The organism is Actinospineispora acaciae DSM 45401 (genome assembly GCF_000620785.1).
Taxonomy (GTDB): domain Bacteria; phylum Actinomycetota; class Actinomycetes; order Mycobacteriales; family Pseudonocardiaceae; genus Pseudonocardia; species Pseudonocardia acaciae.
In genome coordinates, this window is record NZ_JIAI01000002.1 from 1,028,321 (window position 1) to 1,141,263 (window position 112,943).

Consider the following 112,943-nt stretch of genomic DNA (forward strand, 5'->3'; position numbering starts at 1 on the left):
CCGCCCGCCCGCGACATCGGGATGGTCGGCGTCGATCCCGGCGACGGCCAGCGCCGCGGAGTTGGCGACGGCCGCGTGCGCGATCCTCGGCAGGTAGACCGGACGGTCCGGGCAGGCCCGGTCGAGCTCGTCACTCGTCGGATGCCGGCCCTCGGCCAGGTCCTCGACGAACCACCCCTCGCCGCAGACGATCCAGCCGTCCGGGTGCCGGTCCGCGTGGTCGCGGATGCGCCGCTGGATCTCCGCGATGCTCCGGCAGCCGGCCAGGCTCAGCAGCCGGTCCTGCATGCCCACCCACAGCATGTGGTTGTGGCTGTCGATCAGTCCCGGCACCACGGTGGCGCCCGGCAGCGAGATGCGCCGAACCCCCCGGCCCGAGTCGGCGGCGCGGTCTCCGATGGCGGCGATCCGCCCGTCGCGCACCAGCATCGCGCTCGCCAGGGGCATCCGGGGGTCCATCGTGATGATGGGCGCCGTGACCAGGAGGTCGCCGTTCATCGCACGACCTCCTGGCGCGCCGAGTCGAGCCCGTGCCCCGAGGTCTCGGCGATCGCCCACACGCACGCCAGGCTGAGCACGCAGAGCCCGACCATGTAGGCGGTCACGCCGGCGGAACTCCCGCCCGACCCGTGCAGCGCCGTGGCGGTGACCGGCGCGAGACCACCGCCGAGCACGGCCCCGAGCTGGTAGGCCAGCGACGAACCGCTGTAGCGCAGCGCGGTCGGGAACAGCTCGGCGAACATCGCGCTCTGCGCGGCGAAGGTCGCGGCGAGCAACCCGGCCATCACCACCACGGCGGCCACCACCGCGACCGTCGACCGGTTGTCGACCAGCGGGAAGAACGCGAACGACCACAGCAGGCACGCACCCGTCCCGCCGAGGTACACCGATCGCCGCCCGACCCGGTCCGACACCGCGCCGAACACCGGCAACAGCACCAACTGCAGCGCGGCGCCGCCGAGGATCGCGGCCAGCAGCACCACCCGGTCCAGCCCGAGGACCCGGGAGCCGTACGAGAGCACGTACACCATGTACAGGTAGCCGAGCGCGTTGCCCGCCACGAACGTCCCACCCGCGAGCAACACCGCGCGGCCGTGCTCCCGCAACACCGTCCCGACCGGAAACCGAACCGCCCCGCCGCCCCGGGCCGCCTCGACGAACACCGGGCTCTCCGCGACCCTGAGCCGGATGAACATCCCGACGCCGATCAGCACGACGCTGCCGACGAACGGAACCCGCCACCCCCACGCCGCGAACTCCCCGGCACTCAGCCCGGCCGAGACCGCGAGCAGCGCCGCGTTCGCCAGTATCAGCCCGGCCGGCACTCCCATCTGCGGAAACGCGCCGTACACGCCGCGGCGCCCGCCCGGCGCATGCTCGACGGCCATCATCGCCGCGCCACCCCACTCGCCCCCGACGCCGATGCCCTGCAGGGCCACCAGGGCCACCAGGGCGACCGGGGCGAGCACGCCGATCGACGAGTACTCCGGCAGCAACCCGATCCCCACCGTCGCCGAGCCCATGATCATCAGCGACGCGACGAGCACCGACCTGCGCCCGTAACGGTCCCCGAGGTGCGCCAGCACGACGGCGCCCAGGGGACGCGCGACGAACCCGACGGCGAACGTCCCGAACGCCGCGAGCGTCCCCGCGAACGGGCTCAATGCCGGGAAGTACCGAGGGGCGAACACCAGCGCCGCGGCGGACCCGTAGAGGAAGAAGTCGTACCACTCGATGGTGGTGCCGGTGAAGCACGCGGCGAGGACCCGCCGCCGATCGCCCGTGCCCAGAACCTGATCCGTCATGGTCGACTCCTCCGGCTGGCTGGTCTGCGACTGTACGGACGATCGGACTGGCATTACAGTCCACCTGCGTGCTGGAAAACCAGACCACTTTGCCGTTTGCGCTGCTCCTGGACGAGCTGGACCGACGACCCGAGACGACCCGCAGGGCACGCCTCGAAGCGCTGCTGCGAGAGGCCGTGCAGTCGGGCAGGCTCCCCGCCGGGGCCGCGCTGCCGGCCAGCCGCGAGCTCGCCGGCGAGATCGGATGCTCCCGCTGGGTCGTGGTGCAGGCCTACGAACAGCTCGTAGCGGAGGGGTTCCTCGAGTCCCGGGGCGGCGCCCGCACCCGCGTGCGCGACACGCCCCGGCCACAGCGGCGACCCGCCGCCCGGCCCCGACCCGACGGCGTGCCGGTCCGGATCGACCTCACCGCCGGACAGCCCGACCTCACGGCGTTCCCGCGAGCCGCCTGGACCCGCGCGACGCGCAAGGTCCTCGCGTCCATCGACCCGGCGGACCTCAACTACATCGAGCCCGGGGGCGTCCCGCGCTGCCGCGAGGCGATCGTCGAGCACCTCCGGCGGGTGCGCGGCGCCGTTGCTCACCGCGAGGACGTGCACGTCTGCGCCGGCACCTCCCACGCGCTGGGCCTGCTGTGCCGGGCCGCCTACCGCACCGGGCACCGCGCGATCGCCGTCGAGGAACCCGGCTGGCCACCGCTGCGGGACTTCGCCGAAGGCGCCGGCCTGCGACCGGTCCCGGTTCCCGTCGACGACCAGGGGCTCCGAGTCGACGCGCTCGCGGACCACCCAGAGGTGCGTGCCGTGCTCGTGACCCCCGCGCACCAGTTCCCGGCCGGGGTCGTGCTCTCGCCGCGCAGGCGCAGCGCGCTGCTCGACTGGGCACAGCAACGCGACGGCCTCATCGTCGAGGACGACTACGACGCCGAGTTCCGCTACGACCGCAGGCCCGTCGGATGCCTGCAGGGCCTCGCGCCCGACCGCGTCGCGGTGGTCGGGTCGACCAGCAAGACCCTGGCCCCCGGCCTGCGGCTGGGCTGGCTCGTCACCCCGCCCCACTGGTCGCCGCACATCGAGGCGACCCGCCGGGCGATCGACCTGGGAATCTCCACCCTCGACCAGCTCGTCCTCGCCGAGCTTCTCGAATCGGGCACGCTCGCCCGCCACATGCGGCACATGCGCAAGGCCTACGCCAGCCGCAGGACAACCATGCTCCACGCGCTGCGGCGAACCCTGCCCGCGGCCAGCGTCGTCGGCATCGCCGCCGGGCTGCACATGCTCGTCGAGCTACCCGGACATGTCGACGAAGAGCAACTCATCGACGACGTGGCCGCGGAAGGCGTGAAGGTCTACGGACTACGCCGCTACCAGCGAAGCGACCCCGTCCATCCCGGTCTGGTCCTCGGCTACGCCCGTGCGACCGACGCCGCGATCAACGAAGGCATCCAGGTACTGGCCCGACACATGAGCCCGTGACTCACCGGACTAGCGGGCGGACGTCCTCGGCCACGAAGCGCACGAAGCCGGCCGGATCGGGCTCGTCCACAGCCGGCTGCAGGACCACCGTGTCGGCGCCCGCCTCCGCCCAGCGCGTGACCGCGTCGGCGACAGCGTGCGCGTCGCCGGCCACGCCGAGCTCCGGATCCGTGCGTGTCGCCCGGCGCCGCTCGGCGTCGAGCCGCTCGGCCGCGCCGGGCCCGGTCGTGGCGAGCAGGTAGACGGTCACCGGGTGCGGGTCCGTGCGCCCACCGACCGCCCGTCCCTCCTCAATCAGCGCGCGAGCCTTCCGCACCCCGTCCGGCGTGGTGCTGGCGGTGAGGATGGTGCCGTCGGCGGCCTCGCCGGACAGCCGCAGCGACCGAGGCCCGGTCGCGCCCGCCAGCACCGGGGGCACCGGCGTGGCCGGCGGCCAGTCCAGGCCGACGTCGTCCAGCCGCACGTACCGCCCCTCGACGGACAGCCGCTCACCCCGCAGCAGTGCGCGCAGCGCGGTGAGGTGCTCGCGCAACAGCGTCGTCGGCGACTCCACCCGCGCGCCGACCTGCGCCATCCAGTCCTGCACGCCGTGCCCCACGCCGATGCTCGCCCGCCCCGGGAACAGCCGGTGCACGCTGGCGATCTCCATCGCGGTCAGCGCCACGTTGCGCAGCGGCACCGGCAGCAGCCCGACCCCCACCCGCACCCGCTCGGTCCACGCCAGCACCGCCGCCACGTTCGCGATCCCGCCGCCCCAGAAGCAGTCCTCCCACAGCCACAGCTCGTCCAACCCGACGTCCTCCGCCGTCCGCGCCAGCTCACGCAGCCGCTCCGGCCGAACCTGAGGCAGGCACACGGCACCAACCGTCGTCATGTCGCCATCTTCGTCGATAGGGCTGACGGTGCCCGCGAGGCACGCCCAAGCATTGTCCGATGATCATCGGTGACCCAGGTGGAGCATCCTCGTCACCAGTCGAGGACCGAGCCTTTGCCGGGTAGTTTTCGAGTCTTCTGCGGCAACTGACGAGGTCGATTCCGGAATATTGCTCACTGGCGCGGCAGACTCGCTGATTGGTGAGAAGTGCGAGCGTCGACCTGAACGCGGCGACGGATAGATTTGCGCAACGGAAGGCTATATTTTATTCGATGAATTTTGAATGAACAGGGCAGTTGTGTTGCGTATCACGTCGCCAGGGGAATCGTTGGCTCCGGCGTAACCCTTCGAAATCAAGGAGGATTTGTGAACGCAGGTCGACGGCAATCGGCGGATGTGCGAATTCGGCGGCGACGGTGGGTGCCTCGGTGGCTGACTACGTGTGTTGCCATTGTGCTCCTCGGTGCCATTGGGGCTGTTGAGCCGGCGTCTAGGCCGTCGGTCGACCCTTGCATGGAAGACGATTCGCTGCTTGCGAAAGTGCCCGTCGTGTGCGCACCCGTGCTCCCGGGCGGCCCGATGCCTCCCGGAGCCACCTGGGCGCCGAATCGGCCCATGGAGCCTTCGGGGCACCCGGCGCCCACTTCACCTGTGCGGAACGCTTCGTCCGAGTCGGCGCTCCTGGACGCCTCGACGCCAAGGCTCCAGCAGCCTTCGGGAAGACTGCGACGCCCGCTCGCATTACCGTGTCCAGGCGGTACAACGAATCACGTCGGACCCGCGCAACCCTTCAGTTGTTTAGCTGTTTATCGAGACAACGGCAATGCCGGACATCCGGTGCTGTTGCGGCAGGGTCGCTCCGGTGAGACCGGCTTTGGTCTCGTACACGTTCTTCAGGACCATAATCTGCATGAGGAGTCGATCGCCGCCGCAATCGTGAACAACGTTGCCCCAATTGCTCGGCGCGACGGTCGCCGCGATTATGTGCTGGAGGGGCGATTTGCTGGTGTAGGTATAATGCGGGTGCGGGTCGTCGAAGAGCCTCGACCCGAGCCGGAATCCGGGGATACTGAAAGCCTGGGAGTTTTGACGGCCTTTTGTGAAGGGGTAGATCGTTGTCCGGACTCGGTGAATGAGACCATAGAGGCAAGCTTCGAAGGGTGAGACTGCACGATGAACGAGCACGAGGTCGAAGAGCTTGCGGCCGTGGTCAGGGCCGAGTGGGCCGATGGGTCGGCGCGCGACAGCGTTGAGACGACCGATGTCGGGGGCGAGCCCGAGCCTCCGGATGACACCGGAGAGACCTGGTTTCGTGCTGGATGGCCGCTGGGTGCCCCGGCGCCGGTTCTTCAGAGCTCCACGGCTCGTATCCGATTCATTTCTGCCAAATCTCTTGGCGCTACTCTTGTTTGCTGTTTCTCTTTGGACGAAGATCCTCAGCAATACCTCATGTGTTTCGATCTCGCGCCGGTGCCTCCGGGTGGACTCAACATATTGGCTGGTCGTGTCGGCGTTGAGATCGGCAAGCTGGCCAGTTCGCGGGATTGGGACAGGACCCAGCGAGGCGTGCTCCCCGTGTCATCGTCTCTCACTATCGTGCTGCCGAGCACCAGTTGGGGGGGATCTCGTTCGGGCAAATAGACCGGCGCACGATCTCCTGAGACCTCCCACTTCCCATGGAGGCTTTCCGCGGACCCGTAGCGCTAGATGTTGATCTCCTCGAGCTGTGCGAAGATCTCGGCCCGCCTGGCCTCGAACTGGCTGGGCAGCTGGAAGCGGGTGCCCAGTTCCTTGGGTGACTCGTCGCAGGTCCATCCGCCTTCCGCGTGGGTCACGGCGAGCTCGACCAGCATGCCTCCGGGCGAGCGCACATACACCGACTTGAAGTACTTGCGGTCCTTGAGCTCGGAGATGTCGGTGTATCCCGCACCTTCGATCGCGAACTTCAGCTCGTCCTGGTTCTCCAGGGTCTCCGCGTTGAAAGCGAAATGGTGGATCGTGCCCTCGCCGAGTGTCCAGGTGCCGGGGTCGTCGGTCCGGTTCACCACCAGCTCCACCGCGCCGCCCTGGGCGGGCTTCCCGACGACGAGCCGCACCCTGTCGCCCTCCTCGAGGGTGTCGCCCGCGCCGAGGTGGCCGTCGCTGAACTCCACCATGTTGTCCGGTTTCGCCACGTGCACCCCGATGCCGTAGATCCCGTGGATCGCGTGTTCCTCCGGCACCCCGCCGCCGGTGTACCCGCGCCGAGGGTCCTGGTCGACCTCGACGAGGGCGTACTCGATCCCGCACGGGTGGCGGAACAGCAGCCGCCGCCGGTCGAAGACCGTGACGCTCCGGCATTCGATCGCGTGCCCGGTCAACCGGGAGTTCCAGTAGTCCAGGGAGCCGGCGGGCGCGGAGAGCAGCACCTCGCGTGCCTGGTTGGTGCCTCGGCGTCCGGTCAACCCGACCTTGCCGAGCGGGAAGGTGGTGACGACCGCGCTCGGATCCCCGTCCGCGTTGCTGTAGTACAGGTGATAGATCGGAATGGACCCGTCGAACAGCACCGTCCGCTTGATGAAGCGCAGTCCGAGCACCGCGACGTGGAAGTCGACGTCGGCCTGCGCCGCGCCGACGGACAGCGTGACGTGGTGGCTCCCCGCTAGGTGTGGCATGGCGTGTTCCTCCTGATCGATGGTGTCGACGCTCAGCCGGCCGGTTGGGGGCGGCGGAGCTGGATCTCCCAGCTTGCCCGCTCGACGAGCTCGCCGAGCTCGAGCAGGCGCGGCTCCCGCCACGGCGGGGCCGTCAGCTGTACCCCGACCGGGAGCCCGGCGTCGTCGAACCCGGCGCGGACCGCCAGGGCCGGCAGGCCGGTGAGGCTCTGCGGGGCGGTGAAGGTGATCACCTGCTCGCGCGGGGCCGGGTCGGCCGCGCCGATGAGGGGAGGACCGACGGCCGAGATCGGCGACAGCAACACGTCGACGTCGCCGAACAACCGCGCCAGCGCCGAGCGCAGCAGCGTCCGTGCTCGTTGCGCCTCGACATAGTCGGCCAACCCCACCGTGCCGGCCAGCTCCAGCCGCGCCCGTACGTCCGCGCCGTACTCGCCGGCCCGCCGGGGCCACAGGCCCAGCTCGGTGTGCGTCCGGTGGCCCTCGACGAGCAGGGTGGTGGCCAACGTCGGGTAGACCGGAGGCAGGCCGGGCGCCCTGACCAGCTTCGTCTTCACACCGAGGCCGTCGAGGACCGAGACCACCGCATCGCGCGCCGACTCGGCGACCGGCCCGGGTCGGACCTGGTCGAGGTCCGGGCAGATGCCGACGGTCAGGTCGCGGCGCCCGGCCGGCTCGGGCGGTTGATCCGCGAGCACCCGCCACAGCAACCGGAGGTCGGCCACGGTGCGCGCCATCGGGCCGAGGTGGTCCAGGGAGGGCGCGAGGGCGATGGTGCCGGTGGTGTCGATCGCCCCGTAGGTCGGTTTGAGGCCGGCCACTCCGCAGAAGGCGGCCGGTATCCGGATCGACCCGGCGGTGTCCGAGCCGATCGCCAGCGGTGCATAGCCGGCCGCCAGCGCGGCCGCAGACCCGCCACTGGAGCCGCCGACCACCCGGTCGGGGTTCCACGGGTTGCGGGTCGGCCCGAACGTTGCGCTCTCGGTGGTGATGCCCCAGCCGAACTCGTGCGTGGCGCCCTTGGCCAGCACGATCGCCCCCTCGGCGCGCAGCCGCTCGACCGCCGCCGCGTCCCGGTCCGGCGTGTGACCGGCGAACATGCCCGAGCCGTAGGCGGTGGCCAGCCCGGCGGTGTCGACCAGGTCCTTGACCACCACGGGAAGGCCCTCCAGCGCCCTCGGCCGCCGCTCCCGCCACCGCCGGGCGGAGGCGGCGGCGTCCCGGCGGGCACGCTCCAGATCGCGCGCCCTCAGGGCGTTGAGCGTCCCGTCCAGTCGGTCGATCCGGTCGGTGAGCACGTCCACCACTGCCACCGGCGAAAGCTCGCCGTGCCCGTAGCATTCGAGCAGCGAGGTGGCCGGGAGGTAGCAACTCTCCGCATCCATCGGCGCGGGTTACTCGGTCGTGCCCGGCGAACCCAGGATCTCCACGCCGAACCGCGAGGCCAGCGCGGACAGCGCGTCCGGATCGGGCGGGGCGGCGGCGGGCGGCGGTTCGGGCGCGGGGGCCGGTTGCGATGCGGCACGGACGAAACCGTCGGCGCCGTCGGCGAGCGCCGGGCTGAAGCCGACCAGGAAGCGCGCCCCCTCCGGCGAGAGCACCGAGTGCAGGTGCGGCACGTTCCTCGGGGCGAACACGGAGTCGCCGGGCCCGGCGAGCGTGGACTCGTCGCCGACCCGTACGCGCAGCTGTCCGTGCACGACGTAGAACCACTCGTCCTCGCGGCGGTGGATGTGCAACGGCGTGCCGCTGCCGCATCGGGCGCGATGATCGACGAGCGACATCCGGCCCGCCGTCATCTCGGCGGTGCACTTCCAAACCACCAGCATGTCGAGGAACCAGCGGGCTTCCTCGCCGCCGTCGGGCCGGGCCACGCCGGCATGCGAAGCGTCGGTGCTGACATCCATGGCAGCCCTTCCAGCGAATAAGGATAATTGAGTAACTAAGATCCATGAAGCTACATCCGACTGCTGAGCAGGGCAAGAGGCTTATGCTGGCGGCGTGCACGACTGGCCCGCTGACGAGCAGTTCTGCCCGCGTTACCACCACGCCGTCGAGCTGATCGGGAAGCGTTGGACAGGTGTGGTGCTACGCGCCCTGCTCTCCGGGCATCAGCGCTACGCCGACATCCGGCGCGCGGTGCCGGGGCTGAGCGACACCATGCTGAGCGAGCGCCTGCGCGAGCTCGAAGCCGAGAACATCGTGGTCCGGCACGTCCTCGCCGGCCCGCCCACGCGCGTCGAGTACCGGCTGACCGACAAGGGCCAGGCGCTCAACCGGGCGGTCGCCGCGATCGCGGAATGGGCCGAGGAGTGGGTCCCGGCGCCGTGACTGTCGCTCGGGCCGGCCACTCGCGGGGTCAGATCAGGGGTGGGACGAGGTCGCGGGGGAGCTTTCCGGCGGCGGCGCGGTCCAGCAGCCACAGGGTTCGGCGCAGGCCACGGGCGCCGGCGGCCGGGAGCTGGACGTCGCCGGCGCCGCTGAGGGCCATGGCGACCGCGGCGGACTTGGCCTCGCCGGTGGTGAGCAGCCAGACCTCGTCGGAGCGGCGGATGGCGGGCAGGGTCAGGGTGATCCGGGCGGGCGGTGGCTTGGGGCTGTTGTGGACGGCCACCACGGCACGGTCGGTCTCGTACACGGCGGGGGAGGACGGGAAGATCGAGGCGACGTGTCCCTCCTCGCCGACGCCGAGCAGGCAGACGTCGAACCGGGGCACCGGGCCGTGGTCCTCGGGGGTGGCGCGGGCGGCCAGGGTCGAGGCGTAGGACTCCGCCGCGCCGTCCAGGTCGTCGCGCCAGCGGACGTCGGCGGCGGGCATGGGGTGCACCCGTTCCGGGGCGACCGGCACGTGCTCCAGCAGCGCGGCGCGCGCCTGGGTGTCGTTGCGCTCCGGGTCGCCGGGCGGCAGGAACCGCTCGTCGCCCCAGTAGAGGTCCACCCGCGACCAGTCCACCGCGTCCCTGGCCGGCGAGCGCCGCAGCTGTTCGAGCACCGCGATGCCGGTCCGCCCGCCGGTGAGCACCACCGACGCGGTGCCGCGCGCGTGCTGGACGTCCACCAGCCGCACGGCCAGCCGGGCCGCCGCCGTCGCCGCCACCAGCTCCGGGGTGGCGTGCACCACCACCTGCGACGTCATCGGCCCCGGCCGGCGGGTGCGCGGCCTCGGGTGATGCCGGCCAGGCCGGCCAGGGCGCTCTGGTAGGTCTCGTCGGCGTCCAGGCGGCGCAGTTCCTCGGTCAGGCAGTCCCGGACCGGGCGGCGGGCCAGCGTCACCAGCCGGGGCGGCTGGCCGGGCTGGGTGAGGGTGCCGACCTTGGCGTCCGGGCGGATCAGCTCGACGGACCCGGAGCGGCGCTCCAGGCGCACCGAGTGCATGCCGCCCACCGCGCCGACCTTGGTCCGCTTCACCGGCACCGACAGCCGGCTGGCCAGCCAGCCCGCGAGCAGGTCGGTGGACGGGGAGTCCGGTTCGCCGTCCACCACGGCGCCGGTGATGTCGTCGTACGGCGGCTGGTCGAGCGCGGACGCGAGCAGCGCCCGCCACAGGGTGAGCCGGGTCCAGGCCAGGTCGGTGTCGCCGGGGTGGTAGCTGCTCGCGCGCTGCTCCAGCGCCTTGACCGGGTTCTTCTCCGCCGTCGCGTCGGTGATCCGGCGGCCGGCGAGCTGGCCCACCGGGTCCTCGGCGGGAACCGAGGGCGCGGGCCCTGGCCACCACACCACCACCGGGGCGTCCGGCAGCAGCATCGGGATGGTCATGCCGGCGCACGCCTCGGGGGAGGCCAGCGGGCCGTAGCCGCGCAGCACGATCACCTCGCTGGCGCCGGCGTCACCGCCGACCCTGATCTGCGCGTCCAGCCGGGGCGCGGCCTTCTTGGCGCCTCGGACCAGCACGATCACCCGGCACGGGTGCTGGCGGCTGGCCGCGTTGGCGCACTCGATGACCTCTTCGGTGTTGGTGCTGTCGTCGGTCACCACGACGAACGTCAGCACCCGGCCGAGGGTCATCACGCCGCCCTGCTCGCGCAGGGTCACCAGGCGCCGGCTGACCTGGTGGGTGGACGTGGCGGGCATGTCAACGATCATGATCCACTCCCGTTCAGGGCCTGCGCCACGTGCGGCCGGTGCGCGCCATCATGGCGTCGGCGCCCTTCGGACCCCAGCTGCCGGCCGCATACGGCTCAGGTACGCCCGACTCCGCCCACCGCTCCAGAACGGGGTCCAGGATCCGCCAGGACCGCTCGACCTCGGCGTTGACGGGGAACAGCGACGGCTCGCCGAGCAGGACGTCCAGGATCAGCCGCTCGTAGGCCTCCGGGGAGTCCTCGGTGAACGCCAGGCCGTAGCCGAAGTCCATGGTGACGTCGCGGACCTCCATGGTGCTGCCGGGCACCTTGGAGCCGAACCGCATGGTCACGCCCTCGTCCGGCTGCACGCGGATGACCAGCGCGTTCTGGCCCAACTCCTCGGTCATGGTCTCGTCGAAGGGCAGGTGCGGGGCGCGCTTGAAGACCACCGCGATCTCGGTCACCCGCCGGCCCAGGCGCTTGCCGGTGCGCAGGTAGAACGGCACGCCGGCCCAGCGGCGGGTGTCCACCTCGACGGTGATCGCGGCGAAGGTCTCGGTGCGCGACTCCGGGTTGTAGCCCTCCTCCTCCTTGAGGCCGACCACCCACTCGTTGCCCTGCCAGCCGGCGGTGTACTGGCCGCGCGCGGTGGTCTCGTCCAGCGGCTGCACCAGCTTGGCCGAGGACAGCACCTTGATCTTCTCGGTGCGCAGCTCGCCGGGGGAGAACGACACCGGCTCCTCCATCGCGGTCAGCGCGAGCAGTTGGAGCAGGTGGTTCTGGATCACGTCCCGGGCGGCGCCGATGCCGTCGTAGTAGCCGGCGCGCCCGCCGAGGCCGATGTCCTCGGCCATGGTGATCTGCACGTGGTCGACGTAGTTGGCGTTCCAGATCGGCTCGAACAGCTGGTTCGCGAACCGCAGCGCCAGGATGTTCTGCACCGTCTCCTTGCCGAGGTAGTGGTCGATGCGGAACACCGACTCCTCGGGGAACACGTCGTTGACTATCGCGTTGAGCTCCTGGGCGGACGCCAGATCATGCCCGAACGGCTTCTCGATCACCACCCGGCGCCACTGCCCGGGGTGGTCCTGGCCGGCCAGCCCGGAGCGGGCGAGCTGCTTGCACACCACCGGGAACGCGCCGGGCGGGATGGACAGGTAGAAGGCGTGGTTGCCGTTGGTGCCGCGCTCGGCGTCCAGCTCGTGCACGGTGTCGCAGAGCCTGTCGAACGCCTCGTCGTCGTCGAAGCTGCCCTGCACGAACCGGATGCCCTCGGCGAGCCGGTCCCAGACCGCCTGGCGGAAGGGGGTGCGGGCGTTCTCCCTGACCGCGTCGTAGACGACCTTGCCGAAGTCCTCGTTCTCCCAGTCCCGGCGGGCGAAGCCGGTCAGGCCGAAGCCCGGTGGGAGCAGGCCCCGGTTGGCCAGGTCGTAGACGGCGGGCATCAGCTTCTTGCGCGCCAGGTCACCGGTCACGCCGAAGATGACCAGCCCGCACGGGCCGGCGATGCGGGGCAGCCGTTTGTCTCGCGGGTCGCGCAGCGGGTTCGTCCAACCCTCGGGTCGGGCCTGCACGAACGGTTCGCTCATCGCGGGTTTGCCTCCCGGTCGCGATCTCAGATGTCCGCGGTGATCACCCCGGCAAGCTGGGCGAGCCCGGCTTCCCGGTCGGTCAGGTTCAGCCTGAGCACCGGCCGCCCGCGCCCGGCGAGCACCCGCCCGTCACCCAGTGCCTGAGCGTGCTGCAGGGTGGCCAGGGTGTACGGGCGGTCCGGAACGGAGAGGTCGGACGGAACCGATCCAGTGATCTGAAGGTACACCCCGTTCTGGTGGCCGCCCTTGTGGTACTGGCCGGTGGAGTGCAGGAACCTCGGGCCCCAGCCGAACGTGGTCTGCAGGCCGGTCCGGCGGGCCAGCTCGGCGCGCAGCACGGCGGTGGAGGCGTCCTCGATGCGGTCGAGGTAGGCCTGCACGGCCAGGTAGCCGCGCTCGGGCGCGGCGGCGACCAGCGCGTCCAGCGCGCCGCGCACGGTCCGGTCGGCGCCGGCCGGCAGCCAGTCGCCGGCGAACACCTCGATGGCGCCGTCGACGAACGTAGGTGCGTCGGTGCCATCGTCGTCGGGCGGGGCGTCCAGGAGTGCGCGGGCGGCCGCCTTGGCCGCCTCCACGTCCGGCTGGTCGAACGGGTTGATGCCGATCAGCCTGCCGGCCACCGCGGTGGCGTACTCCCAGGTCAGGAACATCGCGCCGAGCGTCCCGTCGCTGGTGATCCGGGCGCCATGGTCGCCGATGGCCACCGTGGTGGCGTCCGGCCCGGCGTCGGCGAACCCGGGTGCGTTAGGCCCTTCCACCACGACCGGCAGCAGCCCGACGCCCTGCTTGCCGGTGGACTCGGCGATCAACTGCTCCGCCCAGTCACCGAAGCCCACGATGCCCGAACCGCTGTCCGCGAACACCACCTTCTCCGCCCCGGCCTTGTGCCGCACGCCCAGCGCGGCGCCCAGCAGCAGTCCGGGGTTGTCCGGCTCGTCGCGCGCCAGCTCCTTGGCGGCGGCCGCCGCCTCGTCCAACAGCCGCTCGATGTCCGCACCCGCCAGCCCCGCCGGGACCAGCCCGAACGCGGTCAGCGCGGAGTAGCGTCCGCCCACCCCCGGGTCGGCGTTGATCACCTTGAGGCCGGCCTCCTCGGCGCGGGACTGCAGCGGCGAGCCCGGGTCGGTGACGACCACGATGTGCCCGGCCGGATCCAGCCCTTCGGCCTTGAACGCCTCGGTGAAGATCCGGTAGTGGCTGTCCGTCTCCACCGTGGACCCGGACTTGGACGACACCACCAGCACGGTGGCCGCCAGGTCACCGGCCAGCGCGTCGGCCACCTGGCCGGCGTCGGTGGTGTCCAGCACCACCAGCTCGCGGCCCTCGGTGCGGCAGATCACCTCCGGCGCGAGCGAGGAGCCGCCCATGCCGGCCAGCACCACCCGGTGCACCCCCGCCGTGCGCAGCTCCTCCCGCAGCGCCTCGACGTGGCCGATCAGCGGGCGCGAGGTCGCGGGCAGGTCCACCCAGTTCAGCCGGATGGACGCCTCGGACTCCGCGTCCGGCCCCCACAGCGTGGCGTCCTTGCCGGCGATCCGGGACGCGACCTTGTCGGCGACCAGCTCGTCGACGACCCGGCGGGCCTCGGCGGCCAGCTCGCCGTCCTCGATCCGGACGCTCACCGCGCCGCCGCCAGCTGCTCGCTCACGGTCGAGGTCAGCTCGTCCCAGCTCGCGGCGAACTTCTCCACGCCCTCGCGCTCCAGCACCTCGAACACGTCAGGAACGTCCACCCCGACCTCGGTGAGCGCGTCGAACACCCGCTGCGCGTCCTCGTCGGCGCCGGTCACCTTGTCGCCGTGCACGTCGCCGTGGTCGGCGAACGCCTCCAGGGTGGCCTGCGGCATGGTGTTCACCGTGTCCGCGACCACCAGCTCGGTGACGTAGAGGGTGTCCGGGTAGGCCTTGTTCTTCACCCCGGTGGACGCCCACAGCGGCCGCTGCGGCTGCGCGCCGTTCGCCGCCAGCGCCGCCCAGCGGTCGGTGCCGAAGGCCTCCCGGAACGCGGCGTGCGCCAGCCGGGCGTTGGCCACGGCGGCCTTGCCGCGCAGCGCCAGTGCCTCCGGCGTGCCGATCTTCTCCAGCCGGGGGTCGATCTCGGTGTCAACCCGGGAGACGAAGAACGAGGCCACCGAGCGGATCGAGGACAGCGGGTGGCCGTTCGCCTGCGCGCGCTCCAGGCCGGCCATGAAGGCGTCCATCACCTGCCGGTACCGCTCGATGGAGAAGATCAGGGTGACGTTCACGCTGACGCCCTCGCCGAGCGCCGAGGTGATCGCCGGCAGCCCCTCCACGGTGGCCGGGATCTTCACCATCAGGTTGGGCCGGTCCACCGCCTTCCACAGGTCCAGCGCCTGCGCGGTGGTGGCGTCGGTGTCGTGTGCCAGGCCGGGGTCCACCTCCAGGGAGACCCGGCCGTCGGTGCCTCCGGTGGCCTCCCAGGTGCCGGACATCACGTCGCAGCCGCGCTGCACGTCCGCGACGGTGATCTCACGCACCGCGTCGGCCACCGAGGCACCCCGGCCGGCCAGCTCGCGGACCTGCGCGTCGTACGCCTCGCCGTGCGACAGCGCCTTGGCGAAGATCGTCGGGTTGGTGGTCACCCCCACCACGTGCCAGTCCCTGACCAGCTCGAGCAGGTTGTTCGAGTCCAGCCGCTCGCGGGACAGGTCGTCCAGCCAGATGGACACGCCGGCGTCGCTGAGCGCGGCGAGTCGTGGGTGCTCGGTCATGATGCGCTCCCGTTCTTAACGATGGTTAGCGAGGGAGGAGCGGGCGGCGGCCACCACGCTGTCCGCGGTGATGCCGAACTTCTCGTACAGCGTCTGGTAGTCCGCGCTGGCCCCGTAGTGGTCGATGCCGACGACCTCGCCCCGATCGCCGACCAGCCGGTACCAGGTCATCGGCTGCGCGGCCTCCACCGCGACCCGGGCGGTGACCTCCGGCGGCAGCACCTCGCGGCGGTACCCCTCGTCCTGGGCGTCGAACCACTCCAGGCAGGGCATGGACACCACCCGGGCGGACACCCCCTCGGTGGCCAGCCGCTCCCGGGCGGCCACCGCGAGCTGCACCTCCGACCCGGTGCCCAAGATGATCACCTTCGGTGCTCCGGCGCCCGCGTCGGCGAAGTCGGCGAGCACGTAGCCGCCCCTGGCCACGCCCTCGGCGTCGGTGCCGGCCAGCACCGGCAGGTTCTGCCGGGACAGCGCCAGCCCGGACGGGGCGCCGGTGTCGCGCAGCACGGCCTTCAGCGCGTAGGCGGTCTCGTTGGCGTCCGCCGGGCGCACCACGTTCAGCCCGGGGATGGCGCGCAGCGCGGGCAGGTGCTCGATCGGCTGGTGGGTCGGGCCGTCCTCGCCGAGCCCGATCGAGTCGTGCGTCCAGACGTACGTCACCGGCAGCTTCATGATCGCCGCCAGCCGGACCGAGGGCCGCATGTAGTCACTGAACACCAGGAACGTGCCGCCGTACACCCTGGTCCCGCCGTGCAGCGTGATGCCGTTCATGATCGCGCCCATGGCATGCTCGCGGACGCCGAAGTGCAGCGTGCGCCCGTACGGGCTGGACTGGCCCCACTCCTTGGTCACCACGCTCGCCGGGCCGAACGAGTCGGCGCCCTCGATCGTGGTGTTGTTGCTCTCCGCCAGGTCGGCCGAGCCGCCCCACAGCTCGGGCAGCCCGTCGGCGACGCCGTTGAGCGCGGCGCCGAACGCCTTGCGGGTGGCCACCCCCTTGGCGTTCTTCTCGTCGTCCGGGTCCCAGCTCGGCAGCCCGGCGTCCCAGCCGTCCGGCAGCTCGCGGCGCAGCATCCGGTCCAGCAGCGCGGCCCGCTGCGGGTGGGCCGCCGCCCAGGCGTCGAACCCGGCCTGCCACTCCGAGTGCTCCCGCTTGCCGCGCTCCACGACCTGCCTGGCGTGCGCGAGCACCTCGTCGGCGACCACGAAGCTCTTCTCCGGATCGAAGCCGAGCTCCTTCTTCACCGCCGCGACCTCGTCGGCGCCCAGCGCGGCGCCGTGGGCCTTGCCGGTGTTCATCTTGTTCGGCGCCGGGTAGCCGATGACCGTGCGCAGCGCGATGAAGCTGGGCCGGTCGGTCTCGGCGCGCGCGGCCTCCAGCGCGTCCAGCAGGCCCGTGACGTTCTCCCCGCTGTGCACCTTCTGCACGTGCCAGCCGTACGCCTCGTACCGGGCGGCGGTGTCCTCGGAGAGCGCGACGGCGGTGTCGTCCTCGATCGAGATGTGATTCTGGTCGTAGATCACGATCAGGTTGCCCAGTTGCTGGGTGCCGGCCAGGGAGGACGCCTCCGAGCTGACCCCCTCCTCGATGTCGCCGTCCGAGGCGAGCACGTAGACGTGGTGGTCGAACGGGCTCTGCCCGAGCGGGGTGTCCGGGTCGAACAGGCCGCGCTTGCGCCGGGCCGCCATCGCCATGCCGACCGCCGAGGCGATGCCCTGGCCGAGCGGGCCGGTGGTCATCTCCACGCCGGGGGTGTGCCCGTGCTCCGGGTGCCCGGGGGTCTGGGAGTCCCAGGTGCGCAGCGCCTCCAGGTCCTCCAGCCGCATGCCGTAGCCGGACAGGAACAGCTGGATGTAGAGCGTCAGGCTGGAGTGGCCCATGGACAGCACGAACCGGTCGCGGCCCAGCCAGTCCGGGTCGCTCGGGTCGTGCCGCATGACCCGCTGGAACAGCGCGTAGGCGGTGGGCGCCAGGCTCATCGCGGTGCCCGGGTGGCCGTTGCCCTTCTTCTGTACGGCGTCCGCGGCCAGCACCCGGATCGTGTCCACTGCCCGGGTGTCCAGCTCGGTCCAGTCCTGGGGAACCGAGCGGTGGGTGAGCTCGGCGAGAGTGATGTCTGACACGAGAAGCGTGCTCCTGACCCTGGGTTGTTCCGTGTTCGTCTCGATGTTGCGGCGTCGTTGCCCGCCCGTTCGCGCCCCTCGGCGGCTCCGTACCCCGGCCGCCCACACCCGCCTTGACCCGCACAAGTCCCGGCGAGCGGTGCCGCCTACGGTCATTCTTCCCCCGCGGCCATTGTGATCGCCGCCCGCCACGCCTGGTAGGGCTACCCGGTAACCCGTATGCGAACACGTGGGAGTTAGCATCGGCGGCGTGCAAGCCCTCCAGGTGGGGACTTGCGCGCCGGCCCCACCAGCCGGGCCGTTCCCGAACTGAAGTGTCAAGCGAGGTGCTCCAGGTGTGCCGACCAGGGCGGACATACGCCCCGTGCTGAGCCCGTCGGCGCCACGCGCCCCCCTGACCCCTCCGATCAAGCGCGGCCGCTCGGTGCTGCGGGCGTACCTGTCGCTGACCAAGACCCGGATCATCGAGCAGCTGCTGGTGATCACCGTGCCGGCCATGTTCCTGGCCGGGCGCAGGGCCGGTGACGGGACGCTCCCTTCGGTGGGGCTGCTGGTGGCGACGCTGGTCGGCGGGGCGGTCGCGGCGGCCAGCGCGCACGCGCTGAACTGCGTGGCCGACGCCGACATCGACGCCAAGATGAAGCGCACCCAGGCCCGGCCGCTGGCCCGTGACCAGGTGCCGCGCACCCACGCGCTGATCTTCGGGCTGGCGCTCGGGCTGGTCAGCGCGGTGTGGCTCGGGCTGACCACGAACTGGCTCGCGTCCGTGCTCTCGGTGGCCGCCATCGCGTTCTACGTGCTGGTCTACACGCTGCTGTTGAAGCGGCGCACCGCGCAGAACATCGTCTGGGGCGGCGCCGCCGGCTGCATGCCGGTGGTGATCGGCTGGGCGGCGGTGACCGGGCGGGTGGACTGGCCGGCGCTTGTCATGTTCGGCGTGATCTTCTTCTGGACGCCGCCGCACTTCTGGGCGCTGGCCATGCGCTACCGGGACGACTACGCCGCCGCCGGGGTGCCGATGCTGCCGGTGGTGGCCAGCCCGGTGCAGGTGTCACGGCGGATCGTGGCGTACTCGTGGCTGATGGCGCTGTGGTCGCTGCTGCTGGTGCCGGTCACGTCCTGGGTGTACCTGGGGGTGGCGGTGGTCACCGGCGGCTGGTTCGTGGTGATGGCGCACCGGCTGCATGCGCACGTGCGAGAAGGCGGAACAGCCGCCAAGCCGATGCGGCTGTTCCACCTGTCGAACACCTATCTCTGCGTGCTGTTCATCACCATCGCGGTGGACGCCGCGCTGGGGCTGCCGGCGCTCGGCCTGCCGTTCTGAGCTCGTTTCACTTCAGGTCCGTCGGCTTGCCGTCGCGCAGTACCTTGACCCCGCGCGGGACCTGGACCTCGTAGCGCGCGTCGCAGTTGCCGAACCCGGTGCACTGGGCGACCAGGTCGAGCACGCCGTCCTTCAGCTCCCAACTGGCTTCGCGGTTGCCGCTCTTGACGTCGAACCGGCGGATGACCTTGACGTCCTTGCGGTCGACCGGGATCAGGTCGGTGGGCACGTCGTGCGCCTTCACGTTCAGCGTGGTGCCGGTGAGCGGGAAGGTCGTCTCCTCGGGCGTGGCGTTCTGGTAGGCGGCGCAGCCGGTCAGTCCGAGCAGGATGACGGACAGCGCCGCGCGGGGAAGAATCGTGGAGTTCACTCGGCCGATCATGGGTAGGGCGGGCGCGGGCCGGCATCTGCCGATCGGCAGATCTTGACCGGCAACCCCCCTTATTCGCTGCCGGGACCGGGGTGGACGCTGGCTACCTTTCCCGGGTGGCTCGACGACCATGGATTTTGATGACCGGCCTGGCCGGGGCGCTGCTGCTGGGGCTGTGGGCGGCGCCGATCGCCGGCGTGCTGATCGCGGTGCCGGCGGCGGTGGCGCTGGGCGCGGCGGTGGCGGCGGCGCCGCGGCGGGCACCCGTGGAGCGGCTCACCGGCGCGGCCGCCGCCGTGTCGGTCGCCGCCAGCGCCCTGGTGCACCTGCGCCCGCCGCCGGACATGCACAACGTGGCGGGGCTCTGCTCGGCCAGTGAGACCGCCGCGCTGGTGGTGCTGCTGGTGTTGCTGGTCCGCCGGGGAGCGCCCGGGCGGGTGGCGTTCGTCGCGCCGCTGGCCGCGCTGGCCGTCGTCGCGCTGCCGCTGCGGGTGACGGCGGGCGCGGTGCCGCCGGCGAGCCTGCTCGAACTGGTCGTGCTGGCCCTGGTCTGGGCGTTCCCGGCGGGGGGAGCGGTGGCGGCCGGCTACTACCTGCGGACGCTGGACGACCGCAGGGCCGGGGCGGTGGCCGCCGCGCGGCAGGCCCAGCGCCTGGAGATCGCCCGCGACCTGCACGACTTCGTGGGCCACGACCTCAACGGCATCGTGCTGGAGGCGCAGGCCGCCCAGCTCGCCCCGGACCAGGCCGTGGCCGCGCTGCCCAGGGTCGAGCGGGCGGGACTGTCGGCGCTGCGGTCGATGGACCAGCTGGTGCACCTGCTGCGCGGCGAGGAGCGGGACGGGCACCCCAGGGGGATCGCCGACCTGCCCGCGCTGGTCGGACGGTTCGACTCACCGCCCGTCCTGCTGGAGGTGGAGCCCGGCCTGGCCGAGCGGGTCCCGCGCGAGGTGGGTGCCGTCGCCTACCGGGTGGTGGTGGAGTCGCTGACCAACGTGCGCCGGCACGCCGCCTCGGCCGGCCAGGTATGGGTCACCCTGGCCACCGGGAACGGCCCCGACCTCGCGGTGACGGTGGACGACGACGGCGCCGAGGGCGGCGCTCCGGCGGGCGGCAGGCACGGGCGGCTGGGGCTGGTCGGGCTCACCGAGAGCGTCGGGCTGCTGGACGGCACGCTGGAGGCCGGGCCGCTGGGCCCGCGCGGGTGGCGGGTGCGGGCGGTGCTGCCGATCCGGTCCGCGTCGTGATCAGGGTGCTGCTGGCCGACGACCACGAGATGGTGCGCCGCAACGTCCGGACCATTCTGGAGCGCCAGCTCGACATCCGGGTGGTGGGGGAGGCGGCCGACGGCCGGCTGGCCGTGGAGCTGGCCGGCGTGCTGCGCCCGGACGTGGCGCTGGTCGACATCCGGATGCCGGGCCTGGACGGCCTGGAGGTCACCGAGGCGCTGGCCGGCTCGGTCGCGGTGGTGATCATCACGACCTTCGACCTGGACGAGTACGTGCACGGCGCGCTGCGCCGGGGCGCCTGCGGGTTCCTGCTCAAGCGCGCCGGCCCCACGCTGCTGGTCGAGGCGGTGCGGGCGGCGCACAACGGCGAGGCGCTGATCAGCCCGTCCATCACGCTTCGGCTGCTGAGCCATATGACCGGGGGCCGGCGCACCGATCCGGACGAGCCGCTGACCGAGCGGGAGCGCGACATCGCCGCGCTGGTCGCCCAGGGCCTGACCAACGGCGAGATCGGCGCCGAGCTGTTCATCTCGCCGGGCACCGCCAAGACCCACATCGCCAACATCCAACGCAAGCTGGGAGTGCGCAACCGTGTCGGAATCGCCATCTGGGCCAGGGACAACGGCCTCCATCGCTGACCGGACGCGGGTGCCGTGGCGCGAGGTGACGATCTTCCTGGCCGTCACGTTCGGCGGCATCACGCTCGTCGGCCTGCTCTGGGCCGGCCTGGGCGACATGAACGACCAGCGGGACGCCCTGGTGTTCGGCGGGCTCGGCATGCTCACCCCGACCCTGGGCGCGATCGCCGCCACCCGCCTGACCGGGGCGTACCGAGGGCCGGCGCGGTTCCTCCTGGACACCGGTGTCACCCCGTCGCCACCCTGGGGCCGGCTGGTCCGCTACCTCGCCGTCGGGCTGCTGCTGCCGTTGGTGATCATGGCGGCGGCGCTGTGCATCGGCTCGCTCGCCGGCGTCTACCGGTTCGTCCGGCCGTTCCCGCTCGACTCGTTGCTCGCCGGGCTGGGCACCAACCTGGTGACGTTCGTCCCGCTGCTGGTGCTGATGCTCGGCGAGGAGCTCGGCTGGGGCTACCTGCTGCCCAGGCTGCTCCCGCTCGGCCTCTGGCCGGGGCTGCTGGCCAGCGGCACCATCTGGGGCCTGTTCCACGCCCCGCTGACCCTGCAGGGCTACCTGTTCCCGACCTTGCCCGGCGTCGTGGGGACGCTGGTGTTCACCCTCGGCAGCGTCCTGCTCGCCGTGCTCATGGGCTGGCTGCGGCTCGCGTCGGCGAACCTGTGGCCCGCCGTCGTGCTGCACGGCAGCTCGAACCTGCTGGCCAACCCGATACCGCCCACCATCGGCCAGGCCACCGACCCGGCCACCGCGAACCTGGCCACCTCGCTGCCGGGCGGCTGGCCGAGCTGGGTCGCGATGGCCGTGATCATCGCCGGGCTGGCGGCCACCGGCCGGTACCGCCGGCACTACCGACCGCAATCCTGAAGCTGTGCCGGGAGCGGTGCGTCGGCCCGGTCGACCGTGGGCGGTTCGAGACGGCCGGTGGCCCACGCGACGGGAACGGCGACGATGGCGATCACAAGACCGGTCAGGACCGCGGCCGAGGCGGTGAAGGCGCCGACGGCCACGCCACCGGCGAGGGAGCCGAACGCGATGCCCAGGTTGATCGCGGAGGCGGGCAGCGACTGCGCCAGCTCGCCGCCGGGGCCGGCCAGCGCGACCACGCGGTACTGCAGCGACGGCCCCGCGCCCATGGCGCACGCGCCCAACGCCACCAGCAGCAGCCCCACCAGGACCGGGCTGGTGCCGAACAGGTGGAGCGCGGCCAGCGAGCCCGCGGTGCCGATGGCCGCCACGACCAGGGTCCGCCCGGCATCCCGGTCGGCGAACCGGCCGCCGCCGAACGAGCCCGCCGCCGTGGCCACGCCGTAGGCCAGGAGGAACACGCTGACCAGCGCGCCGGAGACGCCGGTGACGTCCCGCAGGAACGGCACGATGTAGGTCAGCGCCGCGAACGTCGCCCCGAACACCAGGGCGCACAGGACCAGCACCGCGAGCACCCGTGGCGCGAACGCGTACCTCGCCTGGCCGCCCACACCGCCGCCGGCGCTGGGCACGGACGGAACCAGCGCCGCCGTGGCGACGAGCGTGACCGCGATGAGCACGACCACCGCGAGGTACGAGCCGCGCCAGCCGACCGCCTGGCCGAGGAGGGTGCCCAGCGGCACGCCGACCGCCGCGGAGACGGCGACGCCGGAGATGACCACCGCGATGGCCCGGCCGGCCCGCTCGGCCGGGACCACGGCGATGCCCACCGCGAACGCCGTGGCGTCGAACAGTCCCGCGAGCGCGCCGGTGAGGGTCCGCGCCACGAGGGCGATGTCGTAACCGCTGCTCAGCGCCGCGCTCAGGTTGCATGCGCCGGCCAGCACGAGTGCGCCGCACAGGACCGTGCGCCTGTCCAGCCTGATCGTCAGCGCTGTCAGGATCGGGCCGCCGATGGCCAGCCCCAGCGCGTAACCGGTCACCAGCGTGCCCGCCGAGGAGACGGACACGCTCAGGTCGCCGGCGACCAGGTCCAGCACGCCGACGATGAGCAGTTCGGCACTGCCCATGACGAACGCTCCCAGGAACAGCACCGCCAACGTTCGGGTGGCGCCGCGTGGGCTCACCGCCGCGTGCTGAGTACTCATGAGACTTCCCTCCTGCCCGGTGGACTTTGCCCACCGACGAAGGAGGCCGCCCGGGATCGACATCGCCCGGGCGAGAAGCTCATTCCCAGACCGGCCGGATCTCCACACCGCCCCGGCGCGCGTACGGATGGCCGGCGGCGATCTCGATCGCCTCGTCCAGGTTCGCGCACTCCACGATCACGACACCGCCCACGAAGTCCTTGGTCTCGGCGAACGGCCCGTCCGAGACCAGGGTCTCGCCGTCGCGGACCCGGACCGTGGTGGCGTCCACCACCGGCCGCAACCGTTCGCCCCACAGCTCGGCGCCACGCCGCGCCAGGTCCGCGGCCCAGGCCTGGTGCACCAGGTCCGCGGCCAGCTCCTCGTTGCTCGGCGCGTCGATCTCGTCGTCGCGGATCAGCAGCACGTACTTCACGCCGCCGATTCTGCCCTCCTACGGGATGAGCAGGAGCTTGCCGGTGGTGCGGCGGGACTGGAGGTCCTGGTGGGCCTTGGCGGCGTCGGCCAGGGGGTAGCGGTGGCCGATTCGGATGTCCAGGGTGCCGTCGGCGACGGCGGCGTAGACCTCGCCGGAGTGGTACTCCAGCTCCTTGCGGCTGGCCACGTAGTGGAACAGCGAGGGGCGGGTCAGGTACAGCGAGCCGCCGGCGTTGAGGCGCATCGGGTCCACCGGCGGCACCGCGCCGCTGGCGCCGCCGAAGAGCACCAGCATGCCGCGCGGGCGCAGGCTGGCGAGGCTGGCGTCGAAGGTGGTCTTGCCGACGCCGTCGTAGGCCACCGAGACGCCCTCGCCGTCGGTCAGCGCGCGCACCTCGGCGGCCAGGTCCGCCACCTCGGTGTAGTTGATCACGTCCGCCGCGCCCGCGCCGGTGGCCAGCTCGGCCTTCTCCGCCGTGGACACGGTGGCGATCACCCGGGCGCCGCGCTCGTTGGCCAGCTGGGTGAGCAGCAGGCCGACCCCGCCGGCGGCGGCGTGCACCAGGACGGACTCGCCGCGCGCCACCGGGTAGGTGGCGGTGACCAGCACGTGCGCCGTCATCCCCTGCAGCAGCGCGCCGACGGCCTGGTCGTCGGTCACCTCGTCGGGCACGTGCACGGCCCGCCCGGCCGGCACCGCGACCTGCTCGGCGTAGCTGCCCGCGACGTCGAACCAGGCCACCCGGTCGCCGACGGTGAAGCCGGTCACCCCCGGCCCGAGCGCGCTGACGGTGCCGGTGCCCTCCAGGCCCAGCCCGAACGGCGTCGGCTTCGGGTAGATCCCGGCGCGCTGGTAGGTGTCGATGTAGTTGACGCCGGCGGCGGCCACCTTGACCAGCAGCTCACCCTCGCCAGGAGTGGGGTCTGGCAACTCGGACAGCTCGATCACTTCCGGTCCGCCGGTCCGTTCCACCTGCACCGCACGCATGTCTTTCCCTCCGGTCCCTCGGCGCGGGTCATTCTGCTCTCGATCAGTCGATCGCGCTGGGTGGCGTCCCGGTTACCCGGGGTTGCATGTCATCCGGTGCCGAGGCCGGCCGGCTCGGACGGCGCCTCGGTGACCTCCGGGGCGGGCGGCTCGACCGGCGCCGGCGGGGGCCGCTCGGTGGTCGCCGCCCACAGCGCCGCGGCGGCCGCCGTCACCAGGCAGGCCCCGAGCACGTGCAGCGACACCAGCGTCTCCGGCACCCCCAGCGCGTACTGGGCGGCGCCCAGCGCGCCCTGGGCCAGCACCGCCGCGATCAGCCACCGATAGCGGCGGCGCACCGATGCTTTGGCGGCGACCGCGCGCAGCAGGAAACCGAGCCCGACCAGCAGGCCGAGGTACCCGACCAGCAGGTCGGCGTGCAGCTGCGCGAGCGTGGGAACGCCGATGCCCAGCCGGGGCGTCTTCGAGTCACCGGCGTGCGGACCGGCCGAGGTGACCAGCGTGCCGGCCACGAGCACCGCGGCGAGCACCACGTTCGTGAGCGTGACCAGCCCGCGAGCCGGCGCGGACAGCACCCGGGTCGCCGGGCCGTCGGTCTCGCCGGTGGCGCGGACCAGCAGCACCGCCAGCCAGACCAGCACCATGGAGATCAGGAAGTGCGCCGAGACCGTCCACCAGGCCAGCCCGGCGAGCACCGTGATGCCGCCGACCACCGCCTGGGCGGCCACCCCGGCCGGCATCGAGAAGGCCAGCCAGGTCAACCGGCGCCGCCGTGGCCGGGTGCCCAGCGCGGCGAGCAGGCAGGCCACCGCGATCACGCCGAGCGCGCCGGTGAGCATGCGGTTGCCGAACTCCACCCACTGGTGCAGCAGGGCGACCTCGTAGCGCGGGTCCGGGACGAGGCTGTCCGGGAAGCAGGTGGGCCAGTCCGGACAGCCCAGCCCGGACCCGGTCACCCGAACCACCGAGCCGGTCACCGCGATCCCCGCCTGGGCCACCACCGCCAGGACGGCCAGCAGGCGCATCAGGCGGGGCGGGACGGCGGGGACACGGTTCAGCTCAGCGGTTCGGGGCACAGCGGTCCGGGGCGGGTTGTGGGGCACGGCCTCATGGTAAGCAGGCCGGTTCCGGCGTCAGCTCAGGGCTGGATCCAGCCGAGCTGGCCGTCCACCGTGTAGCCGGCGGCCTTCATGTTGTTCACCTCGGTCGGCCGCTCCGGCAGCGCACGCCACTTGCCGTGGTTGCTGAACCGCGTGAGGTGCACGGCGCCGGGCTTCTGCGCGCTGTCGGCGTAGCCGAGGACGCCCTCGTCGGTGAAGTTGGGGCTGCTGATCTCGCTGGGCGAGATGGACAGCATGTACGACGGCTGCGGGCTCTTGGCCTTCAGCCGGTGGATGGCGACGGTGCCGGGCTGCTGGCTCGCGTACAGCTTGCCGAGGTCGGCCGACTTGGTGAACTTGAACTTCGCGGTGGCGTTGGTGGCCTCGGTGCCGTTGAGCGTGTAGAACCAGCCGCCGCCCGGGGTCTTGAACTCCTGCAGCGTCGACAGGCCGCCGGCGGGGGCGGCCGGCGCGGTCTCGACGGCGAGCGCCGGCTGGGCCGGGCCCGCGACGCTGAACACCGCGGCCAGGGCGGCCGCCGCGGCGGCGGTTGCGGTTCCGATCAGTAAACGCCTTGAACTCACGAAATCCCCTCCTGTATTGCGTAGCTTGCAGCGGCGGAAGGGTAGCAGCGCCGTTACTGAGAGCTACTGAGAGGTCGCACTCAGTGGGGTACCGCGCACGAAGGGGTGTCCCTGGCCGGGGTCAGCGCAGCCGAACGGCGCGCGCGGCCACCAGGCCCGATGCGACGGCCCAGCCGACGAGCACCAGGATCCGGTGCAGCCCCGGCGAGCCGCCGTCGACCAGGGCGGTGCGCAGCCCCTCGGCCAGCGCGCCGGACGGCAGCAGCGCGGCCACCGCGCCGATCGGCCCCGGCAGCTGGTCCACCGGCAGCACGATCCCGCCGCCGAGCAGCAGCACGAACCAGACCACGTTCGCCACCGCCAGCACGATCTCGGCGCGCAGCGTGCCGCCCAGCAGCAGCCCCAGCCCGCCGAAGGCGGCGCAGCCGAGCAGCACCATCAGCAGCGCCCAGCCCAGCCCGCTCACCGCCGGCCGCCAGCCCAGCGCGAGCGCCACCGAGCCGAGCACCACCATCTGCACGGCGACCACCCCGAGCACCGCGACCAGCCGCCCGGCCACCAGCAGCCAGCGGGGCAGCGCCGTCGCGGCCAGCCGGCGGATCACCCCGTAGCGCCGGTCGAAGCCCAGCGCGATGGCCTGCCCGGTGAACGCGGTGGACAGCACCGCGAGCGCCAGCACGCCCGGCGTGACCATGGCCACCCGGGGCTCCGGCAGCGGGACCACGTTCAGCATGGTCAGCCCGACCAGCAGGGCCAGCGGGATCAACAGCGTGAGCAGCACCTGCTCGCCGTGGCGCAGCGCCAGCCGCAGCTCCACGCCGGACTGGGCGGCGAGCATCCGGCCCAGCCGGCCGCGACCGGGTGCGGGCTGGAACGTGCCCTCCGGGAAACGGGTGGTGGTCACGAGCGCAGCTCCCGTCCGGTGAGGTCCAGGAAGACGTCCTCCAGGCTGCGCCGGGCCACCCGCACCTCGTCGGCCAGCACGCCCTGGTCGGCGCACCACGAGGTGACCGCGGAGAGCACCTTGGGGTTCATCTGCCCGCGCACCAGGTAGCTGCCGGCCATCGGCTCCTCGGCCTGGTACCCGGACGGCAGCGCCCTGGCCAGCGCGTCCAGGTCCATGCCGGGCCGGGCGCGGAAGCGCAGCTGCTGCTCGCCGCTGCGCGCGGTCAGCTGGTTCGGGGTGCCCCTGGCCACCACCTTGCCGTTGTCGATGATCACGACCTGGTCGGCGAGCGCCTCCGCCTCGTCCATCAGGTGTGTGGTGAGCAGCACCGCCACCCCGTCCCGGCGCAGCGCCGCGATCAGCTCCCAGACCAGCCGGCGGCTCTGCGGGTCCATGCCGGCGGTCGGCTCGTCCAGGAACACCAGCTCGGGCCGCCCGACCACCGCGCAGGCCAGCGCGAGCCGCTGGCGCTGCCCGCCGGACAGGCGCTTGAACGGGATGCGCGCGCACGAGGTGAGCCCGAGCACGTCGAGCAGCCAGCCCACCGGCAGCGGCCGGGCCGAGCAGGCCGCGATCAGCCGCAGCATCTCGCCGGCGCGCACCCCCGGGTAGGCGCCGCCGCCCTGCGGCATCACGCCGATCCGGGCGCGCAGCCGCTCGCCGTCGGCCACCGGGTCCAGCCCGAGGACGCTGACCTCGCCGGCGTCCGGCCGCAGGAAGCCCTCGCAGATCTCCACGGTGGTGGTCTTGCCGGCGCCGTTGGGCCCGAGCAGGGTGAGCACCGACGCGGGCGCCAGCACCAGGTCCAGCCCGTCCACGGCGCGCACCCCGCCAGCCGCCGGGCCGTAGTGCTTGACCAGGCCCTGCGCGCACAGCGCTGCCTCGGGGAATGACGGCGTGGGGGGACTCACGGCTCCAGATTCTACGTATCGTCGAAGAAGGTCAGCGCGGGATGCGGTGCCGGATCAGGTACAGCGGGACGAAGAAGATCACCGCTCCGGCGATGAGGGCCATCGGCAGCTGGAAGGCGCGGAAGGCGAAGTCCGACCCGGTGGGCGGGACCAGCAGCGCCACGATCGCGGAGCCGGCCACCGCGAGGCGCCGGTAGCGGATCCGCGCGGTGGAGGCGGCCAGCGGGATCGCCGCCCAGAGCAGGTACCACGGGTGCACCGTGGGGCTCAGCAGCACCACGGCGCCCAGCCCGCACCCCACGCCGGTGATCGGGTCGATCCGCCCGCGCAGCGTCCCGAACAGCAGCCAGACACAGATCACCCCGGCGAGGACGCCGCCGAGCGCGTGGGTCAGCGCGAGCACCTGGTCGGTGTGGTCGCCGAGCCCGGCCAGGATGCCCAGCTGCCCGCCCAGCAGGCCCAGGTCGGTGCTCACCGCCACCCAGCTGCGGATCAGCGTGGGGATGTCCAGCGTGTACACCCAGCCGAAGCCCAGCCCGGTGCCGAACGCCACCGCCGCCGTGACCGGGATGGTGATCCCCGCCATGGCCAGCCCGACCTTGGCCACCTCGCGGAACCCGCCGCCGCGTTCCCTGGCCACCCACATGCCGAGGAAGCCAAGCGCCAGCTCGGCCGGCACCTTGATCCCGGCCGCCAGGGTGATCAGCACGGTGCCGAGCACCCACGATCGGGCCATCCCGATCTCCAGCCCGGCCAGCATCAGCCCGAGCATCAGCGCCTCGTTGTGCACCCCGCTGAACAGGTGGAACAGCACCAGCGGGTTGGCGACGCCGAGCCAGAGCGCGGACCTGGGGTCCAGGTCGAGCCGCTTGGCCAGCCGGGGCAGCGCCCACCAGATCAGGGCCAGCCCGGCGAGCGCCAGCAGCCGGTGCGCGAAGATGCCGAGCACCACGTCGTTCCCGGTCAGCGCGGTGATGCCGCGACCGAGGTAGAGGAACAGCGGGCCGTACGGCGCGGCGGTCGAGCGCCAGATGGTGGGGATGCTGCGGGTCAGCGGGTCGTCCACGCCCAGCGCGTCGGCCGGCCCGAGCTGGTAGGGATCCAGCCCCCTGGCCGCGATCGCGCTCTGTGCCAGGTAGCTGTAGACGTCCTTGCTGAACAGCGGCGGCGCCACGAACAGCGGCAACGCCCACAGCCCCATGGTCCGGGTGATGTAGCCGTGGGCCAGCGGGGTGCCGCCGTTCTGGTCGCGCTTGAGCATCCGGCCCAGCCACAGCCAGCCGAGCACCACCATCGCCATGCCGGCGTAGGTGATCGCGATGGACACCGTGGCGTTGCGCGAGGGCAGCCCCAGCAGCCGCAGCCCGAACGCCGGATTGGGCACCGGCAGCGCGCCCGCGCCCAGCGAGCCGACGGCCATGAGCAGCGAGCCGGTCATGCCGAACCGGCGCACGGCGCGCGCGCTGGGGTGGTGGTTCGGCCTGGTCGGGGCCTGCTCGCGCGGTGGCGCCGCTTCGTGTGAGGTGCTCAGCTCGGGCGCCGCCATGGTGGGAAATCGTATGGCAGACCCGGCCGCGCTCCCTGATCGGGTGGTGCCGGCGACGTGCGCTGTGCCGGCCTGGTCAGTCACGGCGCCGGTGTGGCTGGTCGTCGGGCATATCGATTGGCTCGCTCGCGTCCCGAGCACAGGCATTCGCTGTGTGGTTCAGGTGCGAGCAGGTGCGGTATCAGCTCCCGGATCAAGGTCAGCGGCGACGCCTCCGCGGTACGGTCCTCGGCGCCGGACGGGATGGCGGCCAGGCATGTCGGGCACCGTGGACCGGAAGGGCCGGCGAGGACGCTCGTTCGGAGCATGATCCGGTGACAACCGATGGCCGGTAGTCCGACCGGGCCAGGCTCGGTGGCCGCCGCGATTGCCTCTATCCACACCGCATGGGTGTGTAGGTCGTCGGCGCAGGTCAGCCATACGTAGGGACGCGGGGCGCCGCTCACCGGGTACTCAAGCCCCGCCGAGCACGCTCCCGCCGGGCCGCGCGCTCGGTCATATGGCGGAGTACCCAGAGAACGCCGAATGTCCCGAGGCCGCTGATCAGGACGGTGATGGCGAGCGCGGCGGTCACCTGCCACCACGGCACGATGTCGGATGGTGTCACGGTGATTTAGTGCACCGTCCAGGGATCTTGACAGATACCCCCGACGTCACCCCCGGGCTGCCCCATACTTACCCCAGTGATCCACTCCTAGCGGGAAGACGGAACCGTCGTGGACGCGATGAAAGCGCGGGCTGACAGGGCTGTTGGCGCAAAGATCAGGAAGGCGCGAGAGTCCCGAAAGTGGACGCGATCGCGGCTGGCCAACGAGCTCAACCGCGCCAGCGGGTTGGTTACGACCGCGAAGTACGTGGCCCGATGGGAACTGGGGGAACGGCGTCCCGGCTACGTGTGGGGACCGGTCCTCGAACGCGTCTTGGACCTGGACTTGGACGCGATCGAGTCGCGGGCGCAATCCGCTGCCTTGCCCGCTTCACAGCGTGCCGACCAGCGCCACGGTCATGATCAAACGGACGAGCCCGCCGGCGACGATGCCGTGCATGCGGCCATTCCGCGGCTGCGGCGGGCGCTCGACAGCATTGACCTGCCTGACGACGGGCTCACCCGCTCGAACCGCGAGCTGGTCGGTGAGGTCGCGAGAATGATCGATCACCGGCTCGAGGCCCGTTACGCCGTGCTGGCCTGGCGGTTGCCCAGTTTGATCTCCGAACTCGCAAGGGCCGCCCAGACGAGCGTTGGTCACGACGCGCGCCAGGCCGCCGCGCTGCTCACCCTCGCCTTCCGGGCCGCTGATGGTGTCGCCTACAAGTACGGATACATGGATCTGTCCGCCCGGATCATTGACCTGATGCGGACCTCGGCCATCGCAGCCGAAGATCCGTACCTGCTCGCCGCGGTCTCATACGTACGTACCGAGACCTTCTTCGCCACAGGTGACCTCGCCGTGGCCTCCCGGCTTCTGAACGCCGCAGCGGATGAGCTGCCGTCCGGCCCAGGGGCCGGGGCGGCCGCTGCGGCGGCGTATGGCGCGCTGCACATGCGTGCTGCGGTCGTTGCGGGGCGCGCCGGCAAGCCCGATACCGCACGGGCGCACCTCGATGAGGCCCGCCGCGCCGCTCACCTGGTGCCCGAGGACGTCTATTTCGGTACCGCCTTCGGCCCCTCGTCGGTCCGTGTCCATGAACTCGCGGTGGCCGTCGAACTGGGCGACAGTCCGGCGGCCGTCGAGCGGGCGGCAGCCTGGCACCCGCCCGAGCATCTCCCGGCAGAACGGCGCTCGCACTACTACATCGACCTCGCCCGCGCACAACTCCGACTCGATCACCACGAGGATGTGCTCCTCTGCCTGCACGACGCCCGGGCTATCGCGCCGCTGCACGTCCGTGGACACCCGCAGGTCCACGACACGCTGTCCACCCTGCTGCGCACCTCTCGGTCTACCGATGACCGGCTGCTGGAGATCGCAACCTGGGCTGGTGTGCGCTGACGTTACGCACGAAGCAGCAGATCGGGCAGCTGCGTAAGAGAGTCGATCACCCAGTCCGCGTTCTCTCGGGTGACCGGGTCATCGGACCACAGGTACCCCCATGGTCCTCGCCGGATGATGGCCGCCCGCAGGCCCGCCGCCTTCGCGGGCAGCACATCATTGTGGAGATGGTCGCCGACGTACACGATCTCCTCCGCCCGGCCGGGCGCGGCGCCGATGACCCGTTCGAAGAAGCCCGGGTCTGGCTTGGACACACCCCACTCGCCGGACGTGCCGATGAAATCCACGGGCAGCTCCAGGGCTCGCAGCAGCCGTGCTGCTCGGGCCGTCTGGTTGCCGGCGATGCCCACCCACAGGCCACCGGCCCGTAGCGCCGCCAAACCGGATCGGACGTCGGGGTAGAGATCAGTCTCGTCGATGTGCTCACCGCGGCCGGCTTCCTCCCGCCGCCGGCGCTCGCGGGTCAGGTCGAAGCCGGGGCGGAAGTACTGGAACGTCTCGGCGTTGTCCCGGCCCATCACGGTGACGGCACCGAGCACGGCCGAGAACGTGTGTCGAGGGACACTGATCCAGTCCGCCCAGGCTCCCCACTCGCGCGAGTCGTCCAGCAGCGTTTCACCCACGTCGAACACGACGGCGCGCACCATGCCCCACTTCTACGTCACCGAAGCTCGACGGCCGAGCCAGGACACGCCCGCAGCCCTCCATGGGCGGCGGCTTGACAGTCCGGTAAGGGGAGGGTCGACGATCGCCGCCGTGAGCGTGCTGCTGACGATCGGCGACTTCTCCCGCATGACGTACCTGAGCGTGAAGGCGCTGCGGCACTATCACAAGATCGGCCTGCTGGAGCCCGCCGAGGTGGACCGGCACAGCGGATACCGGCTCTACCGGCCCTCGCAGGTCGCCACCGCGCAGGTGATCCGGCGGCTGCGGGACCTGGGCATGCCGCTGGACGCGGTGGGGGAGGTGCTGGCCGCGCCCGACCTGGACGCCCGCAACGCCGCGATCGCCGAGCACCTGCGGCGGATGGAGCGGCAGCTCGACGAGCTGCGCGGCACCGTCGCCTCGCTGCGAGTGCTGCTGGAGCGGCCGTCGGTGCCGATCGAGGTCGAGTACCGGTCGGTGCCGAGCGTCCGGGTGCTCGCCATCGAGGGGCGGGTCGGCATGGCGGACTCGGGCGCCTGGCTGCTCGCGGCGCGCGACGAGCTGCGCGCGGCGGTCCCGAACTCGCGGCGGGCCGGAACGGACGGGGCGCTGTACTTCGCCGACTTCTTCCAGTCCGACGCCGGCCGGGTGACCGCGTTCGTTCCCGTCACCGACCCGGTACGTGCGAGCGGGCGGGTCGAGACGGGAGAGCTGCCGGCCGCCGAGCTGGCGGTGACGGTGCACAGCGGTCCGGCCTCGGACGTGGACCGCACGTACGGGGCGCTGGGCACGTTCGTCGCCGAGCGGGCGATCGGGGTGGAGGGTCCGATCCGGGAGCACTACCTGGTCGGCGCCGACGACACCGAGGTCGAGCAGCGGCATCGCACCGAGGTGTGCTGGCCGGTGTTCCGCACCGGCCACGGGTGAGCGAAGGCGGTCACGGCGCGGGGCGGTCGGGCAGCAGCCGGCTCGCGGCCGCGACCCCCGCCAGCAGGCAGGCTAGTTCCACCATCGCCAGCGCGAACGCCCTGTCGTACCCGGCGGGCGCGGCGTGGAAGAAGATGGCCCCGGTGACCGCCAGGCCGACGGTGTTGCCGGCCTGCTGCATGGTGGACAGCGCCCCGGAGACCACCCCGGACCGTCGGGGGCCGGCATGCGCCAGGACGGTCATGGTCAGCGGGGTGAGGCACAGCCCGATCCCGACCCCCACCAGCACCAGCGGCACGAACAGCGCCTCGACCGGCCCCCTGGCGCAGGCCGCCAGCGCGGCGAACCCGGCGGCCAGCACCAGCGCGCCGACGGTGATCACCACCCGGCCCCGGCGGCGGGTCAGCGCGGGCGCGCGCAGCGAGACCACCAGGTAGGCCAGGGCCTGCACGGCGAACACCGCGCCGGTCGCGGTCGGGGACAGACCCAGGCCACACTGCAGGTACAGCGCCAGTACCAGGTAGAACGGCGCCTGACAGCACCAGAAGGCGAACTGCACGGCCAGGCCGGTGCCCAGCGCCCGGTTGCGCACCAGCACCGGGTCGCACAGCGGGTCACGATCTCGCGCCGCGCGCTGCTGGGCGACGAACGCCGCGCCGGCCGCCGGGGCGGCGGCCAGGCTCACCCACGTCCAGGCCGGCCACCCCTCGGCGGGACCCTGGATCAACGGCAGCGCCACCGCCAGTAGCGTGAGGCACAGCAGGCCCATGCCCACCGGATCGAGCGCCCTGACCCGCTCGGCGGCGCGCGACTCCGGGACCAGCCGGCGGGCCAGCACCAGGGCCGAGGCGGTGACCGGGAGGTTGACCAGGAAGATGGCTCGCCAGCCCAGCCCGGCGATGTCGAGGTCGACCAGCGCCCCGCCCACCAGCTGGCCCCCGGCCGCCGCCACCCCCATCACGGCCCCGTAGACGCCGATCGCCCGAGCCCGGGCGGCGCCGGTGTAGAGCACCCCCACGATCGCCAGCACGGTCGGGCTGACCAGCGCGGCGCCCACCCCCTGCACGACCCGGGACGCGATCAGCACCGCCGCACCGGGCGCGAGCCCGCACCCCGCCGAGGCCACCGGCGAACACCGCCACCCCGACCATGAACACCCTGCGCCGCCCGACCTGGTCCGCGACCCGCCCGGCAGTGATCAACAGCACCGTGAAGCTCGCGCCATACCCCGCGACCACCCACTCCAGCTCCGCCGACCCGGCGTGCAGGTCGGCCTGGATGGCCGGCAGGGCCACCGCGACCGCGAAGAGTCCAGCACCAGCAGCGCGGTGCCGGACATCAGCACCGGCAGCGCCCACCACCGTCCCGCCATGGCCTCCAGGTGTGGACCCTCCCCGTGGAGGAGGGTCAAGCCTGGGCGCCACGCGAAGACGCAAAGGAGAACACCATGCGTGACCGAGACGGACTGCCCGGACTCCTGCACAGCGCGGAACCCCGCCCCGAGCTGGCCTCCGACCTGCACCTGTTCGGCCGGTTCGCCGGCGCGTGGCGGCTGGAGTGCAGCTTCGACATTCCCGCCGGGCGCCCGCCGATGTCCGGCGTGCTCCGGTTCGGCTGGGTCCTCGGCGGTCGCGCGGTCCAGGACGTGTGGGCCGTGCCCGGACCCGACGACCCCGCGGAAGGCACCGCACCGGGCTTCTTCGGGACCACGGTCCGGTTCTACGACGCCACCCTCGGCGCCTGGCGTTCGACCTGGATCGACCCGCCGAACAACCGGGTCCGCCGCTTCATCGGCCGCCCGGTCGGCCCGGACATCGAGCTGGTCAGCGACGAGGAACAGCCCGCGCTGCGCTGGCGGTTCACCGACATCACCCCGGACTCCTTCACCTGGACGGGCGAGCGCTCGACCGAGGCGTCGTCGGCCTGGACCCGCCAGCTGAGAATGCGCGCAACCCGGGTCAGGGAGTGAGGCCGGTCACCCCTCGGAGGGTCCGGCTTGGACGTGCGCCGGGAAATAGGCAACACTGGTGTTGTGAAAACCACCGGGGCGCCACCACGCGAGGCCGAGGGGCCGGCGCGTGAGGTCCGCGATGTCCTGGTGCCGTCCCCGACGCCCGCCGAGGGCGCCCGGGGAGCGGGGACCGACGGCGGTACCCGGGTCGCGGTGGCCAGGCTGCTGCTCGAACGCGGCCCGATCACGGCCGTCGACGTGGCCGCCGAGCTGGAGCTGAGCGCGCCGGCCGTGCGCCGGCACCTGGACGCGCTGATCGCGCACGGCGAGGCGACCACCCGCGAGGCGCCCAGGCGCGGCCGCAGGGGCCGGGGGCGTCCTGCCCGGCTGTTCCTGCTCACCGAGGCCGGTCGGGTGCGGTTCGGCCACGGCTACGACGACCTGGCGGTGGCCGCGCTGCGGTACCTGGCCGAGACGTCCGGGCGCTCGGCCGTGCGCTCGTTCGCCGAGCGGCGCGCCGCCGAGCTGGTCGCCGGCGAGCGGGCCAGCATCACCTCGCGGGCCACCGTGGCCGGACGCGCCGCCGCGCTGGCCGCCACGCTGACCGCCCAGGGCTACGCCGCCGGCACCCAGAGCACCGGCAGCGGACAGCAGTTGTGCCAGCACCACTGCCCGGTCGCGCACGTCGCCGCCCAGTTCCCGGAGCTGTGCGAGGCGGAGACGATGGCGTTCGCCGAGCTGCTCGGCACCCACGTGCAGCGGCTGGCCACCATCGCGCGCGGGGACGCCGCGTGCACCACCCACGTCCCGCTCGGGGTCGTCGACGGTTTCGCCAGGAAGGGCGAGCCGGCGGGGCCCGAGCGGATCACACCCACCACAACATCCCGAAAGGGAGGCAGCGCGTATGACTACCGCTCCTGAGCGGACAGCCACGCCGGCCGAGCCACTGACCCAGGAGGAGACGATCGCCTCCCTGGGCAAGTACGCGTTCGGCTGGGCGGACTCCGACGAGGCCGGCGCGAGCGCCCGCCGCGGCCTGTCGGCCGAGGTCGTCGCGGACATCTCGGCCAAGAAGAACGAACCGGAGTGGATGCTCGAGAGCCGTCTCAAGGCGCTGCGGCTGTTCGACCGCAAGCCCATGCCCCACTGGGGCGCGGACCTGTCCGGCATCGACTTCGACAACATCAAGTACTTCGTCCGGTCCACCGAGAAGCAGGCCAGCTCGTGGGAGGACCTGCCGGACGACATCAAGAACACCTACGACAAGCTGGGCATCCCGGAGGCGGAGAAGGCCCGGCTGGTCGCCGGCGTCGCCGCCCAGTACGAGTCAGAGGTCGTCTACCACAAGATCCGTGAGGACCTCGAGGAACAGGGCGTCATCTTCCTGGACACCGACACCGGGCTGCGCGAGCACCCGGAGCTGTTCGAGAAGTACTTCGGCTCGGTCATCCCGCACGGGGACAACAAGTTCTCCGCGCTCAACGGGGCCGTCTGGTCCGGCGGGTCGTTCATCTACGTGCCGCCGGGCGTGCACGTGGAGATCCCGCTGCAGGCCTACTTCCGGATCAACACCGAGAACATGGGCCAGTTCGAGCGGACGCTGATCATCGTCGACGAGGGCGCCTACGTGCACTACGTCGAGGGCTGCACCGCGCCGATCTACTCCTCGGACTCGCTGCACTCCGCGGTGGTCGAGATCGTGGTGAAGAAGGGCGGCCGCTGCCGCTACACCACCATCCAGAACTGGTCGAACAACGTCTACAACCTGGTCACCAAGCGGGCCAAGGCCGAAGAGGGCGCGACCATGGAGTGGGTCGACGGCAACATCGGCTCCAAGGTCACCATGAAGTACCCGGGCGTGATGCTGATGGGCGAGCACGCCAAGGGTGAGGTGCTCTCGATCGCGTTCGCCGGCGAGGGCCAGCACCAGGACGCCGGCGCCAAGATGACGCACCTGGCGCCGAACACCAGCTCCACGATCATCTCCAAGTCCGTGGCCAGGGGCGGCGGGCGCACCTCGTACCGGGGCCTGATCCGGGTGAACCCGAGGGCGAAGCACTCGCGCTCGACGGTCAAGTGCGACGCGCTGCTGGTGGACACCATCAGCCGCAGCGACACCTACCCGTACAACGACATCCGCACCGACGACGTGACCATGGGCCACGAGGCCACCGTGTCCAAGGTCAGCGAGGACCAGCTCTTCTACCTGATGAGCCGGGGCCTCACCGAGGACGAGGCGATGGCCATGGTGGTGCGCGGGTTCGTCGAGCCGATCGCCCGCGAGCTGCCCATGGAGTACGCGCTGGAGCTGAACAGGCTGATCGAGCTGCAGATGGAGGGTTCTGTCGGATGACGGCTCCGGAAGTTGCGGGGTTGGCGCCGGAGTTGTCCGGCGCGAAGGAAGGCTCCGGCGAGGTCCCCGTCGCGAGCGCGGGGGAGCGGTTCACCTCCTACGACGTGGATGCGTTCGAGGTTCCCGGCGGGCGCGAGGAGAACTGGCGGTTCACCCCGATGCGCCGGCTGCGCGGGTTGCACAGCGTCGACCCAGACACCGCGAAGCTGGACGGCACCGCCGAGATCACCGTCGGCCCCGGTGAGGGCGTGACGGTGGAGACGGTGGCCGCCGCCGACCCTGCCGCGGACCCGCGCATTGGCGAGGCCGGCACGCCGGCCGACCGGGTCGCGGCGCTGGCCTGGTCGGGGGCGCCGAAGGCCACGGTGGTCACGCTGGACGGCGTGACCGAGCCGGTGCCGATCACGGTGACCGGCCCCGGCGTCGAGCAGGCCGCGCTGGCCCACCTTCAGATCAGGGTCACCACGCACACCGAGGCGGTGGTGGTGCTCGACTACGCGGGCTCCGGCGCGCTGGCCGACAACCTGGAGGTGGTGCTCGCCGACGCGGCCAGGCTGACCCTGGTGGTGATCGACGACTGGGCCGACGACGGCGTGCACGTGGGCGCCCAGCACCTGCTGGTCGGCCGGGACGCCACGCTGCGGGTGAACACCGTGAGCCTGGGCGGCGACCTGGTGCGGATCAGCCCGACGGTGCGCTTCGCCGGCCCCGGTGGAGACGCCGAGCTGGCCGGGCTGAGCTTCGCCGACACCGGCCAGCACCTGGAGCACCGGCTGCTGGTCGACCACGCGGTTCCGCACTGCCGGTCGAACGTGATCTACAAGTCCGCGCTGCAGGGGGACGACGCGCACACCGTCTGGATCGGTGACGTGCTGATCAGGGCGGCGGCCGAGGGCACCGAGACCTTCGAGCTGAACCGCAACCTGCTGCTCACCGAGGGCGCCCGCGCCGACTCGGTGCCGAACCTGGAGATCGAGACCGGCGAGATCGCCGGCGCCGGGCACGCCAGCGCCACCGGCCGGTTCGACGACGAGCAGCTGTTCTACCTGCGCTCCCGGGGCATCCCGGAGGCGATCGCGCGCCGGCTGGTGGTGCGCGGGTTCTTCAACGAGATCATCAACCGGATCTCGGTGCCGGAGGTACGGGAACGGCTGGAGGCCGCCGTCGAGGCCGAGCTGGCCGCGATCGAGCACTGACGAGCACGTTCCCACCACACACTTTGGAGCACGCACACACATGTCCACCCTGGAGATCAAGGACCTACACGTCGACGTGGCCACCGGCGACGACGGCGCGAAGGAGATCCTGCGCGGCGTCGACCTGACCGTCCGGTCCGGCGAGACGCACGCGATCATGGGCCCGAACGGGTCCGGCAAGTCCACGCTGGCCTACGCGATCGCCGGCCACCCCAAGTACGAGGTCACCTCCGGCCAGGTGCTGCTGGACGGCGAGGACGTGCTGGCGATGAGCGTGGACGAGCGCGCCCGCGCCGGGCTGTTCCTGGCCATGCAGTACCCGGTCGAGGTGCCCGGCGTGTCGATGTCGAACTTCCTGCGCAGCGCGGCCACCGCCATCCGGGGCGAGTCGCCCAAGCTGCGGACCTGGGTCAAGGAGGTCAAGCAGGCCTACGCCGACCTGGAGATCGACCCGGCGTTCGCCGAGCGCAGCGTGAACGAGGGCTTCTCCGGTGGGGAGAAGAAGCGCCACGAGGTGCTGCAGCTGTCGCTGCTCCAGCCGAAGATCGCGGTGCTCGACGAGACCGACTCCGGGCTGGACGTGGACGCGCTGCGGGTCGTCTCCGAGGGCGTCAACCGCTACCGGGAGAGCGGCGAGGTCGGCGTCCTGCTGATCACGCACTACAGCCGGATCCTGCGGCACATCCACCCCGACGTGGTGCACGTGTTCGCCGGCGGGCGGATCGCGGCCTCCGGCGGCGCCGAGCTGGCCGACGAGCTGGAAGCCGACGGCTACGTCCGCTACACCGGCACGCCCTCGGCCGCCCGGTAAACGAGGAGGAGGCGTCATGGTGGCACCACTCACCGCGCTCGATGTCGCCAAGCTGCGCGCGGACTTCGCCGTGCTGTCCCGCACCGTGCGCGAGGACCGCCCGCTGGTGTACCTGGACTCCGGGGCCACCTCGCAGCGCCCGCGCCAGGTGCTCGACGCCGAGCGGGCCTTCCTGGAGCAGCACAACGGGCCGCCGCACCGGGGCTCGCACCAGCTCTCCGAGGAGGCCACCGACGCCTACGAGTCGGCCAGGGCGCGCATCGCCGCGTTCGTCGGCGCCGAGCCCGGCGAGGTGGTGTTCACCAAGAACGCCACCGAGGGCGTCAACCTGGTCGCCTACGCGATGAGCAACGCCGCCGCGCCCGCTTCCGAGCCGGCCGCCGAGCGGTTCGCCCTCGGCCCCGGCGACGAGATCGTCATCACCGAGATGGAGCACCACTCGAACCTGGTGCCCTGGCAGGAGCTGTGCCGGCGCACCGGGGCCACCCTGCGCTGGTTCGGTGTGACGCCCGACGGCCGGCTCGACCTGGACTCCGACCCGATCACCGAGCGCACCAAGCTGGTGGCGTTCGTGCACCAGTCCAACGTGGTGGGCACCGTCAACCCGGTCGAGGAACTGGTCCGGCGGGCGCACGCGGTGGGCGCGCTGGTGTTGCTGGACGCCGCCCAGTCGGTGCCGCACGCCCCGGTCAACCTGGCCGCGCTCGGCGTGGACTTCGCGGTGTTCTCCGGGCACAAGATGCTCGGCCCGTCCGGCGTCGGGGTGCTCTACGGGCGCGAGGAGCTGCTGGCCGCGATGCCGCCGTTCCTGTCCGGCGGCTCGATGATCGAGCTGGTCCGGATGGAGGGCACCACGTACGCGCCGCCGCCGCAGCGGTTCGAGGCCGGCGTGCCGATGACCTCGCAGGCGGTCGGCCTGGCCGCCGCCGTGGACTACCTGAGCGGGATCGGCATGGAGGCGGTCGCCGAGCACGAGCGCGAGCTGACCGCCGCGGCCCTGACCGGCCTCGGCGCCATCGACGGGGTGCGCATCATCGGGCCCACGGACCTGGCGGAGCGCGGCGGCGCGGTGTCGTTCGTCGTGGACGGCATCCACGCCCACGACGTCGGCCAGGTGCTCGACGACAGGGGCGTCGCGGTCCGGGTCGGCCACCACTGCGCGTGGCCGCTGCACCGCCGCTTCCAGGTGGCCGCGACCGTGCGCGCCACGTTCGCCGTGTACAACACGCTGGACGAGGTGGACGCGCTGGTCCAGGGCGTGCGGGCGGCCCAGAAGTTCTTCGGGACGGCGTGACCGGTGAGACTTGACCAGATGTACCAGGAGATCATCCTGGACCACTATCGCAACCCGCACGGCGCCGGGCTGCGGGAGCCGTTCGACGCGGAGTCCTTCCAGGTCAACCCCACCTGCGGGGACGAGGTCACGCTGCGCGTCGTGATCTCCGACGCCACCGTGGCCGACGTGTCGTACGACGCGCTGGGCTGCTCGATCAGCCAGGCGGCCACGTCCGTGCTCACCGACCTGGTGGTCGGGCGCAGCGTCGAGGAATCCCTGCGCATCCTGGACGCGTTCCAGGAGATGGTGCAGAGTCGGGGCGAGGTGGAGCCGGACGAGGACGTGCTGGGCGACGGCGTGGCGTTCGCCGGGGTCGCCAAGTACCCGGCCCGGGTGAAGTGCGCGCTGCTCGGCTGGATGGCGTTCAAGGACGCGGTGGTGCGGGTCACCGACAGCCCAGAAGCGAACGGAGCAAAGCAATGACCGCAGACATCACGCGCGGCGCGGCTGGCATGCCCGAACCGCCGGCCCCCCGGGCGGACACCCCGAGCCTGGACGACCTCGAAGAGGCGATGCGCGACGTCGTCGACCCCGAGCTGGGCATCAACGTGGTCGACCTCGGGCTGGTCTACGACATCCGGGTGGAGGACCGGGTCGCCGTCCTGGACATGACGCTGACCTCGGCGGCCTGCCCGCTCACCGACGTGATCGAGGACCAGACCAGGGCCGCGCTGGTCAGCTCGCCCGGCGGCGGCCTTGTCGAGGACGTCAAGATCAACTGGGTCTGGATGCCGCCGTGGGGTCCCGACAAGATTACCGAGGACGGCCGCGAGCAGCTGCGCGCGCTCGGCTTCACCGTCTGAGTTATCACACCATCGGTGCAGGTCGCGGCGATTCAAGTTGCGATCTGCGCCGAAGCGCACTTATATGACGTGGAGCACGCGCCCCCTACGCTGGTACCGTCCGAGCACGCCAGAAGTACTACTTCGGTAGCAACTCTCGGCGGTACGACCTGCCGGCCCATCGAGAACCCGCAGGTCACGACCACACCTCGTTCTTCCGGCTGGACCGACATCCACCATAAGAAGGAGATGGATCGGTCCGTGAGAGGGACGACTCCGTCGCGCTCGCGCGGCAGGCTCAATGACTGAGCGGCGGTATCGCTCAGTCGTTGAGGGGGTAATGCAGTGTTCGTCGCGAAGGTCCCGCTAGAAGGCGGAGGTGGCACCGCGAACGACTCGCGGTACGGATGGACGCCGGATCTCGGTGCGTTGCTCGCCGCCGCACCGGCCGCCGATGTCCAGTTGCCGTGCCGCACCGATGACGCGGACCTCTGGTTCGCCGAGCGGCCCGACCAGCTCGGCCGGGCGCAGGCGCTGTGCCGGGAGTGCCCGATCCGTCAGCAGTGCCTGGCCGGGGCGCTCGATCGCCGCGAACCATGGGGGGTATGGGGCGGCGAGATCTTCGAGCGCGGCCGGGTGGTCCCGTTCAAGCGGGGTCGGGGCCGCCCGGCCAAGGTCAAGCCGTTCCAGGAGCCGACTGTCGCCTGAGCCGCCGCCGGCGAGGCGGGGCGCCGGTGCCTGGGGCGGCGGGGGCGAGCGCCCAGGCGTGCAGGTTCCGGTAGCCGCGCACCGCCAGCGGCCGGCGGGTCCGTAGCTGGAACCGGGCATCCTCGCCGAGCGCCTCGGCCAGGTTTCGATCCACCAGTGCAGTGCCGGGCCGGGCGTGGGCGGTCAGCCGCGCGGCGATGTTGACGGCCTCGCCGTAGACGTCGCCGAACAGGGTCACCACCGGCCCGACGGCCAGCCCGATGCGCACGTCCGGCAGCGTGTCCGACTCGGTGAGCCGCCGCAGCAGGTGCAGCGCGATCTCCGCGCCGCCCTCGGGCCGGTCGGCGACGAACAGCACCTCGTCGCCGACGGTCTTGACCACCCGGCCGTGCCCGGTGGCGACCACCTCGGCCGTGATCCCCTGGAAGTCCTCGATCAGCTCGGTGAGCTCGGCGGGACGCAGCCGGCGGGTGGCCCTGGTGAACCCGACGATGTCCGCGAACCCGACGGTCAGCTCCCGGGTCTGCGACTCGTCGGGGTCCGAGGCGAGCAGCCGCCCCGCCGCGGCGGCCAGGTGCCGGCGCCACACGTAGGTCTGCGTCTCCTCGAGCAGCGGCAGCACCCGCTTCGCGACGCCCATCACCCGCCGCGGATCCGGCCCGTCGCCACCGTTCCCGCCGCTCACCCGCTGGTAGAGCATCTCGATCTGCCAGTCGGCGAGCCCGGCCATCGCCTGCCCGATGGACCGGCTGACCGCCTCCTCGACGTCGGCGGGCACCAGGCCGGCCGCGCGCAGCCGGTCCAGCTGCCGCACCGCCTCCCGGTCGCCGTCGGTGAACACCACGGCGTCGTCGTCGACGTCGGCGAAGCCGAGCGAGCGCCACAGCCGCGCCGCCAGCTCGCGGGACATGCCCGTGTCCGCGATCAGCTGGGTCCGGGTGTACCGCCGCGGCCCACCCAGGATCAGCTCTTCCACCCGCCGGTACAGCTCGTCCCGGTCCTCGGCGCGGCCCCCGATGCCGAACAGCCGGGCTATCCCGCCCAGCCAACCCCCGTCGGGGGAGGACAAAGCTCTGTTCTTCGCCTCACTCGCCGGCGGGGCTGGATGAGCGCTCTCCGGGTGGTTGCTCTTCACTCGGTGCGGGTCGCGCTCATGTGGTGTGCACGATGAGCACATCCACCCCGGACCGGCGGGCCACGCTCTGCGGCACCGAGCCCAGGATCCGCCCGCTGAGGGTGTTCAGCCCGACGTTGCCGACCACCAGCAGGTCGGCCTCGCGCTCGCTGACGGCGTGGCCGAGCACGTCGACGGGGTTGCCCTCCAGGGCCAGGGTGTCGATCTTGGTGGCCCCGGCGGACCGGGCCCTGGCCGCCGCGTCCCGCAGCGTGGTCTCCGCCGGCGCCGAGCCGACGACCTGGTATGCCTCGTCCTTGAGGGTGTCCGCGGCCGCGTCCACCTCTTCCCGGCTGGCGGGCTCGTACGCGCACACGATGACCAGCTCGGCCCCGCTGTCGCCGGCCAGCGCGCCGGCGCGGTCCACCGCCCGGAACGAGGTGTCCGAGCCGTCGGTGCCGACGACGACCTTCTGGTAGGAGCCCATGGGGAAGCCCTCCGTCTTCGCAGTAAGACGCTGTGCCGCCGGACGCTACCTCACACTGCTCCATGTGGTGGACGCGGGAGCCCGCTGACCAGCAGCGCTGACCCCATCAGGCGAAGCCTCAGCGGCCAGCCGGTGGTGTGGAACAACCCGGCCATGGCCGCGGCGGTCCCTGCCGGGTCCGTCCGCCCGCTCAGGTAGGCGCGGTGGTGGCGCGCCGGCAGCGCGAAGAAGCCCTCGAAGAACGCCGGCAGCGACTCGGCGGGCAGCCGCAGCAGGGCCTCCAGGCCGCGCCGGCGCAGCAGGTGCACGGCGCGCGCGGCGGGCGGCCAGACCACCGCCCGTGCCCCGGCCAGCGCGGCGTCCGGGCCGTGAGCCAGCCCGTCGGCGATGGCGAGGGCCACCGAGGGGGCCAGCTGGAGGGCGGCGGCGAGCTGGTAGCCGGTCGCCGGGTGGGTGAGCGGGGCGGCGGCGCCGAAGCCGAGCACCCCGGGCGCCCGGTGGCGCGGCAGGTCCAGCGGGAAACGGACCAGCTCGCGCTCCGCATCGGCGGGCGGTGTGATGCGGTGGGCGGCCAGGCGCGCGGACAGCCGGGCGGCCAGGGTGGCGAAGTCCAGCCCGGGGCGCCGCGCCAGCGAGGTCTCCTCCAGCAGCACCCGCCCGGCGCCGAGCGGCACCGCGTACAGGAACGTCGGCGACCCCCGGCCGGGCACCTGGCGCCAGTCCATGAACAGCGCCTCGCCCTCGGCGAGCACCGGCGCGGCGACCTCGGCCGGCACCACGATCCCGACGGCCGCCTGCTGGGCGTGCGGACGCCTCGACCGCGGTCCGGCCAGCGGTTGCGCCGGGCCGCCGGCGTCGATCACCACCCCGGCCGGCGGCAGCGCACCCGGCCGTACCCGCCCGCGCTCGACCTCGACGCCGCCGGCCTCCAGTCGTTCGTCCAGGTGGCGGCGCAGTGCGGGCACGTCGAGCACGGCGTAGTCCCGGTGCAGTCGATGCGAGGTGCGCGCGACCGCCCGGCCCGGCACGCTCGCCGCGACCACCGACCGCGCCAGCCCGACCGGCAGCTCGTCCAGCCAGGCCCCGTAGGTGGCGCGCCAGGGCCGCTCCGGCGCCGGGTCGAGCAGGCGGGTGCGCAGCCCGCGCGCGCCGCACGCGGCCGCCACCGCCCGCCCCGCCGGCCCACCGCCGACCACCAGCACGTCCAGCACGGTCGGCGCCCGGTGCCGAGGTCAGCCGGCGGTGCCGGTGGACAGCACGCCGCCGTCCACCCGGACGGTCTCCCCGGTGATCCAGGACGCCGCGTCCGAGACCAGGAACCCGACCAGCCGGGCCACGTCCTCCGGGGTGCCGAGGCGCTTCATCGGGTAGGTGTCGGCCAGCTGCCGCTCGCGGCCCTCGTACAGCGCGGTGGCGAACTTGGTCTTGACCACGGCCGGGGCCACCGCGTTGACCCGGATGCCCGGCCCGAGCTGCCAGGCCAGCTCCTCGGTCAGCCGGATGATCGCCGCCTTGGCCGCCCCGTACGCCGCGATCAGGCCGGTGGAGCGGAACCCGGCCACCGAGGCCAGGTTCACCACCGCGCCGCCGTGCTCGCCCATCCACGCCTTGTGGGCCTGCTGCAGGTAGCCCAGCCCGGCCACCACGTTGATGTCGAACACCTTGCGCACCGCGTCCAGGTCGGCCTCCATCAGCGGGCCGTAGACCGGGTTCACCCCCGCGTTGTTCACCAGGATGTCCAGGCTGCCGAAGCGCCGCACGGTGGTGGCCACCGTCTCCTCCCGCGACGCCGCGTCGCCGGCGTGGCCGGGCAGGCCGAGCACCCGGGCCGCCCCGTCCGGCACGGTCTCGGCCAGCGCGGCCGCCGACGCGGCGAGCGGCTCGGCCTTGCGGGCGGTGATCGTCACCGAGGCGCCTCGGGAGAGCAGCTCGGCGGCGATGGCGTAGCCGATGCCCTGGCTGCCGCCGGTGACCAGCGCGACGCGGCCGGTCAGGTCAGGGGGTGGCGTGATCGCGGTCATGGACTCCGAGCCTAAATGGCGTGCGGGGTTCCCTTACACTGGAGGGCGTGGTCCGGACGAGCTAAGAGGCCGGGATGCCCACCCGCTACGGCGGGCGGGCCGTGTAGCCATGTCCGCGACCTGTAGGGGAGTTTCAACCCGGATGATTACCGCAACCGATCTCGAGCTGCGTGCTGGCGCGCGCACCCTGGTCGCCGGCGCGACCCTGCGCGTCGCCCCGGGTGACCGGATCGGGCTGGTCGGGCGCAACGGCGCCGGCAAGACCACCACGATGCGCGTGCTGGCCGGCGAGGGCCAGCCGTACGGCGGCGCGGCCACCGCGTCCAGCCCCGTCGGCTACCTGCCGCAGGACCCGCGCGAGGGCGACCTCACCGTCACCGCCAAGGACCGGGTGCTCTCCGCGCGCGGCCTCGACCAGCTGCTGCGCGAGATGGAGAAGGCGCAGTCCGCGATGGCCGAGCTGGTGGACGGCCCGGAGCGGGACCGCGCGGTGCGCGAGTACGGGCGGATCGAGGAGCGGTTCGCCGCGCTCGGCGGGTATGCCTCGGAGAGCGAGGCGGCCCGGATCTGCAGCCACCTCGGCCTGCCCGACCGGGTGCTGGAGCAGACCCTGTCCACGCTCTCCGGCGGCCAGCGCCGTCGGGTGGAGCTGGCCCGCATCCTGTACGCGGCCAGCGACGCCGGCTCCGGCGGCCGCTCGGCCACCACGCTGCTGCTCGACGAGCCGACCAACCACCTCGACGCCGACTCGATCACCTGGCTGCGCAGCTTCCTGCAGCGCCACGAGGGCGGCCTGGTGGTGATCAGCCACGACACCGAGCTGCTGGCCGCCGTGGTGAACAAGGTGTGGTTCCTGGACGCCACCCGCAGCGAGATCGACGGCTACAACATGGGCTGGCAGCGCTACCTGGACGCCCGCGCCACCGACGAGAAGCGCCGCCGCCGCGAGCGGGCCAACGCGGAGAAGAAGGCCGCCGCGCTGCACCTGCAGGCGGCCAAGATGGGCGCCAAGGCGACCAAGGCGGTGGCCGCCAAGAACATGGCCCGCCGGGCCGACACGCTGCTCGCCAACCTGGAGCCGACCAGGCAGAACGACAAGGTCGCGAAGATCCGATTCCCGGAGCCGGCGGCCTGCGGGCGCACCCCGCTGACCGCCGAGGGGCTGGCCAAGTCGTACGGCTCGCTGGAGGTCTTCGCCGGGGTGGACCTCGCGGTGGACCGGGGCAGCCGGGTGGTGGTGCTCGGGCTCAACGGCGCCGGCAAGACCACGCTGCTGCGCCTGCTCGCCGGCGAGGAGGAGGCGGACAGCGGCCAGGTGGTGCCCGGGCACGGCCTGCGGCTGGGCTACTACGCCCAGGAGCACGACACCCTGGACCTGGACGCGACCGTCTGGGAGTGCGTGCGCCACGCCGCCCCGGACGCGCCCGAACAGCGGCTGCGCACCCTGCTCGGCGCGTTCCTGTTCTCCGGTGACCAGCTCGACCAGCCGGCCGGCACCCTGTCCGGCGGGGAGAAGACCAGGCTGGCGCTGGCCGGGCTGGTCAGCTCGGCGGCCAACGTGCTGCTGCTCGACGAGCCGACCAACAACCTGGACCCGGTCAGCCGGGAGCAGGTGCTGGACGCGCTGCGCCGCTACGAAGGCGCCGTGGTGCTGGTGACCCACGACCCGGGCGCCGCCCGCGCGCTCAACCCGGAGCGGGTGATCCTGCTCCCTGACGGCACCGAGGACCACTGGTCGCAGGAGTACCTCGACCTGGTCACGCTGGCCTGATCCGGCCCGATCTGGGCCTGATCACCCGAACGCGCGCAATGATCACCCGGACGCGAAAGCCATTCGGCCGAACCGTTCGCCGATCTCTGTGTGGATCACCTTCCGTTGATCGGGTCCGGTGGATCATCATGTCGCCAGGAGGGGATCTGTCGGAAAGATCCTCGCATCGGCGAAGGAGGGCCGACCGCGTGGCCGACCTGAAGAAGGGTGCTCGCATCACAGGCACCCAGCGCGACAAGTTAGCCAACGACCTGAAGAAGAAGTACGAGAAGGGCGCCAGCATCCGGGCGCTTGCCGAGCAGACCGGGCGCTCGTACGGCTTCGTTCATCGTGTTCTGAGCGAAACGGGGGTACAGCTGCGCGGCCGGGGCGGGGCCACCCGCACCAAGAAGAAGTAGGTCGCGGACCACACGTGACGTGTTCTCGCCTCACTCGCCGGCGGGGCTGAGGAGCGCTCGGCGCGCTGTTCGGCTTCGTCTCGGTGTGGGTCGCGCTGTGCTGTGGCGGCCGGGCTGACCGGGTGGTTCGCCCGCCGCACGCAATTGTTGACTTGCCAATCAGTGGCAAGAATGCCTTGCTCGGGCTTCGGATGTACATCCACGCGTACCGATCCTGTGCGGATCCTGTGCGCGCGAGCGGATTGTCCGATCCGATTCCACTGAGTGAGAGCTAAGTCGCATTCTCGGTTTCGTGCGCGCACCGCGGCCGGAGGAATTCATTCCGACCGGGTCGGTGAGCGGCGTGCGGTGAGCGCCGGGACGGCCAGTAGCGCGGTGGCGCAGGCGATGCCGACGGCTGTGCGCATGCCGGTCGGGGTGTAGCCGGACAGCGCCCAGGACACCGTCGCGACCGCCGGCCCGAGCGCGATGCCGAGCTGGCGGGCCATGCTGGTGGCCGAGGCCGCGGTGGCGAGCAGCCGGGGTGGGGTGGCCGCCATGGCGGCCGCCAGGTTCGGTCCGTTGAACAACCCGGCCCCGGCGCCGAGCACGGCCAGCCGCCACGCCACGTCGCCCGGCGCCCACTCCGCGTCCAGCGGGGCCAGCAGCCCGACGCCCAGCGCCGCGAGCACCGCCCCCGCGAGGGCGGTCCTCCTGGCGCCCCAGCGGTCGGCCAGCACGCCGCCGATCGGCCCGGCCGCCGCGGTGGCCACCGCGAACGCGAGCAGCGTCAGGCCGACCACCGCGACCGGCTCGCCGAGCACCCCCTGCAGGTAGAACGGCGCGACGAACTGGACCAGCCCGATCGGGAGCATGGCGGCGAGCAGCGCCAGCAGCGGGCCGGCCAGGCCGGGCGCGCGCACCAGCGCCACCACCGGACCGGCCGAGGGCAGCCGCGTCCAGGCGGCCAGCGGAAGCGCCGCGACCCCCACCACCGCGAGCCAGCCGAGCCCGTCGGCCGCCGCCAGCGACAGCCCCAGCAGCACCGAGGCGGACGCGGACCCGAGCAGCCCGGCCTCCACCAGCCAGGCCCGGCGCGGCGCGCGCAGCGGCCCGTCGTCGGGCATGCCGACCCGCACCATGGCGATAGCGACCGCCGCAACCGGCACGTTCAGATAGAAGATCCACGGCCAGTCGAGCGTCCCGACCAGCGCGCCGCCCACCGCCGGCCCGGCGATCAACCCCAGCGGCCCGACGGTGGTCACCACCGCCATCGCCCGCCCTCGGGCCTCCGGCCGCACCATCACCGCCGGCAGCACCGGGGTGAGCGAGAACAGCATCGCGCCGAACGCACCCTGCGCCACCCGCGCGGCGACCAGCCAGCCCAGCCCCGGCGCCACCCCGACCAGCGCGCTGGCCACCGCGAACCCGCCCGCGCCGAAGGTGAACGCCGCGCGCCTGCCCACCCGGTCGACCCAGCGCCCGACCGGCAGCGCGAGCCCGATCAACGGCAGCAGGTACCCGAGCACCACCCACTGGCCCAGCGCGACCGCCGAACCCAGGTCCTCGGTGATCGCCGGCAGCGCCACCGCGACCGCGCTAGTGTCCACCCCCGCCATGAACACCGCCATCCCGGCACCCACCACCGGCCACCACCTGTTGCCCCGGGCGTCCTCGACGACCGACATCCGACCTCCAAGTAACTACACGCCCTGTGTAATTACTAAACTACACGCGATGTGAAGTTTCGCTACCCGCCCAGAGGAGTCGCCGCATGAACGCCCGAGGCCGGCGTACCCGGGCCGCGCTGCTGTCCGCCGCGCGCGAGCTGGTCGAGCGCGACGGCCTGGCCGCGCTCACCATGGCCGAGGTCGCCGAGCGCGCCGGTCGCACCCGCCGCGCCGTCTACCTGCACTTCTCCACCCGGACCGAGCTACTGCTGGCGCTGTTCGCGCACGTCGCCGAGGTCGAGGACCTGGCCGGCTCGCTGGCGCCGGTGCGCGCCGAGCCGGACCCGGTGCGCAAGCTCGACGAATGGGCCCGGCACCTGGCCCGCTACGCCCCCCGCATCCGGGCGATGGCGCACGCCGTCGACGCCATGGCGCACACTGACCCGGACGCCGGCGCGCGCGACTACTTCGCCCGCCAAGGCCAGCGCGACGACGCCGCCGAGATCGTGGCCGCCCTGCACTCCTCGGGCCTGCTCGCCGCCGCGCTCACGCAGGACGTCGCGACCGACCTGCTCTACGCGCTGTCCGCGCTGGAGGTCTTCGAACGGCTCACCGTCGACCGGGGCTGGTCACCCGACCGCTACGCCCAGCACCTGACGACCGTGCTGCGCGCCACGCTCGTGAGCGCCCGCTGAGCGACCGCTTGACCTCGACAATAGTTGAGGTTGAACACTCGGTGGAAGGAATGCGGTGTTCGGCGCGTTCGCCGGGGCGGACGAGTGATGCGGAAGCGGGTGGCGCCATGGACGGCGTGAGCGGCTGGACGATGATGCGGGCGGCGGCGCGGGCCGGCGAGCTGGGGAACCGGTCGGTGCCGAAGGGCACGCTGCGCCGGATCTGGCGGTTCGCCGCCGCGTACCGCCGTCAGATCCTGGTGTTCCTGCTGTTCACGGTGGTCTCGGCGGTGATCGGCGTGCTCACCCCGGTGCTGGCCGGGCAGGTGGTGGACGCGATCGTCAACGCCGGCGGGTTGTCGGATGCGGCGCGGACGGTGCTCACCCTGGCCGGCGCGATCGCCGGGCTGGCCGTGCTGGACGCCGGGATCGGGCTGGTCACCCGCTGGCTGTCCGCCCGGATCGGCGAGGGCCTGATCCTTGACCTGCGCCGGGCGGTGTTCGGGCACGTGCAGCGGATGCCGGTGGCGTTCTTCACCCGCACCCGCACCGGCGCGCTGGTCAGCCGGCTCAACAACGACGTGATCGGCGCACAGTCGGCGATCACGGACACCCTCGCGAGCCTGGTGTCCAACGTCATCCAGCTCGTGCTGGCGCTGGCCGTCATGATCGGCCTGGCCTGGCAGGTCACGCTGCTGGCGCTGGTGCTCCTACCGGTGTTCCTGCTGCCGGCGCGGCGGATGGGCGTCACAATCGCCGCGCTGCGCCGCGAGTCCGCCGACCTGAACGCCGAGATGACCACGCAGATGGCGGAGCGGTTCTCCGCGCCGGGCGCCACCCTGGTGAAGCTGTTCGGCCGCCCGGAGCGGGAGGTCGGCGAGTTCGGCTCCAGGGCGGCCAGGGTGCGCGACATCGGGGTGCGCACCGCGATGGTGTCCCGGGTCTTCCTCACCTCGCTGAGCCTGGTCTCCGCGCTGGCCCAGGCGCTGGTCTACGGGCTGGGCGGCTGGATGGCGGTGACCGGGCGGATCGCGCCCGGCACGGTGGTGAGCCTGGCGCTGCTGCTGTCGCGGCTGTACGCGCCGCTGACCCAGCTCTCCAACGCGCGGGTGGACATCATGGGCGCGCTGGTCTCCTTCGAGCGGGTCTTCGAGGTGCTCGACCTGCGCCCGATGATCACCGAGAAACCGGACGCGCGGGCCGTTCCCAAGGGACCCGTGTCGGTGCGGCTGCGCGACGTGCGGTTCGGCTACCCCTCGGCCTCCGAGGTATCACTGGCGTCATTGGAGGAAGTCGCCACGCTGGACACCAGGGGCGGCGAGGAGGTGCTGCACGGGGTCGACCTGGACGTGCCGGCCGGGTCGCTGGTCGCGCTGGTCGGCTCCTCGGGCGCCGGGAAGTCCACGCTGGCCGGCCTGGTGCCCCGGCTCTACGACGTCGGCTCCGGCGCCGTCGAGCTGAACGGGGTGGACGTGCGGGACCTGACCCTGGAGTCGATCAGGGACACGGTTGGCGTGGTGACCCAGGACGGCCACCTGTTCCACGACACCATCCGGGCCAACCTGCGCTACGCCCGGCCGGAGGCCACCGACGACGAGCTGGTCGAGGCCATGCGGCGGGCCCGGCTCGGCGAGCTGCTGGACTCGCTGCCCGACGGGCTGGACACCGTGGTCGGCGAGCGCGGCTACCGGCTCTCCGGCGGGGAGCGCCAGCGGCTGACCATCGCGCGGCTGCTGCTGGCCCGCCCGGCCGTGGTCGTCCTGGACGAGGCCACCGCGCACCTGGACTCGGAGTCCGAGGCCGCCGTGCAGGAGGCGCTGGCCGAGGCCCTGCACGGGCGGACCGCGCTGGTCATCGCGCACCGGCTGTCCACCGTCCAGGGCGCCGACCTGATCGCGGTGGTGGAGCACGGGCGGATCGTGGAGCGCGGCAGCCACGAGCGGCTGCTGGCCGCCGGCGGCCGGTACGCGGCGCTGTACCGCCGGCAGTTCTCCGGCCGGGCGGGTGAGGTCGTGTCGGGAGGTAACGAGCCGGCGCCCGCGGCCGCTTAGTAAACACCGGCCCGGAACCGCCCTCGGGCGGTAGCCTCGCTGCCGGTCACGAACTCCGTCTGCGAGCCGTCATGAAGGAGTCGGCGTGAAACGGGAGAACGCGGTGCGCCACCTCGTCGAGATGGCCGCGCAGGCGAGCGACGACACGCGGTTGCGTCAGGAGTCGTCGGAATGGTCGCTGACGTCCATGTGGGCGGCCGGCGACCTGGTCAGCGATGCGCGCACCCTGGAGTGGGTGGGCGTGGTGCTGGTGTTCGACCTGCCGCCCGACGAGCTGCCGTGGCTGGCGCTGCACCCGGCCGCCGAGCTGGTCGCCGACCGGCTCCGGCTGGACAAGCGCCCGGTCGTCTGGTGTCACCGTCCGTCCGCGTGGCCGGCCTGGAACGTGCGGCACCGGCGGGTGGTGCGGTTCTGGACCGACGCGGGCGGGCTGGACGAGAAGGCCATCGACGTGCTGTGCGCGGACTCGGTCACGCCCGTGGTGGAGCCCACGGCCGACGAGCTGCGCGCACAGCTGCTGGTCGAGCGCGAGGTGGCCCGCACGCACCTGGACGAGGTGCTGGACAGGTACCACGAGCACGCCTGGCGCCGCGAGCACAAGGGCCAGGGCACCTATCCCGAGGACCACCTGTGGCGGGCGTCACGGGCGCTGCGTGAGATCGACCACGCCGTCAACGGATAGTCAGGCGCGCACGCTGTTCTCCACCACGTCCAGCACCGAGCGCAGGTCGTCGACCGGCAGGCCCATCGCCAGGTGGGACACCAGCCCCTCGAAGGCCAGCTCCAGGTAGCGGGCGAGCACCGGTATCGGCACGTCGGGGCGCACGTTGCCGGCCTCCCGCTGGCGCGCCAGCCGTCCCCGCACCGCCTCGGTGAGCTGGTGGGACTGCTGCTCCCAGTCCGCCCGGAACATCGGGTCGGTGCGCAGCCGCCGCGACACCTCCAGCCGGGTGCCCAGCCAGCTGATCCCGGACCCGCCGCCGGCCGCGTCGGCCAGCACGTCCCGCATGACCTGAACCAGCCCCTGCTCGGCCACCACCCGGGCCATCCGGTCGGCGTCCTGCCGGGCCAGCTCCAGGAACAGCGAGTCCTTGTCCCGGAAGTGGTGGAAGATCGCGCCCCGGGACAGCCCGGTGGCCTGCTCGAGCCGGCGTACGGTGGCGCCCTCGTAGCCGTGGCGGCTGAAACAGGCCCGCGCCCCGTCCAGGATCTGCTCCCGACGGGCGGCCAGGTGGCCGGCGCTGACGCGAGGCATCTACCCAGCGTAGCCGCTAGGACGCCGTATGTACGGACTCTCAGAGGCGCGTCAGCGGCGCCTGCTTTTGTCGGTGGCCTTGTGTAGCGTCGATTGCCGGGTCTCACTCTTCTGGGGGTGGTTCGTGATGTCACCCAAGGCGGCCGCCAAGGTCCCCAAGGACCAGGGCGGCCTCGCCGAGCGCGCGGTGCGGGTGCTCCGCAGCCGCGAGGAGGCCGAGGCGTACGTCGCCTCGGTCTGTTTCAAGCACGGCCCGCCCCGGTTGCTGGGCGTAGAGCTGGAGTGGTTACTCGCGCGTCGAGCGGAGCCCCCCAGCATCCCGCCCGCTCCGCTCGACGCGACAACGCTCGTCTCCGCACTCGGACCCCATACCCCACGAACGCTCGACCCGCTCTCTCCGGCACTTCCGTTGCCATCCGGCTCAACCGTCACCGTCGAACCCGGCGGCCAGGTTGAGCTCGCCAGCCGTCCCTTCGAGGACCTCGGCTCACTCGTCACCGCCGTCGAGTCCGACGCCGCCGACCTTCACGACCGCCTCGGCCGTCACCGTCTGTATCCGCGCCGGTACGCGGCCGACCCGGACCTTCCCGCCCATCGGGTGCTGACCATCCCTCGGTACACGGCCATGGAGGCCGCCTTCGACCGGCGCGGCACCGAGGGCCGCAGCATGATGTGTTCCACCGCCGCCGTCCAACCCTGCCTCGACCTGGGCGAACGGGCCGACCTGGGGCTGCGCTGGATGGCGTTGCACGCGCTGGGGCCGGTGCTGGTGGCAGCGTTCGCCAACTCACCGAGGCTGCACGGTCGGCGCACCGGGTGGAAGTCCTCCCGGATGGCCTGCTGGCTGGCCATCGACCCGCCGCGCACCGCCCCGCCGGAGCTGTCCTCCGCCGACCCGGTCGCCGGCTACGCCCGGCGGGCCATGGAGGCCGGGCTGATCTGCCGACGCCGGCCGGGCGGCTGGGACGTGCCGCCGGGCGTCACCTTCACCGACTGGCTGGCCGGGGCGCTCCCGGAGCCGCCGACCACCGAGGACCTCGACCTGCACCTGTCCACCCTGTTCCCGCCGGTGCGCCCGCACGGCCACGTCGAGGTGCGCTACCTGGACGCGCAGGCGGGGCCGGAGTGGGTGGTGCCGCTGGCGGTGGTCGCCGCGCTGCTGTCCAGCACGGCCACCACGTCGGCGGCCCTGGAGGCCAGCCTGCCGGTGGCCGGCGCCTGGGTCACGGCGGCCCGACAGGGCCTGGACGACCCGAAGCTGGCCAGGGCGGCCCGCACGGTGTTCGCCCTGGCCAGCGCGGCGTTGCCGGCGCTGATCGGACCCGGCCCGGTCCGCGAGCTGGTGGACGGGGCCGTCGAGCGCGTGATGCGGGGCCGATGTCCCGCCGACGACACCACAGACTTCGAGATGACAGGAGGGTCGCCGTGACGACCCAGCACGAGACGCCAACCCACCCGCTCGCCACCCTGACCGAGGAGGCGCTGCGCACCCGGGTGGCCGCCGAGCTGGCCCAGGCCCGGGCCCGCAGCGCGCTGCTCACCGAGTCCGTCGACGAGGCCGACCTGGTCCGCCAGCACTCGCCGCTGATGTCGCCGCTGGTCTGGGACCTGGCGCACATCGGCAGCCAGGAGGAGCTGTGGCTGGTGCGCGACGTGGGCGGCCGCGAGCCGCTGCGCCCGGAGATCGACGGGCTCTACGACGCGTTCCAGCACTCCAGGGCCAGCCGGGTGGACCTGCCGCTGCTCACCCCACCGGAGACCAGGACCTACGTCGCCGAGGTCAGGGACAAGGCCCTGGACGCGCTGGCGCACAGCTCGCTGCGCGGGCGCCGGCTGGAGGAGCACGCGTTCGCCTTCGGGATGATCGCCCAGCACGAGCAGCAGCACGACGAGACGATGCTGGCCACCCACCAGCTCCGGGAGGGCGCCCCGGTGCTGCACGCCGCGCCGCCGCCCCCTTCGCAGGGCGCCCCGGTGCCGGCGGAGGTGCTGGTGCCGGCCGGGCCGTTCACCATGGGCACCTCGACCGAGCCGTGGGCGCTGGACAACGAGCGGCCGGCGCACCGGGTGGAGCTGCCCGCGTACGTGATCGACGCGGCGCCGGTCACGAACGGTCAGTACGCCGAGTTCATCGAGGCCGGCGGCTACGACGACCCGCGCTGGTGGAGCGACGCGGGCTGGCGGCACCGGCGCGACGCCGGGCTGGTCGCGCCCCGGTTCTGGGAGCGCGACTCCGACCGGCGGTGGTGGCGGCGCCGGTTCGGCGTGCTGGAACCGGTCGCGGCGGACGAGCCGGTGGTGCACGTCTGCTTCCACGAGGCCCAGGCCTACGCGGCGTGGGCCGGCAAGCGGCTGCCCACCGAGGCGGAGTGGGAGAAGGCCGCCCGCTGGGACCCGGCGACCGGGCGGTCCCGCCGGTTCCCCTGGGGCGACGGCGACCCGACCCCCGGGCGGGCCAACCTGGGCCAGCGCCACCTCGGCCCGGCCCCGGTCGGGGCGTACCCGGCGGGCGCCTCGCCGCTGGGCGTGCACCAGTTGATCGGTGACGTCTGGGAGTGGACGTCCTCGGGCTGGCACCCGTACCCGGGCTTCCAGATGTTCCCGTACCCGGAGTACTCCGAGGTGTTCTTCGGCGGTGACTACCGGGTGTTGCGCGGCGGCTCGTTCGGCGCGGCCCCGGTGGCGGTGCGCGGCACGTTCCGCAACTGGGACCACCCGATCCGCCGGCAGATCTTCTCCGGGTTCCGGTGCGCGCGCGACGCCACGCCCACCGAGGCGTCCGGGTAGCGCGCGTGTGCCGTCACCTGGTCTACCTGGGGCCACCGCGCCCACTGGCCGATCTGATCCTCGCCCCGGAGTACGGGCTGCTGCGGCAGTCCTACGCGCCCCGGGACATGCGCGGCGGCGGGACGATCAACGCCGACGGGTTCGGAGCCGGCTGGTACCCGGCCGGCTCCGGGCGCCCGCCCACGCGGTACCGAGGCGACCGCCCGCTGTGGGCCGACCCGTCGTTCGCCGAGCTCGCGGCGGCCACCGAGGCCGGCGCGATGCTCGCCGCCGTCCGGTCGGCCACCGTCGGGATGCCCGTGGTGAGCACCGCCAGCGCGCCGTTCACCGACGGGCACTGGCTGTTCAGCCACAACGGCGTGGTCATCGGCTGGCCGTTCTCGGTGGCCGGGCTGGCCGCCGAGCTCCCGGTCACCGACCTGCTCACGCTGGACGCGCCGACCGACGCGGCGCTGCTCTGGGCGCTGGTCAGGCACCGGCTGCGCGACGGCGCCGACCCGGCCGACGTGCTGGCCGGCCTGGTCCGTGAGGTGGCGGCCGCCGCCCCGGGCTCCAAGCTGAACCTGCTGCTCACCGACGGTGCCGTCGGATACGCCACGGCGTGGAAACACTCCCTGACGGTCCGCGTCGAGCCGGACGCCGTGACCGTCGCCTCCGAACCGCACGACGAGTTGCCCGACTGGGCGCCGGTGCCCGACCGCCACCTGCTGGTGGCCCGGCCGGGCCACGCCGAGCACCAGCCCATCGAACGCCTCGCCGCGACCGACTCCAAGGAGCCCCATGACCACCGCTCTGCTTGACGTCTACCTGACCGAAGCCGACGGCCAGGCCGCGCTTCGGTCCGACGCCAGGGCCGGACTGACGTCCACCCCGAAGGTGCTGCCGCCGAAGTGGTTCTACGACGCCACCGGCAGCGAGCTGTACGAGCGGATCACCGAGCTGGCCGAGTACTACCCGTTCGCCGCCGAGCGCGAGATCCTGCGCGCCCGCGCCACCCAGATCGCCGCCGCATCCGGCGCGCAGGCCCTGGTGGAGCTGGGCTCGGGCTCCTCGGAGAAGACCCGGCTGCTGCTCGACGCCCTCGGCGCGGCCGGCACCCTGCGCGGCTACCTGCCGCTGGACGTCTCCGAGGCCGCGCTGCGGGAGGCCACCGCCGCGCTGGCGGAGGACTACCCGTCGCTGGCCGTGCACGGCATCGTCGGCGACTTCACCGCGCACCTGCCCCGGATCCCCGCCGAGGGCAAGCGCCTGCTCGCCTTCCTCGGCGGCACCATCGGCAACCTGTTGCCCGACGAGCGGGCGGCGTTCCTGCGCGCGGTCCGCGACGCGCTGGCGCCGGGGGAGCAGCTGCTGCTCGGCATCGGCCTGGTGATCGACCCGGCGACCATGGTGGCCGCCTACGACGACCCGCACGGGGTGACCGCCGACTTCAACCGCAACGTCCTGAGCGTGCTCAACCGCGAGCTGAACGCCGACTTCGACCTCGACGCCTTCGACCACGTCGCCCTCTGGGACGCCGACAACGAGTGGATCGAGATGCGCCTGCGCGCCAAGCGGCCCATGACCGTGCACATCCACGAGCTGAACCTGGACGTGACGTTCGCCGAAGGCGAGGACCTCCGCACCGAGACCTCCGCCAAGTTCCGCCCCGAAACCGTCCGCGCCGAACTAACCACCGCCGGCTTCACCGTGTCCGACTGGTGGACCGACCCCGCCGAAAGGTTCGCCCTAACCCTGGCCACCGCCCGCTAACCACCCGCTAAACCGCCCGCGAGTCGGGCGTGTCAGCACACTGAGTCGGGCGTTTCAGCACATCCGGCGTGTGCCCAAACGCCCGACTCAGTGTGCCCAGGCGCCCGACTCGCGGGTGGGAGACCGCCGGCGGGCGCGGTCGGTGGGTTAGGAGGCGAGCATGCGGCGCAGGACGTACTGGAGGATGCCGCCGTTGCGGTAGTAGTCGGCTTCGCCGGGGGTGTCGATGCGGACCACCGCGTCGAACTCCACCGGGTCGGCGCCGGCGCGGGTGGCGGTGACGTGCACGGTGGCCGGGGTGGAGCCGTCGTTCAGCCCGGTCACGCCGCTGATGTCGAACGTCTCCGTGCCGTCCAGGCCCAGCGACGCCGCCGACTCGCCGGCCGGGAACTGCAGCGGCAGCACGCCCATGCCGATCAGGTTCGACCGGTGGATCCGCTCGAACGACTCCACGATCACCGCCCGCACCCCGAGCAGCGCGGTGCCCTTGGCCGCCCAGTCCCGCGACGAGCCGGAGCCGTACTCCTTGCCACCCAACACCACCAGCGGCGTCCCGGCGGCCGCGTAGTTCTGCGCCGCGTCGTAGATGAACGCCTGCGGGCCGCCGTCGAGCGTGAAGTCCCGGGTGTAGCCGCCGCTCACCCCGTCCAGCAGCAGGTTGCGCAGCCGGATGTTGGCGAACGTGCCCCGGATCATTACCTCGTGGTTGCCGCGCCGCGAGCCGTAGGAGTTGAAGTCCCGCCGCTCCACGCCGTGCCCGCGCAGGTACTGCCCGGCCGGCGAGTCCTCCTTGATCGACCCGGCCGGCGAGATGTGGTCGGTCGTCACCGAGTCGCCCAGCAGCGCCAGCACCCGCGCCCCGGAGATGTCCCGCACCGGCGCCGGCGAAGCCTCCATGCCCTCGAAGTACGGGGGCTTGCGCACGTAGGTGGACGCCGCGTCCCACTCGAAGACGTTGCCCTCCGGGGTGGGCAGCGAGCGCCACCGCTCGTCGCCCTTGAACACGTCGGCGTAGTCCTTGGTGAACATGTCCTGGCTGATCGCCGACTCGATCACCTTCTGCACGTCGGACGGGTTCGGCCAGATGTCGCGCAGGAACACCGGCGAGCCGTCGGGGCGGGCGCCCAGCGGCTCGTTCTCGAAGTCGAAGTCCATGGTCCCGGCCAGCGCGTACGCGATCACCAGCGGCGGCGAGGCCAGGTAGTTCATCTTCACGTCCGGGTTGATCCGGCCCTCGAAGTTCCGGTTCCCGGACAGCACCGACACCACGGCGAGGTCGGCGTCGTTGACCGCCGCCGAGATCTCCGGCGCCAGCGGCCCGGAGTTGCCGATGCAGGTGGTGCAGCCGTAGCCGACCAGGTGGTAGCCCAGCTTCTCCAGGTACGGCCACAGCCCGGCCTTGTCGTAGTAGTCGGTGACCACCTGCGAGCCCGGGGCCAGCGAGGTCTTCACCCACGGCTTGACGGTGAGCCCGGCGTCCACCGCGTTGCGCGCCAGCAGGGCCGCGCCCAGCATCACCGACGGGTTGGACGTGTTCGTGCACGACGTGATCGAGGCGATCACCACCGCGCCGTGGTCCAGCTCGAAGCCGGCCCCGCCGTCCAGCGTGACGTGCGTCGGCGAGCTGATCCGCCCGTGCGCCCCGGCCGCTGCCGAGATCGGCTGGCGGGGGATGCCGTCGCCGTTGTCGCCGACCACGGGCGCCGGGGAGTCGCTGGCCGGGAAGCTCTCCCGACCCGCCTCGTCCACCGACGAGGTGGACGGCGCGGGCGAGCCCTCGGCGTAGTCGCCGAGCACGCTCCGGAACGCTCGCTTGGAGTCGGCCAGCGCGATCCGGTCCTGCGGGCGCTTCGGGCCCGCGATGGACGGCACCACCGTCGACAGGTCCAGCTCCAGCGTCTCGGAGTAGCGCGCCTCGTGCGCCGGGTCGTGCCACAGCCCCTGTTCCTTGGCGTACGCCTCGACCAGCGCGATCTGCTCGTCGGAGCGGCCGGTGAACCGCAGGTAGCGCACGGTCTCCTCGTCGATCGGGAAGATCGCGCAGGTGGAGCCGAACTCCGGGCTCATGTTGCCGATGGTGGCCCGGTTGGCCAGCGGCACCGCCGCCACGCCCTCGCCGTAGAACTCCACGAACTTGCCGACCACGCCGTGCCGGCGCAGCATCTCGGTGATCGTGAGCACCACGTCGGTGGCGGTCGCGCCGGGCGGGATCTCGCCGGTCAGCTTGAAGCCGACCACCCGGGGGATGAGCATCGAGACCGGCTGGCCGAGCATGGCCGCCTCCGCCTCGATGCCGCCCACGCCCCAGCCCAGCACGCCCAGCCCGTTCACCATCGTGGTGTGGCTGTCGGTGCCGACCAGCGTGTCCGGGTAGGCCTGGCCGTTGCGGGTCATGACCACGCGAGCCAGGTGCTCGATGTTGACCTGATGCACGATCCCGGTGCCCGGCGGGACGACCTTGAACTCGTCGAACGCTCCCTGGCCCCAGCGCAGGAACTGGTAGCGCTCCCGGTTGCGGCCGTACTCGAACTCCACGTTGCGCTCGAAGGCGTCCGGCCGGCCGAACACGTCGATGATCACCGAGTGGTCGATGACCAGCTCGGCGGGGGCCAGCGGGTTGACCTTGGACGGGTCGCCGCCCAGCTCGGTGACGGCCTCGCGCATGGTGGCCAGGTCGACCACGCACGGCACGCCGGTGAAGTCCTGCATGATCACCCTGCCCGGGGTGAACTGGATCTCGGTGCTCGGGTCGGCGTTCGGGTCCCAGCCGGCGAGCGCCCTGATGTGCGCCTCGGTCACGTTGGCGCCGTCCTCGGTGCGCAGCAGGTTCTCCAGCAGCACCTTGAGGCTGTAGGGCAGGTGGTCGGCGCCCGCCACGGCGGACAGCCGGAAGATCTCGTGCTCGGCGTCACCGACGCTCAGGGTGCCGCGCGCGCCGAAGCTGTCCGGGTTTGTCGCACTCACGTCGCGTCCTCTCCTGCGGTGCCGGTTCCCGATCGGCCGATCGGGGCCGGGTGGTGGTACGGGCGTCTCGGGCAGTCTGTCGCACGCGGCGAGTCGGGCAACCGCTGGCCCGTTGACCTAAACAGTACGCGCGTACTGCTTGGGTGTCGAGCCGGAGCGCCACGTCGGCGTCGCCCACGCGGTGACAGTTGTGTCGTCAGGTGGTGTCGGTACCGGGATTTCGGTGCTCTGGGTGAGAAAGTCCCTCTGTTTCCGTCACGGACGTGTGGAGGGTTGTCTCGTGCGTGCGCTGCGCGTGCATGCCCGGCAGGTGGCGACCGTGGTCACGGTGACCGCGCTGCTGGTCGGTGGCGTGTTCGCGGGCGGCGGCGTCGCGCTGGCCGACCCGCCGCCGCCCACACCGCCGCCGCCCAACCCGTCCGACCAGCAGTTGGAGCAGAGCCGCAACGAGGTGTCGGCGGCCGCCGGCCAGGTCGGGAAGCTGACCAACCAGCTCGCGGGCGTGCAGGCCGAGGCGGACCGATTAGGCGCGAAGCTGGAGGCCCGCCAGGAGGGTGCGAACAAGGCGCTGGTGGACCTGCAGGCCGCGCAGGAGGCCGCCGCCGAGGCCGCGACCCGGGCCCGGGCCACCCACACCGAGACCGAGGCCGCGTCCGCCGCCATCGAGAGCGCGCACCGCCAGGTCGACGAGTTCATCGCCATCGCCTACCAGCAGGGTGTGCAGGCCGGCTCGTTCGGCCTGCTGCTGGAGGCGGCCAACCCCGACGAGCTGGTCCGGCGCGCGGAGTTCAACGACGCGGTGGCCGAGCAGCAGCGCGCGGCGCTGGACACGCTGCAGCGCGCCAGGGTCGGCAAGGCCAACGCCGACTCGCTGGCCAGGGCCGCCAAGGAGGACGCGCAGGCCAAGGAGGCCTCGGCGGCCGGCGCCAAGCGGACCGCCGACAGCGCGGTGGCCGTCGCGAAGGCCGCCATGGACGCCGGCCTGGCCGAGCTGGCGAAGGTCGACGCGCAGCGCGCGAGCATCGAGCGCCAGCTCGACGAGCTGACCGCGAAGGACGCCGGCCTGCGCTCCCAGCGCCAGCGCTACCTCGACTACCAGGCCCAGCTGACCTCGGCCGGCGCCGTCGGCCCGGTGATCGGCGGCCCCGGCATCCAGGGCGTGATCAACAGGGCGCTGTCGCAGATCGGCGAGCCCTACGCGTGGGGAGGCGGGAACGCCAAGGGGCCGACCAAGGGGATCAGGGACGGCGGGGTGGCCGACTCGTTCGGCGACTTCCGCAAGACCGGGTTCGACTGCTCCGGGCTGATGATCTACGCGTTCGGCGCGGCCGGCATCGGGCTGCCTCACTACAGCGGCTACCAGTACAACAAGGGCAAGAAGGTGCCGGTCTCGCAGGCCAAGCCGGGCGACATGCTGTTCTGGGCGGACGGCAGCGACATCCACCACGTGGCGCTCTACCTGGGCAACGGCAAGATGATCGAGGCGCCGTACTCCGGCGGCAAGGTGCGGATCAGCCCGGTCCGCTACGGCGACGGCCTGATGCCGAACGCCATCCGGCTACTCTGAGCCGGCGAGCTGGTCGGCGAGGCAGGCCAGGTGCATGGCCAGCGCGTGCCGAGGCTCCCGGATGTCGGTGCCGGTGAGCTGGCCGATCCGCTCCAGCCGGTAGACGACAGTGTTGCGGTGCACGTTGAGCAGGGCGGCGGTGCGGCCGAGGTGGAACCCGCCGGTGCACCAGGCGATGACGGTGGCGCGCAGGTGCTCGTAGTCGCCCCTGGCACGCAGCGCGGACAGCTGACGCTCGGCGAACCCGGACCGGACCGGGGCGGGCACGGACTCGACGATCTGGTGCACGCGAACGTCCTCGATGTCGATGACCGCTTCCCCGGGTGAGCACCGCGTGCCGATGCGCAGTGCACTGCCGGCCTCCTCGCAGGAGCGCGACAGCGCGGTGACGCCTCGCCCGATGCCGCCGACCCCGAGGCGCACGTCCGAGCCGCCGCGCAGGCGCAGAGTGTCCAGCACAGACCGGCACCGTTCGACCAGGCGCTCGCGAGGGGCGCGGCCGGTCCGGTGGAGCACGAGGCAGCGTTCGGGGGCGAGCTCGGTGACGATGTCCTCCCGGCCGGGGAACACCTCGCGCACGGCCTGGATGCGCAGGGGGCGCCTGTCGTCCCGGGGCTCGACGGTGATCGCGACCCGGTCGCCGGAGAGGTCGTAGCCCAGCTCCTCGGCGCGCGCGGTCAGCACTCGCTCCTCCAGCACGCGCTCGTCGTACATGACGATGTCGCGGACCAGTTGCGCGACGGCGTTCTCGTGCAGCACGCGGGTGCGGTGGGCGAGCGACTCCCTGAGCAGGATCTCGGTCTGCCGCTGCACCAGGCGGCCGAGCTTGCGGACGGTCCTGGGCGGTCCGGCGATGCCGACAGTGCCGATCGTGGCGCCGTCGATGGTGATGGGCATGGTGATGCCGGGCCTGACGCCGGCGTCGGCCAGCTCGGCGCGGGTCCTGCTGCTGGCCCGCTGGGTGGCCACGACCTCGATGGACGGCGAGTGCAGCGTGCCGATCCGCTCCGGTTCCCCGCTGCCGATGACCAGCCCGTCGTTGTCGGTGATCAGGACGCGGTAACCGAGGATCTCGCTGGTCTCGGTGGCGATCTCGGTGGCGAGGTCGACGGTCAGCATCGCGGGATCCATGGCTGTCATCCTGTTCAAGTTACACAAGATATACGGTTCAACAACGGAAGAATCTAGTTGCTTTGAACAGTGACCGCCCTCACCGGCGCCACTAACGTCGCCCGGCATGACGACGAAGGCAACGCCGCCACGCCGCTCTCGCACCCCGTTGCTGATCACGCTGTACGCGGGCGGAGGGGAGTTCTGCGACGGCTACATCCTCAGCGTCGTCGGGGTGTCGCTGCCGTTCCTCGGCGCACAGTTCCAGCTCACCGGCGCGCAGTCCGGCCTGATCGGTTCGGCGGCGCTGGTCGGGATGTTCCTCGGCGGGCTGATCTTCGGCTACGTCACCGACCTGGTGGGCCGGCAGAAGATCTACCTGTTCGACATCGGCGCGTTCATCGTGCTCTCCACGCTGCAGTTCTTCGCCACCTCGCCGTGGCAGCTGATCGTGCTGCGGCTGCTGATGGGCATTGCGATCGGCGCCGACTTCGCGATCGCCAGCACCCTGGTCTCCGAGTTCGCGCCGAAGCGTTCCCGTGGCCCGCTGCTGGTCATGCTCGCCACGATGTGGTCGGTCGGGGCGGCGGTCGCCTACATCGCCGGCTGGCTGATCGTGTCGAGCACCGACGATCCCGAGGTGTGGCGGTGGGTGCTCGGGTCGAGCGTGGTGCCGTCGGTGCTCATCCTGTTCCTGCGGATGGGCACGCCGGAGTCACCGCGCTGGCTGCTGAGCAAGGGGCGCCGGGCGGAGGCGGGCGCGGCGCTGCGCAAGATGCTCGGGCCGGACGCCAGGATCGAGGACATCGCCGTCGACGAGGGCGAGCCGACCCGCTACAGCACGATCTTCAGGCCGCCCTACCGCCGCCGGATCGTCTTCGTCTGCCTGTTCTGGGCCTGCCAGCTGCTGCCCATCTACGCGATCAGCACGTACGAGCCGACGATCCTGGAGTCCTTCGGCCTGCGCGAGGGCAGCTACCTCGGCGCCGCCGTGCTGCAGGTCTTCTTCGTCTTCGGGTCGCTGTCCGGCGCGCTGTTCGTCAACCGGGGGCGGCGCAAGCTGCTGCTGGTGAGCTTCGGCGTCGCGGCCGCGGCGCTGGGCGGGCTCGCGGCGCTCGCGAACCCACCGACGGCGCTGGTGATCGCGCTGTTCGTGTTGTTCGGGCTGGGCGTGTACTCCGCGCAGTGCCTGGAGTCGCTGTACCCGTCGGAGCTGTTCCCCACCCGGGTACGCGCCACGGCACGGGGTTTCGCCACCGGGATGAGCCGGATCGGCGCGGCCGTCGGGACATTCGGGGCTCCATTGCTGCTCAGCACGAACATCCAGCTCGCGATGGGGGTGGGGGCGGCGGTCTGCGTGGTCGGCCTGGTCAGCTCCTACTTCCTCGCGCCGGAGACGCGCGGGCTGACGCTCGAGGAGGCCAGCGGCGAGTCCGTCGGCACCCGCGCAACACACTAGGAAGGAATGTTCATGGACGGGGGCTCACACCCCAGGTCGATCGTTGTCGTCGGTGCCGGCCTGATCGGGCTGTGCAGCGCGTACTACCTCCGGCGGGAGGGCTTCGAGGTCACCCTGGTCGAGCGCAGCCGGTTCGGCGGCGGCGCCGCGCGGGGCAACGCGGGCGAGATCTGCCCGGCCCTGGCCCAGCCGCTCGCCGCCCCCGGCGTGGTGTCCTCGGCCGTCGCCGGGATTTACCGGCCGGACTCCGCGCTGCACATCCACCCGTCACCGAACGCCGGGCTGGTCAGGTTCCTGTCCCGGTTCCTGGTCAACGCCACCGCGAGCCGCTACCGGGCGGGCGTGCGTGCGCTGGCCCTGCTCGGAGCCGACGCGCTGCGCCGGTTCGACGACCTGCGCGCCGCCGGGGTGGACGTCGAGATCAACAAGAAGGGCTACCTCTACGTCTTCGGATCCGCCGGCTCCGCCGCCCGGGTCCGGGACCTGGTGCGGGCCAACGGCTGTGCCACCGCCGGGAGGCTGCTGACCGCCGCGGAGCTGGCCGAGCGGGAGCCCTGCCTCGGGGACGGGGCTCGGGCCGGGTTCGAGATCACCGACGAGTGGACCGTCGACCCGTCCCGGTTCGTCGACGCCATGGTCTCGGTGCTGGAGGCGTCCGGCGTGCGGATCGTCGAAGGCGCCCGGGTCAGCGGTGTGCGCGAGGACGGCGGGCGCGTCGTGGTCGGCAGCAGTGTCGGTGAGATCGCCGCCGACCGCGCGGTGCTCGCGGCGGGGGTGTGGACCTCGGAGATCAGCGCGAGCGCCGGCATCGCGCTGAACCTGTTCCCGGGCAAGGGGTACAGCTTCTCCGTCGGGTGGGACGAGCCGCCGAGCCGGCTGGTCAAGCTGGAGGACGCACGGGTGGCCGTCACACCGATGGACGGCCACGTGCGGATCGCCGGGACCATGGAGCTCGACCGCGACCACGACCGGCTCAACCACGCCCGGATCGCCGCGATCGTCAACGCCGCGCGCCCGTACCTGCGCGGTGTCGACTGGTCGCGTCGGCACTCGGAGTGGGTGGGCGCCCGGCCGATGACCCCGGACGGGCTGCCGCTCATCGGCCGGCTGCCCGGGCATCGGAGCACCTACGTGGCGACCGGGCACAACATGCTGGGGCTGACGCTCGGCCCGTCCACCGGAGCCCTGGTCGCCGAGCTGGTCTCCGGCCGGCGCGAGCGGGTGCCGGAGTTCCGGCCCGAGCGGTTCGCCCGAGCCGTCCGCGCGGCCGGTTGACCGACACGCGAGTGCGGGGAGAGGCTTCCGCCCGTGTCCAGCAACAACATCACCGAGGCGCTCGGCCGCGCCGTACTGTCCAGCGAATCGGACGCCATCATCGCCGCCGACCGCGATGGGCTGATCACCTTCTGGAACCCCGGGGCGGAGCGCATCTTCGGCCACCCGGCCGACGCGGCGGTGGGCAAGTCCCTCGACCTGATCATCCCGGAACGGCTGCGTGACGCGCACTGGCGAGGGTATGCCGAGGTGATGCGCACCGGTCGGAGCCGCTACGGCGCCGGCGACCTGCTCAGCGTGCCCGGCGTCCGAAGCGACGGCGAGCGGGTGTCGCTGGAGTTCACCATCGTCCCGCTGCCCGACCTCGAGGGCGGCCTGAGCGGCGTCGTGGCCGTCCTGCGCGACGTCACGGCCCGGTTCGACGAGCTGAAGGCCCTGCGGCGGCGCCTCGCCGAACGCTGACCGACCCCTTGCGGTGGCAACGAATCCGCACTTACGGTGTCGACACCATCTCAACTCCGAATCTGCGGATCCAAAGCCACCGAGGAGATCGCACATGAGCCTGGCGCCCGAGATGCGTGTTCGGCTGCGTCACCTGGACCGGTTCTTCATCGACGGCCAGTGGGTCGCCCCGTCCACCGACTCGACCATCGAGGTCATCGAGCCGGCCACCGAGGAGCTGTTCTTCCGGGTCGCCGAGGCGCGGCCGGGGGACATCGACCGCGCGGTCGGCGCGGCCCGGCGGGCGTTCGACGAGGGCAGCTGGCCCCGGCTGACCCACGAACAGCGGGCGGAGTACCTGCGCGCGATCGCCGACGGGATACGGCGGCGCTCCGGTGAGATCGCCGAGATCTGGCCGCGCCAGTCCGGGGTGCTGCACTCGGTCGCGCGGTTCGGCGGCGACCGGGCGGGCGCCGCGTTCGACTTCTACGCCGGGCTGGCCGGCGACTACCCGTTCGAGGAGCCGGCGCAGCCGACGGCGGGCGGGGAGTACGGGCTGCTGGTGCGCGAGCCGGTCGGGGTGGTCGGGGCGATCATCCCGTGGAACGCGCCGGTCACCTTGATCGCCTACAAGCTCGCGCCCGCGCTGCTGGCCGGCTGCACGGTGGTGCTCAAGGCCTCGCCGGAGGCGCCGGGCGAGGCGTACCTGGTCGCCGAGATCGCCGAGGAGATCGGCCTGCCGGCGGGCGTGCTGAACGTGGTGACCGCCGACCGGGAGGTCTCCGAGCTGCTGGTCCGCGACCCGAGGGTGGACAAGATCGCGTTCACCGGCTCCACGGCGGCCGGCCGTCGCATCGCGTCGCTGTGCGGCGAGCGGATCGCCCGCGTCACGCTGGAGCTGGGCGGCAAGTCCGCCGCGGTGATCCTGGACGACATGGACATCGAGCAGGCGGCGACCACGCTGTCCGGAGCGGAGTGCTTCCTGTCCGGGCAGGTGTGTTCCTCGCTGACCCGGATCGTGGTGACGCGCAACCGGCACGACGAGCTGGTCGAGGCGCTGGCCGCCACGTTCTCGAAGGTCCGGGTCGGGGACCCGTTCGCCGAGCAGACCCAGATGGGGCCGCTGGCCATGCGCCGCCAGCGCGACCGGGTCGAGGGCTACATCGCCAAGGGCATCGAAGAGGGCGCCGTGCTCGCCACTGGCGGCGGGCGCCCCCAGCACCTGGACAGGGGCTTCTTCATCGAACCGACTCTGTTCGCCAACGTGGACAACTCCGCAACGATCGCCCGCGAGGAGATCTTCGGCCCGGTGCTCAGCGTCATCGCCGCCGACGACGAGGACCACGCCGTGACCCTTGCCAACGACACCATCTACGGCCTCAACGCCTCGGTGTTCACCCACGACGTGGACCGCGCCCGCGAGGTGGCCGGCCGGCTGCGCTCGGGCACCGTCGGGCACAACGCGTTCCGCACCGACTTCGGCGTCGCGTTCGGCGGGTTCAAGCAGTCCGGCATCGGGCGCGAAGGCGGCCGCGAGGGCCTGGCGCCCTACCTGGAGACCAAGACGGTCATCCTGGAGGGCCGGCCGGCCTAGGCGTCACGGGCGAGCAGCCGGCGGAGGACCCGCTGCAGTTCGTGTTCTGGCTGTTCGGGTAGGGTTCGGGCGCGCCAGGCGACGAACCCGTCGGGTCGTACGAGGGTGGCCCCGGTTGCGGTGGTGCCGTACGCGTGCTCCCGCCGGTCGGCGTCGATGTGGTGCACGTTCACCTCGATGTCGAGCGAGGTCGCCGCCGTCTTGGCGGCCGAGGCCCACGCCGCTCCGTCCGGGCCGACCAGCAGCGTGAACGACCCGGTGAACAGGTCGATCGTGGACAGCCTGGATCCGTCCCGGTCCAGCCAGACGTGTGGCGCGCGCAGGCCGGGGCTCCCGCTGGGCGTGCGGGGATCCTCGACCGGTTCGCCGGGGGCGGGGGTCTCGGTGAGGACGGCCGAGGAGTCGTAGCGGTATCCGAAGATCATCGTCAGATCGTCGATGCTCGCCGCGTCGTCGCCCCCGCCGTGGAACCGGCCCCGCATGCGCTGCATCGCCTGGTCGAGGGTGCGCGCCGCGACCGGGTGGCGTTCGTCGTGGTAGGTGTCCAGCAGCGCGGCCCCGGCCTGGCCCTTGATCACGGCGGCGAGCTTCCAGGCGAGGTTGTGCGCGTCGGCGATGCCGGTGTTCGCGCCGAACGACCCGGTCGGCGGGAAGGTGTGCGCGGCGTCGCCGACGAAGAACACCCGGCCGACCCGGTACCGGTCGGCGACCCAGGCGCCGATCAGGGTGGAGGTGACCTTCTGGTCGAGCTCCGGCATCGGCGCCACCAGCGCGAGGTCGAGCCCCGGGTCGCCGACCGCCTCGCGGACCAGCCGCACGCAGCGCTCCTCGGTGAACCCCGCGAGCGTCTCGCCGTTCGCCGGGTCGTACGGCATCCCCATGACCCAGCTGCCGAAGTCGCGGAACGGGACCAGGGCGGTGCCCGAGGCCGGCCGGTCGAGATAGGCGAGCAGGAACCGCCGCCCGCGCAGCACGCCACCGAGATCGGCGTCGAACAGGACGTTCACCACGTGGGAGAGCACGCCGGGTCCGTCGGCGGCCACGCCGAGCTGGTTGCGTACGAACGCGCGGTTCCCGTCCGCGGCGACCAGGTAGTCCGCGCGGATGCGCCGCTCGACGCCGGAGTCGCCGGGGCCCCGGTGGGTCACGACGGCCGTCACGCCCTCCGGGTCCGGCTCCACCCGGGTCAGCTCGGTGTGGAACCGCACGTCCGCGCCGGCCCGCTCGGCGTCCGCGCGGACCACCCGCTCCAGCTCGTCCTGGTCGATCAGCGCCCAGTCCGTGGGGCTGACCGACTCCGCCGGCCGGACCTGGGCGAGCAGGTCGACGCGGAAGCGCTCCTGGCCGGCCAGCGTGTCCGCGCCGATCATCTCCGGCAGGTCGGCCAGAATCGACTGCCGCTCGCGGATCCGCTCCTCCATGCCGAGCGCCCGGTAGATCTCCATCGAGCGCGGGTTGAACGCCCGCGCCTGGGGCATGATCGCCGTGGACGGGTGCCGTTCGACCAGCGTCGGGCGGACCCCCAGCCGAGCCAGGAACAGCGCCGTGGACAGGCCGGTGATGCCGCCGCCCACGACGAGAACGGAGGTGTGGTGATCGGACGTGGTCATCGCTGGGACGCTCCTCCTGTCGTCGTTTCGGGGCATACTTCCATATCTCTCCGAACGAGAGAATCTCTTTGTGGGAGGAGTTGGTAGAAGGTGGATGCACCCGAACACGCCCGGCTGGCCGAGGCGATCAACTCCGCCATGCGCGAGTTCGTCACCCGGACCGTGTTGTTCCACCAGGCCGTCGCGCAGGCCGTCGGCCTGACCGCGACCGACCTGCAGTGCCTGAACCTGCTGCTGTCCGAGGGTCCGATGACGCCCGGGCAGCTCGCCGCGAACAGCGGCCTGACCACCGGGGCCGCGATCACCGGCGCCATCGACCGGCTGCAGCGGGCCGGTTACGTCCACCGCGCCAACGACCCGGCCGACCGCCGCAAGGTCCTCGTCCGGCCCGACCACGACCGGGTCGAGAAGGAGATCACGCCGCTCTACGACGGCATCGGACGCTGGCACGACGGCGAGCTCGACGCGAAGGGCAACGACGAGCTCGCGGCCGTCCTCGACTACCTCACCAATGCAACCCGGGCCACCCACACCGCGACCCACGCATTGCGGCGCAAGGACTAGGCGGGCCGGACCGCGTTGGCCACCGCCCAGCTGTCCTCGTACATCCGGTACCGGTTGATCAGCCCGTCCTGTACGCCAAGCTGGATCGCGAACTCGGTGACGATGTCGCGGCCGGTGGACCGCACGGTGGAGACCAGGTGCCCCAGCACCACGGCGTCCTCGCCGTCGGCCAGGATCTTGGTGACCTCGAACCGCTTGCTGTCCAGCTCGGTGCGCAGCAGGGTGAAGAACTCGCCCATGTCCTCGGCGGAGCGCACCCTCGGGATCCACGGGATGTCCGGAGCGCTCGGGATGGCGAAGTCGACGGTCGGGGCGAACAGCGCCACCGCGGAGTCCAGCTCACCGGCCGCGAGGTGGTCGAAGAGCCGCTCGGCAAGGCGCATCGGGGTGCTCACCGACGATCCAACCTCGGCGGTCACGCCGGCTATTCCGGTTTCTGCCAGACGGAGACGTGCTTGGTGCTCTCGCCGGTGAACGGGCGGCGGTGCCAGTCCTCCCAGCGTTCGCGCAGCGACATGCCGGCCAGCCGGGCCATCAGGTCCAGCTCGGACGGCCACACGTAGCGGAACGGGAACGAGCGCACCTCGCCCCGGCCGTCGGCGAACCGGTAGTGGTGCGAGATCAGGCCCTGCGCGGCCACGTCGTACTCGTCGAACCCGAGATGGGTCGGGCTCACCGTGAACGGGCGATGGGTCTCGCCGGGCGGCAGCCGCCGCAGGTCCGGGACGCCGACCTCGATCACGAACCGGCCGCCGGGTTCGAGGTGCTCGGCGACGTTCTGGAAACAGGCGACCTGCTCGTCCTGCGAGGTCAGGTTGCCGATCGTGTTGTACACGAGGTAGGCGAGGCCGAACGCGCCCGGTGCGCGGGTGTGGGCGAAGTCGCCCATGGTCACCTCGATGCGCTCGGCGCCGGGCTTCGCCCTCAGCCTGGCCACCATCGCCTCGGACAGGTCGATGCCGCGCACGGTGACCCCTCGCCGGCTCAGCGGGATGGCGACGCGGCCGGTTCCGATGCCCAGCTCCAGCGCGGCGCGGTCGCCGGCCAGCTCGGCCAGGAAGTCGACGGTGGGGTCGAGGACGGCGGGCTCGTACCTGTCGGCGGTCTGGGCGTCGTAGTGTTCCGCGACCGGTTCCCCGAAGTGGTTCTCTGGCACGAGGATCATGCTGGCAGCCCCGGCGCCCGCCGGCGATCGGGTTTCGGCCCATGAACGGCACGGCCGGGTGAGCTTCACCGTGGTCATACGGACCGGGCGGTTGGGTGCACGGGTAGAACCCGGAGGAGGCCCCGCCGGCGAGCCAGGCGAGAACGGAGCTACACAGTGACCGACCCGGAGCAGGCCAGCGCGGCCCGACCGGCCGAGACGAGCGGCCCGCCCAGCCCGGCCCGGGAGGGCGAGCTGTTGGAACGGACCGTGTTCGAGGTCAAGCGCGTGATCGTCGGGCAGGACAGGCTGGTCGAGCGCATGCTGGTCGGCCTGCTGGCCAAGGGCCACCTGCTGCTCGAAGGCGTTCCCGGGGTGGCCAAGACGCTCGCGGTGGAGACCGTGGCCAAGGTGGTCGGCGGCAGCTTCGCCCGGCTGCAGTTCACCCCCGACCTGGTCCCCGCCGACATCCTGGGCACCCGGATCTACCGGCAGGGCCGCGAGGAGTTCGACGTCGAGCTCGGCCCGGTGGTGTCCAACTTCGTGCTCGCCGACGAGATCAACAGGGCGCCGGCCAAGGTCCAGTCGGCGATGCTCGAGGTGATGGCCGAGCGGCACCTGTCCATCGGCGGCAAGACCTTCCCGATGCCCAACCCGTTCCTGGTGCTGGCCACCCAGAACCCGATCGAGAACGAGGGCGTCTACCCGCTGCCCGAGGCGCAGCGGGACAGGTTCCTCTTCAAGATCATCATTGAGTACCCGAACGTCGAGGAAGAGCGCGAGATCATCTACCGGATGGGCGTCGAGCCGCCGGCGGCCGAGCAGGTGCTCACCCCCACCGAGCTGGTCCGGCTGCAGGGCGTGGCGTCCCGGGTGTTCATGCACCACGCGCTGGTGGACTACGTGGTGCGGCTGGTGGTGGCGACCAGGGCGCCCGGCGAGCACGGCCTGGACGACGTGGCGAGCTGGGTGTCCTACGGCGCCTCGCCCCGGGCCAGCCTCGGGATCGTGGCCGCCGCCAGGGCGCTGGCGCTGATCAGGGGCCGGGACTACGTGCTGCCGCAGGACGTGATGGACGTGGCGGCGGACGTGCTGCGGCACCGGCTGGTGCTGTCCTACGACGCGGTCGCCGACGCCGTCCCGATGGACCACATCCTGTCGCGGGTGCTGCAGACCGTGCCGTTGCCGCAGGTCAGCTCGCGCCCGCAGTACGCAGCGGCGACGTGATCTGGTCGTGAGCCAGGCATACCCCGCACCGCCCAACCTGCGCGACGGCAAGTTGGAGGCGGCGTTGCGGGTGCTCGAGCTGAGCGTGCGGCGCCGGCTGGACGGGCTGCTGCAGGGCAACCACATCGGGCTGGTGCCCGGTCCGGGCAGCGAGCCCGGCGAGGCCCGCCCGTACCAGCCCGGCGACGACGTGCGCCGGATGGACTGGGCGGTGACCGCGCGCACCACCGAGCCGCACATCCGCCAGACCGAGGCCGACCGCGAGCTGGAGACCTGGGTGGTCGTCGACCTGTCGGCCAGCCTGGACTTCGGCACCGCCGGCTGCGAGAAGCGCGACCTCGCGGTGGCCGCCACAGCGGCGGTGGCGCACCTGACCAGGGGCGGCGGCAACCGCATCGGCGCGCTGGTGGCCACGGGGGAGCGCACCGTCCGCGTCCCGGCCCGGGGCGGGCTGATGCACGCTCGCGGGCTGATCCGCCGGGTCGCCGAGACGCCGAGGGCGCCCGAGGGCACCCGGGGCGACCTGGCCGCCGCGATCGAGCAGCTGCGCCGGCCACCGCGGCGGCGCGGGCTGGCGGTGGTGGTCTCCGACTTCCTCGGCAACGGCTCACCGCCGGGGACCGAGCTGGACTGGGAACGGCCGCTGCGGGCGCTGTCGGTGCGGCACGACCTGCTCGCGGTCGAGGTGCTCGACCCGCGCGACCTGGAGCTTCCCGAGGTCGGCACGGTGGTGCTGGCCGACCCGGAGACCGGCCGGCAGCGCGAGGTGGAGACCACCCCGCTGCTCTGCCGTGAGTTCGCCGCCGCGGCCGCCGAGCACCGCGAGCGGGTGGCCGCCGCGCTGCGCCGCTGCGGCGCCGGCCACCTGGTCCTGCGCACCGACCGGGACTGGATCGCGGACGTGGTGCGGTTCGCCGTGACCCGCAAGCGGCAGTGGTCGGACCCGTCGGGCACCCGGCCGATCAACGGTGGCCGCCCGGCGGTGATCAGATGAGTCTGCGAGTTGACATATGAGCTTTGCCCATCCGTGGTGGCTGCTGTTGCTGCTGCTGGTGGCCGCGCTGGTGGTCGGGTACCTGCTCCTGCAGCGCCGCAAGCAGCGCGACACGGTGCGCTTCACCAACCTGGAGCTGCTGGAGCAGGTGGTGCCCCGGCGCCTGAACTGGGTCCGCCACGTGCCGACCGCGCTGCTCATGGTCGCGCTGGTGCTGCTGACCGTCGCGCTGTCCGGCCCGACCGCCGAGGCCAAGGTGCCTCGCAACAGGGCCACCGTCATGCTGGTGATCGACGTCTCGCTGTCCATGCAGGCCACCGACGTCGCGCCGACCCGGCTGCAGGCCGCGCAGGTCGCCGCCAAGGGCTTCGCCGAGCGCCTCACCCCGGGGATCAACCTCGGGCTCATCTCCTTCGCCGGGACCGCCGCCGTGCTGGTCTCGCCGACCGCCGACCGGGAGCCGGTCAAGCACGCGATCGACACGCTCAAGCTCTCCGAGTCCACCGCGACCGGGGAGGCGATCTTCGCCGCGCTGCAGTCCGTGCAGAGCTTCTCCCAGGGCCTGGCCGGTGGCGGGGAGGGCCCGCCGCCGGCGCGCATCGTCCTGATGAGCGACGGCAAGCAGACGCTGCCCGGCCCGGAGGGGGAGAACGAACCGCGCGGCTCGTTCACCGCGTCCCGCAAGGCGTCCGGCGAGAAGATCCCGATCTCCACCATCTCGTTCGGCACCCTGCTCGGACGGATCGACCTGAGCGGGCGCAGCACCCCGGTCCCGGTCGACGACGCTTCGCTGCGTGAGATCGCGCAGATCTCCGGCGGCCAGTTCTTCACCGCCGCCAGCCAGGAAGAACTGCAGCAGGTCTACGCCACGCTGGGCGAACAGATCGGCTACGAGACGCGGCGGGTGGACATCAGCCACCCGTGGCTGCTCGGCGGCACCCTGCTGTCGATGCTCGCCCTGGGGTGCGCCCTGGGCCTGGGCCGCCGCCTGCCCTGACTCCGCTCCGTCAGGCTGGTAGCAGATCGTTGGGCGAACGACGCTAGGTTGATGTGGTGGCGGATGCGACGCGGGTCCGCCCGTGGGTTCCCGGCGTGGCAGTCGTCGCGGCGGCGTTTCTGGGCGGGGTCGCGCTCCTGCCCGGTCACTGGCTGCGGTCTGTCCTGGTGGGGTGCGGGTTGGCCGTGGTCACGGCGGTGGCGATGGCGCGGCGGTCCGCACCCGCGATGCGCGCGGCCGTGTTCGTGGATCTGGTTTTTGCCGGGTACGCCGCTGGTGCGCATGGCGGTTGGCCCCCGGCGGTCACGGTCGGCGTGGTGTGCGTGGCGCCGCTGGCGGCGCTGCTCGCCTGTGATCGTGTGCCCCGGCTGCGCCCGGCCGCGCCGTGGTTGCGGTGGGGCCGGTTGAGCTCGGAGGTCGCCTGGCTGGCGATGGTGACCGTGGCCGCGTCGAGTGCGGCGCTGGTCTGGTGGGCGCGTTCGGTGCATCCGACGCCGGCACCGTACTTCCGTGATCTGCGGGACCTGCCGTGGTGGGTGGGAGTAGCCGGCGTGCTCGGAGCCGCCCTGATCAACCCGATCTGGGAGGAGGCCCTGTTCCGGGGGGTCGTGCTGACCGAGCTTGCGGCGCTCTGGGGGACACTGCCCTCGGTGGTGGTTCAGGCGGCGGCCACCGGCTTCGCTCATCTGAACGGGTTTCCGTCGGGTTGGTCGGGGATGGCCATGGCCGCAACCTGGGGTCTCGTCCTCGGATGGGTGCGGGTCCGCACCGGCGGCATCGCCGTTCCGTACGCCATCCACGTGTTCGCCGATGCCACCGTTGGAACGCTTGGTGTCCTGCTCCTTGTCTGACCGGGTCAGTGGTCAGCCGCCGGCGCGGGTGGCCAGCTCGACCGCCTCGGCGGGGGAGGACGCCTCGATCGGGGCGTCGGGCGGGGCGGTGCCGTCCGGCTGCCGCACGCTCCAGCCGCCGAGCGTGATGACGGGGATGCCGCCGCGCCGCTTGGCCAGGGCGACCTCGGAGAGCGTGCCCCACGAGCCGCCGACGGCGATCACGGCGTCCGCGGACCAGACGATCACGGCGTTGCGGGCCTCGCCCATGTTCGTGACGATCACGGCCGACAGGTCGGGGTTCGCGTCGTCGGCGGTGTCGCCAGGGCGGATGCCGATGACGAGCCCGTTCTCGGCCCGCGCGCCGGCGGCGACGGCCGCCATGACACCCGTCCCGCCACCGCAGATGACCGTCGCGCCGGCCCGGGCGAGGAGGACGCCGACCTGGTAGGCGTTCTCACGCTCGGCTTCCGTGCAGTGCCGAGGTCCGCAGACGGCAACCTGGACAGCGCTCACCCCGAAGTCGACGAGATCAAGGCACGTACCTCGCGTACCGCCGGAAGCTTTGCCGCACGGTCGGGCAGCTTGTCGAGCACGAAGCTTGCAGAGGTACGCATATCGCCATTGCGCAAACTCGGATCAATTGACTCGTAGACGGTGCCAAGATGGCGCGTACCTTGCGCCAGGTCACCCGATTTGATCAAACAAGCGGCTTGGTGAAACCTGATCTGCGCGGCGCCGAGCGAACCACTCGACGGATACATGCTCAGAGCGGCGTCCTGCGCAGTAGTCGCCTTGCCGATATCACCCGTGTAGGAATACACGAAGCTCTGCGCGTGATGGAGCCGCTGCGGATGCCATGTCCATTCCGTAGGAACCACTGCGGGGCCTGGGGGATCGAGCTTGTCACACACTGATTCCAACCTGGCCAGCGCCGCGTATGCGCCGGACCGGTCACCAATGAGCGCGAGCATCTGCGCCTGCGCACCGTATGCGCTGGCCACGCCAACGGACGGTTTGCCTCCATCGGTGTTCACCGCATCCTCGGCCAAGTACAGAGTGGACCGGCGACTATCAGGTCCGTAGATGCTGTAGACGGCACGTTTGCCGCCGATCATCGTGCACAGCTCTCGATCTTCGCTCGCCCGCGCTTCCTTCTGTGCCTGGCGCCAGAAACGCTCGGCCTGCTCCCAACACCCAACCGTAAGCGTGCACACCGCCGCGAGCGCGGAGAGCTGGGCGCACACTCTGAGCAGCCGAGGGCCATGATCGGAGCCAGCCGAGCCAGCGAGCGCGTGCACCTCGTCATAGTCGGTCAATAGCTCGGGAAGTGCCTGGATGTAGGAAGCCTGGCCGACTCCGCTGAGCCTGACCGCGTAGCGGTCGGCCACGCGCTCCCACTCGGTCACGTCGTGGCCGGTAACCGGCAGGGCGACCAAGCGGTCTCCGCGTCGGCGCGTCAACTCGATGCTGGCCAGCGCGGCGCCGACCGCCGTCCCGAAGGCCGTGGTGAAGAGTGCCCGCCTGTGCATGTCTCCCACCTCCTCCTCCGACACCGCACCAAGGAGTATCCGCTGATCAAGCTGCGTGTCGTGCCGCGCCGGAGGTCGCGACCAGTGTGCCTCCCGGATGTCCCGTGCGCCACGTCGAGTGCCCTCCCCAAGCATCTCGATCAGTTCGTCGCCGGTGACCTCGAGGACTTTCCGCAGCTTGGCAAGGTGAAAGGCCGACGGGTCGACCCGGCCGTTCTCCCAGCGTGAGATGAGGGAGTGGTCGCAGCCCAGCTTGTGGGCCAGGTCTTCCTGGGTGTAGCCGAGGATCTTCCGTGCGTTCCGCAAGCGGGGCCGCTGCTGCGCCATCAGGGTGGCTGCCTCTCTGACCAGCGTGAACGGTGGGGCAAGCAGCGTACCGGACGCGGAACCGCGGGCGATCAAGAAAGCGACGGTATCCCGCATATCCGTAGGTCAGACGCCTGGATTCAAATCCGCTCACGCGAATGCACAAAAGCTCACATTCATGCCGTGGTCAACCGGACCACGGAGCGGTTCGCTCGACGTCATGATCCCCGACGCGATGGTCGACAGGATGACCCTCTACGCCGTACACGCCGTGCGCCCGGACGCGATCTGCGCGACCGATGCCATCTGGGAAAAGCAGCTCGTCGCCGAGGAACACGCCCGCGACCTGTCCACCGACCCGGGCGTGTTGGCCGGGGCCGTGACCCGGTACGTCCTCAACGTCCTCGGCGAACGAAAACCGATCGCGCTGTTCGTCAAGGGCGAGCGGCAGGCGGTGCCGCATCTGTCCGACGACCGCCAGACGGCCGCGAACGGGTGGATCAGACACCCGAGCCTGCGGCGGAGGACGAGAAAGGAAAGAGGCGACTAGCTGTACGCCGCTGGCCGCCGAAGCTCGTCGAGGTGGGCGTGCAGGGCCGCGACGCAGTCCGACGGGCCGACCAGGTCGGGGTTGAGCACGGCGTTGAGGCTCAGGCCGTCGATCAACGCCCACAGCCGGCCGACCTCGCGGTCCAGGTCGAGCTCGGCGCGGACCTCACCGGCCGCCAGAGCCCTGGTCAGCACCCGCCGGACCACCTCCCGGGCTCCGGCGGCGGTCTCGTGCGCCAGGTCGGCCAGCGCCGGGTAGGTCCGCGCCGCGGTCACGAACTCGATCCACACCGTGACCTCCGCGCGGCGCGCCTCGTCCAGCGGCAGCAGCTGTTCCAGCAGGTCGGCCAGCAGCTCGCGGCGGCGCTTCGGCGACACCTCGGCCAGGTCGGGCAGCCGCTCCACCCGGCTCATCAGCCGCCTCGCCACCCGGTCGAGCATCTCCCGCATCGCGAACAGCATCAGTTGCTGGTGGCTGTCGAAGTAGTGCCGCACCGAGCCGATGTTCAGCCCCGCCTCGTCCGCGACGTTGCGCAGCGACGCGCTGGCCAGGCCGTCGCGGATGGCCAGCCGGAAGACGGCGTCGACCACCTGCCGCCGCCGGGTGACCGGATCCACCACTCGAGGCATGAGCCTTTGTAGCACGACTGTGATACGTTCCGTTGTATCACGAGTGTGATACAACGGGAGGGGATCATGGAGACCGTCTTCACCGTGCTGTTGGTCAGGTTCGCGTTGATCGTCGGCGCGCTGGTGGTGCTGGCGCTGGTGGTGTTCGCCGTCGCGCTGATGCTCAAGCGGCGGGGGAAGCTGGACCAGGCCCGGCAGCGGGCCGCACCGTTCGCCAGGGAGGCGGCGCGGCTGCTCGACCAGCGGGCGGCGCGGCGGCCGGGCTCTGAGAACCGGGGCCACTGGGCGAGCGGCGTCATCAGGGGCGCGGCGAACCGCTACCTCGACGGACCGGGCCCGCGGTGAGCGGCGCGGAGCTGCTGCACCACCTGCTGGTGGACTACCTGATCAAGGGCGGCATCGTGGTCGTCGGCCTGCTGTTGCTTGTGATCGGCATGGTCGTCGTCTGGCGGAAGCTGGGTTAGATAGCCTCCTGTGGTGGGACGCAGCGTGCTCGTGACCGGAGGCAACAGAGGCATCGGACTGGCGATCGCGCGGGCGTTCGCCGACCAGGGCGATCAGGTGGCGGTCACCCACCGGGGCTCGGGCGCGCCGGACGGGCTGCTGGGGGTGCGCTGCGACGTCACCGACGCCGAGAGCGTGGACGCCGCGTTCACCGAGGTGGAGCAGGCGCACGGGCCGGTCCAGGTGCTGGTGTCCAACGCCGGCATCACCGACGACACGCTGCTGATGCGGATGGCCGAGGAGCAGTTCACCCGGGTGCTGGACGCCAACCTGGCCGGCGCCTACCGGGTGTCCAAGCGTGCCGCGCGGGGCATGCTCAGGGCCAGGGCCGGGCGGATGATCTTCATCTCCTCGGTGGTCGGGCTGACCGGCTCGGCGGGCCAGGTCAACTACGCCGCGTCCAAGTCCGGCCTGGTCGGGCTGGCCCGCTCGATCGCGCGCGAGCTGGGCAGCCGGTCGATCACCGCGAACGTCATCGCGCCCGGGTTCGTGGAGACGGACATGACGGCGGCGCTGGGCGAGAAGCGCCAGCAGGAGATCCTCGGCCAGATCCCGCTCGGCCGCATCGCCAGGCCGGACGAGATCGCGGCCGCCGCGACCTGGCTGGCCTCGGACGCGGCCGGGTACATCACCGGCGCGGTGATCCCGGTCGACGGCGGTCTGGGTATGGGCCACTAGGTTTCTCAGACAGGAGAAGATGTGACGGGGCTACTCGAGGGCAAGCGGATCCTGGTCACCGGCGTGATCACGGACGCGTCGCTGGCGTTCCACGTCGCCAAGGCGGCGCAGGAGCAGGGCGCGACAGTGGTGCTGACCGGGTTCGGGCGGATGCGCCTGGTGGAGCGGATCGCGCAGCGGCTGCCGAAGCCGGTCCCGGTGCTGGAGCTGGACGTCTCCGACCAGTCCCAGCTGGACAGCCTGGCCGACCGGGCGCGCGAGCACGTGGACGGGCTGGACGGGGTGCTGCACTCCATCGGCTTCGCGCCGGCCTCCTGCCTCGGCGAGGGCGCGTTCCTGGGCGCCCCGTGGGAGGACGTGGCGAGCACCCTGCAGGTCAGCGCGTACTCGTTCAAGTCGCTGGCCACCGCGTGCCTGCCGCTGATGTCGGCGGGTGCCTCGATCGTCGGCATGGACTTCGACAACCGGCAGGCCTGGCCGGGCTACGACTGGATGGGCGTGGCCAAGTCCGCCCTGGAGTCGGTGTGCCGCTACCTGGCCAGGGACCTGGGGCCGCAAGGGATCCGGGTCAACCTGGTCGCGGCCGGGCCGGTCAAGACGATGGCCGCGAAGTCCATCCCCGGGTTCTCCGCGTTCGAGAACGTCTGGGACGGGCGGGCGCCGCTGGGCTGGGACATCGCCAACCCGGAGCCGGTGGCGCGCACCTGCTGCGCGCTGCTCTCCGACTGGATGCCGGTGACCACCGGCTCGATGGTCTGGGCGGACGGCGGGGTCCACGCCGTCGGGGTGTGAAGGCACAGGTGGACGCGCTGTTGGTGTTGTCGTTCGGCGGTCCGGAGGGACCGGACGACGTCATGCCGTTCCTGGAGCGGGTGACCAGCGGGCGCGGCGTGCCACGGGCCCGGCTGCTGGAGGTGGCCGAGCACTACGAGCACTTCGGCGGCGTCTCGCCGATCAACGCGCGCAACCGCGAGCTGATCTCTCGAGTCCGTGACGAGCTGGCCGCCGCCGGCGTGGAGCTGCCGGTGTACTTCGGCAACCGCAACTGGCACCCGCTGGTCGAGGACACCGTGGCCCGGATGGCCGCCGACGGGGTGCGCCGCGCGCTGGTGTTCGCGACCAGCGCCTACGGCGGGTACTCCGCGTGCCGGCAGTACCACGAGGACATCGCGCGCGCCCGCGCCGCCGTCGGCCCGGACGCGCCCGAGCTGGTCAAGATCCGGCACTTCTTCGACCACCCGGAGTTCGTGGCCTCGGCGGCCGAGGCCGTGCGGGCGGCGACCGCCGAGCTGCCCGAGGAGCACCGCGAGCAGGCCCGGCTGGTGTTCACCGCGCACTCCATCCCGACCGCCGCCGACGCCGCCGCCGGAGTCCCCGCCGAAGGCGGCCACCGCTACTCCCGCCAGGTGGCCGAGGCGGCCCGGCTGGTCGCCGCCGAGCTGGGCGTGGACGACTACGACCTGGTCTGGCAGTCCCGCTCCGGCCCGCCCAGCGTGCCGTGGCTGGAGCCGGACGTGCTCGACCACCTGGACACCCTGCACGCCAAGGCGGTGCCCGCGGTGGTGACCTGCCCCATCGGGTTCGTCAGCGACCACGTCGAGGTCGTCTGGGACCTGGACAACGAGGCCGCCGAGCGCGCCGCCGAGCACGGCATGGCCTTCGCCCGCGCCGCCACCGCCGGCCAGGACGCCCGGTTCGCACAGATGGTCGTCGAACTGGTCCGCGAGCACCTCGCCGCCGTGCCCGCTCGCGCCCTCGGCACCGTGCCCTCCGCCGGCGGCGGCCGCAACGGCGAGCCCTGCGCCCCGGACTGCTGCCTGGCCGCCCGCTGAGCCCGTGAGTGGTTAGCGTTGTCATAGCAACGCTAACCACTCACGGGTCACGGGTGCGGGCGGGCCATCGCGGGCGGGTCGACGAGGCGGTCGTAGGCGTCGGCGGTGAGCAGGCCGAGCGCTTGGGCGGCTTCGCGCGGGGTGGTGCCGTCGCGGTGGGCGCGGGCGGTGATCTGGGCGACCCGGTCGTAGCCGAGCACGGGGGTCAGTGCCGTCGCGAGCGGCAGCGCGCGGGACACGTCGGCCGCCAGCCGGTCGCGGTCGACGTCCAGGCCGCGCACCAGCCTGGCGGTGAACACCTCGGTCGCGTCGGCCAGGATCCGGATCGAGCGCAGCACGTTGTGGATCAGCACCGGCTTGGCGGCGTTGAGCTCGAGGGTGCCCGCCGCGCCGGCCATCGTGACGGTGGTGTCGTTGCCGATCACCTGCAGGGCGGCCTGCGCCAGCGCCTCGGCGACGGTGGCGTTGCGCTTGCCCGGCATGATCGACGAGGTCAGCCCGTCCGGCGGGATGACCAGCTCGCCCAGCCCGCACCTCGGCCCGGAGCCGAGCAGCCGGATGTCGTTGGCCATCTTGAGCAGGGTGACGGCGGCGAGCTTCACCGCGCCGTGCGCGTCGACCAGCGCGTCGTGCGCGCCGATGCCCTCGAACTTGCTCGCCGCGGGCGTGAACGAGGTCCCGGACAGCGCGCTGACCTCGGCGCAGAACTCCCCGTCGAACCCGGCAGGGGCGTTGAGCCCGGTGCCCACGGCGGTGCCGCCCTGGGGCAGCCGGCGCAGCCGCGGCACGCCCGCCTCGACCCGCTCGGCGGCCTGCCGGACCTGGTGGGCGAACGCGTCGAACGACTGGCCCACGGTCATCGGCACCGCGTCCATCAGGTGCGTGCGGCCGATCTTGACCACGTCGGCGAACTCGCCGGCCTTGGCCGCCGAAGCCTCCGTCAGGCCGCGCAGCGCGGGCAGCAACCGGCGCTCCAGCTCGAACACGGTGGCCAGGTGCATGACCGTCGGAAAGCTGTCGTTGGAGGACTGCGAACGGTTGACGTGGTCGTTCGGGTGCACCGGGTCCCGAGTGCCCAGCGGCCGGCCGAGCAGCTCGTTGGCGCGGTTGGCGATCACCTCGTTGGCGTTCATGTTCGTCTGGGTGCCCGAGCCGGTCTGCCAGACGGGCAGCGGGAAGTGGTCGTCGAAGCCGCCCTCCCAGACCTCGCGGGCCGCGGCCTCGATCACCTCGGCCAACCCGGCGTCCAGCGTGCCCAGCCGCCGGTTGGCGCGCGCCGCCGCGAGCTTCTGCAGCCCGAAGCAGCGGGGCAGCACGGCGGGGAAGCGCTCGCCGCCGATCTCGAACACGCCGAGCGCGCGCTGGGTCTGCGCACCCCAGTAGCGGCCGTCCGGGATGTCGACGGCCCCGAACGCGTCGCTCTCCGCCCGGGTCACGCCGACACCTCGACCTCGGCGGCCGGCCTGAGCTCGCCGGTGACCTTCGCGACCACCGCCGAGGCGACCACGTTCCCGATGACGTTGCAGGTGGCCACCGCGATCGAGATGAACCGGTACACGCCGAAGATCAGCGCGAGCCCGGCCACCGGGAGGACGCCGGTGGCGGTGACCGTCGCGGCGAACACCACGAACGACCCGCCGGACACGGTGGCCGCGCCCTTCGAGGTCAGGAACATCACGGCCAGGATGCCGAGCTGCTGGTCGAGGCCCAGCGGTACCCCGTACGCGTTGGCCAGGAAGATGACCCCGATCGACATGAAGATCGAGGTGCCGTCCAGGTTGAACGCGTAGCCGGTGGGCAGCACCAGCCCTGCCGTCTGCTTGGAGACACCGTAGGTCGGCAGCTTCTCCAGCAGCCGGGGCAGCACGCTCTCCGAGGACGCGGTGCCCAGCGTGATCAGTATTTCCTCCTTGACGAAGCGCAGCAGGGCGAACAGATTGATCCGGAACATCGCGCACACCGCCCCGAGCACGACCGCGATGAACAGGGCAATCGCCACCCAGACGCAGACCACGAGATAGGCCAGCGCGACCAGGACCGACGTCCCGTTCGAGCCGACCGCGTAGGCGGTGGCGCCGAACGTCCCGACCGGGGCCAGCCGCATGATCACATGGATGAACCGGAAGAACGCGGTGGACAGGGTGGCCAGCCCCGCCTCGATCGGCGCCCGCTTGTCCGGGGCGAGCGTGAGCAGGCCGAATCCGAAGATCAAGGCGATGACCAGCACCTGGAGCAGGTGGCCGCCGGCGAAGGCGCCGATGAAGTTGTCCGGGAACAGCGTGGCGAGGAAGTCGTGTGGGCGGGCGGCCTGCTCGGTCGCGGCCGTCGCGCCCTTGGCCGCCCCGGCGCCCGCGCTGACGTGCCCGGTCCCGGCCCCGACCCGGGACAGGTTCCCGAACAGCAGGCCGAGCGCGAGCGCGATGGTGGAGACGACCTCGAAGTAGACGATCGCGACCAGGCCGACCTTGCCGATCCGCTTGACGTCACCCGCCGCGAGGATCCCGGCCGTGACGGTCAGGAACACCAGCGGCGCCACCGCCGTCTTGATCAGGTCGAGGAAGATCGTGCCGAGGACGTTCAGCGAGGACGCGAACCCCGGCCAGGCCACCCCGACCGCGATGCCGAGCACCAGCGAGACGATCACCTGGAAGCCGAGGCCCCGCCACGCGCGGACGGCCTTCATGTGCGTTCCTCCTCGATGAGGCGGCGTTGGGCGTGCCACCGGTCGCGGGCCGAGGCGCAGATCAGCTCCGCGTCGCCCACGTAGTCGGCGGGGGACAGGGGCTCGCGGGCGAAGGCGGGGTCGAGGCCGCGCTCGGTGAGCTGCCGGCGCAGGGCCTCGGGCAGCTCCACCCCGTCCCGGCGGACCTGCCGCGCGGCGGCGTAGACCAGGTCGTGCGCGAGCTCCCTGCCCAGCTCCGGGGCGAGGCCGAACATGTACGCCTCCGACATGACCAGCCCGCCGTCGGCGTCCAGGTTGGCCCGCATGGCGTCCTCGTCGACCCGCAGCCCCGCGACGAGCTCGACCGCCGCCGCCAGGCAGCTCGCGGCCGACCAGGCCAGCCGGGGCAGCACCTGCCACTCGATCTGCCACTCGCCGGCCGCCCGCTCCTGCGGCACCTCCATCGCCCGGTACAGCGCGGACACGCTCGCGCCCGCCGAGGCGCTCATGCCCACGATCGCCTCGGCGAGGATCGGGTTCGCCTTCTGCGGCATGGTCGAGGACGCGCCCCGGTGCTCCCCGTCGGCCTCGGCGAGCTCGCCGATCTCGGTGCGGCCCAGGTCGATCACGTTGCGGGCCAGCCGGGCGCAGGTCGCGGCCACCGAGGCGCACAGCGCGCCGAACCCGGCGACCGAGTCCCTGGCCGCATGCCACGGCACGTCGCCGCCGGCCAGCCCGAGCCGCCGGGCCAGCTCGCGCCGTACCGGAGCGGCGGTCGGCCCGGCCGCCGCGCTGGTGCCGCCGGCGCCGAACAGCGACACGGTCCCGATCTCGGCGCGGACCTGGCGCAGCCGGCCGGCGTGCCGGGCGAGCTCGTCGAGCAGGGGGGCCAGGGTGGCGCCGAACGTGGTCGGCACCGCCTGCTGTCCGTGGGTGCGCCCGGCCATCACGGTCCGCCGGTGCGCGTCCATCAGCCGTTCGAGCGCGTCGCCGAGGGTCCGCACCAGCTCGCCGAGCCGGTCCAGCGCGCGCACGCCCTGCAGCGCCAGGCCGGTGTCCATGATGTCCTGCGTGGTCGCGCCGTAGTGCACCCGCCCGTCGGGGCCGTCGGGCAGCCTGGCGGCCACGGCACGGACCAGCGGCAGGATCGGGTAGCCGACGTTGCGCGCGCCGTCCCACAGCGCCTCGGTGTCCAGGCCGTCCACGGACGCGGCCCTGGCGACCATCTCGGCGTCGGCCTCGGCGAGCACCCCGGTGGCGGCCTGCGCCCTGGCCAGCTCGGCCTCGACCCGCAGCCAGGCCTCGATCGTGGCGCGCTCGGACCACACCGCCGCCATCGCGTCGTCGCCCCACAGCCGGCCCAGCAGGTCGAACGGCTCCATGTGCCGCGCTCCTCGTCGTTCAATCGATTGAGTCACACGATTGAACGATGACGCGCGCCGGGTGTCAAGCGCCCGGCTCATTACGATGACCCGGAGACGACGGGGAACAAGGTGACGACGAGCGGCAGCAGGCGCCCGACCATGGCCGACGTGGCGGCCCGGGCCGGGGTGGACCGGGCGGTGGTGTCGCGGGTGCTCAACGCGGACCCGACGCTCAAGATCAAGGACGCCACCCGGGGTCGGGTGCTGGCCGCCGTCGCCGAGCTCGACTACCGGCCCAACGCCATCGCGCGCAGCCTGCGCACCGCGCGAACGTCCACCTTCGGCCTGGTCATCCCGGACTTCGCCAACCCGATCTGGGCCGAGATCGTCACCGCGATCGAGGAGGAGGCCGACCGGCACGGCCTGCTGATGGTCACCGGCAGCGCGCGGCCCGGTTCGGGGCGCGCCGGGCACTTCCTGGAGCTGCTGCGCTCCGGGCGGGTGGACGGGCTGCTGGTGGCCGCGCCGGTGGCCGCCGAGCTGCTGCCCACCGCCCGCGAGCGGCTGGCCTGGATCTCGCTCAACCAGCGCATCCCCGGGCACGACCGGTACGTGCTCTTCGACGACCCCGCCGCGGTAGAGCTCGCGGTCGATCACCTGGTCGGGCTGGGCCATCGCGACATCGCCCACATCGCCGGCCCGGACGCGCTGGACAGCGCGCGGCGGCGGTTGGAAGGGTTCCGGGCCGCGATGCGGGCGCGCGGGCTGGACGCGGACCGGGTCGTCGCCGGCGCCTACACGGCCGAGGGTGGCGAGCAGGCCATGCGCGCGCTGCTCGCCCGCGCCCCGCGCCCCACCGCGGTGGTGGCCGGCAACGTCGCCTCGGCCACCGGCGCGCTGAACGCGGCGCGATCGGCCGGCGTGCGGGTGCCCGAGCAGGTCTCGGTGATCGCGATCCACGACCTTCCGCTGGCGCACTACCTGCAGCCGCCGCTGACCACCGTGCGGATGCCGGTGGCCGAGCTGGGGCGCCACGCGCTGCGCACCCTGCTGACGACCGCGGCCGACGAGGACGTCACCACCGTGGTCTCCGACCCGATCGAGATCGTCCTCCGGGCCTCGACGGCGGCCCCGCCGGCGGGTTTGTAAGCGGATTGCAAGGTCGGTGCGTGAAGGTGGCCGCCCATGCGCCCCGGTGGCGGTCGGCCGCCCCGGGGCTACCCCGGCATCAGGAGGTTCAGCGGTATGAGTCGGAGGCAGACGGCGCTCGCGGCGGCCGTGCTGGCCGGTGCGCTCGCACTGTCGGCATGCGGCGGGGCGGGGGGCGGGGCCGGCGCGGCGGAGACGATCAAGCTCGGTTTCCTGGGCGACCTGACCGGTGAGAGCTCGGGCATCGTGGTCCCGGCCCGCAACGGCGCCCGGATGGCGATCGACGCCTTCAACGCGACGAACCCGCCCAAGAAGATCGAGATGATCGAGTACGACAGCCAGGGCAGCCCGGACCAGGCGGTCCCGCTGGTGACCAAGGCCGTCCAGCAGGACAAGATCGTCGGGCTGCTCGGGCCGCAGTTCTCCGGCGAGTCCAAGGCCGCCGACCCGGTGCTGGAGCAGGCGAAGATCCCGAGCGTGTCGTCGGTGGCCACCAACCCCGGGCTGGCGCAGAACGGCTGGAAGTACTTCCACCGCGTGGTGGCCAGCGACGCCGAGCAGGGGCCGTCGATCGCGCGGTTCCTGGTCGCGGCGAAGAAGCCGGGCAAGGTCTTCGTGGTCAACGACGACCAGGAGTACAGCGTGGGCATCGCCGACGCGGTGAACAAGGAGCTCGCCGCGCACGGGGTGGCCACCCAGCGCGACCAGTTCGCGCAGGCCGCCTCGGACTACTCGTCCACCATCGCTAAGATCAAGGCGTACGCCCCGGACGCCATCTTCTTCGGCGGCTACTACTCGCAGGGCGGGCGGCTGCTCAAGCAGGTCAGGGACGCCGGCCTGACCGCGCTGTTCTCCACCGGGGACGGCAGCCTGGACGTCGGCCTGATCAACGGCGCGGGCCAGAAGGCCGCCGAGGGCGCCATCGTCGGCTGCCCCTGCGCGGTGCCCGGCCCCAAGTCGGCCAAGGGCGAGCTGAAGAAGTTCTTCGACGCCTACCAGGCGCGGTACAAGGTCGATCCCAGCACCTACGCCCCGGAGGGCCACGACGGCGCCACCGCGTTCATCAAGGCCGTCCAGGCCGGCAACACCACGCCGGAGTCGATCAACACCTTCCTCGCCACGCTGAGCTTCCCCGGGATAGCCAAACCGGTCCAGTTCCAGCCGAACGGCAACGTGGTCGGTGACACGATCTTCATCCACCAGGTCCGCAACGGAAAGGTCGAACTCCTCGGCACCTCCAAGGAGGCCAAGCTCGGCTGACCGGCGAGTCGGGCGTCTCAGCACACTGAGTCGCGCGTTTCGGCACACACCGGTGGTTGCCGGCGAATGTGCTCAAATGCGCGACTCAGTGTGCCAGGACGCCCGACTCGCGGGGGTTATGGGCGGTCGAACGCGCGGTAGGCGTCGATGTCGTGGAAGTGGCGGGCGTAGAGGTCGGCGGTGCGGGTCAGGTCGTCGTCCAGGGTCTCGGTGACGTCGACGACCTCGAGCAGGCGCACGGTGATCTCCTCGCCGGCGGCGTTGCGGTGGGTGGTCTCCTGGCGCCTGGCGTGGTCGAGCGCCTCGGCCCTGGCCTGCTCGGCGGAGGCGGCGTGCACCAGCGTCAGGTCCTCGCGGTAGAGCGGGCGGTAACCGGGCGCGGGCGAGGACGAGCCGAACAGCAGCACCGCCAGGTACGGTCGCGCGTTCTCGGGCATGGACAGATGATCGCGTCTAGCGGCGGTCGGCGCTGCCGGCGAGGATCCGGACGGCTTCGGCCACCGCCGCGCGGCGGGCCACCCGCACCGCGGTGGCCAGGGGGCGCAGCGCGTCGGCGCGGGCGCGCGCGGTGGTCGCGGACAGCGCGCCGCCGGGGTCGTCCACGGAGGCCGCCGTGAGGATGGCGTCCACCTCGTCGGCCCGCTGCAGCACCCGCAGGCTGTCCGGGGGCATGCCGTCCGGCCACAGCGAGCGCGGCCGGGCGCGCAGCGCGGCCTCGATCTCCTCGCGCACCCCCGGCCGGTGTTGTGCCACGCCCAGCGAGGTCAGCGTGGTCGCCGACTCGCGGACCTGCTCGCGCAGCGCGTACTCGGCCTCGCGCAGCGACACCTGCTCCTCCGGGGCGACCGGCTCCGGGATCGAGTGGACGGCCCAGCGCAGCAGCCCGTCACCCAGCGGGCAGGGCACCAGCCCGTACCCGATGTCGGCGAACAACAGCCCCTCGCCGGCCTCCAGCACCGCCGTGCTGAACGCGCCGGGGCCGGGCAGCCCCCGGGGGTCGCCGGGCGCGGCCAGCACCAGCCGGGCCGGCCCGGACGCCCCGGCCGGGCCCACCCTGCGCAGCGCGGCCAGCAGGAACGTCATCGAGGTGGGCCGGTCGGTCGGACCGGGCAGCCCGGTCGCTGCGGCGGTGTGGTCGTCGGCGGCCAGCACGTCGTGTGCCTCGCCCCAGGGCTCGAGGGCGTCGAGCACGTCGTCGGGCGCGGCGGCGCCGGCCAGCCAGGCGGACACCCACACAGTCATCGTCGCGGAAACGCAGGGCACGGCCGCCAGGCTAGAGGTCATTTCCCGGCGTGGCACTGCCGCCGAGTGGGTGACTGCGCTATAGCGTTACGCAGTTGTGGACCGACCCGAACGCGTGCGTACCCGTAGCTACAGCGACCCGCTCGCCGCCGGCGCGACCCGGCGCAAGCAGGTCCCGACGGTCGCCGGGGAGCCCGGCCTGGTGGTGGAGGACCCGGCCAGCGGGTTCTGCGGCGCGGTGGTGAGCATCGGCTCCGCCGGCGTGGTGCTGGAGGACGGGCGGGGCAGCAGGCGGGAGTTCCCGTTGCGCCCGGCCGGGTTCCTGATCGACGGCAAGCCGGTCACCGTGGTGCGCCCGGCCGCGCAGCCCAAGGCGCCGGAACGGTCCGCGTCCGGCTCGGTGCGGGTGGACGGGCTGCGCGCTCGGACCGCGCGGGGCGGCCGGATCTGGGTGGAGGGCCTGCACGACGCCGAGCTGGTGGAACGGGTCTGGGGGCACGACCTGCGGGTGGAGGGTGTGGTGGTGGAGCCGCTGCACGGCATCGACGACCTGGCCGGCGCGGTCGCCGAGTTCGCCCCCACCGCCGAGCGCCGCCTCGGCGTGCTGGTCGACCACCTGGTCGACGGCACCAAGGAGACCCGCACCGCCCAGCGGGTGGCCGGCCAGCACGTGCTGGTCACCGGCCACCCGTACGTGGACGTCTGGCAGGCGGTGCGACCGGCGGTGGTGGGCATCAGGGCGTGGCCGGAGGTGCCGCGCGGCACGGACTGGAAGACGGGGGTGTGCGCGGCGCTGGGCTGGGGCGAGCCGGCCGACGGCGCGCGGCGGGTGCTCGGTGCGGTGCGCGGCTACCGGGACCTGGAGACCCCGCTCATAACGGCTGTGGAGCGGCTCATCGATTTCGTCACCGCGGCACCCTGACCTCTGGCAGGATCGTGACATGAGTGCGCGAGGCCTGCGCGAGACCTGGGTCGAGCCGTGAACGAGGCGCTCTTCTGGCTGATCGCCGGCATCGGGCTGCTCGTCGTCGAGGTGTTCACCGGCACGTTCGTGCTGGTCATGCTCGGCGGCGGCGCGCTCGCGGCGGCCGCGGTCGCCGCGTTCCTGAACGCCCCGACCACGATCAACGCGGTGGTCTTCGCGGTGGTGTCGGTGGCGCTGCTGTTCGGGGTGCGGCCGGCACTGCGCCGGCGGATGCAACCGGAGCTGGAGCCGGCCGAGCACACCCCGGTCGGGTCCAGCGGGCTGGTGGTCCGGCGGGTGGACCGGGACAGCGGCCAGATCAAGATCGACGGCGAGCTGTGGTCGGCCCGCTCGCTCGACCACGAGCGCGCGTTCGAGCCGGGGGAACGAGTGATAGTCGTACAGCTGTCCGGCGTCACCGCCGTGGTCTCCGCCGAGTTGTAACCCATGACGTTGAGCTAGCTCCCGGGAGGGGCCATGGTGGAGGGGAATCTGATCGTGTTGGTGGTCGTCGCCCTGATAGTGCTGTTCGTGATCATCACCGTCGTCAAGTCGGTGCAGATCATCCCGCAGGCGTCGGTGGCGATCGTGGAGCGGCTGGGCCGGTACAAGGCCACCAAGGACGCCGGGTTGGCCTTCCTGGTGCCGTTCATCGACAAGGTGCGGCAGCGGGTCGACATGCGCGAGCAGGTGGTCAGCTTCCCGCCGCAGTCGGTGATCACCCAGGACAACCTGACGGTGCACGTGGACACGGTCGTCTACTACAAGGTGATCGATCCGAAGAACGCGCTGTACGGGGTGGCCAACTTCATCGACGGCGTGCAGAACGTCACCACCACCACGCTGCGCAACGTGGTCGGCGGGCTGAGCCTGGAGCAGACCCTGACCTCCCGGGATAAGATCAACACCGCGCTGCGCGGCGAGCTGGACGAGGCCACCCACCGCTGGGGCATCCGGATCAACCGGGTGGAGATCAAGGCGATCGACCCGCCGCCGTCCATCCAGGACTCCATGGAGCGGCAGATGAAGGCCGACCGGGAGAAGCGCGCGATGATCCTCACCGCCGAGGGCCAGCGGGAGTCCGCGATCCGCTCGGCGGAAGGGCAGAAGCAGTCCCAGATCCTGGCCGCCGAGGGCGCCAAGCAGGCCGCGATCATGGCCGCCGAGGCCGACCGCCAGTCCCGGATCCTGCGCGCCCAGGGTGACCGGGCGGCCCGGTACCTGCAGGCGCAGGGTCAGGCCAAGGCGATCGAGAAGGTGTTCGCCGCGATCAAGGCCGGCAAGCCCACCCCCGAGCTGCTGGCCTACCAGTACCTGCAGACGCTGCCGCAGATGGCCCAGGGCGAGGCGAACAAGGTCTGGCTGGTGCCCAGCGACTTCGGCAAGGCGCTGGAGGGCTTCACCCGGATGCTCGGCGCGCCCGGCGAGGACGGCGTGTTCCGCTACGAGCCCAGCCCGGACACCGGCCCGTCCAACAGCCGCCCCGCGGAGGACGACGAGGAGGTGGAGGGCTGGTTCGACACGGCGACCGACCCGGAGATCGCCAAGGTGGTGGCCGAGGCCGAGGCGCAGGCCCGCAGGGAGGTGCCGCCGGTGGACGCGGCCGGCCGGCATCACCAGGCGCCGCCGCCGAGGGCCTCGAACGGGGTGGAGGCGGCCTCGGACGGCGACCAGCCGCCGCTGAGCTAGCCCGTGCGCGCGCTCACCGCCGACGCCCTGTCCTCGCTGGCCGACACGCTGCCGGTGCCGGGCTACCCCCGGTCCCCGGAGCGCACCGGGATCGTGCACATCGGCGTCGGCGGGTTCCACCGTGCCCACCAGGCCATGTACTCCGACCGGCTGATGGCCGACGGCGGCTCCGATAACGCAGTGGGGAGCTACGGGATCTGCGGGGTCGGCGTGCTCGCGTCGGACCGGGCCATGGCCGACGCGCTGCGCGCCCAGGACCACCTGTACACCCTGGTGCTCAAGCATCCGGACGGCCGGCTGGAACCCCGGGTGATCGGCTCGATCATGGACTACCTGTTCGCGCCGGACGACCCCTGGGCCGTGGTCGCGCGGATGGCCGACCAGCGCACCCGGATCGTCTCGCTGACCGTCACCGAGGGCGGCTACCACGTGCACCCGGTGACCGGCGAGTTCGACGACAGCGACCCGGCGATCCGCGCCGACCTGGCTCCCGGGGCCACGCCGCGCAGCGCGTTCGGGCTGGTGACCGAGGCGCTGGCCCGCCGCCGCGCGGCCGGTATGACGCCGTTCACGGTGATGAGCTGCGACAACATCCAGGGCAACGGCGACGTGGCGCGGCGGATGTTCATCGCGTTCGCGCGCGCCCGCGACCCCGAGCTGGGCGACTGGGTGGCCGCCGAGGTGGCGTTCCCGAACTCCATGGTGGACCGGATCACGCCGGTCACCTCGGACGCGGACCGGGAGCTGCTGGCCGAGCGGTACGGCATCGAGGACCGGTGGCCGGTGGTGTGCGAGCCGTTCACCCAGTGGGTGCTGGAGGACCACTTCACCGCCGGGCGGCCGCCGTACCAGGACGTCGGGGTGCAGCTCGTCGCGGACGTCACGCCGTACGAGCTGATGAAGCTGCGGCTGCTCAACGCCGGCCACCAGGTGCTCTGCTACCTCGGCTACCTGGCCGGCTACCGGTACGCGCACGAGGCGTCGGCGGACCCGGCGTTCGTGGACCTGCTCTCCGGCTACTGGGAGCGGGAGGGCATCCCGGCGCTGCAACCGGTGCCCGGCGTGGACCTCGCGGAGTACAGCCGCACGCTGCTGGAGCGCTTCGCCAACCCGGCCATCGCCGACACGCTGGCCAGGCTCTGCTTCGGCAGCTCGGACCGGATCCCGAAGTTCCTGGTCCCGGTGCTGCGCCACCAGCTGGAGCACGGCGGCGAGTTCCACCGCTCGGTGCTGACCATCGCGGCCTGGGCCCGCTACGCCGAGGGCGTCGACGAGGCGGGCGAGCCGATCGACGTGCAGGACCAGCTGCGCGACACCCTGATGGCGAACGCGCGCCGCCAGGGCGTGGACGGCCTGGACTTCGTGTTGAACCGCGAGCTGTTCGGCGACCTGGTGGACGACGAGCGGTTCGTCACGGAGTACCGCCGGGCCCTGCGCTCGCTGCACGAACGGGGCGCGGCGGCCACCGTCGCGGACTGGGCGCGGGCGACAAACCGATAAGTCGGTGGCCCGGGGCGCTGGCGCGTCACTACCGTCCCGGCGGTGATCTACGAACACCCACTGGCCTACCTGCTCGGGGTCGAGGGCATCGCCCTGATGCGCGCGTTCACCGGCGAGCACGACAGCGAGTTCGTCCATGCCCGCCTCGCCGAGGTCCGGCGGCTGCTCGACGACGGGTCGCTGGCCGGCGCGGCGGTCGAGGTCGACCGGGTGGACTCCGTCGAGGGCTACCGCATCTGGTCGCGGACCTATGACGGCCCCAACGGCGCGTTCGCGTTCGACGAGCCGGTGGTCAAGGAGATCCTCGACGCGCTGCCGGTCGGCGCCGTCCTGGACGCGGCGTGCGGCACCGGCCGGTTCACCTCGGCGCTGGCCGCGCGCGGACATCGGGTCGTCGGCGTGGACTCCTCGCCGGAGATGCTCGCGCGCGCCCGTGACCGGGTGCCCGGCGCCGAGTTCCGCCTCGGCGACCTGACCCGGCTGCCGGTGGCGGACGGCGAGGTGGACCTGGTGGTCTGCGCCCTGGCCCTGACCCACGTCCGCGAGCTGGAACCGGTGATCGCGGAGTTCGCCAGGGTGCTGCGCCCCGGCGGGCACCTGGTGATCTCCGACATGCACCCCGAGCGGGTCGCGCGCGGCTCGATCCCCTCGGTGCGCGGCCCCGACGGGCGACCGGGGCGGCTGCCCGGCCACCGCCACCTGGTCGGCGACTACCTGCGCGCCGCGCTGGCGGTGGGGCTGCGCCCGCGTCGCTGTGAGGAACCCCGGTTCCCGGCCGAGCCCCCGGCGGAGTCACCGAGCCCGACCACGGCGCCCGGGCCGTGGGAGCTGTGGCCGTGGTCGCTGGCCGAGATGGTGCCCGAGGCGGCCCTGGCGGCCGACGCCGGCGAGCCCGTCACGATCATCTGGCACTTCCAACGGGAGCCGTGATCACTCACAAGTGAGGCTGATGTTTGTTTCGTTACTCATGTGACAGGGGTAGAGGGTTTGGGGACACGCATTCCGAACCGGGAGAAACCATGATCACGAAGACCCGTACCGTCACACAGCGGCTCGCGGCCGCCCTCGCGGCGGTCGCCGCGACCATGCTTCTCGTCGCCACCGGCATGACCACCCTGAGTCAGGACGCGGCGCCGCCGAACAAGGAATGCCCGATCGGCAACTGCTCACCCATCTGACCGTGCCTCGCGCAGTGCCCACCAGCCCAGCGCGAGCACCACCAGCACCTCGGAGAGGCCGAGGACGCGCTCCATGGCGCCGAGCGGGAACACCCGCCACCATGACACGCCGGTCGTGACGCTCAGCGCGATCGCGTACACCAGCGGCGAGAAGCAGGCCAGCGCCACCAGCGCCGCGCCCCGGGTCAGGGCGGACGGGGCGCGCCAGCGCGCCTCCCGCGCGCCCACGCCGGCGACCACCAGCGCGCCGATCGGCAGGCTCAGGAAGGCGACCAGGCTGGCCACCCGGTGAATGGACCCGCCGACGCTCGGCCCGACCTGCCAGTTGTGCTTCTCGAAGATCACCAAAACCACCAGGCTGACCGCCCACAGCGCCAGCAACCACGAACCCACCCCGCGCGCCCGCACCACCCCCGCCCGCGCCAGCCCGAGCAGCACGGCTGCCGAACCGGCCGCGAGGGCGAGCACCGCGAGGTCGAACAGCCAGCCGTTGGAGCCCAGCGCGTACTCGGAGATCGTCCGGGTCATCGGGCTGATCCGGTCCGTCGGCGGCAGCACGTGCAGCATCCCGATCAGCAGCACGGACAGCCCGGTCATGCCGAGCCCGGCGGCCGCGAGCCCCGCACCGCCCGGAGCGGCTGGGCGTGCGGTCGTCGCGGGGGACGTCTGCGCCGGTAGAAGGCTCACGGGCGTGCTCCTGGGTCGTTGACGGTCTTCCTCGCTGCAACGCCGCAACACATGTGACAGTTCCGGCGTTGCCAGGCACGCTCCGGGGCCTCATGCGAGGATCGGGCCGTGAGTACCGCCGAGCTGGACCTCGTTCCACCCGCCGTCGAACTGCCCCCCGAGGCCGAGGAGCTGCGCGCGGAGGTCAGGGAGTTCCTGGCCAAGGAGCGCGCCGACGGACGCTTCACGCCGCGCTGTGACGTCTGGCTGTCCGGCTGGGACGAGCGGTTCAGCCGGGAGCTGGGCGCGCGCGGCTGGCTGGGGATGACGCTGCCCACCGAGTACGGCGGGCACGCGCGCGGCACCCTGGACCGCTACGTGGTCACCGAGGAGCTGCTCGCCGCCGGCGCGCCGGTGGCCGCGCACTGGATCGCGGACCGGCAGATCGGGCCGTCCCTGCTGCGGTTCGGCACCGAGGCGCAGAAGCGGCGCTACCTGCCCCGGATCGCGGCCGGCGAGTGCTACTTCGGCATCGGCATGAGCGAGCCGGACTCCGGTTCCGACCTGGCCTCGGTCCGCACCAAGGCCACCCGGGTGGACGGCGGCTGGCGGCTGGACGGCACCAAGGTGTGGACCTCCGGCGCGCACCACGCGCACGCGTTCTTCGCGCTGGCCCGCAGCGCGCCGGTGGAGAACGGCAACCGGCACTCCGGGCTGAGCCAGTTCATCGTGGAGCTGGACTCGCCGGGGGTGGAGATCCGGCCCATCAAGCTGCTCACCGGCGCGCACCACTTCAACGAGGTGGTGCTGGACGGGGTCGTGGTGCCGGACGAGCTGGTGCTTGGCGAGATCGGCGCCGGCTGGCACCAGGTGACGTCCGAGCTGGGCTTCGAGCGCAGCGGGCCGGAGCGGTTCCTGTCCACGTTCCCGCTGTTGGTTGCGCTGGTGGGGGAGCTGTCCTCGGCGTCCCGGCGCGACGGCCTCGGCGAGGCCGGGCTGCGTGAGCTGGGCGCGCTGGTCGCGCGGGTGTGGACGCTGCGGCGGCTGTCGCTGGGGATCGCGGCGCTGCTGAGCTCGGGGGTTCCGGCGGACGTGCCGGCGGCGCTGGTCAAGGACCTGGGCACCCGATACGAGAACGAGGTGATCGAGGCGGCCCGGCTGCTGGTGGACATCCCGCCCGATCCCGGCGCCGAGGGCGGGTTCGCCCGGCTGCTTGCCGACGCGGTGCTGCACGCGCCCGGGTTCACCCTGCGCGGCGGCACCAACGAGATCCTGCGCGGAGTGGTGGCGAGGGGGTTGGGGCTGCGATGAGCACCCACACCGACGAGCTCACGTCGATGGTGCGGTCGGTGTTCGCCGACCATCCCGCCGAGGTGGCCGACGGGCTGCCCGAGGCGCTGTGGGCGACGCTGACCGAGTTGGGACTGGTGCAGCTCAGCCTCCCGGAGCAGGCCGGCGGCAGCGGCGGGACCCTGGCCGACTCGGCCGCGCTGCTGCTGGTCGCGGGCGAGGCGGCGGCGCCGGTGCCGCTGGCCGAGACCGAGCTGGCCGGCTGGCTGCTGCACGCCGCCGGGCTGCCGGTGCCGGCCGGGGTGCTGGCGGTGGCGTCCGGCGATCTCACAGTGCGTTCCCAGCCGGGCGGCGGGGTCGCGGTGTCCGGCCGGCTGGCCCGGGTGGGGTGGGCGCGGCATGCGGCCAGGGTCGCGGTGCTGGCCGGCGACCTCGTGCTGTCGGTGGACCCCCGCGCGCCCGGCGTCGAGCTGGTCGAGGGCGCCAACCTGGCCGGCGAGCCGCGCGACGAGCTCCGGCTGGACGTCACGGTGGCCGCTGAGGACCTGGCGCCCGCCCCGGACGGCGCCGGCGAGCTGCTCGCCCGGCGGGCGGCGCTGGCGCGGGCGTTGCTGCTGGCCGGCGCGGCGCAGCGGGCGCTGGCCGGTTCGGTGCGCTACGCCGGCGAGCGCATCCAGTTCGGCCGGCCGATCGCCAAGTTCCAGGCCGTGCAGCAGCAGCTCGCGCTGGCGGCCGGCGAGGTCGCGGCGGCGCGGGCGGCGGCGGAGGCGGCGGCCGGGATCGCGGACGGTGGCTTCGGCACGGACGACGCCGAGCTCGCCATCGCGGTGGCCAAGGCGCGCACCAGCGAGGCGGCCGGCGCGGTGGCCCGGATCGCGCACCAGGTGCACGGCGCCATCGGCTTCACCCTGGAGCACGACCTGCGGCTGGCCACCACCCGGCTGTGGGCCTGGCGCGAGGAGGACGGCAGCGACGCGCACTGGAACGCGGTCGTGGGACGCCGAACGCTGGACGCGGGCGCGGACGGCCTGTGGCCGATGCTTACTCGCGCCTAGTCTCGGCCGGAGCGCTGCGCGCTCGTCGCGAAGCAGTCCACCGGCCGTCGGTCGGAGGGGTCCAGCGCGTTGAGGATGTGCTGAGCGGTGACCGGGTCGACGGCCACCGCGGCGTGCTCGGCCAGGTCGTTCGGGCAGCGGTCCTGCAGCACGATGTTGGTGGCGTTCTTCGCGCGCAGGTAGCCGCTGGTGTACGGCACGACCAGCTCGTCGTACCTCGTCATGATCATCGTGTAGGTCACGCCGGGCACGGCGGGGCCGCCGCCGGAGCTCATCTTCGCCAGGAACTCCGAGCCGTGCAGGAACTGGCGGCAGGAGCCGCAGACGGGCGCGAACCCGGCGTCGGCGACCGGGCCGAGGCCCAGGCCGGTCGCGGTGTTGTTGACCAGCGCCAGGCCGGCGGTCTGGGTGCCGTCCCAGAGCGGGGTCATCCCGACGTAGCGGTCGACGAACCTCTTGCCGCCGAGGAACTTGACGTAGTAGTTGGGCATCAGGCTGCCCTCGGAGTGGCCGACGATGTCGACCTTCTCCGCCCCGGTGGCGCGGCGGACCCGGTCCACGAACCCGGACAGCTCGCGTGCGCTGTCCTCCATCGGCCGCAGCCCGCCCACCTGGTCCAGCGGCGGCGGCGCCAGCGGGTTGCGGCCGTAGGTCAGGGAGAACACGCAGTAGCCCTCGTTGGCCAGCAGCGGCGCGATGGTCTGCCAGTTCTCCGTCTGGTTGGCGCTCAGCCCGTGCACCAGCACGACCGGGTTGGGGTGCGCCCGGCCCGGCTTGCAGTCCCAGTCGTTCGAGCCCGGCGGCGAGACGTCGACGTGCCCGCCCTGGCCGGCGCTCCTGGCCGCCGGTCCGTACGGCACCGGGTAGTGCGGCTTCTCGGCGGCGAACGCGCGCGCCGCGCCCGGCCAGGCGACAAGCGCGGCCAGCGCCAACGCAACCACTACCCAACGCCGCCCGATCATGATGACGTCCCCTCAGCCGCGCCGCTGGCGAACCCGCCCTGACACCGGAGAACGAGGCGTTCACCCGAACGATGCGCGGAGATCTTCCGAATCACCCGGTTCGGGACCTACCGTCGGGTGACCTGCTTCCACCGCGCGAAGGGACGGGGCATGCGGCGTGCCTGGCTCGCGTGGCTGGTTGCCGCGGTCCTGGCGTGCGTGCCCTCGGTGGCACTCGCCGAGCCCGGCGCGGTGTCGGAGTACGTGGCGCTCGGCGACTCCTACACGGCCGGTTCGTTCATCCCGGAGCAGCGCGGCACCCCGCCCGGCTGCGAGCGGTCCGACCGCAACTACCCGACGCTGCTGCGGGCGGCGCTGCGCGCGCCGGTGTTCCGGGACGTGAGCTGCGGCGGCGCGACCACCGGCCACCTCACCACCGCCCAGTGGGCCAAGGGCGGCGCCAACCCGCCCCAGCTCGACGCCGTCACCGGGCGAACCGACCTGGTCACGATCGGCATCGGCGCCAACGACATCGGGTTCGCCGAGATCGTCACCACCTGCACCCGGCTCTCGCCGTCCGCCCCGCGCGGCGCCGCCTGTCGCGACCACTACACAAGCGGCGGGCGCGACCGGCTGGCCGACCGGATCGGCGCCGCCGCGCCCCGGGTGGCCGAGGCGCTGCGCCAGGTGCGGGCCCGCGCGCCGCACGCGAAGGTGATCGTCGTGGGCTATCCGACGATCCTTCCGGTCACGGGTCACGGCTGCCCGCCGGTGAGCGCGGGCGACGCGGACTACCTGGGGCGGACCTTCCAGGCGCTGAACGACATGATCGCGGCCCAGGCCGGCCGGGTGGGCGTGCGCTACCTGGACCTGGCCGGCGCCACCGTCGGGCACGACGTGTGCCAGCCGGTCGGGGTGAAGTGGGTGGAGGGCGCGCGGGCCACCTCCCCGGCGGCGCCGTGGCACCCCAACGAGCTCGGCATGCGCCACGCCGCCGCCCTCCTGCTCGGACAGATCAGGTGATCGTGGCCGCCGGTGCGCGCGTCGATCCGTGACACCGGCGCGACCACGGCTACGCTCCGCGTCACTTGTTGATCGTTATCGTTGATCGCGGAAGGAGCGGGCCATGCGGTCCCTGGGGGTCCGGCGCGTGGCCGGCGCGGTGGTCGCTGCCACGGTGTGCCTGGGGTTCGCGCTGCTGCTGCCCGGGGTGAGCGCGGCCAGCCCCGGTGCGGACGGCTCCGGCCACGGTTCACCGAGCCCCGGACCGAGTCCAAGTCCAGGCCCAAGTCCAGGCCCAAGTCCGAGTCCAGGCCCTGGACCCGGTCCAAGCACCGGCGAGTACGTCGCGCTCGGCGACTCGTACACCGCGGGTCCGCGCATCCCGGAGCAGAACGGCCAGCCGCCGGGATGCCAGCGCTCGGACCACAACTACCCGTCGCTGGTGCAGGCCGAGCTGCGCTCGCCGTCGTTCCGCGATGTCAGCTGCACCGGCGCGAAGACCACCGAGATGAGGTGGTCGCAGCTCACCCGCGACGGCGTCAACCCCGCCCAGCTCGACGCGCTGAGCCAGAACACCACGCTGGTCACCATCGGCGTCGGCGGCAACGACATCGACTTCGTGGAGATCGTCACCACCTGCTCGATCAAGTCGCAGCGGGACCCGAACGGCGCCCCCTGCCGGGACTTCTACACCCAGGGCGGCCACGACCAGCTCGCCGAGCGGATCACCAGGACGGCGCCGAAGGTGGGCGAGGTGCTCGGCGAGATCCGCCGGCGGGCGCCTAACGCGCGGGTGCTGCTGGTCGGGTACCCGACGATCCTGCCCGACTCCGGCCCGGGCTGTTACCCGGTGGTGCCGTTCACCCCCGGTGACGTGGAGTACCTGCGGCAGACCACCGCGGCGCTGAACGCGATGCTGGTCGACCAGGCCAGGCGGGCCGGCGTCGAGTTCGTCGACACCTACGCCTCCAGCGTCGGCCACGACATCTGCCAGGACACCGGCGTGAGGTGGGTCGAGCACCTGGTGCCGACCTCGCCGGCCGCGCCCATGCACCCGAACGCACTGGGCATGCGCAACAGCGCGAACCAGGTGCTGGCCGCCCTGCACGTCACCGTCCTGGCCGGGCGGTGACCGACGGTCGGTAGCACGGCCGCTACACTCCGCGCACCGTCGTCGATCGTCACGAGGGGGCACCGGTTGATGAACGCACGGCGGGCCGCGTTCGTTGTCGCGGCGACCATCGGCCTGGCCCTGTCCGGCGCGGGCGTGAGCCATGCCGAGCCGGGCGGCGCCGGCACCGGCGAGTACGTGGCGCTCGGTGACTCCTACGTGGCGGGGCCGCTGATCCCGGCGCCGACCGGGCAGCCGGTCGGGTGCCTGCGCTCGGACCACAACTACCCGTCGCTGGTGCAGGCCGGGCTGCGCTCGCCGAGGTTCCGGGACGTGAGCTGCGGCGGGGCCACCACGAAGGACATGACGGCGCCGCAGCAGGTCACCGGCGGCGTCAACCCGCCGCAGCTGGACGCCCTGAGCGCGCGCACCACGCTGGTGACGCTGGGCATCGGCGGCAACGACATCGGCTTCGGCGACATCGTCACCGACTGCGGGACCAGGTCGCCGACCCAGCCGCTCGGCGCGGCCTGCCGCGACCACTACACCCAGGGCGGCCACGACCAGCTGGCCGAGCGGATCGCCAAGACCGCGCCCAAGGTCGCCGCCGTGCTCCAGGCCATCGACAAGCGGGCGCCGGGGGCGAAGGTGCTGCTGGTCGGGTACCCGACGATCCTGCCCGACTCCGGGCCGGGCTGCTTCCCGGTGGTGCCGTTCAGCGCCGGCGACGTGGCGTACCTGCGGGCCACCGAGAAGTCGCTCAACGCGATGCTGGCCAGGCAGGCCGGCCGGGCCGGCGTCGAGTTCGTCGACACCTACGCCTCCAGCGTCGGCCACGACATCTGCCAGCTGCCCGGCACCAAGTGGGTGGAGGGCCTGGTGCCGACCTCGCCGGCCGCCCCGGTGCACCCGAACGCGCTGGGCATGCGCAACAGCGCGAACCGGGTGCTGTCCGCGCTGCACGCCTCCGCCGGCTCCTAGAACCGCGACGACCGGCGGGTCAGCCGGGTCCAGCCCGCCAGCAGCCCGCGCTGCGGGACGCCGTCCACCGGCTCGGCGGCCGCGCCCTCCTCGGCGAGCACGTCGTTGGCCGCGAGCACCCCGGACATCGCCGAACGCTCCATCAGCCCCGCGCAGAACGGCAGCTCGACGAAGTCGCCCGCGACCCGCACGCCCACCGCGTCGCCGCACACCCTCGGCCGCCGGCCCAACTGCCCGGGCGGGAACGCCGGCGCGCCGCCCCGCAGCCGCTCCACCCGGTGCGGCACCGCCGCCGCCCGCGTCTCCGGCCACAGCCGGGCCAGCTCGGCGCGCATCCGCGCGGTGGCACGCTCGGCATCCGGCTCGGTGCAGGCGTACGAGTGCAGTTCGAGCACCGAGCCGCCGGTGCGGGCCGCCCACCGCGCCGACGGCTCCTCCAGGCGGTGGTAGCAGGTCACCGAGTCGAGGGTGTCCTCGCCGGTCACCGCGGAGAACACCGCCCGCCCCGGCGCCACGTCGCGGTCCAGCCACAGCCGGCTGACCGCGAACGGCTCCGCCAGCCGCAGCGCCTCGACCCGCCGGGCCAGCTCGGGCGCGGCGGCGCGCAGCCCGTCCGAGCCGGCCAGCAGCCCGCGCAGTCCACCGGGGTCGAGCGCCAGCACCACGTGCCGGGCGGTCAGCGCCGTCCCGCTGTCCAGCACCACCCGCCACCGCCGCCCCGCCACCGGCTCCACCGCGCGCACCCGCCCGCCCGTGCGCACCTCGGCGCCGCGACCGCCCAGGTAGTCGATCAACGGCCGCCAGATGCCGTGCAGGTAGTCCGTGCGCGGCGCATCGAACCCCAGGCCCTCCGGGTTGCCCAGGAAGTAGAAGTGGAACATGGCCACCAGCTCGGCGGCGGACATCGCGCGCGGATCGCAGAAGAACGACCGGGCGAACGCCTCGAACAGCATCGTCCTGGCCCGCTCGGACAGGCTCAGCCGGTCCAGGAACTCCGCGGCGCTGATCCGGTCCAGCGCGGCGGCGGTGCGCGCCGGATGGTAGCCGAGCAGCTCCAGCGCGAGCCCTCGGTTGGCCCCGGTGAGGTCGCGCACGCCGAGGCTGGGGGAGCGGGCGAACAGCGCGAGCAGGCTCAGCGGCGGCGCGGCCGGCAACCCGGTGAGGTCCTCGTCCGGCCACCGCCCGGCGATCACCGGGTACCCCCCGACCGGCCGCAGCACCGCCAGCGACGGATCGGCCCGACGCAGGATCGCCCGCCACGTGTAGTACTGCCGGAAGAACGCGTGGAAACCGTGCTCGACGACCTGCTCGGTGCCGTCCGGCAGCCGGTGCGGCCACGCCCCCAGCCGCCCGCCCACGGTGTCCTCGGCCTCCACCACGGTGACCCGCACACCCCGCTCGGCCAGCACCACCGCCGCACTGAACCCGGCAATCCCCCCGCCGACGACCACCGCGTCGACCCCCTCCGGAACCCGGCGCGGGCGGCCTGGCTGTGCGCGGACCAGCGGCTGGGGTCGCATGCGCCACGGCGCGGCTCGACGCTGCATGCGGCCGATCATGCCCGTGAGTGGTTAGCGTTGTCATAGCAACGCTAACCACTCACGGGTGTCAGCCGCCGCGGCGACGCAGCGGACGGGCCAGGTTGGGCTGCCGGCCGCGCTGCCCGGCGGGCTTGACCGGTCGTGGGTGACGCGCCCGAGGGACGCCGCCGGTCGGCTCCGGTTGGCGTGGAGCCGGGACGGCGGTGGGTTCCTGCTCACGGGCGAGGGCGTTGCGCACGGCGTCGCGTAGTGAATCGGTGTTTCGCATGGGAGACCTCCTTGGGAGAAGACAGGTGGCGCGGGCGCCCCGCGCCGGACGGACGGGCGGGCTCGCGGATGCTGTCTCAGAGGTCCATGGCCGTGACGGTAACCGCCGCCGGCGAACCCGAGCGACCGGTTTTCCCGGCGGCGGAGATCATGGACGCATGCGCACGTTCGACGAGTTGGTTGCCGAGGCGGAGGCCGTCGACGTCTCCGGTTGGGGTTTCGGGTGGTTGGAGGGCCGCGCCACCGAGGAGCGCCCACCGTGGGGGTACGCGCGGTTGCTGGCCCAGCGGTTGCCGGCGGTCGACTCCGCGCTCGACGTCGAGACCGGCGGCGGTGAGGTGCTCGCCGAGATGCCCACCCTGCCGGCACGGATGTGCGCGACCGAGAGCTGGGCTCCCAACGCCCGGCACGCCGCCGAGCTGCTCGGGCCGCGCGGGGTCGAGGTCGTGCACACCCGCGAGGGCGAGCCGCTGCCGTTCCCGGACCGGTCGTTCCAGCTCGTGGTCAGCCGGCACCCGGTGCGGCCGGACTGGCCGGAGATCGCGCGCGTGCTCGTCGACGGCGGCCACTACCTGGCCCAGCACGTCGGCCCCGGCTCCGCGTTCGAGCTGATCGAGTACTTCCTCGGGCCGCTGCCACGACAGCGCGCGGCCCGCGACCCGCGCGACGAGGCGGCCGGGGCGCGCGCCGCCGGCCTGACCGTCCTGGACGTGCGAACCGCGAGCTGCCGCATGGAGTTCTTCGACATCGGGGCGGTCGTCTACATCCTGCGCAAATGCGTCTGGTGGGTGCCGGACTTCGGCGTCGAGCGCTACCGGGAGACCCTGCGCCGCCTGGACGCACAGATCCGGTCCGACGGCCCGTTCGTCGCCCACTCGACCAGGCACCTGTTGGAGGCCCGCCGCTAGATGAGCAGGCGCGCGGGCATCTCGGTCTCGCGCACGACGCCGTCGGCGGCCGGCGCGACGGAGTACAGGTGCGCTCCCGGTCGCCGGGCCACGGACTCGGCGAGCACCCCGTCCCGGAACAGCGCCGCCGCGCCGTCGTCCAGCGCCCACCCTGCCGGCAGCGCGCCGGACGCCACCGCCCGCCGGTACTCCGGCCGGCGCCCCGGCTCGCTGTCGTAGTGCGGGCAGGCGCTGCCGGTGAGCAGCCCCAACCCGTCGTGCAGCACCCGCAGCGGCCCGAACGAGTCGGTGACCCCGGCGCCGAACCAGCAGAGCATCCCGGCGCTGATCCCGCACAGCAGCACGCCCGCGCGGTAGGCCTCCACCAGCAGCCGGTCCACGCCGTGCACCCGCCAGACGGCGAGCATGTTCGCGGTGTTCCCGCCGCCGACGTAGATCACGTCCTGGTCCAGCACGGCGGCGCGCACGTCCTCGCGGTCGCGCTGGAACAGCCGCAGCACCGAGGTGCGGCAGCGGCCGTCCAGCGCGTCGTGGAAGCGCTCCACGTACTCCGTCGAGTCGCCGCTCGCGGTGGGCAGGAAGCACACCCTGGCCCGCCGCCCGCCGGCCAGGCTCAGCAGGTAGTCGTCCAACAGCCCGTCGGTGTCCAGGGAGAACCCGCCGCCGAGCAGCACGACACGGGACGCCGCCACCTCACGAGTGTGCCGCGAAGATCAACAGTTGTCGACGCGGGCCATCCGATCCGGGGTGTCGGGCCGATGGGCTACCGTCGGCGGTTGTGCTGGCGATGATCCGGGCGGGAGCGCGATGAGCGGCCTCGCCGAGTACCTGCGTGACTGGTCGCCGAGGCCGGTCGAGCGCTCCGACCGGGTGACGAGCTGGGCGGTGGACGCGTTCGCCGCGCTGCTCGACCAGCCGAGCCCGCTGGCCGGGGGGCGCGCCGAGCTGCCCCCGCTGTGGCACTGGTTCGGCTTCCTGGACCACCCTGCGCAGTCCGAGCTGGGCGCGGACGGCCACCCGGCGGACGGCCGGTTCCTGCCGCCCATCCCGCACCGGCGGCGGATGTTCGCCGGCGGACGGTGGTACCAGCGCCGGCCGCTGCCGGTGGAGCGGCCGGTGAGCTGCCGCTCGGCGGTCGCGTCGGTCGAGGTGAAGACCGGCCGCAGCGGCGAGATGGCCTTCGTGACCGTGCGCAACGAGTTCGTCGTGGATGGAGCCGACGGCGAGCCCTCGGTCACCGAGGAGCAGGACATCGTCTACCGCAGCCAGCCCGACCCGCCGCCCGGCGCCGCCCCGGCCAGCCGCGCGCCGGCGGCCCCGGCCGGAACCGAGCAACAGCAACCGCCCGAGCACGAGCTGGAGCTGACCCCCGACCCTGCGCTGCTGTTCCGGTTCAGCGCGCTGACCTACAACGGCCACCGGATCCACTACGACCAGCCCTACGTCACCGGCGTCGAGGGCTACCCCGGGCTGGTCGTGCACGGCCCGCTGTTGGCCCTGCTCGCGCTCGAGCTGCCCCGCCGCCACCGTCCCGACCGCCGGGTCACCGAGTTCCGCTACCGGCTGCGCCGCCCGGCCTTCGCCGGCCAGACCCTGCGCGCCCGGTCGGTCGGGGACGAGCTCGAAGTCGGCGTACCCGGAGCGCCGGCGTCGCTGACCGCCTCGGTACGCCTGACGGAGGAAGGCTGACGTGCGCATCGCCACCTGGAACGTCAACTCGGTGCGCACCCGGCTGCCCCGGTTGCTGCCCTGGCTGGACAAGCGCAGCCCCGACGTGGTGTGCCTGCAGGAGACCAAGCTGTCCAACGACTCGTTCGACGAGCTGCTCGCCGCCGACCTCGCCGTCCGCGGCTACCAGGTCGCGCACCACGGCGAGGGCCGCTGGAACGGCGTGGCGCTGGCCTCCCGGGTCGGCCTGGAGGACGTGGTGCGCGGCCTGCCCGGCGAGCCCGGGTTCCCGGAGCCGGAGGCGCGCGCGGTCAGCGCGAATTGCGCCGGGCTGCGGGTCACCTCGGTCTACGTGCCCAACGGCCGCACCCCCGACGACCCGCACTACGAGTACAAGCTGGCCTGGCTGGCCGCGCTCAAGGACGCCGTGGCCGCCGACACCGACCGCGCGGTCGTCTGCGGCGACATGAACATCGCGCCCACCGACGCCGACGTCTGGGACCCCGCGCAGTTCGTCGGGGCCACCCACGTCACCCCGGCCGAGCGAGCCGCCCTGGCCGAGCTGGTCGCGCTCGGCATGCACGACGTGGTCCGGGACAGGTGGCCGGACCAGCGGGTGTTCTCCTACTGGGACTATCGCGCCGGCCGGTTCCACCAGGACCTCGGCATGCGCATCGACCTGGTGCTCGCCGCCGCCCCGGTGGCCGGGCGGGTGGCGGCGGCCTGGGTGGACCGGGAGGCCCGCAAGGGCAGCGGCCCCAGCGACCACGCCCCGGTGATCGTCGATCTCGACGACGCCCCGGACGGCGACATCGGCCCGGTGGTCCCACCGCCGTCGAACCCGGCCGGGATCCCCCGAAGGCGCCGGTAGCCCCGCGACCGGTGATCATGACGGCCGGCGGGGACATGTGACCTACCAACGAGTAGCCTCCGGCGAATAGTTGCTATGCTCCGCGTCACAGGCCCTGGCCATGGCGCCCATCCGGGCGACCGGCGCGCGCCGACGCGCGTCACAGGAGGAGGACTCAGGTGAGTGCTGGAGTTGAGGTTCGAGTTGAGGGTCTGTCCAAGTCGTTTGGGCGATCGGTCATCTGGTCCGACGTCACGCTGACGTTGCCGCCCGGCGAGGTCTCCGTCCTGCTCGGGCCCTCGGGCACCGGCAAGTCGGTGTTCCTGAAGAGCCTGATCGGGCTGCTCAAGCCGGAGAAGGGCTCGATCTTCATCCACGACACCGACCTGGTGCGCTGCAACGAGCACCGGCTCTACGAGATCCGCAAGCTGTTCGGCGTGCTGTTCCAGGACGGCGCCCTGTTCGGCTCGATGAACCTGTACGACAACATCGCGTTCCCGCTGCGCGAGCACACCAAGAAGCCCGAGGCCGAGATCCGCGACATCGTCATGGAGAAGATGACGATGGTCGGCCTGGCCGGCGACGAGGGCAAGCTGCCCGGCGAGATCTCCGGCGGCATGCGCAAGCGGGCCGGGCTGGCCCGCGCACTGGTGCTGGACCCGGAGATCATCCTGTTCGACGAGCCGGACTCCGGGCTGGACCCGGTGCGCACCGCGTACCTGAACCAGCTCATCGTGGACCTGAACGCGCAGACCGACTCGACGTTCCTGATCGTCACCCACGACATCAACACCGCGCAGACGCTGCCGGACAACATCGGCCTGCTCTACCGCCGCCACCTGGCCATGTTCGGCCCGCGCGAGGTGCTGCTGACCTCGGAGGAGCCGGTGGTCGCGCAGTTCCTCAACGGCCGCCGCCAGGGCCCGATCGGCATGTCCGAGGAGAAGGACAGCGAGCAGGCCCAGCGGGAGATGGCCGAGATGGACGGCGAGCTGGCCGGCCTCCCACCGCTCAAGCCGCAGCTCGACCCGAGCCCCGGCGTGGGCGAGCGCAAGGCCGTCGCCCGCCGCATGCAGCGCGTGATGGACATGATGCACACCCTGCCCCCGGCCGCCCAGCACGCCATCCAGGCCGGCATGAGCCGCCAGGGCTTCCCGGCGGCACCGGGCGGCCAGAGCCGGCACGGGCTGCGCGCCGACGACACCCCGACCCAGCAGTTCCCCGGCCGCTGACCCTGGGAGATCCGGCCCCGGGGACGAGGCGACCTGGGCCGATGATCGTGTTCAGGGCGTGGTCGGGTCCGCTTCGCCCGCGTGGTTGCGTGTCGTCCGGCCGAGCCAGAACGGCACGGAGACCAGTAGCTCGAGGGTCACTCCGCCGGCGGCCCAGAGGAAGACGGCGGAGATGTTCTGTGCGGGGCCGGCGGCGTCGTCGGTGAAGGGGATGAGCAGGAGAGCGACGCCGATCGAGCCGCCGGCGACGAGTTGGCTCTGCAGGAGCCCGGCGGTGATGCCGGCGTCTCGTGGTGGCGTGGTGGCCATGACGATCAGGTTGAACGGCACGATGGCCAGCCCGATGCCGAGCCCGAGCAGGATGATCTGCGGTAGCACGCCGGAGGCGTAGTCGCCGGTGGCGTCCAGCCGACTCAGCCAGCCGAAGGCGGCGAGCATCAGCAGCAGCCCGAGCAGCGCGCGAGCCTTCAGGCCGAGTCTGCCGAGGTGCGTGGCCAGCACCTGCGTGGTGACCAGGATCGCGAGCCCGAAGGGCAGGATTCCCAGCCCGGCTTGCAGCGGGTTGAACCCGAGCACGGCCTGCATGTACTGGTTGAGGTAGACGACGAATGCGGTGAGCGCGGCGGCCGAGAGCGCCAGGTTGACGAAGCCGATGATCCGGTCCCGGTTGGCGAAGACTCGGGCGGGTAGCAACGGCTCGGGCGCCCGCGAGTCCACCGCGAGCAGCGCGGCGAACAGCGCCACGAAGGCCAGCAGCGCGACGATCGTCGCGGCGTCGGCCCAGCCTCGGTCGGCCGCCCGGGACAGGCCGTAGATCAGGGCGGCCAGCGAGGTGGTGACCAGCACGGTGCTGGGCAGCCCGAGCGCGTGGCGTTTCGCCCGCTCGGCGCGAAGGCCGAGCACGCGCAGCGCGAGCAGTGCGATGGCCAGCGCGAGCGGCGCGTTGACCAGCAGGCTCCAGCGCCAGTCGCCGGCCCACGTCAGCGCCCCGCCGAGCACCATTCCCGCGGCCGCGCCAAGGCCGGTGACCGTGGAGTACAGGCCGAACGCCCGCTGCCGGCGCTCGCCCTCGAACAGGGCGTTGAGCAGCGCGAGCCCGGTCGGACCTGACGCCGCGGCACCCGCCCCCATCAGCAGCCGCCCGACGAGTAGCACCTCGAAGTTCGGGGCCAACCCCGCGACCAGCGCGGATATCCCGACCAGGCCGGTGCCCGCGAGGAACACCCGGCGGTGGCCGAGCAGGTCGCCGAGCCGGCCGCAGGGCACCCTGCCCGAGGACCTCTGCGCCAACCTGCGCGGCTGCGGCGAGCGTCTCCTCGACCGGGCGCGGGTCGTCGCCGGCGGGGTCCGCGCCGATCTCACCACCGACGAGCTGTTCGACCTGATCAGCGCCGCCGCCTGGGTCCGGGAGAACTCGCCACCCGGCAAGGACGCCTCACCTCGACTGCTGGAGCTGATGCGCGACGGCTTCATGGAGCCGGCTCCGCGCGGCGACCGGCCAGGCTGACCGAGCCGACCGTCGTTGATCTAGCCGGCGCGGCGGCCGGCGCCGTGTCGGTGGGTCAGCGGCGGGCGCAGGCCCAGGTGCTCGCGCAGCGTGCCGCCGGTGTACGCGGTGCGGTAGAGGCCGCGTTCCTGCAGTTCGGGGACCAGTAGGTCGACGATGTCGTCGAGGCCGTCCGGGATCAGGTACGGGGTGATGTTGAAGCCGTCGACGGCGCCGTGCCGGGCGAAGCGGGCGAACTTGTCGGCCAGGCCGGACGGCGTGCCCACGTGCCCGCGCTGCGGCCCGAGCGCGATCACCGTCTCGCGCAGCGACCACCCGTTGGCCTCGGCCTTCGCCCGCCATTCGGCCACCACCGCGCGCGGGTCGGCGATGCGGCGGGCGCCGAACGCGCCGGTGTTCTCCACGATCACCGGGTCCTCCGCCGGCAGCGGGCCGTCCGCGTCCCGGTCGGAGAGGTCGATGTTCCACAGCAGGCCGGCGACGTTGAGCGCGGTGGCCGGAGTGACCTGCGCGAAGCGAACCCACCGGGCCTTCTCCCGCGCATCCTCCTCGGTGGCCCCGATGATCATCTCCGTGCCGGGCAGGATGCGCAGGTCGTCGGCGGGGCGCCCGGCCGCGCGCAGCCGGTTGCGGATGTCGGTGGCGAAGGCCAGCGCGTCGTCGAACTCGGTGCCGTGCGCGGAGAAGATCACGTCGGCGTTGCGCGCGGCGAAGTCGCGGCCCTCGGCGGAGTCGCCGGCCTGGAAGATCACCGGGTGGCCCTGGACGCTGCGCGGCAGCGTGGGCGCCAGGTCCACGTCGAACTGCCCGCCGTGCTCCCGCACCCGCGCCACCGAGCCCGGCGCCGACCAGTACGGGGCGTCCGTGCCGCCGGCGACCGCGTCGTCGGACCAGCCGTCCCAGATCGCCCGGGCCACCGTCAGGAACCGCTCGGCGCGCCGGTACCTGTCGGCGTGGTCGAGGTAGCCGCCCCGGCGGAAGTTCGCGCCGGTCCAGGCGTTGTCGGTGGTGACCACGTTCCAGCCGGCCCGGCCGCCGGAGAGCAGGTCCAGCCCGGACAGCCGCCGAGCCAGGTCGGCGGGCTCGTTGAAGGTTGTGTTCGACGTGCTGACCAGCCCGATCCGGTCGGTCTGCGCGGCCAGCGCGGCGAGCTGGGTGATCGCGTCCGGCCGGCCGGCCACGTCCAGGTCGTGGATGCGGCCGTCCACCTCGCGCAGCCGCAGGCCCTCGCCGAGGAAGAACGCATCGAACAGCCCGCGCTCGGCGGCCCGGGCGACCCGGCGGTAGGACTCCGGGTCGATCTGCGAGCCGCTGGACGGGTCGGACCAGATCGTCCAGTGGTTCACGCCCTGGAAGAACACCCCGAAGTGCAGTTGGGCGTTCGGGAACGGCACGTCGGCGGGGTCGGTGCGGGTCATCGGGCACTCCCGGGGGCGGTGGCGTAGCGGTTGGCGGGCCGGGGCAGGCCGAGCGTGGTGCGCAGTGAGGCGCCGGGCAGCGGGCGGGAGACGGCGCGGGCGCGGCCGAGCGCGGGGAGAACGAACCGGGAGAGCACCTCCAGGTCCTCGTCGAGCACGAGCGGGTGCAGTCGCGCGCCGGCCAGCCCGCGCGCACGCAGGTCGGTGAGCAGCCGGACCAGGCCGTCGGCGCCGCCGGTGTAGCGCAGCCGGCCCCGATCCGGCCACGGCCCGTGCCGCTCCAGGTCGGCCACCCGCTGCGCCGCCGACCCGCCAGGGGTGTCCAGCGCCAGCTCCACCTCGGCGAACGTCAGCGGGCTCCCGGGCGCGGGCGACGCGCGGCCGACCAGCGCGACGTCCACCTGGTCGGACGGCAGAGCGCGACCCGCACCGGGCGAAAGACGACCACCCGCAGAGCGCTCATCGAGCCCCGCCGGCGTGTGAGGCGAAGACACGAGCCCGACCGGGGCGAACACCACCAGCTGGCCCTGCGGCGGGCGCGGCACGATCGCCGGCCCCTTGACCGCGAAGGTCTCGCCGGTGAAGTCGATGTAGTGCAACCGGTCGCGGTCCAGGTACCGGCTGGTGGCGACGTCACGGATCACCGCGTCGTCCTCCCAGGAGTCCCACAGCTCGCGCACCACCCGCGTCGAGTCGCGCGCCTCGCGAGCCCGCGCCCGCTCGCCCTCCACGGGCGGACGACCCCAGGCGCGCGCCGCATCCGTACCCGGCGAGGAGCCGACCACCCAGCCGGCCCGCCCGTTCGAGACGTGGTCCACCGAGGCGAGCTGGGACGAGACGTGGAACGGCTCGGCGTAGGTGGTGGACACCACCGGGGCGACGCCGAGCACGCTGGTCGACGCGGCCAGGAACGCGGCCCGCTCCACCGAGCCGATCCGGCCGACCGGGTTCGGCTGCGCCCCCGGCGCGACGATGTCGTCGTCCAGCGTGACCAGGGTGAACCCGGCGTTCTCGGCGATCCGCCCGACCGCGCGCACCCGGGCCGGGGTGAGCAGCGCGGCCGGCGGGTGGGCGGCCCGGCGCCACGCGGCCGGGTGCGCGCCGTCGCCGTCGATCTCCAGGGCGAGGTGCAGGGGTCGGGACATCGATGGGTCCTTTCGGCGACACGACGGCACGGCGACACGACGACACGGCGGGGCCCGGGACGGGCCGGGACGCGGTGTGCGAAAGGACGCTCAGACGGCGGAGGCGGTGCGGCACAGGTCGACGTGCCGCCGGCTGATCAACGGGGTGCTCGGTTCGGTGCCGTGCACGGGGACCTCCCGAAAGGTTCTGACTCGACGTTACGCGCTGCACCGGCCGGCTTTCAACGCGAGTGTCGCGGACGTCGCTACACCGCAAACTTGACTTGACAACTCAACATTGGACGGTATTACCTCGAAAGAACGGCGGAGCACCGCCGCAACCGATGGAGGCAACCGTGCGGATCGCGCACGAGTCGCCGGCGTGCCGGCGCCTGCCGGCCCAGGCGGACACGTGGTCGCGGCGGCGACACGTGGACCTGTGCCGCACCCAGACCGCCATCTG

Annotated in this window: 113 protein-coding genes and 2 pseudogenes (1 of these 115 cut by a window edge); 64 read left to right on the plus strand and 51 right to left on the minus strand. The window is 72.6% G+C overall.

The features are described 5' to 3' along the window. Together N912_RS0114540 and N912_RS51895 are read right to left on the minus strand one after the other, a co-directional pair. Positions 1-498: the beginning of an amidohydrolase gene (locus N912_RS0114540; RefSeq protein ID WP_028923010.1), read on the minus strand. The gene continues 1,080 nt to the left of window position 1, outside the view; only the first 498 of its 1,578 coding nucleotides appear in the window; the start codon lies at positions 496-498; its stop codon lies beyond the left edge, outside the window. Further along, on the minus strand, positions 495-1,805 hold the full coding sequence (locus N912_RS51895; protein WP_051580175.1) for an MFS transporter: 1,311 nt from the start codon (positions 1,803-1,805) through the stop codon (positions 495-497). Before N912_RS51895 ends, N912_RS0114540 begins: the two co-directional genes overlap by 4 nt. 68 nt (positions 1,806-1,873) lie before the next feature. Here N912_RS51895 and pdxR point away from each other — a divergent pair, with 68 nt between their 5' ends. Next, on the plus strand, positions 1,874-3,280 hold the full coding sequence (gene pdxR, locus N912_RS0114550; RefSeq protein ID WP_028923011.1) for a MocR-like pyridoxine biosynthesis transcription factor PdxR: 1,407 nt from the start codon (positions 1,874-1,876) through the stop codon (positions 3,278-3,280). 1 nt (position 3,281) lies between these two features. Here the strand turns inward: pdxR and N912_RS0114555 are convergent, their stop codons facing one another. Further along, positions 3,282-4,154 (minus strand): LLM class flavin-dependent oxidoreductase, encoded by an 873-nt coding sequence (locus tag N912_RS0114555; RefSeq protein WP_028923012.1) that lies wholly within the window; start codon positions 4,152-4,154, stop codon positions 3,282-3,284. 837 nt (positions 4,155-4,991) lie between these two features. Between N912_RS0114555 and N912_RS63505 the strand changes: the two genes are divergently transcribed. After that, entirely contained in the window at positions 4,992-5,318 is a 327-nt protein-coding gene (locus tag N912_RS63505; RefSeq protein WP_156993559.1) for a hypothetical protein, read from the plus strand. A 9-nt stretch (positions 5,319-5,327) separates the two neighbouring features. Continuing rightward, positions 5,328-5,795 carry a hypothetical protein gene (locus N912_RS63510; RefSeq protein WP_156993561.1) on the plus strand — a complete coding sequence of 156 codons (468 nt, stop codon included), beginning with the start codon at positions 5,328-5,330 and terminating at the stop codon, positions 5,793-5,795. 62 nt (positions 5,796-5,857) lie between these two features. Here the strand turns inward: N912_RS63510 and N912_RS0114565 are convergent, their stop codons facing one another. Genes N912_RS0114565 through N912_RS0114575 form a run of 3 tightly spaced genes read right to left on the minus strand, consistent with a single transcriptional unit; the run spans position 5,858 to position 8,682 of the window. After that, positions 5,858-6,808 (minus strand): VOC family protein, encoded by a 951-nt coding sequence (locus tag N912_RS0114565; protein WP_028923013.1) that lies wholly within the window; start codon positions 6,806-6,808, stop codon positions 5,858-5,860. 32 nt (positions 6,809-6,840) lie between these two features. Beyond that, a complete protein-coding gene (locus tag N912_RS51900) occupies positions 6,841-8,193 on the minus strand; it encodes an amidase (RefSeq protein WP_051580176.1) in 1,353 nt (450 codons plus the stop codon). A 9-nt stretch (positions 8,194-8,202) separates the two neighbouring features. Next, positions 8,203-8,682 carry a cupin domain-containing protein gene (locus N912_RS0114575; RefSeq protein WP_028923014.1) on the minus strand — a complete coding sequence of 160 codons (480 nt, stop codon included), beginning with the start codon at positions 8,680-8,682 and terminating at the stop codon, positions 8,203-8,205. A gap of 127 nt (positions 8,683-8,809) precedes the next feature. Here N912_RS0114575 and N912_RS0114580 point away from each other — a divergent pair, with 127 nt between their 5' ends. Next, on the plus strand, positions 8,810-9,139 hold the full coding sequence (locus N912_RS0114580; protein ID WP_028923015.1) for a winged helix-turn-helix transcriptional regulator: 330 nt from the start codon (positions 8,810-8,812) through the stop codon (positions 9,137-9,139). A 28-nt stretch (positions 9,140-9,167) separates the two neighbouring features. Here N912_RS0114580 and pgl read toward each other — a convergent pair whose 3' ends face one another. Genes pgl through tkt form a run of 6 tightly spaced genes read right to left on the minus strand, consistent with a single transcriptional unit; the run spans position 9,168 to position 17,322 of the window. Further along, entirely contained in the window at positions 9,168-9,944 is a 777-nt protein-coding gene (gene pgl, locus N912_RS0114585; protein WP_028923016.1) for a 6-phosphogluconolactonase, read from the minus strand. Next, positions 9,941-10,891, minus strand: coding sequence for a glucose-6-phosphate dehydrogenase assembly protein OpcA (gene opcA, locus N912_RS0114590; protein ID WP_028923017.1), 951 nt, complete (start codon positions 10,889-10,891; stop codon positions 9,941-9,943). Before opcA ends, pgl begins: the two co-directional genes overlap by 4 nt. A gap of 13 nt (positions 10,892-10,904) precedes the next feature. After that, on the minus strand, positions 10,905-12,461 hold the full coding sequence (gene zwf / locus N912_RS0114595; protein ID WP_028923018.1) for a glucose-6-phosphate dehydrogenase: 1,557 nt from the start codon (positions 12,459-12,461) through the stop codon (positions 10,905-10,907). A 26-nt stretch (positions 12,462-12,487) separates the two neighbouring features. Then, positions 12,488-14,086, minus strand: a complete 1,599-nt coding sequence (locus tag N912_RS0114600) for a glucose-6-phosphate isomerase (RefSeq protein ID WP_028923019.1) — start codon at positions 14,084-14,086, stop codon at positions 12,488-12,490. Next, positions 14,083-15,195, minus strand: coding sequence for a transaldolase (gene tal, locus N912_RS0114605; RefSeq protein ID WP_028923020.1), 1,113 nt, complete (start codon positions 15,193-15,195; stop codon positions 14,083-14,085). Before tal ends, N912_RS0114600 begins: the two co-directional genes overlap by 4 nt. A gap of 15 nt (positions 15,196-15,210) precedes the next feature. Beyond that, a complete protein-coding gene (gene tkt, locus N912_RS0114610; protein ID WP_028923021.1) occupies positions 15,211-17,322 on the minus strand; it encodes a transketolase in 2,112 nt (703 codons plus the stop codon). Between the two features lie 364 nt (positions 17,323-17,686). On the opposite strand from tkt, the gene N912_RS0114615 reads away from it, so the two are divergent. Further along, positions 17,687-18,646 (plus strand): heme o synthase, encoded by a 960-nt coding sequence (locus N912_RS0114615; RefSeq protein ID WP_051580177.1) that lies wholly within the window; start codon positions 17,687-17,689, stop codon positions 18,644-18,646. A gap of 7 nt (positions 18,647-18,653) precedes the next feature. Here N912_RS0114615 and N912_RS0114620 read toward each other — a convergent pair whose 3' ends face one another. Then, on the minus strand, positions 18,654-19,016 hold the full coding sequence (locus N912_RS0114620) for a hypothetical protein (RefSeq protein ID WP_028923023.1): 363 nt from the start codon (positions 19,014-19,016) through the stop codon (positions 18,654-18,656). A gap of 140 nt (positions 19,017-19,156) precedes the next feature. On the opposite strand from N912_RS0114620, the gene N912_RS65155 reads away from it, so the two are divergent. The 3 genes from N912_RS65155 to N912_RS60325 are packed head-to-tail and all read left to right on the plus strand — an operon-like array spanning position 19,157 to position 21,745. Further along, positions 19,157-20,263, plus strand: a complete 1,107-nt coding sequence (locus N912_RS65155) for a sensor histidine kinase (protein ID WP_051580179.1) — start codon at positions 19,157-19,159, stop codon at positions 20,261-20,263. Further along, positions 20,260-20,883 (plus strand): response regulator, encoded by a 624-nt coding sequence (locus tag N912_RS0114630; protein ID WP_028923025.1) that lies wholly within the window; start codon positions 20,260-20,262, stop codon positions 20,881-20,883. Before N912_RS65155 ends, N912_RS0114630 begins: the two co-directional genes overlap by 4 nt. A 10-nt stretch (positions 20,884-20,893) precedes the next feature. Continuing rightward, the gene (locus tag N912_RS60325) at positions 20,894-21,745 is read left to right on the plus strand and encodes a CPBP family glutamic-type intramembrane protease (RefSeq protein WP_051580180.1); all 852 of its coding nucleotides are present in this window, start codon (positions 20,894-20,896) and stop codon (positions 21,743-21,745) included. Here the strand turns inward: N912_RS60325 and N912_RS51910 are convergent. The 8 genes from N912_RS51910 to mptB form a co-directional block, all read right to left on the minus strand. Next, positions 21,727-22,953, minus strand: coding sequence for an MFS transporter (locus tag N912_RS51910; protein WP_051580181.1), 1,227 nt, complete (start codon positions 22,951-22,953; stop codon positions 21,727-21,729). The genes N912_RS60325 and N912_RS51910 overlap by 19 nt on opposite strands. A gap of 79 nt (positions 22,954-23,032) precedes the next feature. Next, the gene (locus N912_RS0114645; RefSeq protein ID WP_028923026.1) at positions 23,033-23,368 is read right to left on the minus strand and encodes a YciI family protein; all 336 of its coding nucleotides are present in this window, start codon (positions 23,366-23,368) and stop codon (positions 23,033-23,035) included. Positions 23,369-23,386: 18 nt separating this feature from the next. Then, a complete protein-coding gene (locus tag N912_RS0114650; RefSeq protein ID WP_028923027.1) occupies positions 23,387-24,358 on the minus strand; it encodes a quinone oxidoreductase family protein in 972 nt (323 codons plus the stop codon). 89 nt (positions 24,359-24,447) lie between these two features. Beyond that, on the minus strand, positions 24,448-25,461 hold the full coding sequence (locus N912_RS51915; RefSeq protein ID WP_342670855.1) for a COX15/CtaA family protein: 1,014 nt from the start codon (positions 25,459-25,461) through the stop codon (positions 24,448-24,450). 35 nt (positions 25,462-25,496) lie between these two features. Further along, positions 25,497-26,042: a hypothetical protein gene (locus tag N912_RS0114660; RefSeq protein ID WP_156993565.1), complete on the minus strand. Its 546-nt coding sequence runs from the start codon at positions 26,040-26,042 to the stop codon at positions 25,497-25,499. Between the two features lie 121 nt (positions 26,043-26,163). Beyond that, positions 26,164-26,880: an ABC transporter permease gene (locus tag N912_RS0114665; protein WP_084210941.1), complete on the minus strand. Its 717-nt coding sequence runs from the start codon at positions 26,878-26,880 to the stop codon at positions 26,164-26,166. Between the two features lie 62 nt (positions 26,881-26,942). Continuing rightward, entirely contained in the window at positions 26,943-27,899 is a 957-nt protein-coding gene (locus N912_RS0114670) for an ABC transporter ATP-binding protein (RefSeq protein ID WP_028923030.1), read from the minus strand. Positions 27,900-27,930: 31 nt separating this feature from the next. Further along, on the minus strand, positions 27,931-29,445 hold the full coding sequence (mptB, locus tag N912_RS51920) for a polyprenol phosphomannose-dependent alpha 1,6 mannosyltransferase MptB (RefSeq protein ID WP_051580183.1): 1,515 nt from the start codon (positions 29,443-29,445) through the stop codon (positions 27,931-27,933). A gap of 716 nt (positions 29,446-30,161) precedes the next feature. On the opposite strand from mptB, the gene N912_RS0114685 reads away from it, so the two are divergent. Further along, positions 30,162-31,436 carry an XRE family transcriptional regulator gene (locus tag N912_RS0114685; protein WP_028923031.1) on the plus strand — a complete coding sequence of 425 codons (1,275 nt, stop codon included), beginning with the start codon at positions 30,162-30,164 and terminating at the stop codon, positions 31,434-31,436. Positions 31,437-31,438: 2 nt separating this feature from the next. Here N912_RS0114685 and N912_RS0114690 read toward each other — a convergent pair whose 3' ends face one another. After that, complete coding sequence (locus tag N912_RS0114690; RefSeq protein ID WP_028923032.1) at positions 31,439-32,083, minus strand: HAD family hydrolase; 645 nt, start codon at positions 32,081-32,083, stop codon at positions 31,439-31,441. A 109-nt stretch (positions 32,084-32,192) separates the two neighbouring features. Here N912_RS0114690 and N912_RS0114695 point away from each other — a divergent pair, with 109 nt between their 5' ends. Continuing rightward, a complete protein-coding gene (locus tag N912_RS0114695) occupies positions 32,193-33,008 on the plus strand; it encodes a MerR family transcriptional regulator (protein ID WP_028923033.1) in 816 nt (271 codons plus the stop codon). Positions 33,009-33,018: 10 nt separating this feature from the next. On the opposite strand, the gene N912_RS51925 is transcribed toward N912_RS0114695, so the two are convergent. Together N912_RS51925 and N912_RS67000 are read right to left on the minus strand one after the other, a co-directional pair. Then, positions 33,019-34,134: an MFS transporter gene (locus N912_RS51925; RefSeq protein WP_051580184.1), complete on the minus strand. Its 1,116-nt coding sequence runs from the start codon at positions 34,132-34,134 to the stop codon at positions 33,019-33,021. Between the two features lie 49 nt (positions 34,135-34,183). Further along, positions 34,184-34,432: pseudogene (locus N912_RS67000) on the minus strand (hypothetical protein); the annotation flags it as partial. 23 nt (positions 34,433-34,455) lie between these two features. On the opposite strand from N912_RS67000, the gene N912_RS65710 reads away from it, so the two are divergent. The 9 genes from N912_RS65710 (at position 34,456) to N912_RS51935 (ending at position 42,145) form a co-directional block, all read left to right on the plus strand. Continuing rightward, positions 34,456-34,977 (plus strand): hypothetical protein, encoded by a 522-nt coding sequence (locus N912_RS65710; RefSeq protein ID WP_028923034.1) that lies wholly within the window; start codon positions 34,456-34,458, stop codon positions 34,975-34,977. 126 nt (positions 34,978-35,103) lie between these two features. Next, the gene (locus tag N912_RS51930; protein WP_211261269.1) at positions 35,104-35,880 is read left to right on the plus strand and encodes a helix-turn-helix transcriptional regulator; all 777 of its coding nucleotides are present in this window, start codon (positions 35,104-35,106) and stop codon (positions 35,878-35,880) included. Beyond that, positions 35,864-37,312: a Fe-S cluster assembly protein SufB gene (gene sufB, locus N912_RS0114715; protein WP_028923035.1), complete on the plus strand. Its 1,449-nt coding sequence runs from the start codon at positions 35,864-35,866 to the stop codon at positions 37,310-37,312. The genes N912_RS51930 and sufB overlap by 17 nt, the downstream gene beginning before the upstream one ends. Then, positions 37,309-38,508, plus strand: a complete 1,200-nt coding sequence (sufD, locus tag N912_RS0114720; RefSeq protein WP_028923036.1) for a Fe-S cluster assembly protein SufD — start codon at positions 37,309-37,311, stop codon at positions 38,506-38,508. The genes sufB and sufD overlap by 4 nt, the downstream gene beginning before the upstream one ends. Before the next feature lie 40 nt (positions 38,509-38,548). Continuing rightward, positions 38,549-39,319 (plus strand): Fe-S cluster assembly ATPase SufC, encoded by a 771-nt coding sequence (gene sufC, locus N912_RS0114725; protein ID WP_028923037.1) that lies wholly within the window; start codon positions 38,549-38,551, stop codon positions 39,317-39,319. A gap of 16 nt (positions 39,320-39,335) precedes the next feature. After that, entirely contained in the window at positions 39,336-40,613 is a 1,278-nt protein-coding gene (locus N912_RS0114730) for a cysteine desulfurase (RefSeq protein ID WP_028923038.1), read from the plus strand. Positions 40,614-40,616: 3 nt separating this feature from the next. Next, complete coding sequence (gene sufU, locus N912_RS0114735; RefSeq protein WP_028923039.1) at positions 40,617-41,078, plus strand: Fe-S cluster assembly sulfur transfer protein SufU; 462 nt, start codon at positions 40,617-40,619, stop codon at positions 41,076-41,078. After that, entirely contained in the window at positions 41,075-41,458 is a 384-nt protein-coding gene (locus N912_RS0114740) for a metal-sulfur cluster assembly factor (RefSeq protein ID WP_028923040.1), read from the plus strand. The genes sufU and N912_RS0114740 overlap by 4 nt, the downstream gene beginning before the upstream one ends. A 408-nt stretch (positions 41,459-41,866) precedes the next feature. Next, positions 41,867-42,145: a WhiB family transcriptional regulator gene (locus N912_RS51935; protein WP_051580308.1), complete on the plus strand. Its 279-nt coding sequence runs from the start codon at positions 41,867-41,869 to the stop codon at positions 42,143-42,145. On the opposite strand, the gene N912_RS51940 is transcribed toward N912_RS51935, so the two are convergent. The 4 genes from N912_RS51940 to N912_RS0114765 all read right to left on the minus strand — a co-directional run bounded on the left by N912_RS51940 (position 42,114) and on the right by N912_RS0114765 (position 45,767). Next, on the minus strand, positions 42,114-43,214 hold the full coding sequence (locus N912_RS51940) for an adenylate/guanylate cyclase domain-containing protein (RefSeq protein ID WP_064745253.1): 1,101 nt from the start codon (positions 43,212-43,214) through the stop codon (positions 42,114-42,116). The genes N912_RS51935 and N912_RS51940 overlap by 32 nt on opposite strands. Before the next feature lie 82 nt (positions 43,215-43,296). Next, a complete protein-coding gene (locus N912_RS0114755) occupies positions 43,297-43,746 on the minus strand; it encodes a universal stress protein (protein ID WP_028923041.1) in 450 nt (149 codons plus the stop codon). Positions 43,747-43,796: 50 nt separating this feature from the next. Continuing rightward, on the minus strand, positions 43,797-44,957 hold the full coding sequence (locus N912_RS0114760; RefSeq protein ID WP_028923042.1) for a lycopene cyclase family protein: 1,161 nt from the start codon (positions 44,955-44,957) through the stop codon (positions 43,797-43,799). 21 nt (positions 44,958-44,978) lie between these two features. After that, positions 44,979-45,767 carry an SDR family oxidoreductase gene (locus tag N912_RS0114765; protein WP_028923043.1) on the minus strand — a complete coding sequence of 263 codons (789 nt, stop codon included), beginning with the start codon at positions 45,765-45,767 and terminating at the stop codon, positions 44,979-44,981. 172 nt (positions 45,768-45,939) lie between these two features. Between N912_RS0114765 and N912_RS67005 the strand changes: the two are divergent. From N912_RS67005 to N912_RS0114775, 3 genes and pseudogenes are all read left to right on the plus strand, one after another. Continuing rightward, positions 45,940-46,488, plus strand: a pseudogene (locus N912_RS67005) (ATP-binding cassette domain-containing protein); the annotation flags it as partial. A gap of 123 nt (positions 46,489-46,611) precedes the next feature. Further along, positions 46,612-47,538: an ABC-F family ATP-binding cassette domain-containing protein gene (locus tag N912_RS67010; protein ID WP_425415297.1), complete on the plus strand. Its 927-nt coding sequence runs from the start codon at positions 46,612-46,614 to the stop codon at positions 47,536-47,538. A 188-nt stretch (positions 47,539-47,726) separates the two neighbouring features. Next, positions 47,727-47,936: a helix-turn-helix domain-containing protein gene (locus N912_RS0114775; protein ID WP_028923045.1), complete on the plus strand. Its 210-nt coding sequence runs from the start codon at positions 47,727-47,729 to the stop codon at positions 47,934-47,936. A gap of 317 nt (positions 47,937-48,253) precedes the next feature. Here N912_RS0114775 and N912_RS0114780 read toward each other — a convergent pair whose 3' ends face one another. Continuing rightward, positions 48,254-49,603 (minus strand): MFS transporter, encoded by a 1,350-nt coding sequence (locus N912_RS0114780; RefSeq protein WP_028923046.1) that lies wholly within the window; start codon positions 49,601-49,603, stop codon positions 48,254-48,256. Between the two features lie 86 nt (positions 49,604-49,689). On the opposite strand from N912_RS0114780, the gene N912_RS60330 reads away from it, so the two are divergent. From N912_RS60330 to N912_RS0114795, 3 genes are all read left to right on the plus strand, one after another. After that, on the plus strand, positions 49,690-50,280 hold the full coding sequence (locus N912_RS60330) for a TetR/AcrR family transcriptional regulator (protein WP_028923047.1): 591 nt from the start codon (positions 49,690-49,692) through the stop codon (positions 50,278-50,280). A 134-nt stretch (positions 50,281-50,414) separates the two neighbouring features. Then, entirely contained in the window at positions 50,415-52,310 is a 1,896-nt protein-coding gene (locus tag N912_RS51950; RefSeq protein ID WP_425415298.1) for an ABC transporter ATP-binding protein, read from the plus strand. Positions 52,311-52,395: 85 nt separating this feature from the next. Then, a complete protein-coding gene (locus N912_RS0114795; RefSeq protein ID WP_028923048.1) occupies positions 52,396-52,992 on the plus strand; it encodes a DUF7711 family protein in 597 nt (198 codons plus the stop codon). Here the strand turns inward: N912_RS0114795 and N912_RS0114800 are convergent, their stop codons facing one another. Next, a complete protein-coding gene (locus N912_RS0114800; protein ID WP_028923049.1) occupies positions 52,993-53,565 on the minus strand; it encodes a TetR/AcrR family transcriptional regulator in 573 nt (190 codons plus the stop codon). A 127-nt stretch (positions 53,566-53,692) separates the two neighbouring features. On the opposite strand from N912_RS0114800, the gene egtA reads away from it, so the two are divergent. Genes egtA through egtD form a run of 4 tightly spaced genes read left to right on the plus strand, consistent with a single transcriptional unit; the run spans position 53,693 to position 58,104 of the window. Beyond that, a complete protein-coding gene (egtA, locus tag N912_RS51955; RefSeq protein ID WP_064745254.1) occupies positions 53,693-54,994 on the plus strand; it encodes an ergothioneine biosynthesis glutamate--cysteine ligase EgtA in 1,302 nt (433 codons plus the stop codon). Further along, positions 54,991-56,352, plus strand: a complete 1,362-nt coding sequence (gene egtB / locus N912_RS0114810; RefSeq protein ID WP_028923050.1) for an ergothioneine biosynthesis protein EgtB — start codon at positions 54,991-54,993, stop codon at positions 56,350-56,352. The genes egtA and egtB overlap by 4 nt, the downstream gene beginning before the upstream one ends. A 5-nt stretch (positions 56,353-56,357) precedes the next feature. Then, positions 56,358-57,152 carry an ergothioneine biosynthesis protein EgtC gene (egtC, locus tag N912_RS51960; RefSeq protein ID WP_051580310.1) on the plus strand — a complete coding sequence of 265 codons (795 nt, stop codon included), beginning with the start codon at positions 56,358-56,360 and terminating at the stop codon, positions 57,150-57,152. Further along, complete coding sequence (egtD, locus tag N912_RS0114820; RefSeq protein WP_028923051.1) at positions 57,133-58,104, plus strand: L-histidine N(alpha)-methyltransferase; 972 nt, start codon at positions 57,133-57,135, stop codon at positions 58,102-58,104. Before egtC ends, egtD begins: the two co-directional genes overlap by 20 nt. 147 nt (positions 58,105-58,251) lie before the next feature. Here egtD and N912_RS0114825 read toward each other — a convergent pair whose 3' ends face one another. After that, complete coding sequence (locus tag N912_RS0114825) at positions 58,252-61,068, minus strand: aconitate hydratase (RefSeq protein ID WP_028923052.1); 2,817 nt, start codon at positions 61,066-61,068, stop codon at positions 58,252-58,254. Between the two features lie 280 nt (positions 61,069-61,348). On the opposite strand from N912_RS0114825, the gene N912_RS0114830 reads away from it, so the two are divergent. Continuing rightward, the gene (locus N912_RS0114830) at positions 61,349-62,635 is read left to right on the plus strand and encodes an NlpC/P60 family protein (protein WP_051580186.1); all 1,287 of its coding nucleotides are present in this window, start codon (positions 61,349-61,351) and stop codon (positions 62,633-62,635) included. Here the strand turns inward: N912_RS0114830 and N912_RS0114835 are convergent. Then, on the minus strand, positions 62,627-63,775 hold the full coding sequence (locus N912_RS0114835) for a CdaR family transcriptional regulator (protein ID WP_169747877.1): 1,149 nt from the start codon (positions 63,773-63,775) through the stop codon (positions 62,627-62,629). The two genes, N912_RS0114830 and N912_RS0114835, sit on opposite strands and share 9 nt — an antisense overlap. A 97-nt stretch (positions 63,776-63,872) precedes the next feature. On the opposite strand from N912_RS0114835, the gene N912_RS51965 reads away from it, so the two are divergent. The 4 genes from N912_RS51965 to N912_RS0114855 all read left to right on the plus strand — a co-directional run bounded on the left by N912_RS51965 (position 63,873) and on the right by N912_RS0114855 (position 68,514). Further along, positions 63,873-65,204: an MFS transporter gene (locus N912_RS51965; RefSeq protein WP_156993573.1), complete on the plus strand. Its 1,332-nt coding sequence runs from the start codon at positions 63,873-63,875 to the stop codon at positions 65,202-65,204. Positions 65,205-65,216: 12 nt separating this feature from the next. Next, positions 65,217-66,479 (plus strand): NAD(P)/FAD-dependent oxidoreductase, encoded by a 1,263-nt coding sequence (locus tag N912_RS0114845; RefSeq protein ID WP_028923055.1) that lies wholly within the window; start codon positions 65,217-65,219, stop codon positions 66,477-66,479. Positions 66,480-66,512: 33 nt separating this feature from the next. Then, a complete protein-coding gene (locus tag N912_RS0114850; RefSeq protein ID WP_211261236.1) occupies positions 66,513-66,941 on the plus strand; it encodes a PAS domain-containing protein in 429 nt (142 codons plus the stop codon). A 94-nt stretch (positions 66,942-67,035) separates the two neighbouring features. After that, positions 67,036-68,514 carry an aldehyde dehydrogenase gene (locus N912_RS0114855; RefSeq protein WP_028923057.1) on the plus strand — a complete coding sequence of 493 codons (1,479 nt, stop codon included), beginning with the start codon at positions 67,036-67,038 and terminating at the stop codon, positions 68,512-68,514. Here N912_RS0114855 and N912_RS0114860 read toward each other — a convergent pair. Beyond that, the gene (locus N912_RS0114860) at positions 68,511-70,124 is read right to left on the minus strand and encodes an FAD-dependent oxidoreductase (RefSeq protein WP_028923058.1); all 1,614 of its coding nucleotides are present in this window, start codon (positions 70,122-70,124) and stop codon (positions 68,511-68,513) included. The two genes, N912_RS0114855 and N912_RS0114860, sit on opposite strands and share 4 nt — an antisense overlap. A 90-nt stretch (positions 70,125-70,214) precedes the next feature. Between N912_RS0114860 and N912_RS51970 the strand changes: the two genes are divergently transcribed. Next, positions 70,215-70,688: a MarR family winged helix-turn-helix transcriptional regulator gene (locus N912_RS51970; RefSeq protein ID WP_037064399.1), complete on the plus strand. Its 474-nt coding sequence runs from the start codon at positions 70,215-70,217 to the stop codon at positions 70,686-70,688. Here the strand turns inward: N912_RS51970 and N912_RS0114870 are convergent. Both N912_RS0114870 and N912_RS0114875 read right to left on the minus strand, forming a co-directional pair. Continuing rightward, a complete protein-coding gene (locus N912_RS0114870) occupies positions 70,685-71,083 on the minus strand; it encodes a nuclear transport factor 2 family protein (protein ID WP_028923059.1) in 399 nt (132 codons plus the stop codon). The genes N912_RS51970 and N912_RS0114870 overlap by 4 nt on opposite strands. 29 nt (positions 71,084-71,112) lie before the next feature. Beyond that, a complete protein-coding gene (locus N912_RS0114875) occupies positions 71,113-71,853 on the minus strand; it encodes a class I SAM-dependent DNA methyltransferase (RefSeq protein ID WP_037064401.1) in 741 nt (246 codons plus the stop codon). Positions 71,854-72,009: 156 nt separating this feature from the next. Between N912_RS0114875 and N912_RS0114880 the strand changes: the two genes are divergently transcribed. From N912_RS0114880 to N912_RS0114895, 4 genes are read left to right on the plus strand one after another with little or no spacing between them, the layout of a single operon-like run. After that, positions 72,010-73,059: an AAA family ATPase gene (locus N912_RS0114880; protein WP_028923061.1), complete on the plus strand. Its 1,050-nt coding sequence runs from the start codon at positions 72,010-72,012 to the stop codon at positions 73,057-73,059. Between the two features lie 7 nt (positions 73,060-73,066). Beyond that, entirely contained in the window at positions 73,067-74,053 is a 987-nt protein-coding gene (locus N912_RS51975; protein ID WP_245645280.1) for a DUF58 domain-containing protein, read from the plus strand. A gap of 16 nt (positions 74,054-74,069) precedes the next feature. Continuing rightward, positions 74,070-75,050 carry a VWA domain-containing protein gene (locus tag N912_RS0114890; RefSeq protein ID WP_028923062.1) on the plus strand — a complete coding sequence of 327 codons (981 nt, stop codon included), beginning with the start codon at positions 74,070-74,072 and terminating at the stop codon, positions 75,048-75,050. A gap of 56 nt (positions 75,051-75,106) precedes the next feature. Beyond that, positions 75,107-75,901: a CPBP family intramembrane glutamic endopeptidase gene (locus N912_RS0114895; RefSeq protein WP_211261237.1), complete on the plus strand. Its 795-nt coding sequence runs from the start codon at positions 75,107-75,109 to the stop codon at positions 75,899-75,901. Positions 75,902-75,913: 12 nt separating this feature from the next. Here N912_RS0114895 and N912_RS60335 read toward each other — a convergent pair whose 3' ends face one another. Beyond that, a complete protein-coding gene (locus N912_RS60335; protein WP_051580189.1) occupies positions 75,914-76,396 on the minus strand; it encodes a TIGR00725 family protein in 483 nt (160 codons plus the stop codon). Further along, on the minus strand, positions 76,393-77,814 hold the full coding sequence (locus N912_RS51985; protein WP_169747878.1) for a helix-turn-helix domain-containing protein: 1,422 nt from the start codon (positions 77,812-77,814) through the stop codon (positions 76,393-76,395). The genes N912_RS60335 and N912_RS51985 overlap by 4 nt, the downstream gene beginning before the upstream one ends. 124 nt (positions 77,815-77,938) lie before the next feature. Between N912_RS51985 and N912_RS0114910 the strand changes: the two genes are divergently transcribed. Beyond that, positions 77,939-78,268, plus strand: a complete 330-nt coding sequence (locus tag N912_RS0114910; protein WP_028923064.1) for a hypothetical protein — start codon at positions 77,939-77,941, stop codon at positions 78,266-78,268. Here the strand turns inward: N912_RS0114910 and N912_RS0114915 are convergent. Continuing rightward, a complete protein-coding gene (locus tag N912_RS0114915; protein ID WP_028923065.1) occupies positions 78,265-78,897 on the minus strand; it encodes a TetR/AcrR family transcriptional regulator in 633 nt (210 codons plus the stop codon). The two genes, N912_RS0114910 and N912_RS0114915, sit on opposite strands and share 4 nt — an antisense overlap. Before the next feature lie 66 nt (positions 78,898-78,963). Here N912_RS0114915 and N912_RS51990 point away from each other — a divergent pair, with 66 nt between their 5' ends. Genes N912_RS51990 through N912_RS0114940 form a run of 5 tightly spaced genes read left to right on the plus strand, consistent with a single transcriptional unit; the run spans position 78,964 to position 81,911 of the window. After that, the gene (locus N912_RS51990; protein ID WP_037064406.1) at positions 78,964-79,242 is read left to right on the plus strand and encodes a hypothetical protein; all 279 of its coding nucleotides are present in this window, start codon (positions 78,964-78,966) and stop codon (positions 79,240-79,242) included. Then, positions 79,239-79,361, plus strand: coding sequence for a hypothetical protein (locus N912_RS66465; protein WP_281176268.1), 123 nt, complete (start codon positions 79,239-79,241; stop codon positions 79,359-79,361). The genes N912_RS51990 and N912_RS66465 overlap by 4 nt, the downstream gene beginning before the upstream one ends. 13 nt (positions 79,362-79,374) lie before the next feature. Continuing rightward, complete coding sequence (gene fabG / locus N912_RS0114930) at positions 79,375-80,079, plus strand: 3-oxoacyl-ACP reductase FabG (RefSeq protein ID WP_028923066.1); 705 nt, start codon at positions 79,375-79,377, stop codon at positions 80,077-80,079. Between the two features lie 21 nt (positions 80,080-80,100). Next, the gene (fabI, locus tag N912_RS0114935; protein WP_028923067.1) at positions 80,101-80,871 is read left to right on the plus strand and encodes an enoyl-ACP reductase FabI; all 771 of its coding nucleotides are present in this window, start codon (positions 80,101-80,103) and stop codon (positions 80,869-80,871) included. After that, positions 80,868-81,911, plus strand: a complete 1,044-nt coding sequence (locus tag N912_RS0114940; protein ID WP_028923068.1) for a ferrochelatase — start codon at positions 80,868-80,870, stop codon at positions 81,909-81,911. Before fabI ends, N912_RS0114940 begins: the two co-directional genes overlap by 4 nt. A 47-nt stretch (positions 81,912-81,958) precedes the next feature. Here N912_RS0114940 and N912_RS0114945 read toward each other — a convergent pair whose 3' ends face one another. From N912_RS0114945 to N912_RS0114955, 3 genes are read right to left on the minus strand one after another with little or no spacing between them, the layout of a single operon-like run. Beyond that, complete coding sequence (locus N912_RS0114945) at positions 81,959-83,347, minus strand: class II fumarate hydratase (protein ID WP_028923069.1); 1,389 nt, start codon at positions 83,345-83,347, stop codon at positions 81,959-81,961. After that, positions 83,344-84,594 (minus strand): cation:dicarboxylate symporter family transporter, encoded by a 1,251-nt coding sequence (locus N912_RS0114950; RefSeq protein ID WP_028923070.1) that lies wholly within the window; start codon positions 84,592-84,594, stop codon positions 83,344-83,346. Before N912_RS0114950 ends, N912_RS0114945 begins: the two co-directional genes overlap by 4 nt. Then, entirely contained in the window at positions 84,591-85,955 is a 1,365-nt protein-coding gene (locus N912_RS0114955; protein ID WP_037064409.1) for a class-II fumarase/aspartase family protein, read from the minus strand. The genes N912_RS0114950 and N912_RS0114955 overlap by 4 nt, the downstream gene beginning before the upstream one ends. A 111-nt stretch (positions 85,956-86,066) precedes the next feature. Between N912_RS0114955 and N912_RS0114960 the strand changes: the two genes are divergently transcribed. Both N912_RS0114960 and N912_RS0114965 read left to right on the plus strand, forming a co-directional pair. Continuing rightward, positions 86,067-87,086, plus strand: coding sequence for a LacI family DNA-binding transcriptional regulator (locus tag N912_RS0114960; protein ID WP_028923072.1), 1,020 nt, complete (start codon positions 86,067-86,069; stop codon positions 87,084-87,086). Between the two features lie 96 nt (positions 87,087-87,182). Next, positions 87,183-88,346: a branched-chain amino acid ABC transporter substrate-binding protein gene (locus tag N912_RS0114965; RefSeq protein ID WP_028923073.1), complete on the plus strand. Its 1,164-nt coding sequence runs from the start codon at positions 87,183-87,185 to the stop codon at positions 88,344-88,346. A 116-nt stretch (positions 88,347-88,462) separates the two neighbouring features. Here the strand turns inward: N912_RS0114965 and N912_RS0114970 are convergent, their stop codons facing one another. Together N912_RS0114970 and N912_RS0114975 are read right to left on the minus strand one after the other, a co-directional pair. Next, complete coding sequence (locus N912_RS0114970) at positions 88,463-88,783, minus strand: DUF4288 domain-containing protein (RefSeq protein ID WP_037064414.1); 321 nt, start codon at positions 88,781-88,783, stop codon at positions 88,463-88,465. A 16-nt stretch (positions 88,784-88,799) separates the two neighbouring features. Next, positions 88,800-89,588 carry a hypothetical protein gene (locus tag N912_RS0114975; RefSeq protein WP_037064416.1) on the minus strand — a complete coding sequence of 263 codons (789 nt, stop codon included), beginning with the start codon at positions 89,586-89,588 and terminating at the stop codon, positions 88,800-88,802. Between the two features lie 115 nt (positions 89,589-89,703). Here N912_RS0114975 and N912_RS0114980 point away from each other — a divergent pair, with 115 nt between their 5' ends. The 6 genes from N912_RS0114980 (at position 89,704) to N912_RS63520 (ending at position 94,919) form a co-directional block, all read left to right on the plus strand. Continuing rightward, positions 89,704-90,510: a DUF3097 domain-containing protein gene (locus tag N912_RS0114980; RefSeq protein WP_028923076.1), complete on the plus strand. Its 807-nt coding sequence runs from the start codon at positions 89,704-89,706 to the stop codon at positions 90,508-90,510. A gap of 57 nt (positions 90,511-90,567) precedes the next feature. Next, entirely contained in the window at positions 90,568-90,996 is a 429-nt protein-coding gene (locus N912_RS0114985; protein WP_028923077.1) for an NfeD family protein, read from the plus strand. A 33-nt stretch (positions 90,997-91,029) separates the two neighbouring features. Then, positions 91,030-92,241 (plus strand): SPFH domain-containing protein, encoded by a 1,212-nt coding sequence (locus N912_RS51995; RefSeq protein ID WP_211261238.1) that lies wholly within the window; start codon positions 91,030-91,032, stop codon positions 92,239-92,241. 3 nt (positions 92,242-92,244) lie between these two features. Beyond that, positions 92,245-93,741: a mannitol dehydrogenase family protein gene (locus tag N912_RS0114995; RefSeq protein WP_028923078.1), complete on the plus strand. Its 1,497-nt coding sequence runs from the start codon at positions 92,245-92,247 to the stop codon at positions 93,739-93,741. 42 nt (positions 93,742-93,783) lie between these two features. Beyond that, the gene (locus N912_RS0115000) at positions 93,784-94,671 is read left to right on the plus strand and encodes a class I SAM-dependent methyltransferase (RefSeq protein WP_028923079.1); all 888 of its coding nucleotides are present in this window, start codon (positions 93,784-93,786) and stop codon (positions 94,669-94,671) included. 89 nt (positions 94,672-94,760) lie between these two features. Next, positions 94,761-94,919 carry a hypothetical protein gene (locus tag N912_RS63520; RefSeq protein WP_156993575.1) on the plus strand — a complete coding sequence of 53 codons (159 nt, stop codon included), beginning with the start codon at positions 94,761-94,763 and terminating at the stop codon, positions 94,917-94,919. On the opposite strand, the gene N912_RS52000 is transcribed toward N912_RS63520, so the two are convergent. Then, a complete protein-coding gene (locus N912_RS52000; protein WP_037064417.1) occupies positions 94,908-95,606 on the minus strand; it encodes a DUF998 domain-containing protein in 699 nt (232 codons plus the stop codon). The genes N912_RS63520 and N912_RS52000 overlap by 12 nt on opposite strands. Positions 95,607-95,714: 108 nt before the next feature. On the opposite strand from N912_RS52000, the gene N912_RS0115015 reads away from it, so the two are divergent. Further along, entirely contained in the window at positions 95,715-96,896 is a 1,182-nt protein-coding gene (locus N912_RS0115015) for an acyl-CoA dehydrogenase family protein (protein WP_028923080.1), read from the plus strand. Beyond that, on the plus strand, positions 96,893-97,930 hold the full coding sequence (locus tag N912_RS0115020; RefSeq protein ID WP_028923081.1) for an acyl-CoA dehydrogenase family protein: 1,038 nt from the start codon (positions 96,893-96,895) through the stop codon (positions 97,928-97,930). The genes N912_RS0115015 and N912_RS0115020 overlap by 4 nt, the downstream gene beginning before the upstream one ends. Here N912_RS0115020 and N912_RS52005 read toward each other — a convergent pair. Further along, positions 97,927-98,892, minus strand: a complete 966-nt coding sequence (locus tag N912_RS52005; RefSeq protein ID WP_051580192.1) for a lipase family alpha/beta hydrolase — start codon at positions 98,890-98,892, stop codon at positions 97,927-97,929. The two genes, N912_RS0115020 and N912_RS52005, sit on opposite strands and share 4 nt — an antisense overlap. Positions 98,893-99,042: 150 nt before the next feature. Here N912_RS52005 and N912_RS0115030 point away from each other — a divergent pair, with 150 nt between their 5' ends. The 3 genes from N912_RS0115030 (at position 99,043) to N912_RS0115040 (ending at position 101,965) form a co-directional block, all read left to right on the plus strand. Further along, on the plus strand, positions 99,043-99,894 hold the full coding sequence (locus tag N912_RS0115030; protein WP_028923082.1) for an SGNH/GDSL hydrolase family protein: 852 nt from the start codon (positions 99,043-99,045) through the stop codon (positions 99,892-99,894). A 103-nt stretch (positions 99,895-99,997) separates the two neighbouring features. Next, positions 99,998-101,005, plus strand: coding sequence for an SGNH/GDSL hydrolase family protein (locus N912_RS52010; protein WP_156993577.1), 1,008 nt, complete (start codon positions 99,998-100,000; stop codon positions 101,003-101,005). A gap of 69 nt (positions 101,006-101,074) precedes the next feature. After that, on the plus strand, positions 101,075-101,965 hold the full coding sequence (locus N912_RS0115040) for an SGNH/GDSL hydrolase family protein (protein WP_028923083.1): 891 nt from the start codon (positions 101,075-101,077) through the stop codon (positions 101,963-101,965). On the opposite strand, the gene N912_RS0115045 is transcribed toward N912_RS0115040, so the two are convergent. After that, positions 101,962-103,512, minus strand: coding sequence for an FAD-dependent oxidoreductase (locus N912_RS0115045; protein WP_028923084.1), 1,551 nt, complete (start codon positions 103,510-103,512; stop codon positions 101,962-101,964). The two genes, N912_RS0115040 and N912_RS0115045, sit on opposite strands and share 4 nt — an antisense overlap. 58 nt (positions 103,513-103,570) lie before the next feature. On the opposite strand from N912_RS0115045, the gene N912_RS65160 reads away from it, so the two are divergent. Continuing rightward, positions 103,571-103,756 carry a hypothetical protein gene (locus tag N912_RS65160; RefSeq protein WP_028923085.1) on the plus strand — a complete coding sequence of 62 codons (186 nt, stop codon included), beginning with the start codon at positions 103,571-103,573 and terminating at the stop codon, positions 103,754-103,756. Between the two features lie 175 nt (positions 103,757-103,931). After that, positions 103,932-104,681: a class I SAM-dependent methyltransferase gene (locus N912_RS0115055; RefSeq protein WP_028923086.1), complete on the plus strand. Its 750-nt coding sequence runs from the start codon at positions 103,932-103,934 to the stop codon at positions 104,679-104,681. Here the strand turns inward: N912_RS0115055 and N912_RS0115060 are convergent. Continuing rightward, a complete protein-coding gene (locus N912_RS0115060; protein ID WP_028923087.1) occupies positions 104,678-105,373 on the minus strand; it encodes a Type 1 glutamine amidotransferase-like domain-containing protein in 696 nt (231 codons plus the stop codon). The two genes, N912_RS0115055 and N912_RS0115060, sit on opposite strands and share 4 nt — an antisense overlap. A 115-nt stretch (positions 105,374-105,488) precedes the next feature. Between N912_RS0115060 and N912_RS52015 the strand changes: the two genes are divergently transcribed. The 3 genes from N912_RS52015 to N912_RS52020 all read left to right on the plus strand — a co-directional run bounded on the left by N912_RS52015 (position 105,489) and on the right by N912_RS52020 (position 108,431). Continuing rightward, positions 105,489-106,370 carry an HTD2 family dehydratase gene (locus N912_RS52015; RefSeq protein WP_037064418.1) on the plus strand — a complete coding sequence of 294 codons (882 nt, stop codon included), beginning with the start codon at positions 105,489-105,491 and terminating at the stop codon, positions 106,368-106,370. 1 nt (position 106,371) lies between these two features. After that, positions 106,372-107,220, plus strand: a complete 849-nt coding sequence (locus N912_RS0115070) for an exodeoxyribonuclease III (protein WP_028923088.1) — start codon at positions 106,372-106,374, stop codon at positions 107,218-107,220. Between the two features lie 158 nt (positions 107,221-107,378). Beyond that, a complete protein-coding gene (locus N912_RS52020; RefSeq protein WP_084210879.1) occupies positions 107,379-108,431 on the plus strand; it encodes an ABC transporter ATP-binding protein in 1,053 nt (350 codons plus the stop codon). Between the two features lie 51 nt (positions 108,432-108,482). Here N912_RS52020 and N912_RS52025 read toward each other — a convergent pair whose 3' ends face one another. Next, a complete protein-coding gene (locus N912_RS52025; protein ID WP_051580195.1) occupies positions 108,483-109,655 on the minus strand; it encodes an MFS transporter in 1,173 nt (390 codons plus the stop codon). Here N912_RS52025 and N912_RS65165 point away from each other — a divergent pair. Then, positions 109,639-109,938 carry an SbtR family transcriptional regulator gene (locus tag N912_RS65165; protein WP_028923089.1) on the plus strand — a complete coding sequence of 100 codons (300 nt, stop codon included), beginning with the start codon at positions 109,639-109,641 and terminating at the stop codon, positions 109,936-109,938. The two genes, N912_RS52025 and N912_RS65165, sit on opposite strands and share 17 nt — an antisense overlap. Positions 109,939-109,958: 20 nt before the next feature. Here the strand turns inward: N912_RS65165 and N912_RS0115090 are convergent, their stop codons facing one another. The 3 genes from N912_RS0115090 to N912_RS67015 all read right to left on the minus strand — a co-directional run bounded on the left by N912_RS0115090 (position 109,959) and on the right by N912_RS67015 (position 112,669). Continuing rightward, the gene (locus N912_RS0115090) at positions 109,959-111,356 is read right to left on the minus strand and encodes an NtaA/DmoA family FMN-dependent monooxygenase (RefSeq protein WP_028923090.1); all 1,398 of its coding nucleotides are present in this window, start codon (positions 111,354-111,356) and stop codon (positions 109,959-109,961) included. Next, positions 111,353-112,501: an LLM class flavin-dependent oxidoreductase gene (locus N912_RS0115095; RefSeq protein ID WP_028923091.1), complete on the minus strand. Its 1,149-nt coding sequence runs from the start codon at positions 112,499-112,501 to the stop codon at positions 111,353-111,355. Before N912_RS0115095 ends, N912_RS0115090 begins: the two co-directional genes overlap by 4 nt. 90 nt (positions 112,502-112,591) lie before the next feature. Continuing rightward, the gene (locus N912_RS67015; RefSeq protein ID WP_425415299.1) at positions 112,592-112,669 is read right to left on the minus strand and encodes a putative leader peptide; all 78 of its coding nucleotides are present in this window, start codon (positions 112,667-112,669) and stop codon (positions 112,592-112,594) included. Positions 112,670-112,943 lie beyond the last annotated feature (274 nt).

Coding starts and splice junctions, on each gene's coding strand:
- N912_RS51895 (WP_051580175.1), bottom strand. CDS start 1,805: ATGACGGATCAGGTTCTGGGCACGGGCGATCGGCGGCGGGTCCTCGCC.
- N912_RS0114555 (WP_028923012.1), bottom strand. CDS start 4,154: ATGACGACGGTTGGTGCCGTGTGCCTGCCTCAGGTTCGGCCGGAGCGG.
- N912_RS63510 (WP_156993561.1), top strand. CDS start 5,328: ATGAACGAGCACGAGGTCGAAGAGCTTGCGGCCGTGGTCAGGGCCGAG.
- N912_RS0114565 (WP_028923013.1), bottom strand. CDS start 6,808: ATGCCACACCTAGCGGGGAGCCACCACGTCACGCTGTCCGTCGGCGCG.
- N912_RS51900 (WP_051580176.1), bottom strand. CDS start 8,193: ATGGATGCGGAGAGTTGCTACCTCCCGGCCACCTCGCTGCTCGAATGC.
- pgl (WP_028923016.1), bottom strand. CDS start 9,944: ATGACGTCGCAGGTGGTGGTGCACGCCACCCCGGAGCTGGTGGCGGCG.
- opcA (WP_028923017.1), bottom strand. CDS start 10,891: ATGATCGTTGACATGCCCGCCACGTCCACCCACCAGGTCAGCCGGCGC.
- zwf (WP_028923018.1), bottom strand. CDS start 12,461: ATGAGCGAACCGTTCGTGCAGGCCCGACCCGAGGGTTGGACGAACCCG.
- tal (WP_028923020.1), bottom strand. CDS start 15,195: ATGACCGAGCACCCACGACTCGCCGCGCTCAGCGACGCCGGCGTGTCC.
- N912_RS65155 (WP_051580179.1), top strand. CDS start 19,157: ATGACCGGCCTGGCCGGGGCGCTGCTGCTGGGGCTGTGGGCGGCGCCG.
- N912_RS51910 (WP_051580181.1), bottom strand. CDS start 22,953: ATGAGTACTCAGCACGCGGCGGTGAGCCCACGCGGCGCCACCCGAACG.
- N912_RS0114650 (WP_028923027.1), bottom strand. CDS start 24,358: ATGCGTGCGGTGCAGGTGGAACGGACCGGCGGACCGGAAGTGATCGAG.
- N912_RS0114665 (WP_084210941.1), bottom strand. CDS start 26,880: ATGCTCGCCGCCCAGTCCGGCGTGGAGCTGCGGCTGGCGCTGCGCCAC.
- mptB (WP_051580183.1), bottom strand. CDS start 29,445: ATGGCGGCGCCCGAGCTGAGCACCTCACACGAAGCGGCGCCACCGCGC.
- N912_RS0114690 (WP_028923032.1), bottom strand. CDS start 32,083: ATGGTGCGCGCCGTCGTGTTCGACGTGGGTGAAACGCTGCTGGACGAC.
- N912_RS65710 (WP_028923034.1), top strand. CDS start 34,456: ATGCGTGACCGAGACGGACTGCCCGGACTCCTGCACAGCGCGGAACCC.
- sufB (WP_028923035.1), top strand. CDS start 35,864: ATGACTACCGCTCCTGAGCGGACAGCCACGCCGGCCGAGCCACTGACC.
- sufD (WP_028923036.1), top strand. CDS start 37,309: ATGACGGCTCCGGAAGTTGCGGGGTTGGCGCCGGAGTTGTCCGGCGCG.
- sufC (WP_028923037.1), top strand. CDS start 38,549: ATGTCCACCCTGGAGATCAAGGACCTACACGTCGACGTGGCCACCGGC.
- N912_RS0114730 (WP_028923038.1), top strand. CDS start 39,336: ATGGTGGCACCACTCACCGCGCTCGATGTCGCCAAGCTGCGCGCGGAC.
- N912_RS0114740 (WP_028923040.1), top strand. CDS start 41,075: ATGACCGCAGACATCACGCGCGGCGCGGCTGGCATGCCCGAACCGCCG.
- N912_RS0114755 (WP_028923041.1), bottom strand. CDS start 43,746: ATGGGCTCCTACCAGAAGGTCGTCGTCGGCACCGACGGCTCGGACACC.
- N912_RS0114765 (WP_028923043.1), bottom strand. CDS start 45,767: ATGACCGCGATCACGCCACCCCCTGACCTGACCGGCCGCGTCGCGCTG.
- N912_RS0114780 (WP_028923046.1), bottom strand. CDS start 49,603: ATGTCGGTCGTCGAGGACGCCCGGGGCAACAGGTGGTGGCCGGTGGTG.
- N912_RS60330 (WP_028923047.1), top strand. CDS start 49,690: ATGAACGCCCGAGGCCGGCGTACCCGGGCCGCGCTGCTGTCCGCCGCG.
- N912_RS51950 (WP_425415298.1), top strand. CDS start 50,415: ATGCGGGCGGCGGCGCGGGCCGGCGAGCTGGGGAACCGGTCGGTGCCG.
- N912_RS0114800 (WP_028923049.1), bottom strand. CDS start 53,565: ATGCCTCGCGTCAGCGCCGGCCACCTGGCCGCCCGTCGGGAGCAGATC.
- egtA (WP_064745254.1), top strand. CDS start 53,693: ATGTCACCCAAGGCGGCCGCCAAGGTCCCCAAGGACCAGGGCGGCCTC.
- egtD (WP_028923051.1), top strand. CDS start 57,133: ATGACCACCGCTCTGCTTGACGTCTACCTGACCGAAGCCGACGGCCAG.
- N912_RS0114835 (WP_169747877.1), bottom strand. CDS start 63,775: ATGACAGCCATGGATCCCGCGATGCTGACCGTCGACCTCGCCACCGAG.
- N912_RS51965 (WP_156993573.1), top strand. CDS start 63,873: ATGACGACGAAGGCAACGCCGCCACGCCGCTCTCGCACCCCGTTGCTG.
- N912_RS0114845 (WP_028923055.1), top strand. CDS start 65,217: ATGGACGGGGGCTCACACCCCAGGTCGATCGTTGTCGTCGGTGCCGGC.
- N912_RS0114855 (WP_028923057.1), top strand. CDS start 67,036: ATGAGCCTGGCGCCCGAGATGCGTGTTCGGCTGCGTCACCTGGACCGG.
- N912_RS0114860 (WP_028923058.1), bottom strand. CDS start 70,124: ATGACCACGTCCGATCACCACACCTCCGTTCTCGTCGTGGGCGGCGGC.
- N912_RS0114875 (WP_037064401.1), bottom strand. CDS start 71,853: ATGATCCTCGTGCCAGAGAACCACTTCGGGGAACCGGTCGCGGAACAC.
- N912_RS0114890 (WP_028923062.1), top strand. CDS start 74,070: ATGAGCTTTGCCCATCCGTGGTGGCTGCTGTTGCTGCTGCTGGTGGCC.
- N912_RS0114910 (WP_028923064.1), top strand. CDS start 77,939: ATGATCCCCGACGCGATGGTCGACAGGATGACCCTCTACGCCGTACAC.
- N912_RS0114915 (WP_028923065.1), bottom strand. CDS start 78,897: ATGCCTCGAGTGGTGGATCCGGTCACCCGGCGGCGGCAGGTGGTCGAC.
- N912_RS51990 (WP_037064406.1), top strand. CDS start 78,964: ATGGAGACCGTCTTCACCGTGCTGTTGGTCAGGTTCGCGTTGATCGTC.
- N912_RS0114950 (WP_028923070.1), bottom strand. CDS start 84,594: ATGAAGGCCGTCCGCGCGTGGCGGGGCCTCGGCTTCCAGGTGATCGTC.
- N912_RS0114955 (WP_037064409.1), bottom strand. CDS start 85,955: ATGGAGCCGTTCGACCTGCTGGGCCGGCTGTGGGGCGACGACGCGATG.
- N912_RS0114965 (WP_028923073.1), top strand. CDS start 87,183: ATGAGTCGGAGGCAGACGGCGCTCGCGGCGGCCGTGCTGGCCGGTGCG.
- N912_RS0114970 (WP_037064414.1), bottom strand. CDS start 88,783: ATGCCCGAGAACGCGCGACCGTACCTGGCGGTGCTGCTGTTCGGCTCG.
- N912_RS0114975 (WP_037064416.1), bottom strand. CDS start 89,588: ATGACTGTGTGGGTGTCCGCCTGGCTGGCCGGCGCCGCCGCGCCCGAC.
- N912_RS51995 (WP_211261238.1), top strand. CDS start 91,030: ATGGTGGAGGGGAATCTGATCGTGTTGGTGGTCGTCGCCCTGATAGTG.
- N912_RS63520 (WP_156993575.1), top strand. CDS start 94,761: ATGATCACGAAGACCCGTACCGTCACACAGCGGCTCGCGGCCGCCCTC.
- N912_RS0115020 (WP_028923081.1), top strand. CDS start 96,893: ATGAGCACCCACACCGACGAGCTCACGTCGATGGTGCGGTCGGTGTTC.
- N912_RS52005 (WP_051580192.1), bottom strand. CDS start 98,892: ATGATCGGGCGGCGTTGGGTAGTGGTTGCGTTGGCGCTGGCCGCGCTT.
- N912_RS0115030 (WP_028923082.1), top strand. CDS start 99,043: ATGCGGCGTGCCTGGCTCGCGTGGCTGGTTGCCGCGGTCCTGGCGTGC.
- N912_RS52010 (WP_156993577.1), top strand. CDS start 99,998: ATGCGGTCCCTGGGGGTCCGGCGCGTGGCCGGCGCGGTGGTCGCTGCC.
- N912_RS0115040 (WP_028923083.1), top strand. CDS start 101,075: ATGAACGCACGGCGGGCCGCGTTCGTTGTCGCGGCGACCATCGGCCTG.
- N912_RS0115045 (WP_028923084.1), bottom strand. CDS start 103,512: ATGCAGCGTCGAGCCGCGCCGTGGCGCATGCGACCCCAGCCGCTGGTC.
- N912_RS0115055 (WP_028923086.1), top strand. CDS start 103,932: ATGCGCACGTTCGACGAGTTGGTTGCCGAGGCGGAGGCCGTCGACGTC.
- N912_RS52015 (WP_037064418.1), top strand. CDS start 105,489: ATGAGCGGCCTCGCCGAGTACCTGCGTGACTGGTCGCCGAGGCCGGTC.
- N912_RS0115090 (WP_028923090.1), bottom strand. CDS start 111,356: ATGACCCGCACCGACCCCGCCGACGTGCCGTTCCCGAACGCCCAACTG.
- N912_RS0115095 (WP_028923091.1), bottom strand. CDS start 112,501: ATGTCCCGACCCCTGCACCTCGCCCTGGAGATCGACGGCGACGGCGCG.